Source organism: Chlorobiota bacterium (genome assembly GCA_016700335.1).
Classification (GTDB): domain Bacteria; phylum Bacteroidota; class Ignavibacteria; order OLB7; family OLB7.
The window spans coordinates 2,303,503-2,418,845 of sequence record CP065014.1 but is presented as its reverse complement, the minus strand read 5'-3'; the positions used below and the strand labels follow the sequence as shown (position 1 = coordinate 2,418,845).

The window sequence follows — 115,343 nt, the reverse complement described above, 5'->3', positions numbered from 1 at the left end:
ATAAATATATAATCACACTTCCAGATTTTGAAGGACCATTAGATTTGTTACTTTTTTTTATTAAAAGGGATGAGTTAAATATATATGATATACCAATCTCAAAAATTACAGAGGAGTTTTTAGTTTATACTCAAGAACTAAAAATACTTGATTTAGAGAGATCTGGAGAATTTATAGTTATGGCATCTATGCTTATGCAAATAAAAGCAAAAATGTTAATCCCAAAAGAAGAGAGGTTACCTGATGAACCAGAGGAAGATGATCCAAGGGCTGAACTTATAAGACGATTATTAGAATACAAACAATATAAAGAGGTATCAGAGGAATTAAAAGAATTAGAAGATAAAAATAGATTTATCTTTTATAGGGAACTTTTTACAGCTGATATTGCAATTCATGATGAAGTTACTCCAGATCAACTATTGAAAAATGTAACTTTATTTGATTTGTTAAAAACTTTTAAAAGAGCATTAGATAAAGCCCCAAAAGTTGAAACCCAACATAAAGTTGAGCAGATTAATTACAATGTTGAAGAACAAGCAGAATATATTTTATCTGTATTAGGAGCACAGTCTCAAACAACATTCTTTACATTAGTTGGAGGTTTAGAAAGGATTGGTATTATTGTTACTTTTTTAGCATTGTTGGAATTGATAAAAAATAGTTTAATTGGTTGTGAACAATCTGATGATTTCGATGACATGTTGATTTTTAAACTTTAAACAAATCAAATAATAATAAAAATCAATCATGTTTTCTTAACCTTACACCAAAAGTACCATCAATTTTATGTTTATGAGAATATGTTTCTAAAAACCCATTATTGCTCACCACTTCATTAGGTAAGAAATTGTTAGCATTTTCAATTGAAAAATTGGAATTTATTTCTAAAAATTTTTTTATTATTTCATGATTTTCTTGTTGTTCAATTGTACAAGTTGAATAAATTAAATGTCCATTTGGTTTTACAAGATTTTTTGCATTTTCAAGGATTTCAGATTGTAAAACTACTAATTCATTAATTTGGTTAGAAGTTCTCATCCATTTTATATCTTGTTTTTTTCTGATAACCCCCAAACCTGAACATGGAGCATCAACAAAAACAATATCAGCATTGTGTATATCAATTGATTTTGCATCTCCTAACACAGGCTCTATAATCTTGACACCCAACCTAAGAGCAGCTTGAGTAATCTTGATTAACTTATTCTCATAAATATCAACAGCAATAATTTCACCTTTATTATTCATTTGCCCAGCTATATTTAAAGCTTTGCCACCTGGAGCAGAGCATAAATCTATTACTCTCATACCAGGCTTCGCTTGAGAAAGTTTTGAACATAATGCTGAACCTTCATCTTGAATAGTAAAAAAACCTTTTTTGAACAATGTGTTACTTTCAATTGATGAGAGCTTTTCAGAATAAAAATTGTCTTTTAAAAAGTAACCGTTACTTAAATGAATTTTAGTTCTTGAAATTAAATCTAAAAAATTTTCAGTTGAAGTAATAATTGGGTTAACTCTTATAGAAATTTTTGGTCTTTCATTGTTTGCTTCCATTATCTGAATAACCTCATCTACAGAAAATCTTTTTAACCATCTTCTCACCATCCATCTTGGGTGAGAATATTTAACTGATAAAGCTAAAGGCAAATCTGATTTTTCATCTGGATATGTAACGGAGTTTAAATTTCGGAGTATATCTCTTAATACAGCATTTACAAGTTTCGAAACTGATAGGCTATGATATTGTTTAATAATTTCAACAGATTCATTAACAGCAGCACTTTGAGGAATTTTGTCTAAAAATAATATTTGGTATATAGCAATACGCAGAGAATTTTTTACAATAAGTGGTGCAGAATTAAAATCACCTTTGTATCTTTGCAAAATTATCCAATCGATTTTTAGTAACCATCTAATTGTTCCGGATATGATTTCATGAGCTAGTGCTTTATCTGAGTTAGATAATTTACTTAAAATTTCTTTTTCTTGAAATGTGTTTCTTACATTTTCACTTTCATTTAGTAATGTTGTAAGAATACGCACAGATGCAGTTCTAGAAGAATTAATTATTTTATTGGCGAACATTCTTTTATTGTATGATCATAAATTTAAGCTAAAATTTGTAATAAAATTCAATAAATTTTATTACAAATTGTGATAAAATATTTTTTATTGAGCTAAATTTATTATAAAATTAAATTCTCTTTTTATTGCATTATTGAAATCTTTCCTTCGATAGTAAGTTTTTTTTTCTTAAATTGAGATACTATTTTCTAAAATACTTAATAAGAGAAAAAAAAATTAATTGAAACAAAATCCCAATTTAGGGGTTTTGTAATAGCTTTTAAAGTGTTTGTCTAATAGTCAACTATCTTTTTTACTTAGAATAAATAATAATTATAATTAATATTAACGTTAATCCCATCAGCTTTCTTTGAAAGGACTCCAGAAAATGAAACGACCGACATTTTTACGGGCTACTTTAGTAGCATTGATGTTAGTAGTTGCTGCCGTTGCTAATGCGCAACAAAGCACGAACACAAAGGATCTTGGCAAGACAAATACTAAGTCTGCCGAGAGGGCGTTCGCTAATCATTCCATTGGCTTTATTGAAAATAAAGGACAATGGGAAGGTAATGCACGCTTCATGGCGGATTTAAATGGTATGAACCTTTGGGTTACCAATACTGGTTTTGTGTATAATATGTACCAAACTACTAATGGTAATTCTGAAGCTTCTACTTTAGCCGCTAAAAAAGAAACTAAGAATGATTTTAAGAATTCAGATTCTAAAAATTCTAGTTCTTTAGTTCAAGCCGTTGAAGTTAATTTTGTAGGTGCTTCTGCCTCTACAAAACTTCTAGGTGAAGACAAACAACCAGGGTACTATAATTACCTTATGGGTAATGATCGTACAAAATGGGCAAGTTTTGTCTCAAAGTTTAATTCTGTTAAAGTTGAAAAACTTTATAAAGGAATTGATGCCGTATTATATACGGAAAACAACCAACCACGTTATGATTTCATTGTTGCTCCAGGTGCGAGCCCTGATATGATTGCAATGAAAATTACAGGGCAAAGTGGTTTAAAAGTAGATGACAATGGTGATCTTCGCATACTTACACAGTTTGGTGAAATTCGTCAAGCTGGTATTTATGCATATCAAAAAGATATGAACGGTAACAACCGCGAAGTTAAATGCTCTTTTTCTGTTCGTCAGAATGGAACTGTAGGATTTAATATCGGAAGCTATGATGCTTCTCGTCCGCTTGTTATTGATCCATTAGTATATTGTACATATATTGGCAATCCAGTTGGTCCTGTTGCAACAAGCCATGATGTAGCAACTGGGGTATCTGTAGATGCAGCTGGATATGCTTACATTACTGGTTTTACTTCTTCTAACCAAATGTTAATTGCTGGTTCTGGAGCACCAAATCCTCAAAAATTAGGTGCTGGAACAAACGGTACAAGTACAACATTTCCAACAGGAAATGATCCAGCTGGTTCAGGTGTTCCTTCAATAACATCATTCTATAATGACGCTTTTGTTACCAAAATGGATCCGAATGGAGCAATGATATATATGACAATTATTGCTAGTTCTGGTGATGATCGTTCAATGGATATTGATGTTGAAAATGGTAATGCTTATATTTGTGGTTATGTTTCAACTGATTCAAGATTGATTGGTGGAATTGGAACAAATACATTGCCTACATCATTAGGTGCAATTCAACCATCTCCTAATAGGAATTTAAACCCATACAATATGGGGTCACAAAATTTAAACGCTTCTTATCAGAACTTTAATGCTACACCAGGGTATTGTGATGCATTCGTAACAGGATTAAATTCTTTAGGTACGAATATCATATATTCTACTTATTTAGGTGGAAGTTATACTCAAGATGGAGCTTTTGATATTGATGTTGATGGAGGACAAATCTATATTTGTGGTCAAACAATCTTTAAATGGGGTGTGAATTTACCTCCATTTTCTGGTGGTGTTTTACCTACTTTACCAGCAGTTCAAACTGCACCTCCAGCTTTAGGTACAGCAACAAATTATTTCCCAACATTCGGATCTGCAATGGTTGCATTCCAACCAGCACCAAGATATACTGCACCAACATTACCTTCGCAAGTTCAAGGTGGAAATATAAATGGTTTTTACAATGTAACTGATGGATTCGTAGCTAGGCTAAACCCAGCTGTTAATGGAAGTTCTCAATTGTTGTATGGTTCTTATTTCGGTGGAGCAGGAGATATACCAACCGTAAGTGGTCAATATGTTGATTATGTAGATAATGTTTCTGCAATTAAAGTTGGACCTAATCAATCTGTGTTTATTACAGGAACAACAATTGCTCCTTTTTTAAGAACAACATTAGGTACAACAATTGCTGATCAATTTCCAACTTCTTGGAGTGGTTCACCTGCTGGTGCTTATGCAGCTAATCAAGAAGATGCTTTTTTATTACAGTTAAATACTGCAAATACAGGCGGAGGCCAAATGGAGTATGGAACAATGATAAGTACACCAAATTTCACAGCAGTAGATAATGATGAAGCTTGGGATTTAGCATTAGCTCCACAAGGAGGTGTATATATTACAGGTGTTACTTACAGTAATAATGCAGGTGTAATTGATCCTTCTACTGGTTTAGCTTTTTATGGAGCAGGTTCAACACAGTTTAACCCAGCTTATAATGGTATAAACTATCGTAATTCATTCCCTATTTCTAATAGAGCGGCAGATACTAGATGTCAAGGAAATGGTGAAGCTTTTGTTACTTATGTAGACCCATCTCAAACAAATGGTAATCAATTCCCGTATTCAACATATATTGGTGGAAACCAAAATACTGAATGGGGTGTTGCAATTGATGTTGATGACGCTGGATATGTTTATGTAGTTGGTAATACTTCTAGTTCAAGTTTCCCTCAATCAAGAATACCTGTCAGAATAAATTTATATACTGCTTACAATATGTTCGTATGTAAATTTTCTCCAAGACTAGATACGTTATGTTATTCAAGATTAATGGCTTCTTCAAACGCATTAGTAGCTAACGCAGGATTTGGAGCAACAACAGCTTCAGCTATTCCTCCTGGCCAGTTCCCAAGAGTTAGAAACACTATTTGGAATTTAGGATTAAACTCAAATGGTGCAAATCAAATGGGAGAATTTACCGCACAAAATGGCGGTGGTATGGACTTAGATGATGCTAGAAATGTATATATTGTTGGTGGTAGGGTTGCAAATACAGGAGTTGGAGGCGTCTACACAATTCCGGTATATACTAATGCTCCTTATCCAGTATTTGATGCATTTGGTGATTCTTATGGTTTCCCTTCTAGTTCAAACTATCCACCTACTTCTACACCTAACTTTGATGATGCATATGTATTAAAAATGCAACCATCAGAAATAGCAGTAGCAGATGTTGGTAATACAAATGTATGTATTGGACAAGCTCATACTGTAAGTTTTGCAACATCTGGTTGTGTTAAAAGCGTTAAAATTGAATTATTAAACTCAGCATTGAGTCCAGTTTGGAGCTCAGATCAAAATCTTCCAACTGGAAACCCAAGAACATTTGTAGCTCCAGGAAGTGTTGGATGTGCTGGTGCTTTTACAACTTATGCTGTAAGTGATAATCCATTATTTAATGATCTTTATATTACTCGTCCCCCAGAGCCAGGTCCTGGATTACCTGCTGGTTTAATACCTTATGATATTACAAATCCTTTAATTAATAGTAATTGGGAATGGAATCAAGATCAAATGCGTCCAGGTATAGCTGCAGTTGGTGCAGGTTCATTAAATGATCAAGGTATTGCTGTTGCAGGTACAATAAATGGTGTTGAAAGTTATTATTACGGGTTTACTGTTCCTCAATTGCCATCAAATATTTTACCAACTGGTTCAAACGGAGTAGATTATTTAAGTGGCTATAGATGGAAAGTAACTCAAACAGATATTCGTCCATATCCTCAAACTACAGTGGCTGATACTAGTGATAATACACAAAATATTGTGTCACCTGGATCTCCTTTACCAACAGGAGGAACATTTGCCAATTTTAATATAATTCAAGGAAATGATGGTCGTATTGGATATAATGGGGCTAATGGAAATCCATCAGGATTTACTTTGGTTCAAAGACCTATGTATGCTGATAGACTTCCACAAAACACAGTTTTAGTTGGTGGAGTTACATATCCTGTTATCAATACTGAAGTTTGTATAGGTACAACTGGTAATACTTTCAGTGGTAACTATAATACAACTGATGCTTTAGGCAATGCTATATCAACAAACATTAGAGCTTTGGGTGCTGGTGGAAATAATGCATTAAATATATTAAATTATGAATGGAGAGGTCCATTAAATGCTTTGGTAAACTCAGGAACAATGAATGGAGTAAATAATTTTGCATATACAATTCCAACAACAGGATTCCATACATTACCAGCTGCTTTACCAATTCCTGGTACTGGACCTTTAGGAGTAACAACTTTAGCTGATGGTGGTTTATATTATTTAGATTTAATTAGACCAGTTGGTTCGGCTTGTGCTCCAGTACTTAGTGCTTGTACTCCAGTTCCTCCAACAAGAATTTATGTTAACGTTAAAATGAAACAACCAGTTTCATTGGCAGTTAATGGTGGCGTAAATGCTGTGAATTCTTCACCTTGCGAAACAGAAAATGGTGACTTATCTGTTACATTAAACGGTGATAACCCAGGTGTTATTTGGCAAAAACTAGAAAGAGATGGAATTACTTGGACAACAATTGGATCTTCTAATTATTTCCTAAGTTCATCAACTAATAGAGATACTGTTGTTCATAGTAATTTATTAGGTAATCATTATGATTTAAGTTCTAATCAAACTGTAAATCCATTACCAGTGCCTCCAACAACAGTGTTTAAAATGAGAATTAATAATTTAAGATTAGATGATACAACAAAGTATCGTGCAAATTATTTTTCAAATGGACCTTGTTCAACTAAAGTTAATTTTGCTCAAGAACTTCTATTAAAAGTTCTACCATTACCAAGAATTACACGTCAGCCACTAAATAGAACAATGTGTGCAGGAAGCAATGTATCTTTCTCTATTGGAGTGTTTGGTACAAGAGAATGGTTTAATAATGGAACATATAGTTATCAATGGAGAAGGAATAACCAAATTATTCCAGGTGCAAACGATACAATTTATACAATTAATTCAGTTGCTGCATCTGATGCAGGTGATTATAGCTGTGAAGTAAGAACACCTTGTGCTTTTGCATCAGTAGTTTCTGTTGATGCTTATTTAGTTGTTAATACTGCTCCAGTAGTAACTACATCTCCTATTGATGCTATTGCATGTGCTGGAGATAATGCATCATTTAGTGTTGAAGCTAAAGGTGGAGGTTTGAATTTCCAATGGAAGAAAAATGGCGTTGCAATAACAGGTGCTAATACTAACATGTTAAATCTAAGTAATGTTGTAGATACAGATGCAGGAACATATTCAGTTGAAGTAATGGGACAATGTCCACCTTCAACAACTGTGTCAGCTGTATTAACTGTAAATAAATCTCCAATAATAACTTTAGATTTACCAGCTACATTAGATGCATGTGATAATACCGCAGCTCAATTAGATGTAACTGCTACTGGAGGTGGATTAGCATATGAATGGACAAAAAATGGAACTGTGATAGTAGGTCAAACTACATCATCTTATAAATTTAATGTTACTAAAGCAGATAATAATGCTAAAATTAAAGTAACAATTAAAGGTGGTTGTAAACCAGATGTGGCAAGTAAAGAATGTGTTATAACTGTTAAAGATGGTGGTGCAATAACTGAAGGTCCAAAAGACTTAGAATTATGTGTTGGTAATCCAGCTAAGTTCTCAGTTAAAGCAACTGGCTCTGGTATTACATATCAATGGAAGAAAAATGGTGTAAATATACCTGGTGAAAATAAAGCTGATTTAAGTATAACTTCAGTTTCAGAAGCAGATGCTGGTTTCTACACAGTAGAAGTTACAGGAGCTTGTGCAATTACTGGATCTGGTCCTTTAACAGCTAAACTTTCTATTTCTAAACCATTTACAATTACATCTCAACCAACAGGAACTCAGAATGTTTGTCCAGGAGGTAGTATTTCATTCTCAGTAACAGTATCTGGAGGTAAGAATTTGAAATACCAATGGAAAAAGAATGGAACAGCATTACCAGGTGAAACTAAATCATCTTACTCAACGAATATAAGTGGTTCTGGTGAAGCTGGAACATACTCATGTGATGTTACTGATGATTGTGGTCAAACACAAACAACTACAACTGCAACAGTAATAGTTGGTTCAGTAGCTGCAATTTCAACACAACCAACAAGTCAAATTATTTGTGAAGGTGGATCTGCATCATTTAGTGTTACAGCAACTGGAGCAAACATAAAATACCAATGGTTAAAAAATGGTCAAGTGATTTCAGGAGCAAATTCAAATACTTATAGTTTGAGTAATTTGACTTCAAATGAGTCAGGAGATTATAGTTGTAATGTTAAAGGTGATTGTGGAAATGAAATTGCAAGTGCTACAGCTAAGTTAGTTGTTAACAAAACAATTTTAACATCTTCTGCAAGTCAAGTTGATTTTGGAGCAGTATTAGTTGATTCAGTATCGTTTAAAGAAGTTAGTGTTAGTTTCCGTAATGGTGGAAATACAAATGCTATAATTAATAACTTTAGAGGACCAGCATCAACAACACCATTTACAATTGTATCTGGAATACCTGCATTACCTAAGACATTATTACCAGGTGAAGAAATAGTACTTAAAGTTAAATATGTTGGAACTCCAGGAACATCTAAAGATTCTATAGTAATAAGTGCAGATGCTACATGTCCTGCTTCTGCAAGAATAGTATTACAAGGAACTGGAGACGAAAGAGTAGCATACGCTGCATTAGAAATTAATAATTCGACAGGAGATGTTAAACAAACAAATCCTAACTTCGTAACAATTTCTTACAATGGAGTACCAACCAAAATAATAGAAAGTGAAGTATCTTCGCTTAGTTTTACAATTGAATATAACGCAACAATGCTTGCACCTCAAGATCCAGCGTTACTTTCACAGGTTTCATACAAGAAAGATGCTTTAGGTCTAACTTGGGCTCAGTTACCATTAACAGTTTCTCCTGTTCTTGCAAGTGGAACTTTGAAATCAATTCCTATGAATGTGTTATTAGGAAATGATTCTGTAACACCAGTAAGATTTGTGAAGGAAAGTATTAAATGGAATGTTCCATCTAAGGGTGGAAAAGTAATTACAACTGGATTGTTTGATGGTTCATTTAAAGTTAAAGGATTCTGTAAACTTGGTGGTTTAAGAGGTACAGATCCATTTAAGGGTGGAGTAACAAAAATTTCTCCAAATCCAGTTTCATCAACAATGTTAGTAAAGTATTTATTAGATGATAGTAAAGATGCTAAATTGAAACTTTATGACATGAATGGTAACTTAGTTTTAACTCAATTTGAAGCTGCTAAAAATGGAAATGCTGTAGCTGGGTTAATTGAAAAAGAGACTATGTTAGATGTTTCAAGTAAGTATTTTGCAAGTGGAATTTATATGCTTACATTAGAATGTGATGGCGTTATAGATCGTCAGTTGGTCATCATAGTAAAATAATCGAAACTTCAAAGAGGGTTCGATTTGCATCGAATCCTCAATGAATAACAACGAATAATAATAATTAATATAATAATCAACGTCAATTTATTTAAATTGAAACAAAAAATGGTTAAACGTTTCACAAAAATCGCAGGGAGCTTATTAATGATTGCTTTACTTACTCAAGTAAGCATTCATAAAGCTTTTTCCCAGACCGAAATGGAAGAAGAAGGGACCAAAAGACGCGCTATGTTAGGTGTTTATGGTAACTTAAATATGAACAATCATACGTTAAATTTCAAACAATTAACACCTGATTGTCCTAACTGTTCACCTGGTTTCACTGAAGCTAAAGGAAATGGTATTGCACTTGGTGGTTTGTATGAAGCTCCAATGTCTGAAGCAATTGCAATTCAATTCAGATTAGGATATGCTCAATTAGGAGCTGAAACATCAGTTGATGAACGTATTGGTCAACAAGTTTTAAATAATAACCTAGTACAACTTAATACCAGACACAAATTCAGTTCAAACATTGGTGTTATAGGTATTGAGCCATTACTTTCTTTACGTCCAATTCAAGGAGCAGGTCTTGATATTAATCTTGGTCCTGTATTTTCTTTTATTATGACGAAGAAATTTAGTCAACAAGAAGATATGTTAACAGAGGGTTTTACATTCTCAGACGGAAGTAAAACTAGAAATAAATTTGATGATCGAGAAATACCAGATCCTCAATCATTATTTGCGGCTCTTCAAGTTGGTTTAAGTTATGATATTCCATTAGGAACATCTTTAGTGTTTGCTCCAGAAGCAAGTTATATCTATCCTTTAACAAAATTTTCAGGTGGTAACTCATATGATTTACCAAATTCATCTGCATTCAACTTTTCTAATAATTCAATTAGAGTTGGAGCAGCATTAAAATTTGCTCTTGGTGAAGGAGAACCAGAAGATAATGATTGGGATAAAGATGGCTTAACAAATGAGCAAGAAATTAAAATCTACAAAACTAATCCACGTAATCCTGATACAGATGGTGATGGTTTAAAGGATGGTCAAGAGGTTAATTCAACTAAAACTGACCCTAAAAATCCTGATACAGATGGAGATGGATTAAAAGATGGAGATGAAGTTAACAATATCAAAACTGATCCATTAAAACCTGATACAGATGGAGATGGATTAAAAGATGGAGATGAAGTTAATCAATATCGTACAAATCCTTTAAATGTTGATACAGATGGTGATGGTCTTCAAGATGGAGATGAAGTTACAAGATACAAAACTGATCCTAAAAATCCTGATACTGATGGAGACGGATTGAAAGATGGAGATGAAGTTAAAACTTATAACACAGATCCAACAAATAAAGATACTGATGGAGATAATTTAAAAGATGGAGATGAAGTAAATGGAAATCATCCAAATGGAAGTTTCAAAACAGATCCAACTAAAAAAGATACAGATGGTGATGGAGTTCAAGATGATGTAGATAAATGTCCATTAGAACCAGGGTCTGCATCAGCAAAAGGATGTAAACCAGTTAGAAAAGGAGAAAAACTTAGTTTAGCTGACATTCGTTTCCAAAAAAATAGTACTGAAATTGATTTTGGATATGAAGGAACATCAAGAGATTTAGATAAATTATACAAATTTTTAAATGCTTGCGAACAAGTAAAAGTAAATTTAACGGGTCATGCTTCTAAAGAAGGTAATCCAGCTAAAAATAAAACTTTATCTGATGGTCGTGCAAAAAGAGTTCGTGATTATATGATTTCTAAAGGAATTCCTTCAAGTAGAATAGTTTCTGCAATCGGTATGGGAAGTTCAAAACCAGCGGTTCAAGAACCTACACCTAATCCAAAAGCAGAAGCTAAAATGTCTCAATCTCAAAAAGATGATTTAGAAAATATCCGCAAACAGAATCGCCGTATTGAGGCAGAGTCAGTTCAAGGATGTGATTAAGACATAAATAAATTTTGATTTAAAAAAGGCGATTATTTTTAAAATAATCGCCTTTTTACTGTTTAGTACTTAAGTCAATTGTTCAAATCTCTCAACTAATTTAACATTTCTTATCTTTCTTAATCGCTCCATTAGTTTTAACAAATGAGGTAAATCTTTTACAATTAGAGTAACATAACCTTCAAAAATGGAATCTTTAGAATATATGTTTACACTTCTAATGTTAGTATTATCACATGTTAAAATTGCATGTGTAACATCATTTAAAATACCAGCTCGATCTAGACCTGATACTCTAATTCCAGATAAAAATTCAATGCTGTTATTAGTATCCCAATTTACGTCAACTATTTGATTTCTAATTTTTGGTTTTTGAAGTAAAGAAATAATGTTATTACAATTTGAACGATGAACTATTACTCCTTTTCCAGAAGAAATGACACCCATTACTAAATCACCAGGAATTGGGTTACAGCATCTTGCGTAAGAATAATTCAACCCTTTAACATCGCCATTCACAATAATTCCATTTGAAAATCTAGCTTCTTTAATAAACTTATCATAATGAATAATTTCAGAAGATTGATCTTCTGACTGATTTAGTATAACATAAGGTTTTAGTTTTTCCTTAATTAAAGTTAAAGCTTTTTCAGATGTAATTATTTCGTTTGCAATCTCAAAAAACATTTCATTTGTATTACTATATTTTAAAGCTAAACAAATGTTTTCTAAGTCATCATCATTTATATGAAATTTTTCTTTTTTACATATCTTTTGCCAAGCATCTTTACCAATTTTTATTTTTAATCTTTTAGATTCATTGAAAAATTTGCGAATAGAATTTTGAGCTTTATGAGTAAATGCAAATTTTTCCCAATCTAAACTAGGGGTTTGATTTTTTGAAGTTAATATTTCAATTTGATCTCCAGATTTTAATTCTGAATTCAAAGGAACAATTCTACCTGAAACTTTTGCTCCTATACAATGAAGCCCAACAGCAGAATGTATCTCAAAAGCGAAATCAATTGGAGTTGATCCTTTTGGTAATATTCTTAATTCTCCTTTTGGTGTAAAAACATAAATTTCATCTTGAAATAAATTCATTTTAAAACTTTCAATAACTTCTTGTGAAGCGTTTGTTGAGCCTGCTTTATCAAATACATCTCTCATCCAAGAAACCCAATCCTCCATCTGTTTATCAATACTTATCAATGGATTACGAACTGCATCAGTTGATTCTTTGTAAAGAAAATGAGCAGCAACTCCTCGTTCTGCAATTTCATGCATCTTTTTAGTTCTAATTTGAATTTCCACTTGCTTACCGTTAGGACCAATAACAGTTGTATGGATAGATTGATACCCATTTTTCTTAGGTACTGATATATAGTTTTTAAACTTTTCAGGGACAGGAGTGAAAACCTCAGAAATAATTCCATATACAGTAAAACAATCATTAGGACTTATAGTATCTAAAATAATTCTTAATGCAAATAAATCATGTATTTCATCAATATCTTTTCCTTGGATTCTCATTTTATTATATATTGAATAAATATGTTTTGGTCTACCTGCAATTTGGTATGTAAAACCTTCTTTATCTAATCTAGATTTAAGTAAATCTAGTGAAGAATTTATATAGTTTTCACGTTCTTCTCGCTTTATTTTTAATCCATTTTTTATTTGATTATAAGCATCAGGGTTTATATACTTAAATGATAAATCTTCAAGTTCCCATTTTAGTTTTGCTAAACCAAATCTATTTGCAAATGGAGCATAAATTTCTAAGGTTTCCTTTGCAATTCTGATTTGTTTATTAATAGGTAAAAATGATAATGTTCTAATATTATGAAGTCTATCAGCAAACTTTACCAATATAACTCTTACATCATTTACCATAGATAAGAGTAACTTTCTGTAACTAGCTGCTTGTGAAACTTCATAACTATGAAATACACCTCCAATTTTTGTAACACCATCAACAATTTCTGCAATTTCAAAACCAAATTCCTCTTTTATATCTTCAATTGTAAAATTAGTATCTTCTACAACATCATGTAATAATGCTGCTGCAACAGAAACATCATCAATAGTAATTTCTTGAGCAACAATCATTGCAACATTCCAAGGATGAGTCCAGTAAGGTTCTCCAGAAGCTCGTATCATTTTTTTGTGAGCATCATAACATAAATAAAATGCTCTTTTAATTAAATCTGAATCAAAAATTTTGAAATGTGCTTTGCATGAATTAAGTAATCTATCTAAACATTCATTTTTATACTCTTCGGTTAAAAAAGGATTAGATTCTGTACTAAAATTATCACGATTTAATATAGAATGATTTTCTTTTGACATATTCTTTATAAGGAGTTATCGATAATATTACACTAAAATAAATAATAATATACTTAAGAAAATAATAACTACGTTATTTTTGAATTTATGATTGAAGCAATGATATTTTCTGCTGGATTAGGAACCAGACTTAAACCAATAACAGATTATTTACCAAAAGCACTTGTTGAAGTTAATAAAATAACTGTTTTAGAAAGAGTTATTAAAAGATTGAAATCTTTTGGTGTACAAAAAATAATAGTAAATGTTCACCATTATGAAGATTTGATAATTGATTTTCTTAAAAATAAAAATTACTTCGATTTGGATATTAAAATTTCAATTGAAGTTGATATATTACTAGATACAGGAGGAGGTTTGAAATATGCTGAAAAGTACTTCTCAAAAGAGTATCCAATATTACTTCATAACGTTGATATAGTTTCAAATATCAATCTAAACAAGTTATATGAAAATTACCAAACAAATAATTCATTAGTAACTTTAGCAGTTCAAAATAGAAAATCTGATAGATATTTTATTTTCAATTCAGAATATAATTTATGTGGATATGGAAATTTAAATTGTGAAGAAATTATGGACAAAAACATAATAGGAGATGAATTTTACAGATTAGGATTTACTGGTATTCATATAATATCTCCAGAAATTTTTAATAAAATAATCCAAAATGGATCGTTTTCTATTAGAGATATATATTTGAACTTAGCTAAAAATGGTGAGATAATTAAAGGAGTGTTATGTGATGAAAGTTATTGGTTTGATATAGGTTCTATAAGTAAATTGAATGAAACAAATACTTTTATGAAAAAAAATAATTATTAAATATTAAGTGCTTAAATAATTTGATAAAAATAAATATTTTGGAACCATTTTAATTTTGATGTAACTAACTTTTAAATAATAAATTATTTATTCAAATTATAATTAAAAATAAAATTAAAATGAAAAGATTATTAAACAGAATAGGAATACTTGTATTGATATTAGTATTCAGTTTAACATCAGTAAAATTAACTATTAGCAAAGATCTAAAAAGAGCTAATTGTTTTAGAGAAGCACTGAAACAATTAAATTTAAGTAATGAACAAAAGAGTAAAATAAAAATTCTTTTTGAAAAATTTAAAAATGAAAATAAAAGTTCAATTAATGAGGTTAAGGTATTAAAAATGGAGTTGAAAAATGCAAAAACAGCAAATAATCAAATAAAAATTGATGAAATTAAACCTCTATTAAAAGACAGAATTGAAGTATTAAAACCTAAAAGAAAGGAGTTAAAGTCAGACATTAAAGGGATTTTAACTAGTTATCAAAATACTGAACTACAACAATTATTAAAAAGTTGCAAAGAAAGCGAACATAAAGATAAAATAATTAAATAAAAATTTATTATATGTACAGATTTATTAAATAATATTTATTTTATTTAATGTTATATATGTATAATTTTGAGTCTGTTATTTCGTCGATAAAAAAACATATAAACTAACTATATCATACTTAAAAAATGAAAAAAACAATCGGATATTTAAGCACTTTATTGATGATTTCAATTGTATCCTTAAGTTCATTATTTGCATCAGGAAACTGTGGTGGAGATAAAAAAGCTTGTGGACCAGATCAATGTATGCAAAAACTTAATTTAACTCAAGAACAAAAGGACAAAATGAAAGTTTTAAAGGAAGGATTTAAAACTTCTACTGAAACTACAAGAAATGAAATTAAAGAGTTAAAGAATAAAGCAAAGCTAATAAAATCTGAAGGAGAAGCTACTGGACTTTCAGAGGTAAAACTTCAAATTGAGGCTAAAGCTAATGAAATTAAATTAGCTCATGAAAAATTAGAATCTGATATTAAAAATTTGTTAACTGAAGAACAAAAATTAAAGTTAGATACGATGATGAAATCATGTGGAAATAAAAATAAAAGTTGTGGAGATAAAAAAGAAAAAGGATGCTGTAAAGGAAAAGAAAAGAAAGATGCTGGTACAATCGAAATGAATAATGGAGCAAAAATTAACTAGAAATCAGATTTTCAAATTTATAAGTCGAGTTTGTAATTCTACAAACTCGACTTTTTTATAAAATCAATTAATGATTTTTTGAAACTACATTTTTAATAATTTTATCTATAAAGAAAAGGAATGAAATAATTAATGTTGAAACAATTAATAACTTAAAGAAAGGATCATAAGTTAGGTGTAAGATTGAACTTATGTTTACTCCAAATAAATTAATTAGTTTTGAAATTGATAATTCAAAAAATGATTTAAGATTTAAATTAGGTAAATATTTTGAAGCAAATACAGGTTTGTTAATGTAAACTAATGAACCAATAAGAACTGAAAGAGAAGTCAATATTAATAAACTATACTTTTCTAAAAAAGTTTGTTCTTTAAGATAGTTTAAATTCAAAGGATAAACTTTACTAACTAATTGGTTTGTAAAATTTAATGTTGTAATATTATTTTCATTTGTTGATGAAGCAAATTTTTCTATCAGAACATTGAATTCTACTTCTTTTGCACATTTTTTACAAATATGAATATGCATTGCCACCTCCTTGGAGTTAGGTGATTCCAAATCAATCCAAAGTTGGATTTGTTCTTGTGTTAAATGATCCATTTTAGTTTAAAAATTAAAAACTAATTACTAAGATATTAATAAAAAAATAACTAATAGATATTTGCTAAACTATTTAATTCAAGTCGATTAGCAACATTATTCCTTAATATAATCCTTGCTCGGCTAATTTGTGCTTTAACTGTACCCATATTAATTCCAGTTATTGATACAATCTCCTCATAACTTTGCTCTTGAAGTAGAAATAAATCTAGAACAATTGAATAATGTGGAGGTAGTTTTTCAATTTCTTCATTTACAATTTTTTCTATTTCACTATTGATTAAAATTGTATCTGGAGTCATCTTATTAGATCCTATGCTATCAACACCACCTTCCTCCATGTCACTAATTGAAGATCCTAGTTTGTAAAATTTTTCACTTCCTGCCTGGGTTCTTGAATAACATACATTAAAAACAATTCTATAGAACCAAGTAGAAAAAGAAGAATTCCAGTTGAAATTATTTAAAGCATTAAAAACCCTAATAAATGAATCTTGTAAAGCTTCTTCTGCATCTTCTTTGTTTTTAAGTATTTTCATAGACAATGAAAATCCTTTATTCTTATATCGATTTATCAAATCAATAAAAGCAGATTTATCATTTTGCAAAATCCTATCTACTATTTCTTTATCTAATGTATTTTTCAAAGTTTTTGCAATTTCAATAATAAATAATTAGACTATATTCTATCACAATTTTGTTGCATGAAAAATCAATTAATTATTAAAATTTAAAAAAAGAAAAAATTTATCTAAAAAATAATATTTTATGCAACAAAAATAATTAAAGGTTGGTCAAATATAAAAACGATAAATAATATTAATTCAAACTGTAATCATAAACAATCAAAATGGATTTTACAATTTTAGTTCCTCTTACATTTTTTTGGACAATAATTTCATGGAAATTTTATAACGATAGACATAAAGAAAGGATGTCGTTAATAACACAAGGATTAGTACCTGGTGAATTAGATAAACTCTCATTACCATTTACATCAAATGATAATAAAACTTTAACTAATTTGAAATGGGGTATTGTTGCACTGTTTATGGGTATTGCAGGCATGGTAACATGGTGGATAAATCAAACATTTGAAGTTGAAAATATGGATACATTTGGAGTATGTTTAATGTTGATTGCAGGAGGTTTGTCTTTAATAATATTTCATCTAATGAACTTAAAAGTTACTCTTAAAAATATTGAAAAAGAAAAATTAGAAGTTATAAAATCTTCTTTAGACTTAAAGGATTAAATTTAACAAAACCACAAAACGAAATTAAAGATTGGATTTACTACTTTTTTATTATAAAATTACATAGCTCAATCTTGCTGAAAAATCGATTTGTTTCAAAGTAAAAAATTTGTTTAATGAACTAGATCCAATATCAAATTTTAAATTTGATATTGGATTTAGACCTATTCCAAACCCAATACCAAATTCATCATTACCTCCAAAAGAAAAGCCATTTCTTAAAGATAAGTAATCCATAATTTTTATATCACTACCAATAGCGAATCTTGGATTTGAATAAACTCCTCCAATTTTAGTTAAGGGGAATTCACTCTCAAAATCAAGTGTTATAAATGAAATATTTAACTTAATAAATTCAGCACCAAAACCCAAACGAATGGATGTTGGGAGTTCAGTTGAAAATTCTCCACCAGTTTTGAGTTCCCCTGAATATTCTTTAAACTTATCGTTTGATATTGCACCAGTTGTTATTGTATCATCTAAATTTACTAAAGAACGTTTAAATACTTGATTACTCCAATTTATTTTTCCAAGATCTTGTAATTCTACACCGAATTTATATTTACTATTAGCTGTTTTAATAAAAACTGTTTGGAAACCTAAGTTAACCCCAATACCAAATCCTGATGAAGGAGAGAAGAAATTAGTTGTGAAGTTACTTAACTCTTCAGATAGGTTGAAGTTATCTGGATGAGAGGCTGAAAATTTAAATCCCCCACGAATTCTGTAACCAGAACTTCCGCGGACATTAATTTGATTAGTAGAAATAATACTGTTTTCATCTAGTTCTAATGAGGCAATACCAAATATTAGTTTTGGAGTAATACCAAAAGATAATTCTGAGAAAAATTCATTGTAATTTAAAAATTGTTTAGAATAAGTTATTCCAATTTCACGAGTCCAAGCTCCACCAACTCCTTTATTAGTTATCAAATAATCTTGAATTCCAATATTACTAGTTTCAATTAATTTCACAAGTTGATTATCGAATCTTAACCTACAATATAATCTAGTGCCAAAATTAATACCTAATGTACCGTTATTCCCAAGTGAAAGTTTCGCAGTAATCAAGTTAATTCCTATGTTTAAAAACAATTTTTCATCTTCTAAAAGTTGTGCTAACTCAGATCTGTCTACTGTTTCACTTCCACTAAAACCGAATATTTTATTTAACTCACTAGAATTAAGATAAGTTTTACCAATTTTACCTCCAAAATTATAGACTGACAACTCGAAAACACTTGAATCAGATTTATCATCCAGGCTAGCAGGATTTGAAAATATAGCATCTAACCCTTTGCTAGTTGCAACAGTTGCATGAGCTTTTCCAGAACTAACAGGAGAAAAAATATTTTGAGAATTGAGAGAAAAATATGATATCAAAAAAAGTACTAAAGTAAATTTCAACATTTAAAGAATTAATTAAAATTGAAAGTAACTACAAGATAGAAAACCTATATCGAATAAAAAAAAGAATCTATCAAAGATAATGATTTTAAGAATTTGTTGAAGTCATTTTTAGATACTTAATCGTGCACAAATTTTTAAGTTAAAAATTTAATCAAAAAAAAAGCCAAGGAACAAATTCCTTGGCTAAAATATATCAAAATAAAAAAAGCTTAACTAAGCAACTGTAACATCATTACAATTATAAACATCCTGTATCAAATTTAACAATTCAATCCCTTCATTAATTGGTCGTTGGAAAGCTTTTCTACCAGAAATCAAACCAGCTCCACCAGCTCTTTTATTTATTATAGCAGTTTTTAAAGCTTCAGCCATATCTGTAGCCCCACTTGAAGCTCCCCCTGAATTAATCAATCCAATTCTTCCCATATATCCATTTGCAACTTGATACCTACATAGATCTATAGGATTATCAGTTGTTAAAGAATCATATACAATTTTACTCGTTTTACCAAATTTAATTGCATTGTAACCTCCATTGTTTTCAGGTAATTTTTGCTTAACAATATCAGCTTGAATTGTAGCTCCTAAATGATTAGCCTGACCAGTTAAATCAGCTGAAAGATGGTAATCTTTATCCCCCTTAACATTGAATGCTGGATTCCTTAAGTAGCACCAAAGAATTGTACCCATTCCAAGTTCATGAGCATAAGCAAATGCATTTGCTGCCTCTGTGATCTGTCTGGTAGATTCATCTGATCCAAAATAAATTGTTGCACCAACAGCTGCAGCTCCCATATCATAAGCTTGATCTATTGTACCAAACATTATTTGATCATGTTTATTTGGATAAGTTAATAACTCGTTATGATTAATTTTTACAATAAATGGAATTTTGTGAGCAAATTTCCTTGCTACAATTCCAAGCACCCCAAAAGTTGAAGCAACTGCATTACATCCACCTTCAATAGCTAATTTAACAATATTTTCCGGGTCAAAATAGATAGGATTTGGAGCAAATGATGCACCAGCAGCATGCTCTATACCTTGATCAACAGGCAATATTGACATATAACCAGTACCTTGCAATCTCCCTGAATTATATATTCTAGAAAGGTTATTAAGAGTCCTCAAATTTCTATCAGAATTAACAAATACTTTATCAACAAAATCTTTTGATGGCAAATGAAGATTTTCTTTTGGAATAGTTGTACAATTATGATTTAATAAAGCATCAGCTTCCGAACCTAAAAGTTCAAGGATTTTGTTTATCATTTAATAAATATAATTTAAATTAATTTAATAGGTAATCAAATATTTTTGAAATTTTCAGTTTAATATTTTGTGCAAAATTAAAGATAAAGAGTACATAGAAATAGTAAAAAAATAATATTAAATTGTTACAAATATTTGAAATTATTCTTCTCTATTCACCCTTGAAATATCTCTATACTTTATAGTTTCTCTTTTATCAAAAAGTTTTTTTCCTCTAGCTATTCCGAGTTCAATTTTTAATTTATTACCTTTGAAGTAAACTCTTAAAGGGATAAAAGTAAGTCCCTTTTCAAGAATTTTTTGTCTTATCTTGAAAATTTCTTTTTTGTGTAATAATAACACTCGTGGTCTTGTTGGCTCATGATTATTAATATTACCATGAGTGTAATGCTGAATAGTGCAGCCTTCAAGTACAACTTCTCCTTTTTTATTTATTGTAGCATAACTTTCTTGAAGAGATATTTTACCGTTTCTGACTGATTTAACTTCAGTACCAACAAGAACCATCCCTGCTTCATATTTGTCTAATATTTCATATTCAAATCTTGCTTTTCTATTTGATATTATAACTTTTATTCTCTCTTCTTTATTTTGATCTTTCATAAGAATATATTTATTTGAAGTACAAGGTTTTTTTGATTTAAATATTATTCAATTTCAACTATTATAAGTAAAATTAAAATAATTATGAAAATTAAAAAATTACTAATTAAATAAAAAACAGTTGAAACTTTTATCTAATTTTGAATATTAGAAATACGAACTTAATTAACATCAAATTATAATGAAAAGATTTATTTTAATCTTAATCATTTTTATAAATACCTTTAGCATATCATTTTCACAAAAAGTGCAAAATCCTTTTTATAATATTATGTTAAAATCATTACTATCACATACTGTTAGAGAAGTTACAGTTAGTCAATTAGAAAAAAGTAATGATGTTATATTGTTAGATTCTAGAGAGAAAAAAGAATATGATGTGAGTCATCTTAAAAATTCAATATGGGTTGGATATTCTGATTTTAATTTAGAAAGATTAAAAGGAATAGACAAGAGTTCTAAAATTGTTGTATATTGTTCAGTTGGTTATAGAAGTGAGAAAATATCTGAGAAGTTATTAAGCAACAATTACACAAACGTTTCTAATCTATATGGTGGAATTTTTGAATGGGTAAATAATAATTCACCAATTTATGATTTGAATAACAAAAGTACAAAAAAAATTCATGCTTATGACCATATATGGGGTTTGTGGTTAAAAAAAGGTGAGAAAATTTTTTAACAATTGTTTCTAAAACTAAATAAAAATAAATTATGATATATTTATTTTCAATTTGTTAACTCTAAAAAATATTAAATAAATGGATGTAAAATTTTTCAAAGTTGCCTTAATACAAATGAGCTGCACTTTAGATACTCAAGATAATTTAGAGAAAGCAATTTTCAATATTAAAAGTGCCGCAAACTTAGGAGCTGATGTAGTTTGTTTACCTGAGCTTTTTAAATCACAATATTTCTGCCAGAGTGAAGATGTAGAATCTTTTAATTTAGCTGAGCCAATTCCGAGCGAAACTACTCGAAAGTTATCTGAGGCAGCACTTGAAAATGGGGTTGTACTTTTTGCATCTTTGTTTGAGAAAAGAGCACCAGGTTTATATCATAATACATCAGTAGTTTTTGAAAGGAATGGTAAAACTATTGGCTTATATCGCAAAATGCATATTCCAGATGACCCATCATACTATGAAAAATATTATTTTACTCAAGGCGATTTAGGATATAAGGCATTTGATACTTCATGTGGTAAACTTGGAACACTTGTTTGTTGGGATCAATGGTACCCAGAAGGAGCAAGGCTTACAGCTCTTGCTGGAGCAAATGTGATATTTTATCCAACAGCAATTGGTTGGCATCCGCATGAAAAAGACATTCATGGAATGAATCAATTAGATGCATGGAAAACAGTGCAAAGAGGTCATGCAATTGCAAATGGGGTTTTTGTAGCATCAGTTAATAGAGTTGGTCATGAAAAATATAATACAGATGGAGCAGGCATAGAATTTTGGGGAAACTCATTTATTTGTGATCCACAAGGTGTAATTTTGGCAGAAGGATCTAGTAATAAAGAAGAAATTTTAATTGCTGATATAGATTTAAATAGATTAGAAAATGTTAGAAGGAACTGGCCATTTTTGAGAGACAGGAGGATTGATTCATATTCTGAAATTACTAAAAGGTATATTGATTAAATTTATTTCTTGTAATATTTTAATAATAAAAAAGTAGAAAATCATTAAACTCAAGTTTAAATATATTGAATGTTAAATTGTAAAACATTAGAAAATTTAGTAGCTATTGATTCCCCTACAGGGTACACCCAAAATTCATGCAGATATATTTTTAATATTCTAAAAGAATATGGTTGGGAACCACAATACACAAATAAAGGAGCTGTAAAATGTTCTTTTGGAAACAACCCAGAAATTGCAATCGCTGCTCATACCGATACTTTAGGTGCTATTGTTTCGGGTATAAACCCAAATGGAACTTTATCTTTCTCTTTACTTGGTTCACCTCTATTACCAAGTTTTGAAAGTGAATATGTAAGAATTTATACATTAGAAGGAAAAATTTATACAGGAACAATGTTGTTAAACAACCCTTCAACACATGCAAATAGAGGTGCAGGGAATACTGAAAGAACAACTGCAAATATGCATATTAGAATAGATGAGGTAGTGAAAAATAAAGATGATGTAAAAAAATTGGGTATAAATAATGGAGATATAATAGCTTTTGAAACTAAGTATCATGAAACTCCAAGTGGATTTATCAAATCAAGATTCATGGATAATAAAGCAGGTTGTTTTGTTTTATTGGAATTAGCTAGAAGAATTAAAGAACAAAATTTAAATTTACCAGTTGAAATATTTTTTTCAAATTATGAAGAAGTTGGTCATGGTGGTACTTGCGGATATTCCTCAACAATAAAAGAATTATTGGTTATTGATATGGGTACTTTAGGAGATGGACTTGAAGGAGATGAGTTTAGTTGTTCAATTTGTGCTAAAGATAATTCTGGACCTTATGACTATAATTTTAGGAAAAAGTTAGTTGAAATTTGTAAGAAAAACAATATTGCTTATAAAGTAGATGTTTATCCTTATTACAGTTCAGATGGATCTGCTGCATTGCTTGCCGGAAATGAATTTCGTGTAGCCCTTATTGGTCCAGGTGTTGCTGCCTCTCACGGAATGGAAAGAACACATAAAGATGGCATAGAGGCAACTATACAATTATGTTTGAAATATATTTCAACTGATGATTAAATAAAAACCAGATGTAATTTAATTTCTTATTAATCAAGCAATTTTATTTACACCTGGAGTTGTTTAGAATTCAAAATATTTTTATATGATAATATTTCACTAAAACATTATTTGATTAATATAACTATTTTTACTCCACAATTTGGACAATAGTTAAATATATTTTGCCTAATAATTTTATTGCAACAATTACATTCTATGTTTAAAATTTCACCACAATTTGAACATTTATCCTGACCCTCTAATTGAGTTACACCACAATGAATACATACTTTAATTGTACTTTTTAGATTTAAAACAGTGTTAGAGTTCGTTTCCATATTAATTTTATTTTTTATAACTAATAACAAGTTAATGTTTAAGTGTTCCATTTTAAATTGCAACTCGTTCCAAAATATATATTTACTCATATAAATGAAATTCTCCTTGAACATCTTATTTGAAAATACAAACTTTACTATATCTTTAAATTTTAGAACTAAGAATACTTACTTTATAACCTAAAAAAAGTAAAAAATGTTATCAGATTCGCAACTAAAATCATTTATCAGTTATGGGAATTTACCCCTGATTGGTAGGCTAGATCTAATCAAACAAGCAAAAGAATTTATTGAGAAAACATCTATTGCAAATCATTTAAGATTATGCTTAATAACTGGTGAGGCTGGTGTTGGTAAATCTTCATTTGTAAGGATTCTCTTAGAAGAATTGAGTAAAAATAAAATAATTGCTCTACATCTAAAATTTTACCCTGAGTCGGAATCATCTTTATTAACTCTAATTTCAAATACCATTAATTCTGAATCAACTTTACATTTAATTAGATCATCACCCTCAAATAACTTATCTGAAATTATTCAAATTATAAGAAAATTGTCAAGAATTAAAATTACAACTTTAGTAATTGAAGATGTTAATTTGATGAACAAAAATTCTCAGTCGGAACTTGTTCAAATTATGGATGCATTAAGCGATGAATCATTTTCTATTGTATTGATATCCAGACCAATTGGAGGTATAATCAGGAGTATTATTGAAATATATTTGGAGGATGAAATTAAAATTCATGGGCTAAGTATGTTAGAGATAATTGAATTATGGAAACTCATTTTTGATACAAATCCTATTGATTCAATTATAGAATCATTATATTATCATACAAAAGGAAATGCATTAGTTCTCAGGTCTTCGTTAAGAGCTCTAATTAAAGAAAATGTTATATCACTTCAAGCAAATGGATGGTTTTTTGAAGATGATTATGAAAAATGTAATTCTATAATTATGAAATGTGCCAAATCTGTATGTGATGGGATATTATTAACATTAAACAACTCTGAGTTATCATACTTAAAAACATTAGCATCTCTTGGCGAGTTATTTTCTATTGAAGCAGCCAACATATTAATAGGTGATGATAGTAAAATTATTAACACATTAGTTGATAATGGAATTATAGTTGAATCACATTATTCAGTTAGGGCAATTTCTGGGAGCACGAATAGTATATTTCCAACTTATGCATTCTCAAACAGTATAGTGTATGAAAGTATGCAACATTTGAGTACTTTTAATTCTAAAAAATATACTTCAATAATCTGTAATAATTTACCTATTTATTCTTTCATTTATTTTGAAAATTTCTTAAAAATAAATTTTAATGAACTAGACATTAATGATTTAATATTAACATTTGAAAATATCTTAGATATTCATGCAACAGTAGCACAAACAAGTGAAAATAAATATTCTCAAAAAGTATTTAATTGTGCAAAAAAAATTCTTAAATATTTAAAAGTTAAAATTGATGTAACTGTTTATAATAGAATGGAAGCAGCCCTAAAATGTGGATATTTATTTTCTATTAGAGAATCCATTGCAGAGGATGAATATTTAAAACAAATTACTGAATTAGTTGATTCAACAAAGAATTTTGAAACGATTGAGGAAGGTGATGTTAGGTTAAATGCTTTACTGCTTTATGTATATTCTAAAAATCTAATTTCGTCGAAAAATAATAGTACCCCAGAAAATTATTCGTTGTTGTCAGAATTTAAAAATGTATTGGATATTATAACCAAATTCCCTGATTTGAGATATTCAGATAACTACATAAGTTGTCTTGACGGTTTCTTAGCTATTGCTTTAGATTTGTTTTCTATTAAAAATAATATTGAAATTATCAAAGTAATTGAAAACCAGTTTAACCTTTTAAGTAATGATTATGAATTGGAGTTAGAGCTCCGTGAGGGATTACTTAAAACTGTTGGAGGATCTTTACTATTAGTTGAAGTTAATTCAATTTCAGAAATTAATAAAAAGAAAGAGTTACTCAAAAGACTAGAACAAATAAAATATTTACCAGTTGAAACAATTGTATCAATGGTTAGATTTTTGATTAGGATTGGAGAAATAAAAAAAGGTGTTGAGTTATTGCAAAGAGCTGAAATTGAATCAAATAAAATTTCACATAACACTTCTATTATTAACTGTAAGATTTATAGAATTTTTTCAAACATTTTACTAAATGAAAATATTGAAAATGTTGAATCATTATGTCTTGACTTTATAAATACATATCCAAATGAAAAACAGAATTTATTTATTCTGTTAATTTATGGAGTTAATTTTAGATTAGATAAAAAAAAATTAGTGAATCTATTAGAAAAAATTGATTTGAATTTTGATGTGAATATCAAGATATTACCTATTGAAATGAGAATATTATATTATCAAATCATAGAGAATTATTTCGAAATAAATAAAATTGTTTCAGAAAATTCTAATAATCAATTGTGTGACATTTTAGAGCCAATAAAAAACAATAAAACATTTGGAGAAAATGAATCCGTAATAATAAAATTTCTAATTGTAGATAACTTAACTTTAAGAACAGTATCATTCAAAATATCAGTTATTAGGTATTTGCTTTATTTAAAGGATACATCTGAAACAATAAAAAGTAAAATAAAGGACACATTAACTTCAATTTCAATTTGGTTTTTAGATAGAGAATTATTTGAGATCCTTAGAGTTTTTATTAAAGAATTCGAGGGATATATTAATTCTCTAGAGGTGAATTTAATTGGTTCGGAGTTACAAAAAATTTACAAATCAAATTTAACATTACGAAATCAAATTCAAAACAATGAGTCAAAGTTAAGAGTATCTGTTCTAGGTGAATTCTCAATTGCTTTACCGTTAAATCAATATGAAAAAGTTAGAGGAGAAAGGATAAAGAATGCAATTGGAGCAATAGTTGCAAATCAAATGTTATCAAAAAAACTCTCACTTGATGACTTTAATACTTTAGTTACAGAAGAAATTAACCCTAGTATTGCTAAGAGTTTGATGAGAAAAGTTAGGTTCAGATTAAGAGAGATTGTGAACGAAAAATATTTTGAACAAGTTGATTCTGAGCCAATTAATTTTAAAAATACAGAGGTAAATATTGATTTGATAGATGCACAATTATTACTTAAAAATGCACTCAAGTTGTTTAAGCAGAACAATCTAATAAACTCTGGAGAACAACTTATTAAATTGTTTGAAATTGTAAAAGATCATGTTCCTTTTCCTGGATTATATTCAGATTTTTATGAATCATTACGCGAAGATTGGGAAAATGCAATTAGAGATGCAACCTTAATGATAGGCAAAAAATTGTTAGAAGAAGAATACCTTTCTATTGCAGAAGAACTGTTTTACAAATCAATAATTCTAATGCCAGATGATGATGAGTTAGTTTTTTATTTAGAGAGAATTTTAACTTTACAGAATAGACAAGCCGAAGCTGAAATTATTCGAAATAAGATTTAGTATTATGCAATGTAAATGATTTAATTATGAAGTAAGTTTATTCTGATATAAATTTTCGTTTCAAATGTAACTAATTAACATATTTTAGTGTCAAGAACAATAATATACATTTCAATCTTTATTTTCTTTTCTACTTCACAAAATCGTCAATTTTATTCTATAATTTTAAAATATGATTCTTATTAATTATACTTACTTTACAAAGTTAGTTCTTATCTCTTTTCTTTTCTTTTTAATCTCAAATTCTTCATTATTTTCCCAATCATTAGAAGAAGGTTCTACAGGTAAAATATACATCATATCGTTTCCACAAATTAGATCTCATACATTTATTCCTAAAGATCAACAAGATATTCTTGATGATTCATTGGGCAAATATATGCCACCACTTCAACCATCAGCATCACTTGGTACTCCATTAGTTCATATTTATTCGGCAGTTGATCAAACTATAATTATTAAAAAACCTAACGATTCAGTAATTAATCTTGCCTTAACTGGTAAGTCATTTACAATATTTACAGCATTGTTTAACGGATCTGATGATACTCCTGCATTTGCAGATACAGCAGGGGAAGTATTAGCAAACAGAAGTATTAGAATAGAGTCAACATATCCAATTGTTGTTTATTGTGAAATTACAGGAACAAACGGTGCCGAAGTATGGACTCCCGTTCCAGCTGAAAGTTGGGGGAATGAATATTATTTAGCATCTGCACCTGATGATGCTTTAAAGGGAGTTGTTGAAGTGAATACAAAGTATAATTATAAGAATGATGATGATTTAAATGTTGATTTTGTTTATAGCAGACCAGTTCCTGCACCTGCTGAGGCGGTTGTTACAGCACTTGATAGTGGTACTGATTTTCAGTATATCCCGACATATTATTATTGGTCAAAAAAAGATTCTTCTTATTTCCCTTATGAAAAAGTTACTAAAGCTAAATTAGAAATGAATGATGCTTACTTAATTCAAAGTAATGCCGATACTGTAAGAGATGATTATAGGATGAAAAATGATATTGCTGGGACTAGAATTATTTCTAACAAACCAATTGGTGTTATTTCAGGAAATACAAGATCTAGTGCAGGTTTTAAAGATTCTGATATACATGGTATGTTAAAAAATACTTTTAAGAATTTACTTATTGAGTCTTTAACACCAATTAATGCACAAGGAACAGAGTTTGTATTTGCACCAGTTTATGATAACAAACTTCCTAAGCAGCCAATATCTGATTACCCTAGTAATGGACTTTTGAGGTTAGGAGAATTAGTTAGAATTTATGGAACATCAAATGATACAACAAAAATTCTAAAATCTGAGATTATTAGTGGTCCTACATTTGTAGTAAACTCAAAAGCAACCCCTGCTTCTCCTTTTTTTCCTCAAGAATTTGGTCGAGATGGAAGTTGGCCTTTTATAAAAACTATAGAAGAAGGAGTTCTTCTAAAAACAGATAAACCTTCACAAGCATTTGTTACTCCATTACCGGTTTATACAGGTCCAAAAACTTCAGAAGCATTTATAGATGTTACATTTCTTTCTCGAGCAACTTTCATGTGCGAGATAACTCCAAGAGAACAGTGGATTAGTTTTGCTCCTTTTTATAAAGCTCAGTATATAAATATTATAACTGATTCAATTTGGAAAGATCAAATTGAAGTAAAATTTAGTTCAGTACCTGGCAGACCTGCAAAACTAAATCTTATTAAAGCTGTACCAGGTACTAGATATGTTTGGGGTACTATATTACTTGATGCAAAATTTGCTGGTAGCCCAGGATTTATTCAGGGTTCAAATGGTGCAAAATTTGCTGCATATTGTTATGGATTTTCTGATGGATCTGAATCTAGACAAGCCGATCCAGTAAATGGTAACTACAATTATAATGAATCAACAGCAACTGCGTATGGTTATCCAGTTGCTCCGAGTAGACTCTATTTAGCTCCACATGATTCTGTTGAAATTAAAACTTTTAGAGATGAATGTAGCTTTATGATAGTTGAAGCAAAAATAGTTAATCCAAAACCTTCAGGATTTCGATCTATTAATATTGAAAATGATACTAATGTTGCTTATAGTGTATTAGTACCTGATAAATATTTCAGAGTAATTGGTGCAAACTTTATTAGGTTTACAGTTAGACCTAAAAATATAAGAGTAGATGCTGTTGCAGATATTGTAATAACCGATAGAACTGGGTATAAATGGAAAGTTAAATATTCACATCAAGGATTTAAACTTGATATGATTCCTAACAAAATTGATTTTGATTCTACTAAAACTGCTAAACCATTTGTTACAATAAAGAATAATTCATATAAAACAATTGTTGTTAAACAACTTGGATTTAGAAATGCTGTTCCAGATTTTGAACTAGATACTATAATACCTTCAAACTTCCCTGATACTCTAAAACCTGGTGAGAGTATGAAAGTTCAAGTTACTATTTATCCAACAGATTTTTACAAGAATTATAAAGATAATTTAGTAGTTGTTACTGATTGCGATACTTTTTATGTTCCTTTGAATTTAAGTAAACTAAAATTTCCTTGTATTTACATTGATGACCTTGACTTTGGAACTATTCCACCTGGAAAGTTAGTTAAAAGGTATATTGATATTTGTAATTTGGGAGAAGGTATTTTGCATTTTAGGAATATTACTCCTCCTGGTAAATCAACATTTGAGTTTCCTAATGGAGGTGAATTTTTCATTGATCCAATCGATTTGCTATCTTTACAAAACATTACTTTAGTAAGAGGCGAATGTAAAAAAGTAGGTATTTCTTTTGTTTCAGATACACTTAGATTTAATAGGGTAAAAGCTAAATGCTATAGTAATGCAATTACTTGTCAGAGAGATACACCTATTTTTTATTCAAAAGTTATTAAATCTGCACCAGCCATAACAGGAACAGATTTCGGTGGTCAATTAACTACATATCCACTTAGCAATTGTGCAAAAAACAAAACCCCTTCAGCACAGAATATTTTTATTTGGAATACAAGTAATGGTCCATTTACAGTTTCTTCATTTGAGCTTTTAGGCCAAGATGCAAAAGATAGTATTTTTAGATTTGCAAAAAAACCACGTCCTGCAATTGAAATTGGTGATATTATAAGAGGTGAAGATACTTCAGCTGATAATAAAAGATTTCAGGAGATTTTATTTTATCCAAAAGATGAGAAGTTCTATTCTTGCAGAGCAAGGTTAACAACAACTGCAGGTGATACTGTTGAAACTCTAATTCAGGGTAAAGGTATTACTGCTCATATTGCAATCAATGATTTTGATTTTGGATTGTTAAGTTATAAAGGACTTTATTATAATGATTATATTACTATAACTGCACTTCCTTCACATCCTTTAAGGATAACTGGAATTGAACTTAAAGGTGATCCAGAAATTTCACTAGAACCATTATATAAAAAACCAACTCCTAAGGATCCTATTGATTTAAATGTTGGCGATATTTATCAAGTTCCAATTAGGTTTAAATCAAATACTGGTGGAATAAAAAGTGCAATAATTTGTGTATCATCTAATCTTCATTCATATTGTGATGATTCTTGTGCCACAATCTTAGCAAGGATTCCAGATGATCAAATTCCACAAAAAAAATCAGATGCAACTTTAACTGGTTTATCATTCAAAGAGATTCTTACTTGTAATACAGATACAGGATCAGTTGTTTTAACTAATACTGGTGAAGTGCCATTAACCATTAAGAAAAATTCTATTGTTCTGACTAGTGATGTTTTTGTTGTAGGATTAATTCAAGAGACAAGATTATCAATAGGTCAGAAACTTAAGATCCCAATAAAGTTTATTCCAAACAAAGCTCAAACTGAATCAACTATCATGTTTGTTGATTGCTTTGATTCTTCTGGTAATGTTGTAGTTGTAACTGCTTCTTCTAATATTACAGGTAAATCTAAGAATATAACAGCCGAAACAAAAATTGATAAATATTTTAATGGAGTACCTTCAGATTCAATAATTATCCCAATAACTTTAACAGATGATATTGTAAGTGCCGATGTTAAGTCCTTAATTATTGAAGTTAATTATGAACCGAACTCAATTTTATTATCAAACTATAATGATTCTAATAAATATCAGCTGCTAAAAGGAACTATCTTACAAGGTTGGGATATCAAAATTTTATCTATAATAACTGGAAAAATGAAACTTGAGTTGAATGCTCCACAAGGTCAAGTATTACATGGAAAAGGAACATTGGTAAATTTAAAGTACAATCTATTCCTAAGTGAAAAATTAAATAATCAAATTTCCTATACAATTGAGCAAAATCTGAATAAATGTGTTTCTTTTTCAACAACTAAAAGCTTAGTTCTTATTGATACAGTTTGTGGTGGAAAATACAGGTTAATTGATTTAACTAATAGTAATTATACATTAAATCAAAATCATCCCAATCCATTCAATCCTTCAACTGAAATTCTTTTTTCTTTAGGTTTAGATGGTTTGACTAAACTTGAAATATTTAATTCAATAGGTGAAAAATTATTGACATTAATAAATGAAAATCTTGAATCTGGTAATTATAAATTTACTTTTGATGGTAGTTCATTACCAAGTGGTTTGTATTATTACAAATTAACTTCAGGTGTTTACTCAAAAACTAAACCGATGATTCTTCAAAAGTAATCACTAACTAAGTTGGATAAATTATTGAATAATGAATTAAGTATCTGAATTCAATTTCGGTTTAAATTAAAAAACTAAAGCGACTTGTAAATTCTTTAAAAATAGAAATTGCAAGTCGCTTTAAATTAAATAATTATAAAATTAATTCTTTAAAAATGAATCTAACTTTTTTGAATCAATAACTAATTTATTTATAGTTGTTTCTACTAGTAACTTAACTAAACCTTCTCTAATAATTTTGTACTCATTATGAATTGGGCAAGGTTTGATTGAATTACATTCCTTTAAACCAATACCGCAACTTTTAAATAGATTTTCTCCATCAATTGCAACAACAATATCATACAAATTAATAGAATTATTTTTATAACTTACATTAATTTCATATCCACCACCAGCCCCTTTAATTGATTTTAAAATATTCTTGTTTGCAAGTGATTGTAAAATTTTACCTGTAAAAGCAATAGGTGAATCTATCTCTTTTGATATATCTTTAAGGCTTACTATGATTTTGTTTTTTGTTTGCAAAGCAATAAATATTGTAGCCCTAATTGCATATTCACAAGCTTTTGAGAACATAATTAATTTGATATATTAGGTTTCAATTAATAAAGAATTTATAATTATAAATTTGAATATAAATAATATTATTCAATTCAAATTTGATAATGAAACTATATAAACCTAATTAATAATTCCCTCAGTTTTTATTGTTTCTAACATTACTGCTCTTGGGAATAAAATATTATTCTCTAAATGTACATGTAAATGCAAATCACTTTGGAATTCTTTCAATGATAATAATGCTATATTGTAAGTAGTACATCCATCGTCTGGAGTTGTAAAGTTGTTTGTTAATTCTGATATTCTTCTATACTTTTCTCCTTCATTTTCATGGTCTTTAATCAAATCTTTAACTAATATATTTCCATCAATTTCATTATTAGAAAAATTGCTTTTAAAACTTGAAGTATTATCAATCAATGAAAGTAAATATGGAAATAATTCATCTTCTTCTTTTTTCATATGAACAGATAATTCTTCAACAGAATCAAAAAAGATATCTCTTATTTCAAATAACTCTGGATGTTTTATACCATGGACAGAACAAATTTTAGTCAAATATCCTTTAATAATCGGTACACTTTTTAGTACATACCGATGATGTTTTTTAACAATGTAATCAATTAGTAAATCAGTTTGCCAAGAATTAAAATCAATTGATGAATTTGATTCTAAATTAATTTGAGCTGTTAACTCTTCAACCAAATTTTCAGCCTCAGAATTATTCCGGCAAGAATGCCCAATTGTTTTATATCCTCCACAACAAAAATCTATTTTGTAATTTTCAAAAATTGTTGCAGTTCTATAATCCAAAGCTACCACATCACCAATTTTGCTATCAACAGTAATTTTCATAATAAATGTTTGATTGAAATTATTTTAGATAAAATATACTTGAAGTTCATATAATCGGACATAATTATCTGATATAACGATGTAGTTTTTAAACTATTGTAAAAGTATTAACTTAAACAACTTACAAATTGAATTTAACTTACCTTTGTAAATATAAATTAGTAGGAAAAACTATTTAATAATATATGCGTGGAAAAATTGTAATTGAACAACCCAACATTAATGAAAATTTAAATCAAAATAAAAATAATAGAAAATGGACTCTGTTATTATTAATTTCCCTATGCATTATACTAGAGGTTTTATGCTATTTTCAGACAACATTTCTTAGGTATGGGTTTCAGAGTTTAAAGCCAAATTACTTCAACTTATTTGAAATAGGAAATGTTATTGTTTTTGTTTCGAGTATAATTTTAATTATGAATTTAATTAGTTTTTGGAAAAATCAAAAAAAAATATTTTTAGTTATAATTCTATTTGTAATATCATTAGTTTCATTATTAGCAATAAGTAATTTCCAACCAGATGTAATTTCAATTAATCATAAAAACTACTGGTACGCTAACAATGAGATTCTAAAAGTTTATGCATCTTTTTTGTTTTTGAAAATATTTGAGTACTCATTTGTTAAAGTTTTAAATAAATCTTCAAACATTAATTATTTTAATATTTTAAGTTCGATCCTTAAAAAATATTTAAAAATTTTATTTATAATATCAATTTCAGTTTTACTCTTTGTATATTTTTATAAATTCAAATATCAGAATGAAAGATATGATATAGCTGTAGTTCCAGGAGCAGCAGTTTGGAGCAATAACATTCCAAGCCCTGTATTAAAACAAAGATATTTAAAAGCCTATGATTTATTAAAGAAAGATAAAGTTGGATTAATTGTTTTAACTGGAAGTAATGCACCACTTGAAAAAGCGGAGTCAGTTGTTGCATATAATGAACTGATAAAGTTGGGTGCGGATCCTGAAAGAATAGTTTATGAAAATGAAACACATTCAACACTTCAGCAAGTACTTTATATTAGAGACAATAAAATGTTAATGGGATACAAAAGAATTATTTTCGTATCAGATGATTTTCATTTGTTCAGACTATATCAAATAACTATATTTAACGGTTTGAACGCTTCATTTGTAGAATCTATCTCACCATTAAAACCTAAGAATAAATTATTTTATTATCTACGAGAAACATTAGCAGTTATGCTTTATTGGGTATTTGGAGTATAAATAAAATTAATTTTTATTCTTTATATACTTATTTTTTGGGATATTACAATTTTGATTTATATAATTCTTTTATCTTTTTAGATAATTTTTGTTTGTTAACAACTTTTTGTTTAGTAAATCCTAAAGCGATTGTTTCACCAGAAATTGAAGTAACTGTTATATTACATTTAATGATATTTAAATCAATTTCAACAACCTCTGCTTTTATCTTAACAATATCACCAACAATTGCTGTATTAATATGATCAATGTAAACTGAAGAACCAATAGCGTCTTCATTCGGCTCTAGAGACTGTAATATAGCCATTCTTCCAGCATATTCAGAGTGTTTAACAATATCAAAAGTTGAGTAAAGAGGATGTATTTCGCAATCAAAAAATTTTGCTGTCATCCCTTTATCTATTAGAATTTTTAATTCAAAAGTTCTTCCAATCTTTAATGGTTTCATTTTTATAGAAAATCATAATATCATACTAATAACAATAAATTACAATTTAAATTTAAAAAATAATTCAATTTTTAAGATTTGAATTTATGAAAAATTATTTACATAAAATATTTCAAACCTATCAATTATCTTTGAAAGTATATTTTTTTTAACATCTATTTTTGCATAAATATAAATATGAGAACAAACCGAAAATTTTTTTTTATTGCTTTATCAATTATATCCTTTTTATTAGGAGTTTATAAAACTGAGGCTCAATTTGGAACTTCATTTAAAGATGGTATTGCAGCATCTAAGAAATTTGCTGTTGATTCATTAGCAGGTGATGTTGTTTTAATAGCTGGAGGAACTGTTGGTGGGCAAGAATTTAGTGGAATTAAATTAGATTTTAATGATAAAAATGGAACTGCAACTATGTGGGTTTATGTTTATCATTCTGAAATTAAAAATGATAATATCACTGTTATCGTAGCTTTAGCTGGATTGCTAGTTCAATCTTTCGCATTACCAATTCCAATTCCTCAAAGTTCGATTATTGAACTTAATATGAAACTCCCATATATTAACAGCGATAAAATGGTTGCTCAATTAAAGTTAGATACAGCATTCAAACGTTTTAAAATTGAAAGACCAACAGTTGGTGCAGGATTTATATTTTTAGCAGATGGTAAAATTCAGGGTGATTCTGCCAATGCTGTATCGGGCTTTAACTACAATCAGCCAATTTGGAGTGTTAGTTATTCTGGTGGTCCAGATTCATCATTAAATTGTATAGTTGGAGGATCAGATGGAAAAGCATTTTGTCAGAGAATTGCTGCACCAGTTTTAGGAGTTCACATCGAAGCAGCCAGCACTTTACAAGAGTTCTATGTTTCACCTAATCCAGTAACAAATGAAGCTAAAATTAGCTTGGTTCTTAAAGACAAATCTATATCAAAAGGGAATATAGAATTTTATGATTCAAAAGGTAATTTAGTTTTAAATATGGAATCAGAACTTGAAAGTAATAATATATTTAACTCACATTTACTTACATCAGATTTGTTATCAGGAGTTTACTTTCTCAAATTTAATACTTTAAAAGGTGTTATTCCATTAGGTAAAATTGTTGTAAATAAATAATATATTTTCAATTAATTAGGGTTTGAGCATTCAAATAATTGTTGTTTGCTTAAACCTTTTTTTATTATGAAATCTGAAATAATTCAAATCTTAAATAATAAGAATACTATTAAAGTAATTACATGTATTCACTTAATTATTACTATTATTATATGGTTCCAATTATCTAAAAATCCAGAAAAATATAATAACTATTCAGTTTTTAGAAGTTCATATTTCCATTTAGTTCAAAGTAAAGATTTATATATTGAATACCCTTCTGAGCATTCCGATGTATTTCTATACAACCCAGTTTTTTCAATATTGTTTGCCCTGTTTTCTTTACTCCCTGTTAAGTTTGGTTTGCTCTGTTGGTTGTTGTTTAATACCTGGATAATTCTTTTTTCTATAAAAAAAATAGAACTTACTAAAGCAAAAACTACTTTAATTTATTTTCTATTATTTTTTGGTTTAAGTACAAACATTAGATACTGTCAAAGCAATTCATTAATTGCTGCTTTAATGATATTTAGTTTTGTTTCTTTTGAAAAAAATGAGAATTTTAAATCATCATTATTTTCGGTTTTAGGTTTTTGTATTAAAGGTGTTGGTGGAATTGTTGGACTGCTTTTTATAAATTATTCAAACAAATGGAAAATAGTTTTAAATGCTATAATTCTAACTTTTGTAATCTCATTATTACCAGGTTTGTTTGTTGGTTTTGATAATCTAATTATAATTTATAAATCTTGGTTTGATGTAATTATTGGAAGTAATATTATTGAACATGTTTCATTGGCAGGCTTTTGTGAAGTTGTTTTAGGGTGGAGTAATTGTGAAATACCAATCTTAATCTTTGGAGCCTTTTTATTGATTACGTTTATTATTTCTCAGTGGTTTAGATCTAATGAGTTGGATTTTGATAGTAGATTTGTAAGTTTAATATTTTTGTTGATATGGATTGTATTATTCAATAGAGCAAGTGAATCAGCTACTTATTTTATTGGTTTATTGGCTTTGTATTTGTGGTTTGTAAATACTTCTAAGTCCAGAATAAATATCTGTATATTTATATTTGCTTTTATAATAATAGCAATTTTACCTTCAGATCTTGCTCCAAAAATTTTGAAAAATATCCAAAAAAATTATGTTTTAAAACCTGTTGCTTTGTTGCCTGTTCTGTTATCGATTTACTATAATGAAATTAATTTATCATTAAGAAAATACTTTCAATTTGGTAATGCAAAATAATCCAAAAACAAATTATTCATTAGTACTTCCAATTCATAATCCACCTGATAAATGGTTGGAAACTGTTATTACTGATTGTCATGAATTAATAAATAGTTTTAACAATTGTTCTTTAAATGTTCATATCATTAATGATGGTGAAAAATTTTCTGATGATCACTCTTTAAATGAGTTATATGTTTTTGAAAATTTAAATATTAATCTTCACCATTATTTTGGGAATAAAGGAAAAGGTTTTGCTTTAAGATATGGATTTGAAATTGTAAAAAATTCATCTGGACATTTTGCATATTCTGATTGGGATTTTCCTTTTGGTATTGAACCATTTGTTAAGGCATTTGCACTTTTAGAAAATAATGATCTTATTTTGGGGAATCGTGGAAATGACTATTTCAAACAATTACCATTTTTTAGAAAACTAATTTCTTTTTCTCAAAGGTCAGTTAATAAGTATATATTAAACCTAACAAATAGTGATACTCAAGCTGGGTTTAAGGTGTTTAATAAAAAAGGACTTGAAAGCTTTCTATCAACTAAAATTAATGGTTTTTTATTTGATACTGAATTTGTAGTTAAAGCAAAAAATAATTCATGTATGATTAAAGAGATACCTATAAACTGTCGTAAAGGTTTACATTTTAAGAATTTCAAATTTAAAGTATTGTTTTCAGAATTATTAAATGTTAAAAAGTTATTCAAAGATTAATGAATAAAAAAATCCCAGTTCTTATAACTTGCGATTTAGAAGAATTTGATATTCCATTAGAGTACAATGCTAAAAGTATTAATCAACAAACTCAATATGAAATTTCATTCAATGGTATGGAAAAGTTATCTAAGTTGTTGGAAAAATACAAAGTTAATTCTACAATTTTTACAACAGCAAATTATGCTGTAAATTTTCCTGAGCAAGTAATAAAGTTATCTCAAAATCATGAAATTGCATCTCATTCTTTTAGCCATTCTAATTTTAGTGAAGATGATTATATAAAATCAAAAGAAGTTTTAGAGGGTATAATTAAAAAAAGAATTCATGGTTTTAGGATGCCAAGATTGAGAAAAGTTGACTACAATTTATTAGTAAGTTCTGGATACAATTATGATGCTTCTTTAAACCCTACTTGGTTACCAGGACGTTATAACAATTTGAAAAGCCCAATAACACCATTTAATAAAAATGGTGTAAATATTATACCCAGTTCAGTTACACAAGTTTTTAGAATCCCCTTGTTTTGGTTAACATTTAAGAATTTACCTTTATTTCTAAGTAAACTATTGTTTAGAAGTATTATTAACAACGGATTGTTTGTTTTTTATATTCATCCTTGGGAGTTTTCAGATATCAGTAATTATAAATTACCTTGGTATATTAATCTTGTTAATGGAGATGATTTATTGAACAAATTTGATTTATTTTTGAACTATATTTCCGAATTTTCTGAGTTCAAAACTTGTAAGGAATATTTAAATGAAAAATAATTTTATATAAAATATTTATTATAAATATCTTAATATTAATTTGTTTTTAACTTCTAAATCTTTTAACTTAGATTAAATTGGAAAAGAACAAAGATGTAATTTGGACTGTAATAAAAATAATCAAATGGGGGAGTGGCTATCTAAAAGAGAAGGGTATTGACTCACCAAGATTAACAATTGAGTTATTGCTTTCTAATGTTTTGAATGTTACAAGATTTGAACTTTACATACAATTTGAAAGACCATTACTATTAGATGAATTATCGAAATTAAAAGGATATATAAATAGAAGAGTTAATAGAGAACCAATTCAATATATACTTGAAGAAGAGCATTTTTATAGAAGGGTATTCAAAGTAACCCCCAATGTGCTAATTCCAAGACCAGAGACTGAGATTTTAGTAGAAGAAGCAATTAGAAGAAGTGGCAATCCAATTCGATGTTTAGATGTTGGTACTGGTTCAGGTTGTATTGCAATTACTTATTCGTTAGAACGCACAGAAACTGAGGTTGTTGCAATTGATGTTTCAAGTAAAGCAATTGAAGTTGCCAAAGAAAATAGTAAGAGCTTAAATGCTAATAATGTTTCATTTTTTTGTATAGATTTCTTTGATGATAATGCTTTGAAAAGTTTAGGATCATTTGATTTGATAATTTCTAATCCACCTTACATTTCTAAAAATGATATTTCCACTCTTCAAATTGAAGTAAGAGACTTTGAGCCTCAAATTGCACTTACTGATAGAGCTGATGGATTTATGTTCTATAAAAGATTTTTACAAGTTTCAAAATATTTGTTGAGGCATAGTGGAAACTTGTTTCTAGAAATTGGTTTTGGTCAATCAATTGAATTGCAAAATATTTTTAATGATTCAAATGAATTTTCTACTATTTCAGTATTAGATGATTTATCAAAAATTCCTAGAATTCTTTGGGCTCAAAAAAAATAATAGTAAGTTAGAAAATTAGTAAAAATAAATATTTAAAAAAAAAATAAATGAACAACTACTGTTCCAATTTATAATTTATAAAAAAATCATTTAAAATGAAAACATCAAATTATATTGATGAAAACTTCAACAATTATATTGAAGAGTTAAAAAATTATTTAAAAATTCCATCAATTTCAGCTGACTCTAATTATAATTCTCAAACCAGATTAGCTGCTGATTTTACATCGGAAATGTTAAAAAATGCAGGAATGGAAAATGTTGCTATAATGGAAACTGATGGAAATCCAGTAGTATATGCAGATTGGCTTCATGCTGAAGGGAAACAGACAGTTTTAATATATGGTCATTATGATGTTCAACCACCAGACCCACTTAATCTGTGGACTTCACCAGCTTTTGAAGCTGAAGTTAGAGGAGAACATATTTTTGCTAGAGGTTCAATTGATGATAAAGGTCAGGTGCATATGCACATTAAATCAGTTGAAGCATTAATAAAAACTGAAGGAAAATTACCAGTAAATGTAAAATTCATTATTGAGGGTGAAGAAGAGATTGGATCACCAAGCTTAGTTTCATTTTTAGAAAAAAATAAAGAGTTATTATCCTGCAACTCTGTTATGATTTCTGATACTACCATGCATGATTATAATATGCCTTCATTGACATACGGTCTTCGTGGTTTAGCTTATCTTGAACTTCATGTTTATGGTCCTAATAGAGATTTACATAGTGGTATGTTTGGTGGAGCAATTGTTAACCCATTAAATGCACTTTGTAAAATGGTCGCAAATATGAAAGACGAAAATGAAAGAATTTCAATTCCAGGTTTTTATGATGATGTTGTTGAAGTTTCGGAAGAAGAGCATAAAGAACTAGCTAGATTACCTTATAATGTTGAGGACTTTAAAAATTTATTAGAGATTAAAACAACTAATGGAGAAAAAGGGTACACCGATTTAGAAAGGCTTTGGGCTAGACCAACACTTGATCTATGCGGTATATGGGGAGGATATCAAGGTGAAGGAGCAAAAACAGTTTTACCATCAAAAGCTTCAGCAAAAATATCAATGAGGCTAGTTGCAAATCAAGATTATAAAAAGGTATATTCTCAATTTAATGAGTTTATTAAATCAAATACTCCAATTGGAGTTACTGTTGAGGTAATAGAATTACATGGTGGTCCACCAGCATTAACTCCTACAGATTCAATACCAATGAAAGCAGCATTAAATGCATTAAGATTAGCATTTAATACTGAACCCTATTTAATTCGTAGCGGAGGTTCAATTCCTATTGTTGCAGATTTTGAAAGAGTTCTTAATGCTCCAGTTGTACTTATGGGATTTGGTCTTCCAGATCAAAATGCTCACTCTCCAAATGAAAATATGCACTTACCAACTTATCTTTTAGGTATTAAAAGTTGTTATCTTTTTCTTGAAGAATATTCAAAATATTAAACTTTTGAATTAATAATTTATTTTTAAATGGATATTATTTTAAGCATATTAATTGGTGTTGGCTTAAGTGCAGCTTGTGGGTATAGAGTTTTTATGCCTATGACTATTACAAGCATTGGATCTAAATTTGGATGGATTCATTTAGGTCAAGATTTCTCGTGGATTAGTACAGATATTTGCTTAATTGGTTTTTCAATTGCAGCAGTTTTAGAAGTTGGTGCATATTATATTCCGATATTAGATCACGCACTAGATTTAGTTGCATCACCTTTGGCTGTTATTGCTGGAATGATTCTTACAGCTTCGGTTGCTTTCGATTTGCCGCCTTATATGAGGTGGACTTTAGCAGTCATTGCAGGCGGAGGAATTGCAGGACTCTTTCAAGGAACTTCAGTAGCACTAAGAGGATTATCTACTGTATCAACTGCTGGAGTAGGTAATAACGTTGTTTCAACTGGTGAAACTGTTGGTGCAGTTTCTATTTCTTTCTTGGCTATATTTATTCCTACTTTAGCAATTATAGTAGTTATAATTCTCGCATTTTTTATAATCAGATTTATAATTCGCAAAAAGGCGTTAATTAATAAAAAGACTTAACAAAATGTGATTTCAGATTGATGATTTTATACTTTAATTGACAAAAGATTTGACCTTTTTATTTATTTAAATTTAATGCAAAAAATAATTATAAAACGAGTTACTCAAGATGGAAAAGATAATGAATATTCACTCCCTCTATATGATAACCCAAGCCCTTTGAAGCTAGATTCAGACTTGTTTGCAGGACTTAATGAATTTCAACGTAAAGCAGTTGAAACAATACATGGTGCAGTTCTTGTTGTTGCTGGTGCTGGTTCCGGTAAAACTCGAGTTCTAACTTATAGAATTGCATATTTGTTAAATCAAAAAGTACCGGCTTATTCAATTTTAGCTCTTACTTTTACTAATAAAGCAGCTGCAGAAATGAAGGAAAGAATTTGCAAATTAGTTGGTGAAAATCCTTCAAAAAGTTTATGGATGGGTACTTTTCATTCTGTATTTGGTAAAATTCTAAGAATTGAAGCAGAAAAAATTGGATTCACTTCAAATTTCTCCATTTATGATACTGAAGATCAACAATCAGTTATTAAGCAGTTAATGACTGTTCATGCAATTTCAACACAAGATTTTTCGCCAAAATTAATTTCTTCTAGAATTTCTTCAGCAAAAAACTCAATGATTAATCCTCATGATTACTCAAGGTTTGCAAAAGATTTTATGGAAGAAAAAATAGCTTTAGTTTATGATGACTATGAAAAAAAACTCAAAGCAAACAATGCTATGGATTTTGATGATTTATTAGTTAGAACAATCGAATTATTTGATAAGTTCCCTGAAGTATTAGAAAAGTACCAACATAAATTTAAATATATTGTTATTGATGAATATCAAGATACAAATAGAGCTCAATATACTGTAGTTAATATGCTTGCAGCTAAATCCAAAAACATTTGTGTTGTTGGTGATGATGCACAATCTATTTATAAATTTCGTGGTGCTGACATAAAAAACATTCTAGATTTTGAAAGAGATTATTCCGATGTTAAAATTGTTAGGCTTGAACAAAATTATAGGTCAACTTCAACAATATTAGCTGCTGCTGATAGTGTTATTAAAAATAATAAAAATCAGATTAGCAAAAAATTATGGACTGAAAATGAAGAAGGGGAAAAATTAAAAGTAATTACTTTAAAAGATGAAAAAGATGAAGCAGAAGAGATTGTAAGAATAATTAGAAAAAAACAAAATGCAAGAATTTCGTTTAATAATATAGCAATCTTATATAGAACAAATGCTCAATCATTTTCAATAGAAGAAGGTTTGAGGAAGTCTAGTATTCCATATACTCTTGTAGGTGGAGTACCATTTTACAGAAGAAAGGAAGTTAAAGACGCTTTGTCATATTTGAAATTGATTGTTAATGAACGTGATAACGAATCGTTTAACAGAATAATAAATGTACCATCAAGAGGAATTGGGGATGTTTCTATAAAAAGGTTAAAATCGTTTGCAGATGAAAAGGGAATCTCGCTTCTTGATGCAGCAAAAATTAGTGATGGAATTAAAGATATTTCTTCCAGAACTATTAATGCTATAAAGAAATTTGCTTTTATGATTGAGTCATATACAAGTTCAATTTTCCCTCCAACTGATACTGCCAGAAATATATTAAGCGAATCTGGTTTGTTGCAAAGCTATAAAGACGAAGGGACACCTGAATCTCTTGCAAGATGGGAAAATGTTCAGAGTATTTTATCTCACTTAGCCGATTTTTATGAAAAGAATTCTAATGCAACTTTGTCGGAATATCTGCAAGAAGTTGCTCTGATTGCTGATATTGATTCTTATGATTCAGCAGCTGAAAAAGTTACTATGATGACAATTCATTCAGCGAAAGGTCTTGAATTTGATACTATAATAATTGCAGGTATGGAAGAAGGATTGTTCCCAGTTGGGGAAACAGCAATGGTTCAAGAGGAATTAGAAGAAGAAAGAAGATTATGTTATGTTGCAATAACTAGGGCAAAGAATGATTTGTATATTACAAACTGCGAAAGAAGATATCGTTTTGGAAATTTATCATATCCAACACCTTCACGGTTCATTACTGAAATAGATGATAAATTGATTGAAATGAAAAGTCCATTTGAAAAAGGAAATAAATTCAATTCAGGAGGAAGCTATTCAAATTTATTAGATAATTCTGAGAACGAATCATATAATAATAATTCCACAAAAAAGAGTTTACCAGTTAAATCAACTTATAATAGCAATTCAAGTGGAGCATCTTATTACAACGATAAGTTTAATAAATTTATTAATAATTACTCACAAAAAAATAGTAATTCTCCTAAAAATGATTCAACTAATTATGATTATAATTCAACAAACCCCATAAAAAATAATCCACCAAAAGTAGAAAAGTTTTTTGAAGATTCTACAATTGAAAATGATGATTATTCTCAAGTTGAAAAACCAATTAGAACAGGATCTTTAGTAAGGCATAAATTATTTGGTGTAGGGAAAGTTGAATCATTGACAGGGAATGGTGATAAAGCAAAAGCAACAATTAGATTTGAATCAGTGGGAAGAAAAATGTTAATGTTGAAGTTTGCTAATCTAAAAATTATTACTTAACATATTTAATAAAAAACAATTTGTATTTATGGCAAGATTTAAAAAGAATTAACTTAGACAAAAATATAGTATTTGATTTAATGAGTAAACATAGTGTGATTTGTTCTGTTGAATTTCGAAGAAGGGGAATTAGTACTATAAAAGTTCAAAAATCTATAAATGTTGCTGTAAGGTCAAATGTTTAATTTATTACATCTAAACTTTAACATTAAGACCATACAAGCTACTAGCCAATTCTTTGTTTTATATTAGTTACTTTAATTTTATTTCTATTGAATTTTTATGCATATTGAATTTATCCATCACGGTACTAATTCTAGTCATACAAGTTGAAGCAGAAATATTTATATGAATGAAAAGGATATCATCATCAAGTTCTTTAACTTTCTCCCAAGCTTTTCCGTCAAATGTTTTGTAGCGATTTAATAAGTCAACTTTAGTATCACTTAACTCCTTCAAGGTACTCCATTTTATTATTGTATCTTCACGTCTGAACAATTCAGTTTGATTTTCTAGAATAAAATCAAAATCAAATTCGGAATTATTCTTCAAATGGTTTATAAATTTAATAAAAACATCCTGCCAAGTTTTAACAATAATTACTTCTTTGTAAATTTGAAGTTCTATTGGTTTATTTCCCTCTGCTATTTCGCCTGCATCAGTATCTAATGGTGAAAATAGAGTATTTTCATTGGATAGTGTGTTCCAATTTTCTTTTTCTTTATAAAGTTCTGGCAATGGAAATGTCTCAAGAAACCAAGTAATCATATTAGCTTGATGTTCTTTAATACTTTGTTCATTCCAAATATCTCTTTTTACAATGTCCAATCTAAAATATAAAGAAGATGTCTCTAATTTTCTTTTCTTTGCAATAAATGGTTTGTTACCAATTTCACTGTTAAATTCTGTAAGTATTAAATTGCCAATGTTATGTAAATAGTTCTTGGAAATTTCTTTAAAATTTTTACCTAATTCTTCTTTCCAACTATCTTCTAAAGTTTGAGGCATTATATGCTCAATAGTAATTTTGGGATTACGGAAATCAACAGACACTTTTGTGTTATGCTCTTCTATTTTACCTAAAACAAATTTTGAATATTGTTTTGAACCTTCATAAAAATTCATTAAGGTCAAAGAATTTTTTATCTCATTGTCATTAGGTAATCTAAGTCTATAAAATAGATTAGTTAGAAGTTCAATCATAAAATTATTTCCATTTGACAAATCTTCAATTTTTTTGCTGAAATTCACAATGTTTTTATTTTCTCCTTGTGTAAGTCCTAAAATTCTTCGCCTTATAAGATAGGTTCTTATTGTAGTTAAAGTTGAAATTAAAAATTCATCAGTTAATCTAATATCGTTAACTGTATATTGATGATATTCTAATAACCCCATTACGAGTGGTTTAAATGCTTCTGCCTTTATATCGTGAAATATATTTCTAAGTAATTCTTTAATTTCCTTATCCTTTGTTGAATTATGAGAAATGGGCTCATTAACTATTTCGGTAATAATCCATTTATAACATTTTACAAAGCGAACAATATCAATAACGAAGTCATTATGGTTTTCAAATTTGTCTTCAACAAAAGCTTTAAATTGATGATACAATTCTTTTGTATTGTTATCACTAACAACTTTTAAAGAACTACTGGTTTTATATTGCAAATAGTCTCTAAAAAATTTGGATGAATTTTCATTAAGAATATCTTCAATATTTGGATGCCAAATTTTTTCATAAATATCTGACTGTTTATTACTTTCCATATTAAGTAAGACAAAATTTCTTACAAGGTCAGATAGTGTCAATGGTTTGCCCAAGGAATTTAGAGTTTCAAATATTATTTGAGGGTCTTCGCCTTTAAATGGTCTTTCATCTAAAAAAATTACTGCTACATTTATTCTTTGAATAGCAATAATGTAATTCTCAAAAGAAACTTCAGGATTTAATTTTTTCTTTTCACTGATAAGTTTTTTAAGTAATTCATAAGCATTGCTTATAACACCTGCTTTTGGTTTTGTTTTGTTTACTAATGCTTTATATGAATCCCAATCTTTTGTTATTTGCTTAAGTTTTATCTTGTCTTGGTATGAAGATGAGTTGTTTGTTAAATAGTTTTGGGTAATATATTCTTGATTTTTAATATCTGTTTCACAATCTCGAAGTGCAATTAAGAAAATAAGAGTGGTTGTAAGTCTTTGTTGACCATCAACTACAACTGATTTGTTTGCGAACCCTGCTTTTTCTTCTTTTATAACAACTGTGCCGAAAAAGTGTTCTAATTTATCGTGTTGTTTAAAATCTAAATCTGATTCTATAATTCTTGATATATCACTAAAATATCTTTCAATTTCTGGTCTACCCCAAGAATAAGCTCTTTGAAATGGTGGAATAAAAAATGATGTTGCATTTTTAGCTAATACATCATTTATTGAATGGCTTTCTGTCTTCATTTATAAATTTTGATTGTTAATAAGCGTTGTATTTACTTGGGTTTCAGATATCAAAAAGTATTTAAGCTAGTTGTACTTTAAACAAGTAACAATACAAATCTTTGTAACGTTCTTAATTTATTAATATTAATTTTAGAAAAAAGTATTTTAAACAGAAAAATTAATATAAACCTATTTTAAATACAATAAGTAATTCTTTAAAATTTATCAAATCCTGAAACAGTTACAATACTATTAATTCTTTTGACTAAGCCTTGAAGTACATTGCCAGGTCCTACTTCAATAAATTCATCAGCTCCATCAATAATCATATTATTAATTGTTTCGGACCACCTAACAGGTGATGTAAGTTGGAGTATTAATGAATCGTGAATTTCTTGGGCATCTGTAATAGGTTTTGCTGATACATTTGTATAAACTGGAATTTCAGCATTATTAATATGAACATTTGAAAGGGCTAAGGTAAGCTTCTCACGTGCACTAGCCATTAAAGGGGAATGAAAAGCTCCGCTTACATTAAGTTGTTTAACCATTCTTGCTCCATTTTCTTTACATCTTTTCATTGCCTCTAAAACTGCATTAGGGCTTCCGCTAATAACAACTTGACCTGGAGAGTTAAAGTTAGCAGATTGAACTATACCAATTTCCTCCCAAACTTTACAGCATATATCACCAACTAAATTATCATCCAAACCAATAATTGCAGCCATAGTGCCAGGTTCAGACTCTCCAGCAATTTGCATAGACTCAGCTCTGATTTTAACTAAAGTTAAAGCATCATCAAAATTAATTGCACCAGCAATAGCTAATGCAGAATATTCGCCCAAAGAATGCCCTGCAACCATATTAGGTTCTGGATTGTTTAACAACATATATCTTACATAGCTATGTAAAAAAATTGCTGGCTGAGTATTTCGTGTTTGAGTTAATTCTTCTTGAGTTCCACCGAACATAATACCAGTTAATTGCCAACCTAATACTTCATTAGCTCTATCCATTATATCACGAACCATTGTACTTGATTCATACAGATCAAGCCCCATTCCAATATATTGCGAACCTTGTCCAGGAAAAATATATGATTTCATAAAATAATTTATTAATTATATAACTAGATTATTTGATTTATAAATCAAAATAAATTGAAGGATTTAAAAATTGAAACAATTGAGAATACAAATAAATTAAATTTGAAAAATAATTCAATCCAATTTTAATATCCCCATTTTAAATAACCACTACCCCAAGTATAACCCGCACCAAATGTAGCTAAAATAATTCCATCACCCTTTTTAAGTAGCCCATTTTCCCACCATTCACCTAAGCAAATAGGTAATGTTCCAGCAGTAGTATTCCCAAATTTATGGATATTAACCATCACATTTTCCATTGATAAACCCATCCTTTCAGCAGTAGCAGATATAATTCTCAAATTAGCTTGATGTGGTACTAACCAACGAATGTCTTGTGCAGTCAAGTTATTTTTTTTCATAATACTTTCAGCAACATCAGCCATTCCAATTACAGCAACTTTAAAAACAGCTTTACCATCTTGTACAACATAATGAAGCTCTCTAGCCACAGTCTCTAAGCTTGGAGGCATACGGCTTCCTCCTGCTGGCATATAAAGGAAATCTCCTCCACTACCATCAATATGCAATTCAAAATCAATAATGCCTATAGTTTCATCCTCAGTTGCTTCAAGTAAAACACATCCAGCACCATCTCCAAATAAAACACAAGTATTTCTATCTTTAAAATTAATTATTGCACTCATTTTATCAGCACCAACAACTAATACTTTTTTACATTGACCACTTTCAATAAAACTAGTGCCAGTTCTTAATGCGAACAAAAAACCAGAACAAGCAGCTTCAACATCAAAACCCCAAGCGTTTTTTGCTCCAATTTTATTTTGAATCAAACAGGCAGTTGAGGGGAAAGCCATATCTGGAGTTACTGTTGCAACTATTATGCAGTCTATTTCAAGTGCCGAGATACCTCTTCTTTCTAAACATTTTTTAATAGCTGGAACTGCTAAATCGCTAGTGCCACCTTCAACCAAATAACGACGTTCAATAATTCCTGTTCTTTCTCTTATCCATGTGTCATCTGTTTCTAAGCCAAGTTCATTTTTAAAGTAATCATTGTTAAAAATATCTGGGGGTACATAATGACCCACAGATGTTATAGTAGCCCTTCTAGTTCGGTTATTTGATGTCATATAAAATAAATTTCAATTAATTGAATTTGGTTTGCAAAGTTAAAAAATCTTAGTTAATCCTATAATAACAAATTAATTTTACTTTTATTTTATACTAAAATTTAAAGAATAATATTTAGAAATGATGAGAAGAAAAATTTGAAGTTTTTTTTTAAAGTGGTTTAATATGATTAAAGTTAGAATAATTCAATAAATAAAATATTCTTATTGTATTAATTGTATTTTTGAAAAAGTTATCATTTCAAATTAATTATTAAATAATTTAAAGATTATGTTAAAATTATTTTTCTCAATTTTGTTTTGTTTGTTGTTAAATAATTTAAATGGATATTCACAAGTTAACAATGATATCAATTGGAGTAAAAATTTTGGAATACCTGGTTTAAATGGAAATGTAAATTCAATTGCTGAAAGAAATAATGATGAAATTGTTGTTGCAGGTGATTTTACAATTTCAGGAAATATAATTGTAAATAAAATTGCTGTCTGGAATAAAAAAAGCAAATCCTGGTATTCTCTAGGAGGAGAAATTAATGGAGGCTCAATTTATTCTGTTGCAACTTATAAAGATCTAATTTATATAGGTGGAGATTTTAAATCCATATCTGGAAAATCAATTCATTCTTTAGCAGTTTGGGATAATGGAATTTGGAAGAGTATATCAGATAGTATTTCTCCTAAAGATTCTTCTGCAATTAGAACTTTGTTAATTGTTAATGACAATATTTATGTAGGTGGAAACTTTACAGAAATAAATGGTTTAACATCTAAAAACCTTGCTTCATATTCTTTAAAAAATAAAGAATGGAATACATTTCCCGATAATGGAATTGAAGGAACTGTTTATTCAATTGCATATGGTGAGGGTTCATTATTCGTTGGAGGTGACTTTATATTTGCTGGAGATAAGGAGGCATTTAATGTTGCAAAATTTGTGAACAATCAATGGGAGGTTCTTGATGGTGGAACTCAAGGAATTGTTCAAGCATTACATTATTCAAATGGCAATTTATATGTTGGTGGAGGTTTTGCTGCGGTAAGCTCAAACACCCCTGCATGGGGTATTGCAAGGTGGAGTGGAAAAAAGTGGTTTTCATTAGGAAGAGGAATTGAAGGTTCGTCTGTTTCATCAATTGTTAGCATTGGTAAAGATATATTTATTGCGGGTCATTTTAATATTGCGGGAAATGATACTGTCAATAATATAGCAAAATGGGATGGATTGAAATGGAATAAATTAGGTGATGGCACTAGTGGAGGTGTTAATACAATAATTGTTACAAATGATAGTTCTATTTTTTGTGGTGGATATTTCTCACAAGCAGGAAAGCAGTATTCAGAACATATTGCAATGTTTAAAAATTCTAAATGGGAACAAATATCCAATGAATTTACAAAAGGTTATTTCCAAAATATTACAAATATTTCAATAGGAAGAAAAAATATATATGTTAGTGGATCCTTTGATGATAAAGGAGAAGTTGTTAGAACATTGGCTTCTTGGGATGGTAAAAAATGGACTAATCTAATTAAAGAACCAATCAATGGAGTAATTAACTCAATGATTGTTGATACTTCAACAAGTATTGACAAAATAATTATTGTTGGTTCATTCTCAAAAATAAATGGAGAAAATATAAACTCAGTAGGTGTTTGGGATGGCACAAAATGGTCAGCTATTGGAAATAATATTATTGGTATTGTAAACTCAATTACAAAATTTGAAAATAAATTATACATTGGAGGGAATTTTAAAATTCTAAATCAAGAGTATAAAAATATTGCTACACTTGAAAATGAAAAATGGGTACCTCTTTCAAAAGGAAGTGATAGTATAATTCTTTGTGTGACAGTAAACAAATTTGGAACATTGTATTGTGGTGGTAATTTTAAAGAAATCTCAGGTGTAATTGCAAATAATATCGCAAAATATGAAAACAATCTTTTTGTCCCTTTGGGTAATGGATGTGATTCAACGGTTAGGGTTATTCATTCTGGTGTAAACAACGAGCTGTTTGTTGGAGGTGATTTTAAAAAAGCTGGTAATGTATCATCCTTTGGAATTGCAAGCTATGATGGAAAAGAATGGTTCGAAATGAGCTCTGAATTATCTGGAAAAGATTCAAAAATAAATGCTTTAACTTCAACTAATAATGGACTTTTGTATGCTGCGGGATCCTTCAGTTCAATCTCAGGAATAAAGGCAAATTCAATTGCAAAGTGGAACAGAACATCATGGGAGCTACTTGGAAGCGGTGTTGTTGGGAGTTCAACATCCAGTTTAAGTAATTCTACATTAATTCAAACTTTAGCTACTGACAATAATTATATTTATATTGGGGGCGATTTCTCTCTAGTAGGTAATTCACCATCAACTGCGTTTGGAATTTGGAATGCTTTTTTAACTTCAATAAACAAAAATGAAAATCTAATCAAACCTGTTAATTCTAATGTTATACTTTATCCAAATCCAGCGAAAGATTATTTGAATATAAAATTTATTAATAAAGAAGTTGTAAATATTGATAAATTAATCGTCAGTAATTGTTTAGGAGCTTCAATTAATAAAACAAATTATCAAGTAAATGTTTTGACGAATGAGTTTTGTTTGAATACTTCTTCATTAAAGCCTGGAATTTATACTTTAAGATTTAATGATAATGGAGAGAAATTCTCTACAAATTTTGTAGTGATTAGATAAATAAAATTATGAGAAGTAAGAAAAATCAATTAATGAAAAGTTAATTAATTGGATTAATTTACTTTAGTTCGTTGCATTAATTCCTTTAACATAATATAATCTCTTGAAACTTTTTCAGTTTTTGCAGCTTGTTTTATAGGCATTGCATCAAAACCTGCAGTTGGTTTTGACCATCTTTTAGAAATTGTTAATAATGTATGATTAGAGTATAAATTTTTATCTAATAAAGTTGAATCTGTAAAACTAAAATTATGATTATTTATATTAGGATTATCTTTAGATGTTAAATTAACATTCAAATTATTCATTGTTTCAATCTTTTTTCTTAGTTCTAAAGTTTGAACAGATAATTGTTTTGGCTTCTGATTCAGATTAGTTGCAAATCTGTTATGTTTTAAAAATTCATTAGTAATTGTAGGTATTTTTAATTCAATTTTATCTTGATTAAGGTTATCTAAAAATCCATCATTTTTAATAGTTGATTTACTTTGATTTTCTTTATTATTTGAACTAGATTCAGTAATTAAATTTTCTTTATTTTCTTTTGATTTCAATTCATTAGTTAAATTATCTTTATGAATGTTTAAATCAGTATTAATTGAAATTTCACTACTATAATTAGGTATTTTATTTTGTAAATCAACAAATTTATTGTTAAGCCTATATTTTGTTATTATCTCTTCTTCTAACTTTTCATCTAAAGTATTCTCCTCATCTGTTTTTAAATCTAAATTATTAACTTCATCATCATCATTGTTATTTTTTATCAATGAATCTGAATTTGAATTATCATTATGATAATTATCTTCAAAAGTTATAATTTTAGAATTTATATTAGAATCATTTTCACCAGATATATTTTTATCAGAAGATTTAATTTCACCTTTCTCATTTGATTCATCATGGATTTCATCATTTTTGATTAATGCTTTTGCTTGATTTACAATATGTTCTCCATCAGAAATATCAATTGAACTAGTGCTAGGAATAATTCTAAAATCAGAATTACTAAATGCATTATCAAATGGAAAAGAATCTGAATCATTATTAACAGATTTAAAATCAGATGTATTTAAAATATCCTCATTTGTAATTTTAGATTTACTTTTTTTGTTTGAATAATTTGAATACTCATTACTATAATCGTAGTAATTCTTTCTTGAGTTATTAGATCTAAAAAAATCTCTTTTAGAATTTAAGTTGCTATTATTTTTACCACCAGATCTTTTAGTGATTAAAAAAACTATCAATATAAATAGTAAAATTACAATTAGAATAATTGTAATAAAAATTGGGTCATTTAAAGAATTTAAAACTGCGGATTTAGATTTTTTTTCTGAATCTAGTTGTTTTAAAAATTTTTGTGAATTGGTAATTAAAGTTATACTATCATCATTTGAAGTAACTCTTTGAGCTTTCATCAAACTCCTGAATTTATTATCATAACTAAAAGCCAATGCTTTGTCTCCAGATCTAGTTTTCACTTCTGCTAAGGCAGCATAATCATCGGGTTCAGAAGGATTAGTTAAATATTGCTCAGCAAATTCATCATTCCCAACTTTGGCATAAAAAACCCCTAAAACCGAACGAGCATTTTTATTACCTAAAGAAGCAGACGTGGCTAAAAGTTTTTCGACTTGTTCTTTAAGTCCGTTTTCAAGAGCGATTAAACCTTTATGAAACTCTTTTTCAGATACAGATAATTTATCCCATTGATAAGTATAAACCAAAAATTGATTGGAATAAGGTCTCCATAAAACAGAGAAAGAATAATTTGGAAGTAAATTGATTTTTAGAGTAACTAAATTGGGTTTTAATTGAACAAGTGTTGCTCGGGTCAGTCCGCCTGGAGCATCTAAAGTGAAAGGTTCCACTTTTAAATTATTTGAAATAGCACTCAAATTTGCACCAATTAAACTAACTGCTACATTTTTAGAATCACTATTTGCAAAATCAACTTGATACAAAATACTATCTGAAAATCTCAAAACTAAATTGCTTCCACGCCATTGGGCATCTGTTAAAACTCCATTAGCTTTTACATTAATAGAAAGTGAAAAAGAAACAATTAGAAATAAAAAAGAATATATAAAATATCTAAACATGAGTATCAAGTTTACCTTCTTGTTGTGAAATAGATGGAGGAACTCCATCTAAAGAATACGAACCCAAGGAAATATCTGATGCAGGTAACAAATCATCTGGAATAGCAGTACCATTAGAAATATAGCCAATTGGTAAACCCATCCATCTAACTGACGAGATAACACCACCAATAGATGGGGCTTCATCAATTTTAGTAAAAGACAAACAATTAATTTTTTCACCGAGAAAAAGAGCAGCAGTTTCCTGAATTGCACGGCGGCTCATAGTGGCAGAAAGCACTAGATGAATTTCGTTAGGTTTAGCAGCAGAAATAAATTCATATAATTCTTCACGGGCTTCAGAGTCCGATCTTCCTGCAGTATCAAGTAAAATTAAATCTGCTTCAGATTCATTTATTAATCCAGGAATTTCTTCAGGTTCAAAAGCTATACCAAATGGAATATTCAATATATCAGCAATTGTTTGAATGCCTTCAACAGAACCAATTTTATATGTATCACTTGAAATTACTTTTACTTTCAATTCGAAATTTAAAACAGCACGAACTGCAAGCTTGTACATCATTGTTGTTTTGCCAGCACCAGAAGGACCTACAAGAGCTAATATATAAGGCTTAGAGCTGTTTTTACTTAAGTAAGCCATAGTTTCTTTATTGGCAGTTACTTCAGTATTAATATGATTAATTGCTAGTGCCCTTAAATCTTGATCGCTTACATCATTAGAAGTACGATTATCATACAACATTCTAACAATTTGTGCTGCATATCTTTGTTCAAAATCATTCGCAACTAATTGTGAATACAACCTTCGGTAAGAACCTCCTAATGAAGATACGTGTTCAGATCCAATCCATTCATGTAAATCAATTACTAATTCTTCAATATGAGATAACCTAGCTTCAAGGGAAGCATAAATAAATCCTTCATCAGAATTGTGTAAAAACTCATTTTTTTCTTCTGAGTTGTCAATAAAATTATTTTCTGAATTTGAATCCATATTCAATTAAAGTTGAGAGTTTAAAAATAAAATCGAACTAAGTTCAAACTATAACAAACTAACTGTTCAGTAGTTTAGTTTTAAAACTTATATAGATTCTTTTTAGGAAGAAAAGATAGAAATAAATTAAAAATAATTAAGAGTTTAATTTTAAAATTTTTATTTTAATTGTTACTTTTTACAAATTATTGTAACTTAAATAAAATACAAATTCATTTTGCAATAATAATTCAAATAATAAACAATCAATTACCACTTGTCATTTTATAACCAACTGCTTTCTACAAAAATAAGAGGTTAAAATTATAACTTTTATTTTTTATAATTAGTTAGAAATTAATTTAATAATTTTTCAAATTGTATCATACAAATAAATACTACTGTATATCTACAAATAAATTCCAAATGAAAATTTTTCAAAACAAATTAAAGTTCATTTTCTTTATAATAATATTACAAATCTCAGCCTGCAGATCATTTGAAGATTCAGTAAAACCATTACTTAATCCAACAAAACCAGATGGCTATATTGAACCAGTATATGTTAAATCTACAAAACAATTGAATACTATAAATCCAAATTCACTTTCGTTAGAAGTTTGGAGGGTGGATTCAAAATCATATCCAGATTCAATTACAATATATGTAAGAGTTTTTGATGGTGATGGAAATTTAGTTTCTGGTTTAGCCCCACCTTATTACAAAGGTACTGAAGATTATCATAAAATTTGGAATTCATTATCTGAACAAATTGGTAATAATGGACCTAAAGAAAATATTGACAATTTTACAGTTCGTGAAGTTAGTGAAAACGAAAATATACCTTATCAATTGGCAATGGCATTAGATTATTCAGGCTCAATGGGTCAGAACATTACACCATTGGAAGATGCTGCAATTGGCTTTGTGAAACTCAAGGGAGAAAATGATATTATCTCAATTGTGAAATTTGATGAGAATGTTAAATTATCAGTACCGGCAAACAAATCAATAAATGAAATTATAAAGAATTTTGAACCAAGAGGTCTTGGTAAATTTGGAGGGTATACTGCTTTATACCAGGGTGCAAAATTAGCTGAGAATCAGATTATTGATTCCCCTAAAAATAATCCTAGAGCTTTAGTTTTGTTTACAGATGGTGAAGATAATGCAAGTACAATTTCTGCAAATGATCTTTACAAATATAGTATTGAAAATTCTATACCTATTTTCACTATAGCATTTGGAATTGTGAATAAAGAATTGTTAAGTGAATTATCAAAAAATACTGGTGGAAGATTCTACCAAACATATTCTTCTAATGAGTTTAAAGGAGTATTTGAAGACATTTACCATAGTCTAAAGAACTATTATATAATTACTTATAAACCACCAAAAGGAACTGGCAAACATATAATTAATGTTGGTATTACACCACCTGGATCTGTAACAAACAAAATCGGAAAAGGGGAATATAATACCATTAAAAGAGATGGAATTATTGATGATGGAATGAAGTTTTCAGTTGAGACAATTTATTTTGATTATAATAAAGCAGAATTAATGGCTGGTTCTGAACAAGCTATTAATGGTGTGTTTGATTTAATGAAGGAGTACCCAAGGTTAAAGCTAGAAATTAGGGGTCATACAGATTCTGATGGTACTGAAGAATATAATCAGAAGTTATCCGAAGCTCGTGCTGAAGCAGTTAGAAGAGCGTTGATAGAGTTAGGTGTTCCAACTGAGAGATTACGTTCAAGAGGATTTGGTATGTTGTCACCAGTTGCAGCAAACACCAATGAAACTGGGAGGCAAAAGAATAGAAGAACTGAATTTATTGTTATTGCTAAGTAAGTACAATTTATTATAAAAAAACTCACATTTTATTTTTTAAATGTGAGTTTTTATTTTTACAAATTAGAATTATTTTTTGTTTGAAAACAACCCAGCAAAATTTCTTACAATATCAGAAATTGAATTATCTTTTTTATCAATTAGTTGATCACTAGTTTTTCCAAATCTTCTTTCTCTTTGTAAATAAATTTCAAGTGCGTTATACAAGTTTTGAGATCTAAAATCTGGCCATAGTTCAGGAACAACAACTATTTCTGAATAAGCTGCTTCCCATAAAAAGAAATTACTAATTCTCATTTCTCCGCTTGTTCTAATAATAACATCAGGATCAGGTAAATCCTTAGTTGTAAGATAACTTCTTATAATATCATTGTTAATATCTTCTGGAGAAATTTTACCCCGCCTTACGTCAAGAGCAAGAGATTGAACTGCTCTAACTATATCCCATCTTCCACTATAACTTAAAGCTAAAGTTAATGTAAGACCATCATTTGAAGCAAGTTTGTCTATTGATTGATGAAGCTGTTTTTGAACTGATTTTGGTAGTGCATTTAATTGACCAATTGCTTGTAACCTTACATTATTATCATTTAATTCATTAATTTCAGATTGTAAATAATGTAGTAGCAATCTCATTAAAACTGTTACTTCAGTATTAGGTCTATTCCAATTTTCAGTTGAAAAAGCATATAAAGTTAAATAAGGTATATTGAGTTCTCCTGCGGTTTTAACAATCTCGCGAACAGAATCAACACCAGATTTATGACCAGCAACACGAGGAAGATTTCTTTGCTTTGCCCATCTTCCATTGCCATCCATAATAACTGCAATATGTTTTGGCAGTTCGTTGGATGAAGCTAAAAGTTTTTCTTTAGTCATCAATTCAAAATTTGAGGAATTTAGTAACATAATAAAAGCCTTGTTTTTAATTGGGTTGCAATTTAATTAAAATATTTGAGTTGAATTTTTCAAAATAAAACTTGATTATATCATTTAGCTTAATTAAGTTAGCAGATATATTAAATCTCATTTTAAATAATTAATTTTTGAAAGAATATGAATAGAAGATCATTCTTGAGTAAGCCATTAATTCAAGACATTTTATCAACTTCAAGTAACACTATTACATCAAACAAATTTAAAAACCAACCAGATGTTCCATTAGGGTCTGGATCAGATTTGAGCCCATACCAACCAAGACCTGATAAACCTTGGAATGCTCGGAGAGCTGCTCATTTGCTACGTCGTGCCAATTTCGGTTGCAATTGGATTGATATTATTGATGCTGTTAAAACATCTCCTAAAAATTTAATTTCAAAAATGCTTTCACCAGGACCTTTGCCTTTGCCACCTGTTGATAATAATGCAACCGGGACTTATAAAAAGGATTGGACAAACCAACAGCCATTTGCTTATGTTGATAATGTTGAAAGATCATATTATTATGCAAGATTGAGAGATACTATGGAATGGTGGTATGATTTGATGATGAAGCCTGCTCAGGGTCTGAGAGAAAAAATGGTATGGTTTTGGCACAATCATTTTACAAGCGATTTTACAACGGTTCAAGTTGCTCAATACATTTTTATTCAAAATCAGTTATTTAGAGAATTTGCTTTCGGTGATTTTAAAAGTTTAACTAAGAAAGTTACTATTGACCCTGCCATGTTAATTTATTTAGATGGTAGATATAATATAGCTGGAAACCCAAATGAGAATTTTGCAAGAGAAATATTAGAACTCTTTAGTATTGGAATTGGGAATTATTCAGATGGAACTCCTCACTATTCTGAAAAAGATATTATTGCACTTGCAAGGTCGTTTACTGGGTGGTCTAATTTAGGGCTCGGTAGCAATTTTAATTCTGCAAGATTTGATAACGGTGAAAAAGAAATTTTTGGAGAAAAGAAAAATTTTGGTATTGAAGGTAAAGCTCAATTTGATGTTATCGATCATATTTTCTCTCAAATTGATAAAGACCAAAATATTAACCGATCTGCTGTATTTATTTGTGAAAAACTTTATAAGTATTTTGTTTATGAAGTTCCAAATCCTGATATTGTAAAAGGAATGTCTCAAACTTTAGTTAGTAACAATTGGAATATCTCTAAGGTACTCGAACAACTTCTTCAAAGTGAACATTTCTTTGATGAACAGATTATTGGGGCAAAAATTAAATCTCCAATTGATTTTGTAGTTGATGCTAATAAAGAATTAAATACAAAGTCACCAATGGATAGAACAAAAACAGATATTTCAGTACCTTATACCCATGATCCTATTACAGCTTCAATGCACTTATCTCAATGGATGTTTTATCCTCCTAATGTAAAAGGTTGGTTAGGATGGAGAACATGGATTAGCGGAGTAACTATGCCTTTAAGAATTAATTATACAAAGTATTGGATTGAACCAATTACTGGTTCTTTAGCATATAATTTTGATCCAATTGCTTTAGTTAAATCAATGCCAAATTCAGAAGATGTTCATAAAGTTTTAGATAATTTATTAGCACTATTTATTCCTATAGATGTTTCTGATAATATGAAAGCTGATTTATTAGATGCGTTACTCGCTGGTGGATTTGATTATGAATGGGATGTTGATAAATCATCTCAAAGAATTAGATCTTGTATATCAAAAATAATGGGTCTTGGTGAGTATCAATTAATGTAATCTTATGTACATTTATTAATAGATAAACTTATATTTATCTAAAAATATTTTTAAGTAATTACAATTTTAACTTAATAATTAATAACAATATCATACAATGAAACGTAGAGAATTTATACAAAATACGGTTACAGCAGGTGCCATATTACCTATAGCATCATCAGGGATGTTTGCAAAAGCTCTTCCATATTATGGCTTAGAAAAAGCAGTTGCTTCAGATCGAATTCTTGTACTAATAAATTTGTTTGGTGGTAACGATGGATTAAATACAGTTGTACCTTTCAATGACCCAGTTTATATTAGTTCAAGAAAAAATATTGGGTTGAAAAAAAGTGAAGTATTACCAATCTCTAATGATTTAGCTCTTCACAACTCATTATCCCCATTTTATAAAATGTATAATGATGGGAATTTAGCTGTTGTTAGCAATGTTGGTTATCCAAATCATAATCGCTCTCATTTTAGATCAACTGATATTTTTAATTCAGCTTCAGATGAAGATAAATATGAAACTACCGGTTGGATTGGTAGATACTTAGAAAATAAATATCCCAATTTCCCAAATGTGTTACCAGATACTCCTTATGCAATTCAAGTAGCTTCTGCAACATCTCTGTTACTTCAATCAAATAAAGGAAGTATGGGTATGGCTTTAGACAATCCTGATAGGTTGTATAATCTTGCAAAGGGACTGAAAGCAAGTACAGATCCTGTTCCGACAACTTTGGCAGGACCAGAACTAAGTTATGTTCGTGATGTAATTTCTCAATCTAATAAATATTCTAGTGAAATTAATAAAGCTATGCTTTCTGGAACAAACTCAGAAACTTATGGTGCTGATTCATTAGCCTCTCAGTTAAGAGTTGTTGCAAGGCTAATTAATGGTGGTTTAAATACTAATATATTTGTTGTATCACTTTCAGGTTTTGATACTCATACAGTTCAATTACCTGCTCAAGCACAGCTTCTTTCTTATTTGTCTAATGCTGTTAATGCCTTCATGAAAGATTTATCTACAAATGGAAACGCTGATAGAGTTGTTTGTATGACATATTCTGAATTTGGTAGAAGGTTAAATGAAAATGGTTCTCAAGGTACCGATCATGGTGCAGCATCACCTCAATTTGTAATTGGTAAAAATGTTTTAGGTGGAAAAGTAATTGGAGGTGCACCTAATCTTACTAACCTAGATGATCGCGGAGACGTAAAACATACTATTGATTTTAGACAAATTTACTCATCTGTTTTAGAAGATTGGTTGGGTGTAAGTTCTGCAAACTCTAAAAAGTTGCTTCTAAATGGCAGCTTCAGTAAATTACCTTTATTTAAAGCAGCTAGTTTTCATGATGACACTATTCCTTCTGGGATGACATTATCAAATTGTTTCCCTAATCCTGTTAATGATAAAACTAAAATTAATTTTAATTTAGTTCAAAATGGATACGTTGCAATTAATTTGTTTTCACCTGATGGAAAAAAATCTTATGGTATTTTGAGTAAAACATTACAATCAGGTGAACATACTGTAGAAGTTGATGCTACTTATTTGCCAGCTGGAAATTATATGTATATTTTAGAACAAAATGGATATAAAATTACAAACAAAATGAGTGTGGTTAGGTAACTTATTATTTAAATAAAATTGTTTTTAATATAAATTATCAATTACATATTTAAACTTAAATTATATTATAAAACGACAGAATGTATAAATTACATGCTGTCGTTTTTTTTATATTTAATTAATTGTCTACAAAAGTATTTAAATAAAAATCGATTAATTTTTCAGCAAAATTTTCCCAAGAATATTTCTTTCTTTCTTCAATTATATTTTCTGAAAACAATTTCAAATTATTATTAGAAAAGATACTAAAGACTGAATCAGCAATTGTATCTGGTTTTGAATCATCTATTACAAAGCCAGTTCTACCATTGAGTACCACCTCACTCAAACTTCCAACATTAGTAACAATTGATGGAATTGCAAAATTATATGCAATTTGTACTATACCACTATTTGTAGCGGATCTATAAGGCATTACAAGAGAATCACTCGCTGAGAACCATTTTGCAACATCTTCATTTGGAACATATTTATTATGAAGTATAACACTCTTTTGAATATTTAAATCAATAATCTGTTTGGTAATTTTATCTGAACTACCAAAAAATTCACCAACAATAAACAATTTCAAGTCAGGAATTTTTTGTAGAATTAAAGGCATTGCATTTACCAATAAATCAAGACCTTTATATTCTCTAACAAAACCAAAGAATAGAATCACATTAGTTGCTTCAATGCCAAGCAATTTCAATGCTTCAAACTTGTCAATTTTATCACCAAAATTTTCATAAACTGGGTGGGGTAACATTACTTGAGGTATTTTGGGAAAAAGCGACTCTAATTGACTATGAACAATACTTGACTGGGTAACAGCCAAATCACATTTAGAAAATAAGAATTTAGTTAAAATTTTATCTCCAATTCTTTTTTCATGTGGAATTAAATTTTCGCAAACAATCATAACTTTTGTCTTTTTATTTTTCCTTACTATTTTAGCAATAGTACCAAAAGATGGTGAAAAAAAAGGAAGCCAGAACTTAATAATTACTAAATCATAGTTTCTTTTTAACAATAAGTTCCCAGTTTTGAACCAAGATATTGGGTTAATTGAATCAATCATTCTTTCTGATTGAATATCTATAAACTCAAGGTTATCACCAGTTTCAATTTGTGCTCCACCAGGATAAAGTATTTTTGGATACTGACGGGTAAAAGTAATAATATCTACGTTATGACCAGATTTTCTTAAATATCTTGTTAGCATATTGCTGTGATGAGCAATACCACCCCTAAATGGAAAAGCTGGTGCAATTATTGCAATTTTCAAAGGATGGTTTGACATAAAATCTATTATTTATTATTGCAATTTATAAATACTTAAATATAAAAAATCCCTCAAGAGAAATTTATTCACCAGAGGGATTTTGTAAAAAATTATTTATTTATTTTTTTTTGAAGTATCAGTATTTGTTTTTCCTGATAACTCTTCTAATCTCTTTTTAAAAGCTGCAGCATTATTCATCATTTCTTGATTTGCTGTATCTTTTTGATAATTATTTAATATCTTTTGAAGTTCTGCTTTAGCTCCAGCTGAATCATTTTTCTTTAACAAATTATCTACTGACATTGCTTCAATTTGAGATCGAAGTTTTGGATCGTTTGGATAATTTCCACTAATTGATTGATAAGTTTCAAGAGCTTTCTTTTCATCTCCAAGTACATTATACATATTCGCTTTAATCTCAATTGGATTATAAGCTTGAGCATAATAATCATTTTGCCAATCATCTCCAAGTTCATTAATTAAAGAAATTGTTTTATTGGCGTACTTACTTGCTTTTTCTTTTGCTCCAGCTTTATCATAAAGTTGTGCAATAGTTGATGTAATGTAATAAGGAATATCAAACATATCAGAAGAAATTACTGATTCAAGTTTATCTAATGTCTCAATTCCTTTTTTATTATCCTTCTGAGCTAAAATATAATGTTGAGCTAAATTACAATAAGATCTTCTATAATTCAACATAAGTCTTCTATGATCTTCAAGGAACATAGCAGATTTATCGGTAAGATTTCTAAACTTAAAACCATAATGAGGCTCGGTGTAAAACTCATCATCTTTCAAATTATTCAACATACACTTAGCAGTAACATCTAAATTAATTCTTTCATCACTCATAATAGAACCTTTTTGTTTAACTGGCATTACTCTGAAAGCCATACCCTCACTTCTGAAGTAATCATCAAGCCCACACCAAGCATCCGGACCAACGGTAACTGAGAAATATATAGGTCTTTTCCAATTATTGTTTTGCATAATATTACCAACCAATTTATGCTGTACACCTAAATAATGAGAAGGACCTTCACCTTCACCTTTTAAAGTAAATTGCATACTTCCAGCAGAAGTATTTGAGCCACCAGTAGCCCAATCCATTATGTTGCCAGGAACTGGTATGGTCATTGGTTGTGGTTCAGCTCTTTCTGGGCGAAGACCTCTAGGATCTCTTTCATCAACAGTTAATTCATCATCACTGAATGATAAATCAACTTTTTTAGCTTGCCAAGGTCTTTCATTTTTTAGTTGCCAAATATACCAATGAGTTTGACCTAAAGATAAATTAACTACTCTTACATCTCGTCTAACCCCTGCAACATCTTGTAAGTACCATAACGGGAATGTATCGTTATCACCATTAGTAAAAAGTATTGCATCTTTTTCACAGGACTGAAGAATGTTGTATGAATAATCCCATGGCACCCAGTTTTTACTTCGATCGTGAAACTTCCATCCATTGAAAGCCATATTCATTGGAGCGGCTAACATACAAACAGACATCATAGCAATCGCAAAACCAGAATTGGTTGGTACTCCAGATTGTTCATCTTCCTTTTCTTGTTCTTCATCTTTAAATTTTGTAGCTAAAGCTGCTGCTCCCATACCAATCCAAATACAAAAAATCATAAATGATCCAACATAAAAATAATCTCTTTCCCTTGGTTGAGGTTGCTGTTGATTCTGTTGTAAAGTTGGAATAATTCCTAAAAATAGAAAGAGAGTAAGATGAGTAAATGCCATTTTCCAATCTCTTTTAAAATGCCAAAAAAGTCCTATAAGCCCAATAAGAAGTGGTAAAGCAAAGAACCTAACAGGGAATACATCAGTATAACCAGTTGGATCTACAAATGCTTTTTTCTCTTCTGGAGTTACTCCTGTAACAGCTACACCTGCGTCTTGAATATCACTAACTCTCCCAATGAAGTTCCAACCAAAATACCTCCAATACATATGATTCATTTGCCATGTCCACATGAAGTTAAATTCACCAGATTTATTTACTTGATCAAAAATTGGTGTTCCATCATCTTGCTGACTAGTTGGTTCAAACCATTCTCCATAAACATCTTGATATCTTCTATAATATTGTTCAGATTGATACCTACGAGGCCAATTTGGAGCGTTCCCGTATTGTTCACGACCGAGATAGCTTACTAATTCTGAGAATGTATCAGGTTCGTTTTCATTCATTGGTGGGTGTGCATTAGAACGAACTAATAGCTGAGTATAAGTAGTAAACCCTAAAATTATCATTAAGAAACAACCAACTGAAAGGGAAATTAGAGCTTTTTTATTTTTAATACTCCACCATAAAACGCCAATTAAAGCTGCTAAAATAATTATTCCTACTAATCCATTAGATGCAGCTAATTTAGGAATATATCTAAGTGGAAGTTTATAAATAATAATGTAAAAAACTGGACCAGTAATTCCCATTAATAATAAGAAAGACTTCACACTAAATTCATATTTTTTGAAGTAGATTACCATTGCAACTGCTGGAACAATCAACAATGCAAGCAAATGCACACCAAATGCTAACCCTAAAACATATGCTATAGCTAATAGGTATCTTTCGTGACCAGGATTATTTGCATTCTGATCCCATTTCATCATTAAATATATGCCGAGAGCAATTAACATATTTCCCCCTGCGTAAACTTCAGATTCAACAGAGTTGAACCATTGAGTATCGCAATAAGTAAATGCTAATGTTCCTATTAATGCACAAACAGCTGATATTAATTGACCTGAATTGTTAGCAGTTGACTTACGAAAACGTTCTATTGACATAACAATAATATAGTAAACTAATGCTGCACAAACTGCAGAAGAAAAAGCTGAAACCATATTTAATCTCCAGCCTGGATCTCCAATTGGAATTAAATGGAATATTTTTGCAACAATTAACCACAAAGGTGCACCAGGTGGATGACCTACTTGTTGCCAAGCAGCGGCTGCTGAAAACTCACCACAATCCCAAAAAGGGACAGAAGGTTGTAATGTAAGCGCGTATGTAATGAGCGTTGCAAAAAACGCTATCGCGGCAAAAATTCTGTTAAATTGTTTGCTGTTGTTCATTTAAACTAAAATATATTAGATTATAGGAATATTAAATCTATTTGAATGTAACTAAATTATGTTCTAAAAATTAAAATATTAAAAGTAATATTTTAAAAAAATAAATTACAAATGAGTAACTGATTCAATTTCACTTATTAATTTAAAAGCTAATTTATCTGCAAAATGATAACCAAGTGGAGTTAACTTCAAATATGAATCTGTAAGAGTTGCATAATTACTATTCAATACAAAGTTAAGTGAATCAGGTGCAATATCTTTTAACTCAGAATTTGTTAAAGAATAAAATTCCTTAAGGTTTATTCCGACGCTTCTTAAAGAAAGCATAACAAATTCTTCAAAAATATTCTGCGAAGATAACAATTCATTGCTTGCTACTGGTAGCCTATATTGTTCTTCAAGCTCATTAAGATAAATTGTTTGATTAGAATAATTCGCCCATCTTTTTCCTCCAGAATTATTTCCTCTCAAAAAACTGTGTGCACTTGGTCCAAACGATATATAAGATTCTCTTAACCAATACTTTAAATTATGTTTACTATGATATCCTGGTTTTGAGTAATTGCTTACTTCGTATTGTTCAAAACCATATTTGTTAAGAGTTTCCATTGTGCATGAATACATATCAGCATCAGTGTCTTCGTCTAATGGAAAAACAGATTTATTCAATTTCATTGCATTTAGTGGAGTACCTTCTTCAAAAATCAATGAATAAGCAGAAATGTGTTTTGTTCCAAGAGTTACACCTTCTTCCAAATTTTCTTTCCATTTTTTTAATGATTGATTTGGTAATGCAAATATTAGATCTAATGAGATATTATCAAATACTTTTTTAGCAGATGTAATTGCATCTCTTGCTTGTTGAGCTGAATGAATTCTTGTAAGAAATTTAAGCTCTTCATCATCAAATGACTGGACACCAAAACTTAACCTATTAATCCCTGCATCTTTATATCCATTTAGATAACTTTCATTTAAAGTTCCAGGATTACACTCAATTGTTATCTCAGCTAATTCATCAACAAGAAATTTTTCCTTTAAATGATATATTATTTTACCTATTTCAAGTGGTGTTAACAAAGAAGGAGTACCTCCACCAAAAAAAATTGTATCATATTTTTTAGGAGCAAATTCGTTTCCTATTAATGATTCATACCTCAAATCTATTTCAGTATGCAAAGCATTTAAAAAACGATTTTTTGTGTCAAGATTTTCTATTGAATAGAAGTTACAATAAATACATTTATGTTCACAAAATGGTATATGAATATATAACCCAGACATTTTTTATAAATAAAAATGGAAGAATTTTTTTAACATCAAATAAATAAATAAAATTTCAAAGTAGATTTTTTATTTATGGCAAGCACCTCCATTAATCATAAAAAGTAAATCACTATCAGAAGTATTTCTATCTGAAAACTTCTCTTCCATATTATATTCAAAATCTTTAGTCATATTGAACAGACCAATTTTTTCAGCATCATCTGTATCATACCCTATTTGATCTGCAATAGTATAAATCCCATGCTGTACATAATCTGATAAGTTAATATATGCTTTAATAATTTGTCCTGTTGAACCTTTGCAAACCATTACAGATATAGAATCTGTTTCTATATCTAACTCAATGTTGATATTGTTTTCTTTGTTGTTCATAGTTTGAAATAATATTTAAATTTTCTTTTTCATATAGTAAAGTAATTACATCAATAGAAGCTGAAATCAACTCTTTTTCATAGCTAAGATTTTCAAATTTATTTATTGGAAAATTCAATTTCACTGAATTAAACAAAGTGTCTTTATTAAATGACATAATTTTATAAAGTCCAAATTTAATTTCAAGTGAATCTTTAGATATTGGCTTAATTCCTCCAACAATATATCTATCAATTCCTAAAGAAAATAATGCTGTTCTTTCAAAATTGGATGGGGCTTCATAATCTTGAACTAATGGAGAATTCATCATTTTATAAATTTGATTCCTAGACACATAATCAAAAATCATTAATGATTGATAAAATCTTCTTCCGTACTCCCCAATAGCTTTTACAATATTAATGCTCAGCTCTTCTCTATTGATTGAAATAATTTTTATCAATGAATCCCTTTGAATCTCGAAACTTGTTATAACTATTGGTTCTGTTGCAATTGGTTTGTTCCTATTATTAGGTAGTTTTAAGAATTTGCTCATAGCTTTTCTAAGACTTTCAACTAAAGTTGGACCCAAAAATTTAACACCTATTGAATCTCTAAATCGAATAAAAGAGAAATCTAAATTCCTGTAAATTAGGGAACCATCTTCTGGATTGACAATTTTCAACTCAGTTGCTAACACAGAAGAAAATCTTGTAATTTTAACAAATACTATTCCACCTAATTTTAATTCTTTAGCAAGTTTTGATAGTTCAATTCCACCTGATTTGTTGATTGATCCATTAATATTTTTCGCAATTGAATCTCTTTGTAACAAATTAAAATATTTTACATTTATTAATGAATCGCATACTTCCTTCATTGCAATATCAACTACTCCTTCACTTAGAACCTCAACACTATCTTTTAACTCTACTTTGCCAAGAGCTAATCTAATGTTAGAAACTGGGATTATATTACTAGAAATTATATTTAATGAATCTGATTTGAATTTATTGTTTGACTGGTTCTGATTTGAACAAGATGATAATCCAATCAATAAAATAATTATAGAAAGTAATAATATTATTAAAGAAAATTTCTGTTTCAAATGTTATATAATTGCTGATTATTAATAAAAAAATACAAAGAATTTTAAAGGGATGGTTTGAATATGAATTACAAAAAAAAAGAATGTTGTTAGATAAAATTTAAAATTTAAAACTATAAATCTATAAATCTATAAATCTATTTTTCTAACATCAGTTCTTAATCTATAAAAATTCATCAACAAACCTACCATAGACATATTTAACATTAAAGACGAACCACCTTTTGATAAAAAAGGGAGTGGAATGCCCATAACAGGTACTAATCCAATTGCCATTCCAATATTAATGCAAGTGTGATACAAAAAAATTGTTGCTATACCAACGCAAATTGTTGAAGCAAATCTATTCCTTAAATTACGAGCAGTATTAATAGCAAAATAAATTAAAGTCCCTAACAATAATAATACTGCAACACCACCAATTAAGCCAAACTCTTCAGTAGGAACACAAAAAATAAAATCAGTCCATTGTTCGGGAATATATCTTAACTGAGTTTGAGTACCTTTCAAAAATCCTTTTCCAGTCAGTCCTCCAGATCCAACAGCTAACAAAGATTGAAGCACATGATAACCAGCACCTTTAGGATCTAAATTTGGATTTAGAAAAGTTTTAATTCTGTTCTGTTGATGAAGTAGAAGAATGTTTTGGTAAATATAACCAGTAGAAAATCCTGATGAAATTGAAATTAAAAAACCTGTTACTGTGACCCAAATTGATCTTCTAAATGCAACCATAATAACTAAAATTACACCTAAACAAATATACATTTCATTATTCCCTATGAGTGCACAAATAGCTACAGCTAATGGTGCTACTAATGTAAACAATAGAAACAAATCTGCACCAGCCCATAATCCAATACCAATCATCATTACCATATAAACTGAAGCCGAGCCAAAATCTGGTTCAAGTAAAATTAGACCAATTGGTATTAAAAAAATTAATAAAAGCAAACCCATATCTCTCCAATTTTTTAGGCTTCTTGCTTCAAGACCCACAATTCTTGAGGCCGAAATCAATATAAAGAATTTCACAATCTCCGCTGGTTGAAAAGATAATGGTCCAAAAACAAACCATCCTCGAGCCCCATTTCTTATTGTCCCAAAAAATATTACTGCAGATAATAAAATCAAACCTAAACCATACAAAGGGTAAGCAAAAAATTGTAAAACACCTTCTGGCAAATAAGCAATAACTAACATTAAAACAATGCCAGCAAATGCAAAAGTAAGTTGGGAATAAAATATATGGGATCCACCAGGTTCATAAGTTGCGCTATAAATTGAAACCAAACCAATTGTAATTAACACAATTGTAATAAAAAAAGTTTTAGCATCAAAACCTATAGAACTTTGATTACCTCTTAATATATCATCAGTAAAAGACATCTGTAATGTAGTGGTAATAAAAGAGTTAGTTCCAATTTTCAGTCACTAACAATCATTCAAAATTGAGTTAAAGGTCAATTAATTTTATACATACAAGTTAAGAAATGAATTTAGGTTTGCCTAAAATTTCATTCATAATAATAGCTCTATAAATACCTTCGTTAGTATAAATCCAGTTCAAATCATTTGCAATTTCAGTCTTATTATTATAATCTTTCATTTCATCAGCAAAGTTTTTTTTATCGGAATCAGAAAAACCACTTGTTTGATGGAAACCATAATCAGATTCATGATAAGCTATTGAGTCTGGCTCATCAATTGGATTTTTAAATTTAAAAGAATTTTGATTATTAGTATCAAAATCAATTCCTGTAACATCATAGTCATTGGCAGATACATCATAATCAATTGCTTGTGTATCATAATCCATAACTGATTCAAATTTTAAATCCTTAGTACTAACAGATTTAAAATCATAATTGGAAGGGGCTTTAATTTTTGTTAGTTTGTTTTCAGATTTTGTGTTTATATCTAACTTAGCATAACTTTGATTTAACAACTCTTGAAGCGAAATTGATTTACTTTTAATATCTGTTAAATCTGATTTTTTAAAATCATTAACATCCAATTTTAAATTTTGATTTTCGTTCTTCTGAATTTTCTCATTGTTTTTATTCTTAGAAAAAATTATTCTTAACACAAAAAAAAGAATTATCAATAGAAATGGATGATTGCTCAAATATTCAAACATAAAATTTACTTTTTGTTAGTTAAATTTGCATTACAAAAAAGAGTGCTAAGATAAGTAAATATCAGTTATTAGAATTAGTGATTTAAAAGTGATTTTGTTTTTTCAATCTAAACTAGAAAATTGCAAATTTTTAAATTAGATACAATGCAATTAAATTTTGAAAAAAAGATAGATTCTTTTTGTTACAATTAATTAAAAATTTTGTTTGTAACGTTTATATTTATAGAGTGTGGAACTCATTGCATCTCTGAAACTTTAGATTCAGTATTCTATATTTAATTTTTTGAAGATGCCCGAAGTAAAAACTACGGAGAATAAATTCAATTCAGATGGTTTTACCACTGAAAATAATGTAGGGTATGTTACTCCTACAAATATTACAGATATAGGGAATAGGTATATGTCAGCTTTGCAGTCAGGAGATCGCAAAGCATTAGCGAGGCTTATGGAATTATACAATTCTCGTTTGTATAGCTTTATTTATAGAATTATTCGAGATACAGTAACAGTTGAGGATATTATTCAGGAGACTTGGATTCGGGTGTATGAGCATAGATTCGATTATATGTTAACTTATAAATTCTCAACTTATCTTTTCACTATTGCTAGAAGAAAAGCATTAAGTGAAATAAGGAGAAGAAATGTTAGGAGTATTATGAGGTCTTTAACGCAAAAAGATCAGAGTAATGATATGCTAGAAGACTTAGATTTTGAACAAAATACATTTGTTTCTCCAGATGTATTTGCTGATGGAAAATTAACTGCTCCAATTGTAGAAAAAGCACTTAATAAAATTCCAGATCATCAGCGAGAAATTGTTGTTTTAAGAGATGTTGAAGGTTTTGAGAATGATGAAATTGCAGAAATTTTAGGTTGGAAAATTCCTCAAGGAACTATTCGTAAAAGAGTTCATGATGCAAGGGAAGCTTTCAAAAAAGCACTCATTAAATTTGGTTACGAAGAGTAATTATTAAAGGTAAATTAGAATTTTATAGATTTTGTTTCTAAGTTTTATTTAAAATTAATTATATATATTTTTTTAAATGATAAATAATAAGTTTAATAGCGATGCTCCTGAAAATTGGGATTTAATTAAGACTTCTTTATCAAGTCTTCAATCAAAACAATTACCTTCAGGATTGAATGAAAGAATTTTTAATTCTGTTAATTCAGCAATAGATCTAAAATCTAAAGGCAATAACAAATGGCTTGTTTCTGCAATATCTGGATTAGTTTTAATTAGCTCATTTACTGGTTGGAAGTTAATGTCATCAGATATCAAAACTCCAAATGAAGTAATTGTGGTTTCTTCCATTCAGGAAAAAAAATCTCAGAAAAGATTTAAGTATGTTAAGAAATTTTTACCTAAACCTGATATGCAAAACACTGAAAATATAGTCCCTTATTTTGAAACACCAGAGCATATTCAACCTATTGATGAAAAAGTTAAACATGAAAATTTAACTGAACCAGAAGTTTCAACAGGAGGACCAAGTAAAAAATAATTTATTTAATTTATACTATCTTTTTAAGTACTTTAATTTTTTATTATATTTTATTTATTATAGTCATTAATTTTAAAATTGTAATTAAACTTAAACTGCAATCACAGATATTTTATTATCAGAGATTGCAGTTTCTTTTTTATATTACATAAATCAAACAAACCGGAGTGCATTGGGCAGTCGCCGGAGAGTTGTATTTATACAACTTACGGAGGAACGTCCGAACTCGATATCAAAAGAAATGTATGCCGGCTAACAGCCGGGCATTCAATTTATAATTGCAAAATTATTTTAGAGGTGACGGAAAGTGCAACAGAAAATATACCGTCTTGATAAAATAATTTTATTGAGATAAGGGTGAAATGGTGAGGTAAGAGCTCACCGCACAATGAGTAATCATTTGTGGCAGTGCAAACCCCATACCGAGCAACGCCATGCAGAATCTGAGAAAGCTAAATAGCTTAAAGAGTTTCGTTTCTTTCTCTTTTTAAATTAATTGAAACGGATTCGGGTAGGCGGCAAAGAACTTGATAAGCAATTATCAGTCAAGATAAATGACTGCCTCCATTAAGAAATTAATGAAGACAGAATTCGGCGTATAGATGCGCTTCGGGGAGTTTTTTTATGAATGATTTATTTAATGCTCAACAATTAATTTTTGAAAGCTTCTTTTATCACCAGCCTTAATAACAACATTATAAAATCCATTAGGAATGTTAGAAACATTAATATAAAAACCATCAGATGAATTAATAAATTTACCAGAAAAAACAACCTCAGAAATAGAGTTTAAAAGTTTGACATCAACTTCTTTGTTTAAGAAAGATTCACATTTAATATTAACAAAATCATTAGTAGGATTAGGAGAAATATCAGAAATTATATTGAAAGATTTATGCTCGTTAACAGAACTAATTGGAATTTGATTTGTTAATGTTTTTCTGAAAATGCGTGCACGATCTCCAATTCTCATTTTCAAGAACAAAGTTTTCCTGTTAGGCATAATGTAAATATCTTCTAAGTTAAAAGAAGAATCGACTAAATCTTCATACCAGAGTTTCTCCTTAACCCAGTTTATACCACCATCAGAAGTAGAAAATAAATTGCCTTGAGAACCTAATAAAAAACCGATATTATTATTAAAGAACTTAACATTATTTAAAGAATTAACACCTTTAAATTGCGTAGTAATCCAATCAATACCACCATTAGTAGTATGATGAAGAACAGCACCAAGTTTGGCATTCTGCCCGACAGCAAAGCCATCTAAAGAATCTTTAAAGAAGAAATTTTTAAAATGAACAGAATCATTAAAATCTGAAACAAATTGCTTGATAGTAACCCAATTCATCCCCCCATCAATAGTTTTGTAAATTCTGTTAGTAGTAGTAAAAGAAGAATCAATATTTTTAATTAAATCAAGAGAAGAAGCAAAGCCTAACTTTTCATTAACTAAAAGAAGACCCCAATAACCTCTATTAGGGTTGTTATCAACATGAGCAGTATCCCAGTTCAAACAACCATCTCGTGTATATAGTAAATAACCATAATTGTCCCCTCTAATCTCAATTGCAAGAATACCAGAAACCTTATTAACAAAAGAAAGATTTTTAAAAGTTGAGTAAGAATTTTTGTCATTAGTTGGAAGATTAACATTAGTTTCATTTGCAACCCAAGTATTTCCTCTGTCACCCGTAATTCTTAAATCATAAGGTTTGAAAATCCCATGACTATAGTTTACTGCAAAAGCAGAATCTTGAGAGATTTGAATAAATTTATCAACAGAAAAAAACCCTCTATTAGTAGTTTTCCAAGTCAAACCCATATCAAAACTTCTATCTCCATAGCTATTTAAATCACGACCTATAAACAAACTAGTATCATCAAAAGCTATTAAATCATTAATACCATTGCCTTGTAGTTTTGAAATAGCAATATTTGATTTAAATTTATCATAAGATACTAGAATAAGAGCTCCAACCATTAGACAATTATTATCATTTATTGAAGTTGAAGTAATATAAATTGATTGATCTAAATTAACCACATCATTAGTTTTTTTCCAATTCTTCCCAGAATCATTTGAAATTTTTAGAAAATTATCAAATTTAATTAATGAATCACTAGTAATATGCCTTATTGTATAAAATGAACTATTGGATTGAGTTAAATTGTACCAACTTTTACCACTATCATTAGTTCTTAAAAGTCCTCGATAACTAGAAATAGACCCAATTTGCTCATTAAAAAAATCTATATCAAATAAATATTCAGATAAATAATTAAACTTAGATTCCCATGAAATACCTTTGTTAGAGGTGTAAAGAATAGTACCACTATCGCCAATAATTGTTGCTGAATGGTTACTAGATTTTACAATTTTGAACAATTTACTATTTGAATTGGAATTAACTTTATCAAAGTGAATTCCGCCATCTATTGATTTTAAAATCAATCCACTATCACCAACAATTAGAATGTTTAATGAATCAAAAGAACAAACAGAAGTTAAGTTATTTTTGTAGTTAATAGGAATATTTTTCCAACTATTTCCTTTATCAATGGAAGAAAGTATAATACCGAGATCACCAACAACAAACAAAGAATTATTTGAAAAAGAAATAATAGAATTTAAATTCAATGAAGTAGAAGAATTTAACAGATTCCAATTAGTACCATAATCCACTGAACGTATAATAAAACCAAAATCACCAACAATATAATATGTATTATCATTAGAAATAGTACAACTTGAATATGTACTGTAAGTTTTAGACCAAAATTGTTGAGACTTAAGGTTTTGAAACGATAAAAATATTAATAGAAAAACAATATAAAATTTACACATAAGTTTAGAGTTAAAAATTAAACCCAACTTGAAAAAATAATTTCAAGTTGGGCAAAAATGTTAGTTACAAACATTATAACAATCAGGACCAGGGGATGTAGGAATTCTATCACAGGAGGAATGTGCAGGTCCAGTTTTAGATTTAGTGATATGCCCAAAATCATCACATGTTACTTTATAAGTATGATAACAAGGCTCAACAGAACATGAATCAGCCGCCCAATCAATAACATTTCTTAAAACTCCATTAATATTTTGGATTGAAACTTTAGCTCTACAAGGTCCAGTAACAATAAAGTCTGAAGGGATATTATTACAAGGAAACCCACAAGGATTTCTATCAACAATAGCATCAGCAATTTCTTGGAACATTGAAGGAGTAGGCGGATTACAAACGCCCAAAGGAGCAGTAACATTGCAAATATAAGCTTGGGGAGGAAAAGTGCCAGGCGGAGAACAACAAACATTGACTTCAACATTAGCACAAGTAATAGGGAAAAGTAAAGTAACAGAACCCCAACCAAGGGGACAATTACAAGGAGCAGCTTGAGCCCAAAGAGAACTAGAATAAAAAGAATTGAAAGAAAGCATCATAATGCTAAAAAAGATTAAAGCAAATGATTTTGCAAAAAGCTGTCTGCTGTCTGCTGTCTGCTGTCTGCTGTCTGCTGTCTGCGACGCAATAACGGCAATTGAATTAGGCTTAAACATAATGTGAAATAAAATATGAGTTAAAGTGAGAATGAATTCTCTTCCTCCAAAATAAATTTATCTGTAATAAATTTTAATTACTCTTTTTACAATTTTATTGTTTAAATATCTTATTCTTTAAATAGGTTTAATTAAACAAAACTAATTACATATCAAACTTAACAAAAACAATTGTATGAAAAACAAAATTATTCTATTAAAAAATAAAAAAAACTTAATGCTCAACAATTAATTTTTGAAAGCTTCTTTTATCACCAACCTTAATAACAACATTATAAAATCCATTAGGAATGTTAGAAACATTAATATAAAAACCATCAGATGAATTAATAAATTTACCAGAAAAAACAACCTCAGAAATAGAGTTTAAAAGTTTGACATCAACTTCTTTGTTTAAGAAAGTTTCACATTTATTACTTTTGCATTTCAATTTACATACAACCAATAATAAATTACAAATAACATTGTGTTAGATATAAAGTTTATAAGGGATAACGTTCAGTTAGTTCAAGAGAATATTAATAACAGAGGAATGAAAGCGAACGCTCTTTTGGTTCCTGAAATTTATTCAAAAAGAAATTCATCATTAAAGAATATAGAGGCATTAAGAGCTGAAAGGAATGAGGCATCTCAAAAAATGAAAGAGAAGTTAACTGAAGATGAAAGAAGAAAATTAATTGAAAGAGGCAGATTAATAAAAGATGAAATTTCAAAACTTGAGATTGAAGAAAAACAGTTGAATGATGAACTTTTTCAGTTAGTTAGATCAATACCAAATATGACTCATCCAGAAGTTCCAATTGGGCTTGAGGGTGAAGGCAAAACTTTAGAAGTTATCGGTATCAAACCAGAATTTTCTTTTGAACCAAAAGATCATTTAACATTGGGTAATGAGTTGAAACTTTTTGATTTTGAAAGTGCTGCTGAAGTTTCTGGTCAAAAATTTTATTATCTGTTAAATGATGGAGCAATGCTTGAGCTTGCATTGGTAAATTATGCTATGAACAAATTAGTTTCAAAAGGGTTTACTCCTGTAATAACCCCTGATTTAGCAAGAGTAAATATACTTGAAGCAATTGGCTTTAACCCTCGTGGAGATGAGACTCAAGTATATTCTGTTGCAGATACAGATTTATGTTTGATTGGTACATCAGAAATTACTCTAGGCGGAATGTTAAGGGATAAAATTTTAAGAAAAGAGGATTTGCCAATTAAATATGTTGGGTTTAGCCATTGCTTTAGAACCGAGGCAGGAGCTAGTGGAGCTGAATCTCGTGGTCTGTATAGAGTTCATCAATTTAGTAAAGTTGAAATGTTTGCATTTACAAATCAAAATGAGAGTGAACAAACACATTTAGAGTTAAAGGAAATTGAAAAAGAAATATTTTCAGAACTCGGTTTATATTTTAGAGTAGTAGATATTCCTACTGGAGATTTAGGTTCTCCTGCTTATAGAAAATATGACATTGAAGCTTGGATGCCATCAAGAGGGGATTTTGGAGAAGTAACTTCAACTTCTAATTGTACTGATTACCAATCAAGAAGATTGAATATAAAATATAGGGATGAAAATAATGATTTACAATTTGTACATACTTTAAATGGAACAGCTATTGCAGTTTCAAGAGCAATTTTAGGAATTATTGAAAATTTTCAACTTGAGGATGGAACTATTATTATTCCTGAAGTTCTAAGACCATATATGGGTGGTAGAGATAAAATTGTTAAAAAATAAATTCGATTTATTTTACTCCAATCTTATTTATATAGATATTTTATTAATAAAAAAGTATTTAGAAAATGGAAATACCTCGTCAAGATACATTTGAGGATTTAGTAAATATAGTAAAAATATTAAGATCAGAATGCCCATGGGATCGTGAACAAACTCACAAATCTATTTCTCATTTATTGATTGAGGAAGCATACGAAGTTAAAGAAGCAATTGATTGTGAAAATGATTTAGAGCTTAAAAAAGAACTTGGGGATATTTTACTTCACGTGTTAATGCATTCTATGATTGCTGAGCAGAGGAAGTCATTTACATTTAATGATGTTGTAAAATTTATTTCTTCAAAACTTGTTCAAAGGCATCCTCATGTATTTGGAGATAAAGTTGTAAAGGATTCCAATGAAGTAAAAGCAAATTGGGAACAGCTTAAAATGAAGGAAGGGCGAAATTCAATTTTTGATGGAATGCCATTAACAATGCCTGCTTTACAAAGAGCAGAGCGGGTTCAAGAAAAAGCATCAAAGGTTGGATTTGATTGGGAGAATAAAAAAGATGTTTGGAAAAAAGTAAAGGAAGAATTAAATGAATTTGAAGTTGAACTAAACAATAATGATTTTGAAAAAACTAAAAATGAATTTGGTGATTTGCTGTTTTCATTAGTAAATTATTCTAGGTTTCTAAATATATTACCAGAAGAGGCATTACACAAAACAACAAATAAGTTTATAAGTAGGTTTAAGTATATTGAAGATAAAATTAAACAACAAGGTAAATCAATTTCTGAAAGCTCATTAGAAGAAATGGATAATTTATGGAATGAAGCTAAAAATAAATTTCATCAAGTATAACTTTCAATTTCATAAAAGTTAATTTATAACTTGATAATTTTTGAATTAAAAAAATTAGTATTAATATTACTTTTTTTCTAATCGCTTAAATTAAAAATATAGAATAATTAATTTTATAAACCAAATTTAAATTAGTGAATAAACTCAAAACTATTTTTTAGTGTCATTAATTTGAGATAAAAATTCTTATTTCAAAAAATAAAATTATGAAAAAATATCAAAGATATATTGTGAACTATTTCATACCACTTACAGTTGGTTTGTTCCTAACATTCTTACTATTAGGTCGAATAAATGAAATAGATGCAAATCCACAGCCAGATGAAGTTCCTATGCGGGTTACAACGAATACATCATTTGGTTTAGGTGAAAAGTTAGTATTTGATTTAGGTTATAAATTTATAACTGCTGGTAAAACTATTATTTCTATTGCTCCTCAAACAACTGTTGTTGCTAAAAGACCTTGCTATAATGTCAAATTTGAAACAAGAACTAATCCTACAATGGACAAGTTATTTAAAGTTCGAGACTTATATCAAACATATATTGATACTTCTGGCATATTCCCATGGAGGTTTGAACAAACTGTTCGAGAAGGATCTTATTCAAGGGATTTTAGTGCTATTTTAGATCACAAAAACAAAATTGCAAAAACTACTGAAGGTTCATTTTCTGTACCTCAATATGTGCAAGATGTATTAAGTGCATTTTTCTACACTAGAATTATTGATTTAAAAAAAATGAAAAAAGGTCAGAGCTTTATGTTGTATAACTTTTTTGGGAAGCAACATTATGATTTGAAAGTGAGAATGCTAGGAACAGAAATTGTTGATGTACCAGCTGGGAAATTTGAATGCTATGTAATTGAACCTATGGTTGTTGAAGGTGGGCTCTTTAAAGCTGATGGAAAAATACTAATTTATTTGACTGCAGATGAAGCTAAAATGCCTGTTAAAGTAAGTACTAAAGTTATTATAGGTTCTATTGATGGCTCTTTAACTTCATATAGTGGAGTTCGAGGTAAAATTAGTTCTAAAAGATAATTTTTATTTACATTTATTTCTAATTTTATTTTAATTAGATTCTTGATTTATAAAAATTGATTTTAGAATTTTTCAATAGTTTTTTTTTATAAATACTTCATAATAATTAACGAAAATATAATGTTAGATCCAATTAAATTCATTGATGCAGCAAATAAAATTGAAGGAAAGTTAATTGAAATTAGGAGAACTCTTCATGCAAACCCTGAGTTAGCATTCGAAGAATATGAAACATCAAAACTTGCTGCAAAATCATTATCTGAAGTTGATATAGAATTTATTTCAGGTATTGCAAAAACTGGTGTAATTGGAACTTTAAAAGGGGGTTTATCAAACGAAAATTCCAAATGTGTAGCATTAAGAGGTGATATGGATGCTTTACCAATTCAAGAACTTACAGGGCTTCCATTTCAATCTAAGAACCCTGGAAAAATGCATGCCTGCGGTCATGATTCACATACAACAATGTTGATTGGAGCAGCTATTATACTTTCAGAATTCAGAGAAGAATTAAGTGGAACTGTAAAATTTATTTTTCAACCAAGTGAAGAATTACTACCTGGTGGGGCAGGAGTAATGATGAAAGAAGGAGCATTAAATGGAGTTGATGCAATTTTTGGTCAGCATGTTGCACCCTTTGTTCCAGCTGGTAAATTAGGATTTTATCCAGGAATGATGTTAGCAAGTGCCGATGAGATTTACATAACAATTAAAGGTAAAAGTGGCCATGCAGCAATGCCACATACATCAATAGACCCCATTATAACTGCTTGCGAAGTTGTTGTAGCATTACAAAAAATTATATCAAGAACTATCAATCCATTCAAACCAGGTGTATTAACTATTGGAAAGATTGAAGGAGGAAGTGCAACAAATATAATTCCAGATGAAGTTAAATTATGTGGAACTTTAAGGGCAATGGATGAGGTTTGGCGAACCAACACTCATAAGAGAATTGAAGATATTATTAAGGGGGTTTGTGATGGGAATGGAGCAAGTTATGATTTAGAAATTAGGTTAGGGTACCCAGCATTAAACAATAACATTGAATCTACTAAATTTGTAAAATCAGTAGCACTGGAAATATTTGGGAATGAAAATGTTTTTGATGCTGAACCGATGATGGGGGCTGAAGATTTTGCTTTTTATTTGCAAGCAATTCCTGGAAGCTTTTGGTGGATAGGTGCTGGAACACAGGAAGAAGGCTGTATTGCAGGTTTGCATAATTCAAAATTTGATATCAATGAAAGTATTCTTACAAAAGGAAGTGCCATGATGGCTTATTCAGCTTACAAATTTCTTCAATCTTAAATTTAGTTATATGCTTCATATTATTTACAGATCTTATGGTGGAGAAAATTTAAAAAATAGACCTGATTTTTATAGTAAATTAGTTTGCTTATATAGTTTTATAGATTCTGTTTTGATGATTGATGAAGAAGTTAAATTAATTTTTATGAATGATGGACCAATACAGGATGATAAAATTGAAGTTATGAAAAAGTACGGTGATATTATCTCTTTACCCAGTTTAGGAAATAGCCCATCTTTTAGAGAAGCCCTTAATTTAGCTCTAAATTTATCAGATTCTGATTTAGTTTATTTTGCAGAAGATGATTATCTCTACAAACCTGAAGCTTTTAAAAACATGTTGTTAGCTTTTAAGGAATTACCAAATGTTGATTATATAACTTTATTTGATCATTCTGATAGATATATACGTAAAGATGATTCATTAGGAGGAAAGTGTAAAATCTTTATTACAATAAATTTACATTGGAGAACATGCGAATCAACATGTATGACATTTGGAGCAAGAGTTTCAACATTTAAAAAAGATAAAAAAAAATTCTATTCAATTTCAATTCTTGATATACCAGAGGACAGAATTTTATGGAGGTATTTACTTGGTCAAAAAAAATATTTTTATAAATTTCCAAAACGAATTTTAGTTAGCCCAATCCCGTCATTATGTAGCCATATTGATTTAAATGGGTTAGCTCCAATTGTAGATTGGGGTGAGTTATCAACTTTTATTAGAGAAAAATATTCTATTGATTAATAAAATATTTCATTCAAATTAGAGTTGAAACTATATAAATTATTAGAATGAAAGTTTGGTTTATTATTTAATAAAAAAAAACATATTTTATAAAATCCCCTCAAGTTTATCTTCTATTTCTTCATTTAATTTTTGCAATTTATCTAATTGCATTTGTGTAGCCTTCCAATAACCTCTATTATAACTTTCTAACAATCTATTTGAAAATAAATTGTAAGAGTGAATATTTAAATTTTGCATATTATTACTCATTTCAATATCTCTAAAATAAATATTGAAAACTTCATCATAAACCCAGCTTTCAACTGCTTGTGCAGTCGCGCTAAATCCGTATGTATAATCAAATCTTTTTCTAATTTCCTCAACTCCTTGATATCCATGTTTAATCATAGATGAATACCATTTTGGGTTTAGAATTTTTGTTCTAGCTTCAAGCCTAATAGTATTCTCAAGTGTTCGAACTTTAGGGTTTGAAGTTGTTGTATCGGCTACCAAAGAGATTGGTTTTTTCCCTTCACGTTGAGTTGCAACCAAGTTTGTAAGTCCACCAAGATATTCAAAATAATGATCAACATCTGTAATTCCAACTTCACTTGAATCTAGATTTTGAAATGTTGTATCAATTCCTTTAGCAAGCGACTTTAAAAGATTATCATTTAACTCACCATTAATATTTTTACCATAAAGAAAAGATTTTCGTTTTACAAATACATCTGCTAAATTTTCTTGTGTCTTCCATGCAGAAAGACCAACAGCATATTCAACATTTGTACCGTAAGCTCCAGGAGCATTAGAGAAAATTCTGCTTGAGGCAGTATCAAAATCTAAACTTAATTCATCGGATATTTCTAAAGATCTTTTACGAACAAAATTTTCATCTAAAGGTTCATCCAAATTAGCAACTAGCTTAATTGCTTCATCTAATAAATGAATTTGAATTCCAAATATATCTCTGAAAATTCCACTAGCTTCAATAGTTACATCAATTCTTGGTCTGTTTAATTCATTTAAAGGGATAACTTTTAATCTTGAAATTCTACCAAATGAATTAGGTTTTGGTTCTACACCTATAAGAATAAAAGCTTGAGCAATAGCCTCACCATGAGTTTTTATATTATCTAATCCCCATAAAATCATACCAATACTTTCAGGGTATTTACCTGTAAGTTCGATATTTTTATTTAACATTATCTCAACCACTTTTCTAGCATTTCTTACAGCAATTGCTGATGGAACTCCTGCTGGATCTAGAGCATGAATATTTCTTCCAGAAGGAAGTACATCAGGGCTTCTAACAGGATCACCACCTTTTGCAGGTGGAGTATAACCTGAGTTCATTACCGAAATTAATGAGCTTAACTCATTATCGGTTGTGGCATTAACTGAAACTTTTTTTAGGTATTTGAAAATATTTAAAAATGTTTTATGGGAAAATTTTTTATTTGTAAAAGATTTTAATTTCAATAAAGCAGTATTTGAATCACTTAATAAAAGTTCATTTAAAACTTCTCTACAAATATTTTTTACAAATGCAATTTTATTCACTGCCTTATAATTGCTTGCTTGCAGGTTGTTTTGTAAAAACAAATAATCTATATCAAATAAATTCGAAATTTGAATTACTAATGAATCAATATTAATTTCAGGCCTATCATATTCTGAAATTGCCATTAACAAATCTATTACTTCATTAATAGTTTTTGATTTACCAATTGTATGTAAGCCTGCTGGTATGAGTCTAGTTTCTATTTCAGCAAGAGTGGAATATAGTTTAGATACATAAAGATCAATTTCAGTACTATCTGCATCAATATCTATAAATCCAATATCACTAGTTAGATTTAGATCTTCAGATTTTATTATAATCAACTCAAAAATTTGTTTTGATTTCTTAACATCAAATTCAAATTCTCTATAGTTTGAAATTATTTCTTTCAATGAATTTAATTCTCTGTAAAGTCCTGCAAACTCTAACGGTGGAGTATTATAGCTTACAATACTTGCTAAAGATCTTCTTTTGGCAATAGTTGCTTCACTTGGATTATTTAGGGCGTATAAATAAAAATTTGGGAGTGTGTTAATCATTATATCAGGAAAGCAATTTTCACTTAAACCAACTTGTTTTCCAGGCATAAATTCTAATGCACCGTGTGTTCCAAAATGTATATGGGCATCAGCTTTATAAACATTTTCTATCCATAAATAATATGCTAAAAATCCATGATGAGGTGATGCACCTTTTGCAAACAATAACCTCATTGGGTCACCTTCATACCCAAATGAGGGTTGAACTCCTACAAATATTTTCCCATAATATTTCCCAAAAATATTTATTCTTATTCCATTAGTATTTAAGTTGCCAGGAGGATTTCCCCAAAGAGCTGAAACCCTATCAATTATCTGCTTACCAGCAAATTCAACATATTGATTTACTGACATCGAATCTGCAACATTAAGTTCAGCAGTTTCAACTGAGGCTAATTTATCTGAACCTGAAATTATATCATTAATAATTTGATCTTTACTTAAAGGAAGATCAACATCATAACCTTCTTCTTTTAATTTTAAAAGTGTATTAATCAAACTATCAAAAACATCCAGATAAGCTGCCGTACCAACTGTTCCTTTGTTTGGTGGAAAAGAAAAAATTGTTATAGCAATTTTTTTATCAAAATTTATTTTATACTTTAGGTCAATTCTTTTTATTACTCTTTCAACAAAAAGATCTAATCTTTTAGAAATTGTTGCACTAGATTTAAAGTCTGAAATTCCACCTAAAACAATTGGCTCAATAGCTCCATCAAGTTCTGGTAAAGAAACATGTAAAGCAGTTTGAACTGGAGACAATCCATAATCTGAATTTTGCCATTCATTTATAGTTTGAAATAAAAGACTTAAAGGTGAATAATATGGAAGATTATAACTTGATAATGACTTTGAAGAACTTTCTATATCACTTTGAACATGACCACCAACTAAAGGAAATCCTGTTAAAGATATTAAGGCATCGACTTTAATATTGTCATCAAATAAAATATATTTTTCTATTGCAATTCTGTAATCAAATGAGCTCGAAAATGCTGGTATAACACCTATTCCACGACTTTCAAAGCCATCAATAAGTGAGTCAATAACAATAGTATCTGAAGATATAACGCTACCTCTTAAAAGGATTAAACCAACATATTTATCAAATTTAGTTTTTGTAAAATTTAGATAATCTGATTGATTTGTAAAAATAATTTCTGAGGCTGGGTGATATATACCATCTTGTGGATATAGAATTGGTTTGGAATATTTATTTTTAAATAAACCTTTGTAATTATCAGAATAAATATCTGTTAACATTAAAATCATAGAGCAAATATTTTCTTTTGATTGCTCAATCATATACAAATAGCATTCAATGTATCTTCTAATATCAGTAGCTTTTTTTATTGGTAATAATTTCAAAAGTTTTGGGGCTAAAACCATAATATCCTTTAGGTATGGCGCAATATCGAGATTCCCAGTTAAGGCTTTTAAGATTGTTTTAATCTTCGGTTCAACTTTAGGTGAATCAAATTCTTCATTTTTGTCTTTAACATAAGCACTCATCTCAAAAGTGCCAAGTCTAGTTAACCTCATTAACTCAGAAGAAGAAGAGACAACTACAATTGTACAATTCTTTTTTAAATATTTCAAGTTCTCGAGTACAACCTTTACTTCTTCATCTAAAATTATATGAGATATTATTATAATATTAGATTTTGAAAATGATTCTTGAAGTTCAAAATTTGAATATGGTAATCTATTTGAAGCGAAGAAAAGTATGTTAGTATTTAAATTAAAATTCAAATCTAACTCTGAATTCACGCTACATAATAATGAGTTTCTTGAGGCTTCAGATGCAATCCATGTTATCTGAATTTTATAACTTTCCAAATCAATTTAAATAAAAAAAATAATAGTTAATTGTAAATAATATTAAACTATGAATAATATGGACTAATAAATAAGTAAACAACAACTCCAGAAATAGTTACATACAACCATATAGGGAATGTTTTCCTTGCAAGTTTTGAGTGTTTGTCATATTCACCTGTTAATCCTCTATAAGTAGTAAATAAAATAAAAGGTAATATAATAGCAGCTAAAATTATATGGGTTGATAATATGAAGTAATAAATGTATTTCATAGTACCTTCACCACCATATTTTGTTTCAATTGCAAATAAATGATACATAATATAAAAGATTAAAAAAAGTGAAGATAGGATTACACATGAAAGCATCAACTTTTTATGGAGAATATAATTTTTTTTCTTTACAGAAATTAAAGCACAAACAAGTAATAAAGAAACTGAAGAATTTATAATTGCATTAATAGTTGAAAGTAAATGTATATCAAATGAAAAAGGAGAATTAATTTTTGTTCTTCCTAAAAGAGCAACAGTTAAAAAGACGATTACAGATAAAGAATAAATTATAAATTTTGCCTTTTTATCATTTATACTAATTGATGAAGGTAACATTTAATAGTTAAGTTGTTTTTTTAGAAAATTAGAGATGTATATTTGTTGAAAATTTTATACAACTTAAATGAATTTAACAAACATAATTTTTGTGGATACATTTTAAATGATATTATCATTTATAAAATCATTTAATATAGTAACAATAAAAAAGTTATGCGTATTAAACAGTTATAGATGTATGAAGTCCTAGAAAATGAGTTTAAAAAAAAATTAACAACAAAAATTTAATTAGAATTTAAAATGAAAATCGAGAAATTAATAATTTTATTCACAATAATATTATCAATTAGTACGCTAAACAAATTGAGTGCACAAAATTACGATAACGATTGTAAAACGATTTTAAAACTTTATGAATCGGGTAAAAAAGATAGCGCATATGTGTTAATCGAACCTTTAAAGAAAAAAGCTCCTTACAGTGTAAGTGTTCTTTACACAAGAGCACAAATGACACCAGATGCAAGGGCAATATCTTTGTACGAAAGAATTATAGCATTAGAGCCAAATGGAACATTCACAGAAAGAGCACTTTATCAATTAGTTCGTAGGCATACAGAAAACAAAGATTCATTATCAGCATTTACATGGTTAGGTTTGCTAAAAGAACGATTCCCATCATCAGCTAATTTAAAGGCTGCAGAATCTGCAATAAATTCAATTGTATCTTGGAAAGGAGATTTAGCATTACCAATTAAGAATGCAAAACCAGATGTTAACTTAGGAACAACATCACAAACCCCAAACACCGATAAAGCTATAACAACTGCTGATAAAAAAGAAACTAAACCTAATACTGATACTAAAGAAGTAAAATCAAAAAAGGATTTTATTACTGGTATTGCTTTGCAATTGGGAGTATTTCCATCAAAAGATTTAGCAGAAAAAGCAATGGATAAAGTTATGGAAACATTTCCTGATTTAAGGTTAGAAGCTTTGCCTAAAATGGTGGAAGGGAAAAAAATGTATGCTTTGATTACAGGACCATATAAAACAATTGATTTGGCTAAGAAGAGTGCTTTGGCTTTAACTGGAGCTTGTAATTGTAAGCCTTTCCCAGTTAATGTTGAATAATCAATTGTTTAATTTATAGTCATATAAAACTTATTTAGCATTGTAAATTAACTCATCAAAATCAAAAAAATTATTTAATATTCTAATTTTAAAATTGATTAAAAATAAAATCTCCAAAAAATTTCTACTACTTATTTTTTTAATCTCTATCTCATCTGTTTCATTTGGACAAGTTAGAATTAGATTAACAAAACTCGATTCATCTCAAATATCAGAAAAAGTAAAGTATGAAGGTGTTTTTAAAAAAGCATTTAAGTTTACTGATAAATTAGGTGATAACATTGTTATTCTAACAGAGAGTGGAATTTATTATAACGAAAAATTTAAACATGAAAATGGTGGTCAAGATGCAGAGTTGTTTGCTTATCATTTTCTTTTGAACAACGATTCAGTTAACAAAACCTGGAAAGTTTATGATTTTATTAACGATTGCCCGGTAGATTTAGATGCTAAATTTATCAAAAATACATTCCAAGTAACAGATTTAAACAAAGATGGAATTGGCGAGATATGGATAATGTATAATACTGTGTGCCATGGTGATGTAAGCCCAACTGATATGAAAATAATTATGTATCAAGGTACTCAAAAATATACCATTCGAGGTAGAAGTAAAGTCTATTTAAATTGTATGAAGTCAGAAGGTGGGGAATTCAAATTCGATAAATCGTTTAATGAAGGATTAAAAGTTTATAAAGAATTCGCAACCAAACTTTGGAAAAAAAATATAGTTCAGAATTAAAACTATATTGAATATATCTTTTAAATTTAATTATGTAGCTATGCTAAATTCTTAAAAAAATCTTAGTTTATAATTGTAAATTCAATGAATGAATTTTGGAAATATAGATTTAGTGATTCAATTGAGTTAGTAAATACTTTTGATGAACTTCCTTTGTGGAGTGCAATGTTTGGTCTTTTATTTTTTAAACATTTTGAGCTTAAGCAATACAATAGAGTACTCGACATTGGCTCGGGTACTGGCTTTCCGTTGTTTGAATTAGCAGAAAGGCTTGGGTCAAACTGTAAATGTTTTGGAATTGATCTTTGGAAAAATGCAAATGATAGAGCAAATAAGAAAATTTTAATTTATAATTTAGATAATGTTGAAATTATAGAAGGAACTGGTGAGAATTTGCCTTTTGAAGATATGAGTATTGATCTAATTGTTTCAAATTTAGGAATTAATAATTTTAGTAATCCTCAAAAGGTATTTAATGAATGTAAAAGAGTTTTAAATTCTGGTAGCAATTTAGTTATTACTACGAATCTTAATGGACATTGGGTAGAATTTTACAAAGTTTTTGAAGAGACTTTAATTGAATTAAACAAAACTAATTTGATAAGTGGGTTAAGGTTACATCAAGAACATAGAGGTTCATTGAAAAGTGTTTCTAACTTATACTCTAATAATGGATTTAAGTTGATTAGAATTATTGAAGATATTGTTGAAATGAAATTTTTAAATGGTTCAGCATTCTTGAATCATCATTTTATTAAATTAGGTTGGTTAGGTTCTTGGTTAGAATTAATTCCACAAAAAGATTGGGAAATGGTGTTTACATCACTAGAGAATAATTTAAACAGTTTTGCAGACAAAAATGGAGGATTAACTCTAACTGTACCAATGGCTTATATTGAAGGTCAAAAGTTGTAGTTTGATTTCAAAAATAAAAATCAAAAATTCTGGTTTAAAATTTTGAAAACAATGTATTCTGACTTAAAATCTATTTATAAAAAAAATCTGAAATGGTAAATATACTTCCTTATAAAGGTATTGTAAATTATTATGGAAAAATTTTCAATGATACAGAAACAAGTTACTTTTATAATTCATTATTAAATAATATTGTTTGGAAAAATGATGAAGCATTTATATTTGGTAGATTAATTATAACAAAAAGAAAAGTTGCATGGTATGGTGATTCTGAATTTGAATATACTTATTCCAATATTACAAAAAAAGCTTTGCCATGGACTGAGGAATTGAAAGTGATAAAACAAGTAATAGAAGAAAAGTTGAATGAGAAATTCAATTCATGCTTACTTAATTTATATCATAATGGGAATGAGGGAATGGCGTGGCATAGTGATGGAGAAAAAGACCTAAAAAAAAATGGAGCTATTGCATCATTAAGCTTAGGTTCTGAAAGAAAATTTTCATTTAAATGCAAGAGTACTAAAGAGGTTGTAAGTTTGAAATTAGAAAATGGAAGTTTGTTATTGATGAAAGGTGAAACACAACTTCATTGGCTTCATAAGCTCCCTCCAACAAAACTTCATTTAGAACCAAGAATAAATTTAACTTTTAGAACAATTGAATATAAATAGAATTAAATTTTAAATGTTACTTCATTAACACAATTGTTATTCAATAATAAATAAAGAAATGTCTAATAATAATATTTATAAAGAATTTGAACAAGTATATTCATATTGGTTGGATGAATTAGCTAAATATTCTGATAATCAATTAGAGTTTAATATTGATTCAGAAAGTTGGACTATTGGTCAGCTTTACATGCATTTAATTAATTCAACTTTAAATTTTCATTTGAAACAAGTTGGGGTTTGTATTTCAAGCTCAGAAAATCGAAAAGGTAGGAAGAGTTTTAAAGGTATTTATTGCTTTATTTTTCTGAAAAAATTTCCTCCTATTAAAATTAAAGTCCCTCCTTCAGAGGCTTATACACCTAAACAACCTGAATCAAAAGCAATTATTGTAGCAGGGTTTCAAAATGTTAAAGAAGAAATGGAAAAAATATTATCGAAATTTAAAAATAATAAGAATGGCAAAACACCACACCCAGCATTTTCTTTTCTTAATGCTGATGAATGGTATAAACTTGTTTTAATGCATTGGAACCATCATATTTTACAAAAGGAAAGAATTGATAAAATTATGAATCAGTAAGTCAAAATTAAATTTAAATAATTAATTTACTTTTAAAGGTAAAAGAATTAAAGTAAACATAAATTTCATTGAATTTATTAAAAATTAATAATGAATTTATTATTGATTAATTAAAAATCATTTAATATTTATTAAGCTATTATAAATGAAAATAAAAGCAAAAAGTAGAATAAAAATACCGTAGTATCTTGATATAGTATTATTTTTTAATTTGGATGAAAAAGTGGCACCAATATAACTTGCAGGAATAACAGATGCTGCTAAAATCAATGCAGCATTCCAGTCAATATGCCCTAAAAAAGAATGAGTAATAATTCCTGGAATAGCTAAAACTGCTACACAAAAAAGAGAAGTGGCTAAAGACTCCTTCAATGATAAATTGCAAAATTTCATAAAAGATGGGACAAATATAATTCCACCACCAACTGCTAAAAATCCTGATAAAAATCCGGCAACAATACCTGAAAGAAAGATAGCATTTTTATTGATATTTATTTTTGGACTAACATTTAACACTTGAATTTCTGAACTAAAAAAACCTTTTTTTATAAAGGAGAAACCAGATTGAATTAACAATAATCCAGTAATAATCATTAACAAATAAGAAGGAGTAAATTTTGTTATATAGCTACCTAAAATACTAAAAGGAATAGCAAAAATTAAGGAATGTTTTGCAACTTCAAGCCTAAGTAATTTCTGTTTTGAATAAGCAATTGCACCTGATATTGCAGCAGGTACAACAGCTGGCAAAGGAGTTGCAAGCGCTAAATAATCTGGAAAATTAGCAATAATTTTTAGTAAGGGAGTTCCAAGAACTGCACCTCCTATGCCTAATGCTCCAGCTGAAAATCCAGTAATCAATCCTATTATAATGATGATAAACATATAATTTATTGATGTATTTATTTCTTTAAAAAGAATTGATGATTAAAAATTGAAAAATTAATAAATTGACATATTTTCAAGTTAGTAAATAATTTGAAGCAAATAAATTTTTCTTTAATTTCATTTAAAAATTGTTTTAACTTTTGATTTTTTAAAAAATCTAAATAACAAATTATTAACATTATTTGTAACTATATAATGATTTAAGAGTTGTATTAAAATATGGAAAACAAAGCTTATAAAATAATAACTCAAAACCTATGTATTAGATGCTATGATTTTAATGATGCAAAGTTATTAAAGGATTCTATAGATGAGAGTATTATTCATTTATCAGAATTTATGCCATGGGCAAAATTTGAGCCTGAAACTATATCTCAAAAGGAAGATAGGATTATAAATTGGATTGATAATTTTAATGAAAATAAAGATTTCATCTATGGAATTTTTAATCGTAATAATTCTAAATTATTTGGCGGTACAGGATTGCATACAAGGCAAGGAGAGGGAATTCTTGAAATTGGATATTGGATAAATGTGAATGAAGCAAACAAAGGATATGCAACAGAAGCCACTAAAGCATTAATGTTTGTTGCTTTTAATATTATTGGAATTGAAAAATTAGAAATTAGATGTAATTCATTGAATACAAATAGCATCAAAATACCCACAAAGCTAGGTTTTACTAATGAATATGAATTTAGAGTGATTGAAAAAGATAAAGCTGGAAATAGATTTGTTCACAAAGTATTTACCATGTTTAAAGAAGAATATCTAAATAATCAATTTGATAAAATAAAAATATTTGATTTAAATAATAATATAATTTTGTAATGTGTTTTAAATTCAATTCAAAAAATTAACAAATAAAACAATTTGAGTAACAAAGCAATATTTTTTGATAGAGATGGAGTAATCAATTTGAGATATATAGACAATTATGTAAAATCAACAGATGATTTTGTATTTCATAAAGATATATTTCAAATACTTCCAAAAGTGAAAACATTAAATTATAAAGCTATAGTAATTACTAATCAAAGATGTATTTCAAGAGGTATAATATCAGAATCCAAGCTATCTGAAATTCATAACTTTATGCAAGATGAGTTAATGAATAATTGTGGTTTTAATTTCAATGCTATTTATTACTGCCCTCATGAAAAAGAATTTGGCTGTGATTGTCGTAAACCTAAGCCTGGAATGATATTAAAAGCGAGTCTTGATATTGATATAGATTTATCTAATTCTTGGATGATAGGTGATTCAATAAGTGATATAGAAGCAGGAGAAAATGCTGGTTGTAAAACTGCTTACTTGAATAAAAATTCTTACAAAAGTAAAGCAAATATTACAGGGGAAACTTTGACTGAAATTTGGGATAAGATAATCCAATACTAATTATCTAGAAGGATTTTGAATTGATCTAGAATAATAGATTTTTGCTTTTTTCTTTAAATCACTATTACCAGAAATCAACACCTGCCTCATGTTAGATATTGCTTTTTTATTGTTTCCAGTTCTTGAAGCAGTAACTCCATCAATAAACAATTGTTGCATTTCTAAATTTTTTTCTGCTTTTAAAGCTAACTGTTTTGGACTTTCAATAATTGATTTAGGAACAACTTTTACATATTGAACTTTTTTAACACTATATTGTTTTATTGGTAGGTTACTTTGAGAATTACTACTTTTATAAACTAATTTAGACCTATTTTTAGAAGAAATATTCTTAAAATAACTTTTCTTCTGATTCATTTTTGGGGGAGTATAAGTATCATTATCATTTGAATAATTTAAATCATTCAATGATTTTGGTTCTTCTCCAGTAACTCCTTCAAGTGGGTCACTATTTTGATTGACACTGTTAGGATTGAATGGCTCAGGAGGTGTATACCCAGCAATTGTTGGTGATTTATATTCTAAATTGCTTTTATCAGTTGTTTGGGGTATATTTGATTTAATAGTTACAGGCTCAGATTTTGACTTATTCCAAGAAGTTAATGGATTGTCATGCTTTTTAGCAATTGAAGTATTTCTTTTAGAAGCAGTAGTTTTGTTACTTAACCTTGTGGTTTTACTTGAACATCCAACAAAAATAACAACTAAGAGTAGTAATACCCATAATTGTTTTATTTTGAAATATATGTTTGAAGTAATTAACATTTATTGCTTCGAGAAATTTTGTTCATTAAGTTCTAAATCTCTTTCAAATATACATAATTATGACGGTTTAAAGTTGGTAATAATAGCCAATTTGTGACATCTAATTGTAACAATTTGTGTCGAATTTTATGTTTTTAAGCAATTATTAATAAAAAATCAAGTTGAAATATCATAAAATATTAACTGTTCTTTGGTTATTTAATCAATGCATTGTTTGTTCACAAAATTTTCCTGATAGAGTAAATATTATAGATCCATTAAATGGAATTTGTAATGATTCATCAGGAACATCTTGGCTAAATACAACTAAATTATATGCAGAATTTTCAAGACATTTTAATGCTGATAAAAATCATTTATGGAATGCTAAAACTGGTGGTTATGTTGAACTGTTCAGATATGATTCTTCTTGGAGCGTAACCGCTGATGGAGTAATGGAAGTTGTGATGGATAGCTATAATGAAATAGCATTTAATCCAAGAGCAATATTTTGGGAAGAAGGTTTGCATTTTAACAAAAGTATTTCTGAAAAAATAGTACTTCAATTTGGATACACTCATAGGTGCAAACATGATGTTGATAATTTAGAAGCAAAATTAGAAAGAGGGTTGATTCAAGAAAGGACATTAGTCTTTAGCGGTATTATGTCTCGTATTTTCTTGAGACCAAAAGCATACTTTAAAATAGGTAATTTTGATTTAATTTATGGTTTATCTATCAGAAATGATTTTTTTATTCAAGCAGGTGATACTAGAAGTACAGATGATACAAATTCATTTTCAAAAGGCTTACCAATAGGAGCATTAATAGATGCAATTAATGTCTATTCAAAATTTGAGTTAATGCCAAAGAAATCTAATTATAGTTTACATTTCACTATTAATTACATGGCTAGTTTGTATGGAAAGGAACAAGGCTTAGCAAACAGAATTAAAAGTTTCAATAAAGTAATTCAATCTATTCCAATTTCAGAAATAGGGTTCAACTTATTCAATGATAAAGGGGCAAAATTCACAACTTTTTTAAGAAGTGAATTCCAACATGATGCTGGTATATTACCAGAACCAACCTCATCAAGATTGTTTTTAATAGGGTTCAGATTAAGTGATCAAATTACAATGTGGTAAAAGTCAATTATTTACATTTAGATTATTAATCAAATTAAAACTGAAATTATTCAATTTTATTAATTCTAGCTTGATGTCTTAAATTTGTGGAGGCAGGAGTATTAAGAAATTTTTTTATAATCTTTTTAGCTGTTTCCCAATCAATCAGTCTTTCACCTAATGTCAATACATTTGCATTATTATGCTCACGAGCAAGTTCAGCCATTTCTTCAGTCAAACAATTAGCTGCTCTTACACCTTTTATTTTATTCGCAGTTATAGAAACCCCAATACCTGATCCACAAATTATAATAGCATAATCAACAAGTCCATCAACAACAGCTTGAGCAGCTTTTTTAGCAAAGTCTGGATAATCTACTGATTCTGTAGAATTTGTACCAAAATCTATTACTTCAATACCTTCTTTCAGAAGAAATGAATTTGTATTTGTTTTATACTGAAACCCAGCATGATCTGATCCTAATGCAATTTTCATATTAAAAATAATTTTAAAATATTATAAATAAATTAATGACGTCAAATAAAAAAAATTGAACATATAATATTATTGAGTTAATACAAATACAACAATATTTGTTCCTATTTTTAATGCTAATTCTCTTTTTTCTATTGGATCATTATGTGCTTCTTGATCTGCCCATCCATCTGATGGATTTGTTTCGTAAGTATAAAAGACACAAAGTTTTTTATTTTTAGAAAATAATCCAAAACCTTGTGGTGTCTTATTATCGTGTTCATGAATTTTTGGCAACCCATTACTAAAATTAAAAAATGAATGATAAATTGGGTGAGAAAAAGGAAGTTCAATAAATTCATTTTCAGGAAATACCTTTTTCATTTCTCTTCTAATTGCTGTGTCAAGTCCATAATCATCGTCTATATATAGGAACCCACCATTGTTTAAATAACTTCTTAATCTTTCAATTTCATCACTGGCAAATTTTACATTTCCATGACCAGTTAAAAAAATGAATGGGTAAGAAAATAGATAATCTGATGATAATTCTATCTCTTGGAATTCTGGTTTAACATTTATTCCAGTCTCCTTATAAATATAATTGAGTAAATTAACTTCTGCTGATGGGTCATTATACCAATCTCCTCCACCACTATATTTTACTCTAGCAATTTGGAAAAAAGCATTAGAATTTTGTTTTATTTTTGATATTTTCTTAATAGAAATTGCATCCATTTCTTGAGCTTTCAATGGAATAAAACCAAATTCAAATAATGAAATTGATATTATGATTAGAAAATATAATTTGAAAAAACTAATAATACTTTGATTTAAATTAAGTTAAGAATAGCTAGAATATTTAAAAAATAAGTTTAGATAATCTTGAAAAAAAAATGATAAAAAAATATAAAACATATAAAAAATTCCCACTAATTTAACAACTACAAATTGATTTATTAGTGGGAATATATTTTAATGAACTTGTTTACTTAGCAAAAGCTACAGCTCTTTTTTCTCTGATTACAGTTACTTTAATCTGACCAGGATATTCCATTTCGTCTTGTATTTTCTTTGCAATATCATTTGATAATGAATCTGCAAGCAAATCATCAACTCGATCTGGTTCAACAACAACTCTCACTTCTCGACCTGCTTGAATTGCATAAGTTTTAGCAACACCTTCAAATGATCTAGCAATATTTTCTAATGTTTCTAATCGTTTAACGTATTGTTCTACTGCTTCGCGTCTTGCTCCTGGTCTTGCTCCAGAAATAGAATCGGCTGCCTGAACTAGAACTGAGATTGGAGAAGTCATTTCCATTTCTTCATGATGAGCTCCAATTGCATTACAAATCACAGGATTTTCTTTACATCTTTTAGCAATTTCAAAACCAATAATTGCATGTGGACCTTCAATATTTCTTTCAACGCATTTGCCCATATCATGCATCAAACCTGCTCTTTTAGCAAGGTTAGCATCAAGACCTAATTCACGAGCCATCGTTGCAGCTATATAAGCGGTTTCAATTGAATGTGATAAAACATTCTGTCCATAACTAGACCTGTACTTCATTCTTCCAATCAATCTAACAATTTCAGGATGTACATTATTTATACCTAATTCTAACAATGCAGTTTGCCCAGTTCTAATCAAGTCCTCTTCAAGTTCTTTCCTAACTTTATCAACAACTTCTTCAATTCTAGTTGGATGAATTCTACCATCATGCATTAATCTTTCAAGTGATATTCTAGCAACTTCACGACGGAATGGATCGTAATTAGATAATATTACTGCGTCTGGTGTATCATCAACAACAACATCAACCCCAGTTGCAGCCTCAAAAGCTCTAATATTCCTTCCTTCTCTACCAATAATTCTTCCTTTCATTTCATCTCCTTGAATATTCACAACTGATACTGTAGTTTCTACAGAATAATCTGAAGCACTTCTTTGGATAGCTTGAATTATAATTCTTTGTGATTCTTTCTTTGAATCAAGTTTTGCTTGATCTCTAACATTTTTAACTCTTTGAGCTGCTTCATTTTTTGCATCATTAATCATATTCTCAATTAGAAAAGTTTTGGCGTCTTCTCTAGACATACCTGAAATTCTCTCTAATCGAGTATTCTGTTCTGAAACCAATTCATCAATTATTTTCTTTTTTTGTTCAATTGTAGCTCTAACATTTTCAATATTCCTATTTGTTTCTTCAAGTTCTTTCTTTTGATCAGTTATTTTTTTCTTTTCATCATCAGCATTTTTTTCCCATAATTTTTTTTGTTCAGTGAAGTTCTTTTCAATAGTTTTTCTTGACTCATCAAAAGCTGTAGCTTTTATTTCAAACTCTTTTAATAAAGTTGCAGCTTGCAGTTCTTGTTTAGTAGCTTGTTCAAGTTTTTTAGATGCATTTTTTTCTATGTTCTCTTCACGTTGTTTAATCTGACGCTCTATATTCTGAAGTTTCTCACGTTTGATTTGAGATTCATCATCTAAAAGTTTTTTATTTTTTAAAAATTCATCTTTAGCTTGTAACTCTTTCTCACGCTTTAAATTATCACCAGAAATTTTTGCATCCTCAACAATTTGAATTGCCCTTGACTTTGCATCATCTATTTGAGTTTTTGCAGATTTAGACCCAAGTAAATAACTAACAACAAAACCAACAATACATCCTGTAACAACTAATATTATCTCAATGGTAGCATCCATTTAATTTTTTAAAGTTTTATTTATGTTAATATCAGTTTGAATTAATTAAAAAAACTACTTATTTGCAAATTCATTTATGCAATATCTCATAATTAGTTTAATTATTTAATTGGATTAAGTTGATAGGTTCTTTTAAAAATACTTGAATTCAATATGTTAGTTTATTAATATTTTTATTATCAAATCGTTTGAGTTACTCGCCGCAGTAAACTTACAAAATTTGTAAGTTTACATTCTCAGGCAAGAGTATTGAACCCTCTTTATAACACAGTGGGGAACTGCCAAACATATTTCGCTTCCAATGGTAAAATCTTATATATTTAAAAAAATATAAATAAGAATTTTACTTCCGGGTGGTTACGCAATGAGGCCTGCGAGCAATGCAATGAGTCAATTTCCCAATTTCTCAAAACTATAGGTTCAATTGTTGCGAATGGCGACGAGTATCTCAGACGAAATTTCTAAAACAATAAGTTTTTAAAAATATTATTTCATATTATTTAGTTTTCAAGTATTTCAAAGAACAATTATGAATGGAAATAGTGGAGTAAAGTAAAATAAAAAATTTATTATTGATTACCTTGTAAGCACATCTAATAATATATTGTTAATTTCTTCTAAACTAGATTTTACAATTTTAAGTTCATTATCATTATTTTTTTGCTCTAAAAGATGTTCCTCTGTAACATTTAACGCTGTTAATACTGCGTTTGTTGTTGATGATTCTACAACAGATTGCTGACCTATTTTCAACATCTTTTCATTAACTATTTTGGCAGCTTCATATATCATTGCAGGATTTTCCCCCAATAAATTATATTCAACTCCTGATATAAGAACTGAAATAGATTGCAATTTTAAAACAAAAAAAATAATATGAAAAAAAAATTCTCCTAATATCCACGTTCAATATCAATCCTAATTATTTTACAAAGTTACTAAAAAGTAACTTTAAATTATTTAAAGCAATTTAAAACAAATTTTCCATTGAATTGTTATCACTTAATAAGTAGCACATTAAATAAATTCTTATTAAATCAAAAATATTTCTATAAAATAAATATAAGAATTAAAAATTCAATCGAATAGTAATCAATTCTCTCAATTAATCAAAAACAATTATATATTAATTTTACCTATGCTTGTCAATTATTCTAATAGCTTCATGAATTGTTTCTTCAATTTCATTTCTAGCATTATTAGTAATAGTATTAAATTTCATACTATTTACTTCATGCATTAAATTATCAATTCGTTTTTCTCCAGCAATATGATAATCCTTTTTTTCAAGTTTAAGGTTAGCTAATTCAGATTTGAGAATTTCATTCTCTGTATCAATAGAATTTAGTTTTTGTGTTAATTCAATTGCATTAACTTTAAATATTTCTAATTGATTTTTTTGTAAAGCCATATTCTCATAATCCATTCTTAATTTTTCAAGCTCTAACTCTAAATCAAAATTACTATTATTTGACTTGCTTGATTTTTCTTTTAGTGTATCTAATTGGTGTTTTAATGAATTGTATTTTTCTTCAATTACAAATCTTTCTTCTGTTGATCTATTTAAACTTGATTGTAATGATTCGATTTCAACACATAATTCTTCTATAATTTTATCAGATTTAAAATCATTGTCGTTTTGTAAAAAAGATAATTTGTCAATTCCTAAATCTTTTACCTTATACATACCTATTTCATTTTTAGCCATCATTTGAGCAATCTCTTTTTCTAAAGTAACTGCTCTTTGAGTAAGTTCATTAATTTTAACTTCAAGTTCCTCTTCGTGAATTGACTTTGCATTCAAATCAGATTTTAAAATAATAATTTCTTCGTTTCTAAAATCAATTTCTAAAATCAATTTATCTATCCTATCTCCCCTTAAATCAAGTTGTTCAAGCATTTGCTCATTAGCTTTATTTGAAGCATTTAGCTGAATTTTTAAATCTTCATTCTCAATTTCTAAATCACTAAATTTTGTAATAAAAATCTGTAATGACTTTTTTAAATTTGATATCGATTCAATAATTTCCTGAGTTAAAGACATAACAAATAATTTTACAATGATTATTTAAACTTTTTAGTATTGTTTTTATATCAAAAACAAACTACATAAAATAACTTATTTATGATCTTAATTCTGCATTAAATTCTGAAGTTACTGATTTAATAATTTTTATCATAAATGAATCAATCTCTGTATCATCAAATGTTTTATCAACAGGAATAAAGGTCAAAGAATATCCCATTGATTTTTTATCTGAAGGGATGTTTTTGCCTTCATACAAATCAAACAATCTAATCTCATTTAAATACTTCCCAGCTGCTCTAGAAATAGAATTTTCAATATCATTATTTTTTATATTTTTATCAACAATTATTGAAATATCTCTTTGAACACTTGGGAACTTAGATTGATATTTATATTTAGTTGTTTTATAAGCTAGTTTGGACAATTTAATCAAATCAAAAACTGCAATTACTGGTTTGCTTTGAATATCGTCTTTTTGAATTAAGAATGAATCTAATCCACCTATTCTGCCAACTTCTATATCTTCTACAAAAATAGCTATTGAATTAACCGAGAATCCCCATTCTTCTTTTTCAACTGGTGAGAACTTAATATAATTTTTGATTGATAGGCTAGCAAAATATTTAATTATAATTCCTTTAGCATCTAACAAATCAAAATCTCTTTCTTTTAAATCAAATCCAGATGGTTCAGATTTTCCATTTAACAGTAATGAAAGTTCAAACATTTCAATAATCCCTGAAATATCACCTTGATTATTTTTCCCTTTTCTGAAGGCTTTTCCAACCTCAAACATCTTAATATCTTTTTTACCACGCCTTTGGTTGTAAGATAATGTTTTAGATAAGTTAGGAACATGACTTGTTCTCATAGATGAAAAATCTAACCCTAATGCATTTTTTAATAAGATGTTATCTCCATATCTTGAAGCAGTATCAGGGTCAGTAAAGTTCATAGAAATAATTTCTATGAATCCATTATTTACAAAGAATTTTCTAGTATTATTAGAAATTTTAACTTCAGGAATAACACTAGTTTTAAAAGAGACTGAACTCCTACTTGTAACTGGTATATTTTCATAACCAAAAATTCTAGCAACTTCTTCTACCAAATCAATCTCCTCAAAAATATCAGCTCTCCAGCTTGGAGAAATTACTTCAACATAATTAGTTGTAACATCTAACACTTTGCAACCAATAGATTCTAAGATACTAATTTGAGATTCTTTCGGAATATCAACACCAACAATTTGTTTTGTTCTTTCAAATCTTAATTTTATTTGTAATGGTGTATATACTTTTTGATAAGAATCAACTTTATCATTTTGAATATCACCACCAGATATTTCTGATATAATTTTTGCTGCTAAATCACATGCATAATTTGTAATATTAATATCAGCACCTCTTTCGAATCTATAACTAGCATCTGATGATATACCCAATAATCTTGCTCCTCTACGAATTACTGATGAATTGAAATATGCTGATTCAATTAATACATTTACTGTTGAATTTGAAATTTCAGTATTTTCCCCACCCATTATACCAGCTAATGCTATTGGTTTATCTTGATCACAAATTAATAAAACGTTATCAGGAAGTATATGTTCTTTGTTATCAAGGGTAATAAATTTTTCTCCACCAACTGATGACTTTACAATAATTTTATTTCCAGAAATTTTATCATAATCAAAAGCATGAAGTGGATGTCCGCATAAAAACATTACATAATTTGCTGTATCAATTACATTGTTTCTAGACTTTATTCCTAATTTTTTAAGAATTGTTTTGAGCCAATCTGGTGATTCTGAAATTTTTACAGACTTTACAATTCTTGCAATATATCTTGGACAATTATCTTTATTCTCAATTTCAATTGAAATTGATTCCGAAGTTTTATTTGAGCTTTCTATTAAAGTAATTGATGGTAAATTAATAGAATTTCCAGTAATAATTGAAATCTCTCTTGCCAAACCCAAATGACTTAAGCAATCCCCTCTGTTAGGCGTAATATCTAAATCATAAACAATATCTCCAAACATTTCAGACAGAGGGGTGCCAATTTTTGTACCGCTTGGTAAAACTAAAATTCCACCTGTACTTTCCCCAATACCTAATTCATCTTCACTACAAATCATACCTTCAGATTCAACACCACGAATTTTTCTTTTATCAATTTTAAATCCTAGCTTATGTATTATAGTACCAACAGTAGCAAAACAAATTATCTGACCTGCTTCAACATTAGGTGCACCACAAACAACATTATGAATTCTACTTCCAGTATTAACAGTACAAATAGATAATTTATCTGCATCAGGATGCTTTACTTTAGTTAAAACCTCTGCTGTTACAAAGCCTTTAAGTGATTCCTTTGTATCTTCAATAGAACTTATTTCTAAACCTAATGACAATAATTTATCAGACAAATCTTGAGGTGTAAATTCGAAAGATGTTATTGAGTTAAGTAATGAATGTATTATTTTTTTGGATGGCATAATGGATTAATACAAAGTTAAAATCTAAAAAAATCAATTGCAAATGTAAGGAATTTGATTAATTCTTTTTTAAATAACAGAATAGTTTTTTACATTAAAAAATTATTATTTTGTACTTAATAATAATTCAACTCTTCTGTTTTTCTGACGATTTTCTTCAATATCATTTGGTGCTATAGGCATTTTAGTTCCCATACCAATACTTGAAAGCCTTACTGAATCTATTCCATTAATTATCAAACTCTGTAATACCGAATTTGCTCTATATTCAGATAATTTATTATTATATTCCAAATCACCTTCGCTACTTGCATGTCCAATAACTTCAATTTTCACTTTTGTATATAATTTCATTAATCTTGTTATCTCATCAATTTCAGATTTAGATTCAGTTAAAAGTTCAATTCCTCCTTTTGAAAAAAATAAATTGTTTGCTTGAACCGTTTCATTATTATTAAGAATTTCCTCAATAGTTCTTAATTGAATCTCTTGCGTTAAATTATAATCTTTTAATATGGACCTTGTATCAAAATTTTTTGAAATGGTATAGTACCCTTTTTTCTGAAATGACCAACCATACAATTTACCAGAAGTAAGTGAAAAACTAAATTTTCCGTTGGTAATTTCGGGTCTTTCAACTATTCTGCTAGTAGATAAATCTTGTACTTCTAAATTAGCATCAATGGGCTCTCCTTTGCTATTTGTAACAATCCCATTAACAACAATTTTAAATGAATCATTTAATTTGATTGTACTTTTTTGAGAAGAACATGAAATTAAAGAATACAAAAACAAAGAGTAGAAAAATAGACGCATAAAATTTGATATATAAAAAATTGTATAAAACTTATATAATATAAAAACAAAAACCCTTTCAAAAATAAATGAATGGATTTTTGTTTTTTAAGAAAACTGAGAATGAAAATATTTAACTATTTAAAGTGTAATAATAAAATAATTCTATTTAAATCTGAGTTGAATTAGGTTGAAAAATACTCATCAAAATTTATTTGTTATTCTCCTTCGCGTCTAATTATCTCAACATATACTCTTCTTTTAGAAGCAAAATCATCTTTCATTTCGCTTACTCCACCTTCAACTGCTTTAAAGATAACTCTTTTTTCATTCTTTAAAGCAATGTAATCAGGGTTTTTAGTTTTATCTAGTAGCTCCTCAATATACTTTGCAGAATAAAATCCTCTTAATCCTGATAACTTGTTATTATCTAATAGTTCACCATGTTTTGCTGTAACCATTTTAGTTGTTGAATCTTCATAAGGAACTTCAGTATTCTCAATGTATTTCCCAATAATAGGTTTAGGATCTGCAAATCCAGAAACTCTAATTTCTAATATCTCATTTGGCAAGCCACGTTTGCGAAACTCAGGGAAAACTTCTTCAACACAAGATACAATTAGAGATTTAAAAAGTGATTCAACAGTTTTTGCATAGGCTTGATATTCTTGATGACGTTTTGAGCCTTTTGAAAACTCTTCAATGTAATTTGCATCTTTCAATTCATTGTTTTTCATTGGGAACAATTGTTCTAAATTATCTGGTGTATTAGGTCTGTAGTACCCAGTTACAAAGAATGGAATATCATATTTACCAAAATCAACTGCTTTAACAACTATTTTATTAAATTTAATTGTAACATCTTTTATAGCTCCTACTTTAGTTTCTGATACAACAATGTTTCTAACAGAATCTCTTGCTTTTGCTTCTATTTTATAATCCCTTCCAATTCTTAAATTGATTTTGTAATTTTTTTCTAAACCACTAGTTTTAATAACTTCAACTTGTCTGCCTGTTTTAGTATCAATAATTTCTACTAAGCCTGGCAGCGGTTTGCCAGATATTGAATCAGTTAAATGTAAAACTAAAGTGAACATACTATCAACTGGTATATTGTCATCCTCATCATCATTTGATGGAAAAGCGTACATTAACCCAATTGTTCCTTGAATTGCATGACCTTGCCAATCATTGTAATATTTTGTTACTCCATAACTTCCCAATACTTCAGGATTTAAAAACCAGTTCTTAGAAAGTTTTATCATAGCCCCTAAACCTCCTCTTAAAGTTACTTGTAAATTATTTACTGCAAGATTTCCTTGTCCAACTTGATGGATTGTTGTTCCGTCGATAAATTTTGTACCAGCAGGTGAGCTTAATGTTGCCGTTTCTATAAAACTTGAGCTTGGAATATATGAAAATGATGGTCCTACTGCTAAATAAACACCAGATTTTCCAAACATGAAACTTCCCATTAAATCAGCATTAAATGAACTCATTGAAATTTCAAGTAATTTATTAATTGTTGCAGTTTCTACTAACTGACCATTTCCAAAAATTGGATAAACTTCTGGAATTCCATCAAAATCACCACCACGTTTTTCAAACATGACTCTTGGCATAAAAACTATATAACTATTGATTGGTAAAAAGAATTTTGCTCCTGCAACTAATCCTAAACCTGTTCCTTTTTCAGCTACACAACAAACGGTGTTACCTTCAACAGTTTGAAAATGACCATTATGCAAGTTATAGTTTACACCTAAAGTTGCACCAATCATTATTGGTAATTTTTCTTGAGATAAACATTTATTGAAAACTAAAAATACTATTATTGTAAATCTTAAGTATTGTAAAAGAATATGTTTCATTGTTTTAATTTTAAATTTTTGTTAATGGTATGGTAAATATTTTACTTAGTTATAATTACTGATTGCGTTTCAACAAGGTTACCTGCACAAACAGTAACATAGTATATTCCAGAATTTAGATTTGTTATATCGAAGTATGAGTTATTAACTCCAACATTTTTAAACTCATCGTTGTTTTTAGAAATTAATACACCTATAGAATTAAACAAAGAAACTTTAACTTCTTGTGGTTCTTTAATAAAATAATCTATATACACAAGCGATGAATTTGACCCAGCTTTCAACATCAAACCTGCATTATATCTGGAGCTAGCATCAATCAGTTTTTGTTCTAAATAACATAAACTATCTAACCTTAGTAAGCCAGTATTTATTATTCCAACTTTTGGGTTACCATCTGCAAATTTTGCAGATGAAATTAATAAAGGTGTTTTTATTGAGTTACCTAATAATGCTCTAAATCTCAAATATGTTAGTATTGAATTTTTTGTAACATTATTAAGTGTTCCATTTGAAAATGTATATTTATAAAATCCGAGTGAATCTGTAACAGAGTAAATATTATTTACATTTACTGTTGGTAATGAGGATAATGACCCACCACTAGCTGTAACATCATTGCTTGGGAACATCATAGTTTTATTTCCTTTCAAAGTTAAATCTAATGTATTAACATCATAAGAAGCAGGAAGACTATCTAGAATATAGATAGGAATTTCAAATAAACCACCAGGTTTTGCAACGATTGTATCTCTAAGTGAAATTACAACACTATCATAACCAACACCCTTAAGCATTAAATTAATTGGTGGTTTACAATCGTTATAATTAAAAGTAAAACTAGAATCTAAAACCCTCAATTTCCTTGGAGAAAAACAAACATTAACTTGTGAAGAAGATCCTGGTGCAATAGTAATAGGGAAAGATGATGTAATTCTAAAACCTTTTAATTCAATTGGAGCAGATGCTAAAACTAATGGTGCATCACCTGTATTGGAAATTACAACTGTCCCACATTTTTCTTTATTAATTTTAACACTGTCAAAATTAATTACCGAAGGAGTGAGAACCATTAATGGTGCAATTGAGCGACCTTTTAGAACGAATGTAAAAGGAATATTCTTACTTAGATCTAAAGCAATTCTTTTATAAACATCTAGCAGTTCTGTTGCATTCAACGGATAATACTCTGTCCCACCAGTATTTATTGATAAATCATGAAGAGTATTTCTTCCAATTGTTGAAGTTACTCCAAATCCTATAGTATAAATTCTTACACCTAATAAATTTGCTCTAGCAATGATTGAGTTAATTGCAGTTTGAGAATACCCACTATTATCTTCACCATCAGTTAACAATACTATTACTCTTCTTCCTGGTATTCTTCTAGTTAATAAGTTATCCAAACCAACATTAACTGCATCATAAATTCTAGTTGATCCTCCAGAAACTGTTGGCACTTTACTTTTAAGTAAATTAATATCTGAACTGAAATTTTGAACTACTTGTATATCCGATGAAAATTTTATAATCTCTGCCTCATCAACAATAGATCTTGCCGGATCTATAACTAAATTATTAAGGAAATATTTTCCTCCAGCATTTGCTGCTGTAATTCTTTTTTCTCCAGTTGATGTAACTATTTCCATACTTCCACTTACATCCATAATCATAGAAATTGAAAGTGAAGTTCTATTATCAACAATCATGTTAACTATTTGAGAATCTACTTTAGGAGATATAATTGGTGAATAACAAACTGGTAATGTTTGAGATTGATTTGGTTGTAAAATTATTGGAGTATTAACTGTTGCATTCAATCTAAATGGTAATATCAAATTATCAATTCTTGAAATGTTCATTGGGTCACTACCAATATTTCTTAAAGTAAGATTTGTTCTGCAATCAGTTGTTCCACATAAAACTGAACCGAAATCAAATGGATTGGTATTTATCTCTAATACAGGTCCAAGATTAACTTTTGGAGGAAAAATTCCAATTCCATTTAAAGCAATATTTTTTGTTAAATTTCTACCACAAATTGAATAACTAACAATTGCATTTGAAGATTCAGAAGCATCATTTGAAGGATTAAAACAAATTTCAATGTTTGCATTTGTTCCTGGTAAAATTGTTAATGGAGGTGGTGTTTTTACATTAAAGTTTGCATTTCCTATTACTATAGGATTCATATTTATAACAGTAGATCCAGTATTAGAAATTGTTACTGTTCGGCAGTCAGAAGTGAAAACTGGAACACTACCAAAATTGATAGAATTTATTGAAAGATTCAAATCTCCAATTGGCATTGACTCTGCTATAAATGTAACTGAAGTATCTAATGATACATTATTTTTATCTGTATATGTTATAACAATTCTTGATGAATCAAGTGAAGATATAATGTTTCCTTGATAACAGAACAACCATCTAACTGAATCATTAGTTGCTAAATTGGTTGGGGTGTTAATTGGAGTTGCTTGATCTAATGGAAATTTTGATGTCCCTGATAATCCTGAAACTCCTGTTATTCTCAATTGATCGGCAGTAGTATTTTTAATAACTAAAGGCAAACAAATTTTTTCTCCACATGTAACCTTACCAAAGTTAATTCTAGTTTGAAATGTTAACTGAGCTTGAGAATTTGTTGTTACAATAAAAGTGAATAAGATTAAAATGGTAAAAATTGTTTTCATAGATTGGTTGTATTTAATTGATTTTATTTGTTTAAAAATTGGAAATTATTTCAAATCCTGATCTACTCTATTACTACTCTTTTTGAATTAATCATTTAAAATGATAAACCAAATTTGATTCATTAAATATAATCTTTGAACGTTGCATTTGAATCCTTTTTCCGTGGCAGTTAAAATTGAATTGAACAGTTATTAATAAAAAAATTATTTACAAAAAAAACCCAACATCAGTTAAAACATGATATTGGGGTCTATAAATTTTATAAAGTACTATTTTAGTTCTAACTTTAAAGGATTTAAAATTAACTCAATTGAATTTGTATTACATTTTCCTTTATTAATTATGTATTCTGAAATTATCGAAGTTTTTTTAATAGAATTAATATCATCTAACAAAATATATTTTGACCATCCATCTTTTATAGTATTAAAATTTCCATCTGATGTTAAATCCATTTTTGGATATAATGTTGGTGGATTTGTACTATAATCTGCATTCCCAGGACCCCATTCCCAAGCCAACCAACCTATTTGATTTAACTGACATTCACTTAAAATTGTTTTGTATAAATTATCATCTGAATTAGGATCATCCAAATAACAACCAGCAAATTCTCCTATTATCAATGGAATATTTTTTGAAACAGATTCTGAAAGTTTTTGTTTGAGTAAATTAGGTGGATTATTGAAATACTTTGGTTGCCAATAAGCATGTAATGAGAACATTAAATTTTTACTAGGATCGTTATCAATTAGATATTGAGCATTGTTAAGAATAATATCAATATTCTGTCCATAACCAGCAGCATCAATTACAATTGGTACTTGAATACCATTGTTCCTTAATGATGTTATATTGTTTTTATATTCTTCCTTAAATTGTGCATCAGTAACATCAAAATTACCTGCTTCATTTGCAAAATTTATAATCAAGTAACTCTGATGTTTTTTCAACACATCTAAAACATCAGGTTTTCTCCAATAATTTAGACATTGATTTAATTTACTAAAGTCACCTGTAGCATCATGAAGTTCAACCATTGGTATCATTTTATTATCAATACAAGCTTGTATAACTCTATCTAAATTTGAAGAAGTAGCATTCTTGTTTTTAAAATCTGATTCCCACACTATTCTTAAAACATTTGCTCCAGTCTTGCTTATTTCCTTCATTTGAGGGATTCCAAAATCATTATTTTCCCAAATATTCATCTTGTTCACACCTCTCAAAATAACTATATCATTACATGGAGTATATAAAAATCTACCCTTTACTTGCAATACATTTTTATCATTTGGAATATTGATTTTATCAAGTTTGAAAAATTTCACAATCTCTCTTGAAGTTTGAAATTTCCCATCAGACCAACTATGCCCCATACCAGCAATCCTAATCAAAGAAATATCAAAAGGATTATCACAAAACTGTAATTTATCTACACCAGATGAAATGTTAATTACCTTTGTATAAGTATTATTTTGGCAAGTTGGATATGAAAATAAGAATAATGGATACTCTTCATAATCTTTAGGAGTATTGTCAGGATCTGGATAATCAACAACATTATCGGAAGTTCCATGAATATGCATAATTGGCAAACCCCTGAAACTATTTGAAGTTACTTTTGAAGTAACAAAATTGTTATCACCCCACAAATTTCCAGCAACAGGAGCAATTGCTTGAAAACTTTCTCTTAAATTAATTGCTAAATTATAACACATAAAAGCACCATTACTCATACCAGTGGCAAAAACTCTTGAATCATTAATTAAAAAATTATTTTTCATATAATCTATCATATCTTTTGTAAATAATATATCATCTGGAGCATTAGGGTCGTTAATTCCAGCATGCCCAGGCTTGTCATCAACATATACATTCCATTGAGTAGTTCCACCTAATAATGCTAATGCTTGCGGATAAATCACAATAAAATTGTTTAAATCTGATAATAAATTAAAACCTGTAAACGAACTCATGTTTCCTGAAGTGCCACCAGTTCCATGATAAGAAATAATCATTGGAAGATTTTTATCAGGATTAATAGAAGGTAAATGAATGTCAAATTTTCTAGCAATTCCCCCACTTGTAATTGAAATAGTTCTATCTTGCTGAGCAAATAGATAAATTGAATTTGTAAATAAGATAAAAATTAAAGCAATTTTTAATGTCTGTTTCATGTTGTAATTTTTTTTAAAGTAAACTAAAATTAAAAGTAAGAAATTAAAATAACTATTAGATTTATTTTAATTCTAAAATTTTATAAAACTTAGTTTTGAATTCATTAATCATTGATACTACTTTACTATTTTCTCCACCAGTACCTATTGTACCCTTTTTAGGAGGAATTTTAAGATTTAAATTCAATGTAAATTCATCTGCTCCTAAATCTGGTTTATCACTTCTATTAGAGCCATCATAATCTTTCAAAAGACCTTGAATAAGTGCACCTTTATTAATACAAATACTGTTTGACAATAAATGAAAATTAGAGTCAAGCATTGGGTTACTTTCAATGCTGTTTACATCATATCCATTTTTATTTTGCCAATCTTCAAAACTAATATCATTTCCTAAATATCTGACTTTAATTTTACCAGAAACTTTGTAGTACAAGTTATTATCAATATCATTATTACCAGTTAATGCGGCTTCACGAACTTCTATTGTTAAATCATCATCTGTGTTTGGACTCAAGTCAACAAAAATATTATTCTTTATGAATAAACCCTCACAAGCAGTTTTGTACTTGGGCTCAGGATTTGCATCAGGGTAAATTTCATTATGATTAATAAAAAGAGGTGAAAAAAATGTTTTAGTTGGAGTTATAATTGTATTATTATAAACTTTACAATCCTTAGCTCCCCAAAATCCAATACCAGCACTTCCAGTATTAATTATAAAATTATTTCTTGCAACTCCCCTAATATTATCATATCTTTTTGGATTTGTTTCAGGATTATACCATTCATCGTCAGTATCAAATCCCATAAATATTCCTCCATCTCCTGTATTCATAATAAGATTATTTTCTATTAAGCAATCTTCAGCACCCCCTTTTGCATATATTCCATTAGTAGAAATATCATGAAAATAACAATCTCGAACTATCATCCTTGGGCTGTTAACATTATCAATTCCTTCAGCATTATGTGAATATGGGTCAGGATTAGTAGGATCATTACTTGGTCCAACGCCACTATTATAAATTTCACAACCAATAATTTTTATGTCGCTACAAGCCGGAGTAATTTTAATACAATCACGCCCTGTATCATGAATTCTACAATTGAGTAAAGTAACATTTCTAACCCCTCGTCTATTAGAATAAATTTCACCATCATCCCAGTTTGTATTGAAGAATATTCCATAAAAATATCCACCAGAAATATCTAATCTTTCAAGTAAACCGAAGTTAATTTCAGGATTTTTAAAAGCAATACAATATGTTATTGAATCTATGTTTATTGGTGCAATAATTTTTGCAAATTCGTTCTGATAAGATTTTATTGTGATATTATTTGTCCTAATATTTATTTCATTACTTAGGTACTTACCTTCCCTTAAAATAAGTTCATCACCAGCAATTGATTTATTATCAAGAACAAATTGAATTGAAAAAAATGGAGAATTAATTGTGCCATTCCCAAAATTATCATTACCATTTGTACTGATATAGATTTGATTGGAATATAAATTTATATTACTAAGTAAAACAATAAATAATATAGTAATTGATTTCATAAAAAATGATTTGTTAAGTTTAAAATTGTAATTAATAGTTGAAAGTTAATACATTATTTTCCAGACAGATAAATAGAATATAGAAATGCCTTTGAAATAGTTCCAGCTGCTTTTTTCCCTAAGTGTCCTGTTCCATCAGTTTCATCCACACCATTAATTTCACTTGGGTCAGTTTTGCTAGCTCTAAATTCAGGGCAAATTCTCCAAATACTATTTTCACTACATTCACCATTCTTGCTTTCAATAGATTCAAAATCAAAAACAACATCTTTGTTTTTAAAAGTTTCAATCATCCATTCTCCTACTTTTCTTTTAGCCGAATTTCCTTCATAAATAGAATAAACTAAAGGTGGAGTAACATGAACAAATTTCATATTTGGAATTAGAATTCTAATTTCATCAATCATGTTTTTGTAAGCAATTTCAACGTTCAAATAATTGTCATCATCAATATCTGCATAACCAAATTTAAAAACACAAATTTTCCAAATGTTTTTATGTTTTAAAATGTGATCTTTAAAAACTCTAATTTTTTCATAAGGATTCCCATTTGCAATATTTCCTACATCAATAAATATCCCACCAAATGGCTTATTCATTGGGGTTACATCTTTACCGTAATATTCAAAATTCACTCCATTAGCTCTACAACCTTCTTCTAAATCACCACCAACAGATTGATGTAAAAAAAGTAAACTCCAATTGAGTATCCTGTTTTTTTCAGTTTGTGGTAATCCATCCCATTTCAAAATTCCATCAGTAGAAACTAAACAAGACTGACCATTCCCGATATTAACTATTGTGTCTTTTACAGTTGAATTGTTGTCAATTGGATTACTAGAATTATTACTACAAGAAGTAAGTACAATTAATAATATAATTAAAGAATAGATTCTAATTTTTTGGTTCATTTTATATTTGTAAAAAATTGGTTGTTGAAAATTTATTTGTGTTTGATTAATTATTTATTCAAACATAATAGATTTATAATTCAATGGAACTACTCTATAATTACTCTAATTTCAATTATATTTTATTCACAAAGATTGAATAATTTACATTATAAAAAATTGTATTTACTCAATTATTATAATAATGATTAAAAAGAAAACTAAGAATCCAACTGATGATATAAGTGAATTGACAGAAATTAAATTGTTTGAAAATGAGGTTGGTAAACAATTTGTTAATACAAAAATTTATATAGAAAAACTAATTTGTGATTCATTAGCTTTAGAAATATCTAATATCACAGAATCTGAAAAATTATCGAATCTTGCATTAAGTTATTCAGAAAAAATAGATGATAAATTGTTGATAACAAAGTCTTTAAGCCAATTAGGAAGAATTAATTTAATCAAATCAAATTTTCAGATTGCACTAGATTTTTTTTATAAAGCTTTAGATTATAACAAAATATTAAATAATCAACAAATTTATGTTTCATTATATAACAATATTGGAGTTATATATTTAAATCAATCTGATTTATGGAAAGCATTAGAATTCTTGATTAAATCGATAGATATTTGTAAAACTTTAGGTGATAAATTCACAATTTGCAGGCAACTTACAAACATAGCTGCAATACATACCGAAACATGTAATTACCCAAAAGCAATAGAATCATTACAAGAGTCTTTAAAAATTAGTAATGAAATAAATGACTTATATACTTATGCCGCAAGCATTTTAAACTTAGGAAACATTTACTATTTTTTAAAAGATTACGATAATGCATTAGATTGTTTTGAGAAATATATTCAGATTGAAACAGAGCTAAATAACCCTGAAGGAATTTCCAGGGGGTACAATAATATTGGGCTTCTTTATATACAAAAAAAGGAATTCAATATGGCAAAAAAATATATTAAGAATGTACTTAAAAGGCGGAAAAGTTTTGAAAATACAATTGGATATGCTAGTACTATTGGAAACTTAGGAATGGTACATTTAGAATTAAAAGAATATGATAATGCAATTGTTAATTTTAAAGAATCCCTAGAAATAAGTTCCATTTTAAACTATAAAATTGGAGTTGCAATTCAAACATTAAACTTAGGTCATGTATATTCTAAAGTTGAATTTATAGATAGTGATTTGAAAAAGGCTAAAAATTATTTTTTAAATTCTATCGATTTATTTAGGAAATTAGGAGTTAAGGAAAGGGAACTTGAAGCTCATTTTGCTGTTTCTGAATTGTATGAGTTGAGCAATAAATTTAAAGATGCATTAGAACATTTAAGGAGTTATTATAGACTAAAAGAGGAGATTTCAAATGAAGATGTGCAAAAGAAAGTTAGGTTGTTTGCTATTGAACGCAAAACCTTAGAAAAGGAGAAAGAAAAAGAAATTGCAGAACAAAAAATTAAATATCTAGAGCAATTATTAGATTCAAAACAAAGAGAACTTTTAAATTTTGCAGCACAAATAGTTGAAAAAACTGAATTTGTAAATATGATTGTTTCAGGAATAGAAAAGCTTACTTTAATGACCGATGGATATGCAAAAGAAGTTGCAATTAATATGTTAAATGGAGTAAAGAATAAATCAAATATAGAAAATGATTGGAAAATATTTCATCATCAATTTTTACAATTGAATCAAGATTTTGCAAGTGTGATGAATCACAAATTTCCACAATTAACTTCGATGGAATTGAAATTATGTGCTTTATTAAAAATGCAAATTGCTAGTAAAGATATAGCAGAAATGTTGAACTTATCATTAAGAAATATTGAAAATCATAGGTATAGATTAAGAAAAAAATTTAACCTTGAAGTTAACGAAAGTTTGACAGTCTATTTAGCTGCTCTCTAATAATAATTGCTCAATATATTTTAAAAATCTAAAAAACTGTTTATTAAATAAAAGTAAGTTAATAGATAAACCATTTAATAAGAATAACTAAATTTAATTATTGGCACTGAGATTGGCTTGTTTTCAAATTTAAATTCTTTGTTATCTATCGATAAAATTTGTGTTAATGATTCTGGATGAAATTCAAATTTAAAATTATTAGAACTTAAATCTTTTCCAGCTTTTAATGCATCATCTGAAAATAAATTATACATCAAGTACATACCAGTTGAAGAACCTACAGCTGTTCCTAATAGAATTATTTTTGATAAGTCATCATTTTTTTCTGTTGTTATCAAATAACTTAAGCCTGCTCCAAGTAAGCCTCCAGTCAAGGTTCCAAGTGATGTGAAAGTTCCTTGATTAGTATTAAATTCTTTATTAGAAAGAATGTAATGCCCAAAACCTAAACCTAAAATTGAGCCAAATAAAGCTGAAGTAAAAATTGGTTTTATGTAATTCTCATTTTTAGAATCAACTAGTGCATTTGTAATGGCAATAGGGATTAAAGTTCCAACAACTCCAAAATTTGCTAAAATCAATCCATCTCCAAGTGAGTATTTATGTTGATTAGCTAGTATATTTCCTGCAAAGTAACCTAAAGCAGAACCACCTAAAACAAAAGCTGAAGTATTTTTTCCATTTGAATCATTTTTAACTACATCTAAAATTTCAGCAATTGATAATCCAACTCCAAATCCAAAAGTTGAACCAGTGGCAAGTACAAAAGATTTCCCTTCACTTATGCCTGCTTCTTTTGCAAGTATGTAACCTCCAATTCCTTCAGCTAAACTTACTCCCATACCAATTCCTGTTGTATAATTAAAATTTGAATTAGAATTTTTAGGAGCAATTATACTTGACAGTAACATACCATGGAAAATTCCAGCAGTAGCACCAAAAGTGCCAAGCAAAGTTGCCCCACTTGGAATAAAAGAATTTTTTGATAAGAAGTATGGGATAAGAAATCCAGACGCACTTGTTAGCATGTATGTGGCAATGTAAGACTTGTTATCTTCTATTTGCAAAGTTGTTGGCAATGCCCATCCATAATAACTTAACGAAATTAAAACAGAATTTATTAATAGGGAAGTTCTTCCACTTTGATCTAAAAAATTATCTTTAGGAATTAATTTTAGATCATTCGTTAATCTATTCCTTAAATTAAAAACCTCTGAAGCATCTAGTAGCTTCCTATCTTTAAGAATTGTATCACCCCTATTGTAAAATATTTCTAGGGCATATAAATCATTAGATAATTTGTAAAGTTTTGCTTCATTGAATTGTCCATTTGTGTTAAAACCAGATAGTTTGGTTTGAAGTTCAGAGTTAATGTTCATTATTTTACCAATTGAATCAATCGGAACTTGAATTTCTTGGCAATAACTTAATTTTAAAACTAAAAAAGAACAAAATAAAATTACTGTTAAGTGTTTCATAATTAATAAATTAGTTTTCTAATAACTTAAGT

General features: G+C 28.6%; 85 protein-coding genes and 1 other RNA gene (1 of these 86 running past the window's edge). 42 read left to right on the top strand and 44 right to left on the bottom strand.

From position 1 onward, the window contains the following. Positions 1 to 722, top strand: the 3' portion of a protein-coding gene (locus tag IPP08_09850) for a segregation/condensation protein A (GenBank protein QQS67869.1). Its footprint begins 10 nt before the window's first position; only the last 722 of its 732 coding nucleotides appear in the window; its start codon lies beyond the left edge, outside the window; the stop codon is at positions 720 to 722. Between the two features lie 22 nt (positions 723 to 744). Here the strand turns inward: IPP08_09850 and rsmB are convergent, their stop codons facing one another. Beyond that, positions 745 to 2,091, bottom strand: a complete 1,347-nt coding sequence (gene rsmB, locus IPP08_09845) for a 16S rRNA (cytosine(967)-C(5))-methyltransferase RsmB (GenBank protein ID QQS66064.1) — start codon at positions 2,089 to 2,091, stop codon at positions 745 to 747. A gap of 367 nt (positions 2,092 to 2,458) precedes the next feature. Between rsmB and IPP08_09840 the strand changes: the two genes are divergently transcribed. Then, complete coding sequence (locus IPP08_09840) at positions 2,459 to 9,706, top strand: T9SS type A sorting domain-containing protein (protein ID QQS66063.1); 7,248 nt, start codon at positions 2,459 to 2,461, stop codon at positions 9,704 to 9,706. Between the two features lie 108 nt (positions 9,707 to 9,814). Beyond that, positions 9,815 to 11,656 (top strand): OmpA family protein, encoded by a 1,842-nt coding sequence (locus IPP08_09835; GenBank protein QQS66062.1) that lies wholly within the window; start codon positions 9,815 to 9,817, stop codon positions 11,654 to 11,656. Positions 11,657 to 11,725: 69 nt separating this feature from the next. Here IPP08_09835 and IPP08_09830 read toward each other — a convergent pair whose 3' ends face one another. Further along, the gene (locus IPP08_09830; protein ID QQS66061.1) at positions 11,726 to 14,008 is read right to left on the bottom strand and encodes a bifunctional (p)ppGpp synthetase/guanosine-3',5'-bis(diphosphate) 3'-pyrophosphohydrolase; all 2,283 of its coding nucleotides are present in this window, start codon (positions 14,006 to 14,008) and stop codon (positions 11,726 to 11,728) included. A gap of 87 nt (positions 14,009 to 14,095) precedes the next feature. Here IPP08_09830 and IPP08_09825 point away from each other — a divergent pair, with 87 nt between their 5' ends. From IPP08_09825 to IPP08_09815, 3 genes are all read left to right on the top strand, one after another. Next, positions 14,096 to 14,833, top strand: a complete 738-nt coding sequence (locus tag IPP08_09825) for an NTP transferase domain-containing protein (protein QQS66060.1) — start codon at positions 14,096 to 14,098, stop codon at positions 14,831 to 14,833. Positions 14,834 to 14,952: 119 nt separating this feature from the next. Continuing rightward, the gene (locus IPP08_09820) at positions 14,953 to 15,390 is read left to right on the top strand and encodes a hypothetical protein (GenBank protein QQS66059.1); all 438 of its coding nucleotides are present in this window, start codon (positions 14,953 to 14,955) and stop codon (positions 15,388 to 15,390) included. A gap of 125 nt (positions 15,391 to 15,515) precedes the next feature. After that, positions 15,516 to 16,031, top strand: a complete 516-nt coding sequence (locus IPP08_09815) for a Spy/CpxP family protein refolding chaperone (protein QQS66058.1) — start codon at positions 15,516 to 15,518, stop codon at positions 16,029 to 16,031. A 67-nt stretch (positions 16,032 to 16,098) separates the two neighbouring features. Here the strand turns inward: IPP08_09815 and IPP08_09810 are convergent, their stop codons facing one another. Both IPP08_09810 and IPP08_09805 read right to left on the bottom strand, forming a co-directional pair. Continuing rightward, entirely contained in the window at positions 16,099 to 16,632 is a 534-nt protein-coding gene (locus IPP08_09810) for a hypothetical protein (protein ID QQS66057.1), read from the bottom strand. A gap of 50 nt (positions 16,633 to 16,682) precedes the next feature. After that, positions 16,683 to 17,279: a sigma-70 family RNA polymerase sigma factor gene (locus IPP08_09805; protein QQS66056.1), complete on the bottom strand. Its 597-nt coding sequence runs from the start codon at positions 17,277 to 17,279 to the stop codon at positions 16,683 to 16,685. Between the two features lie 203 nt (positions 17,280 to 17,482). Here IPP08_09805 and IPP08_09800 point away from each other — a divergent pair, with 203 nt between their 5' ends. Then, on the top strand, positions 17,483 to 17,887 hold the full coding sequence (locus IPP08_09800) for a hypothetical protein (GenBank protein QQS66055.1): 405 nt from the start codon (positions 17,483 to 17,485) through the stop codon (positions 17,885 to 17,887). Between the two features lie 51 nt (positions 17,888 to 17,938). Here IPP08_09800 and IPP08_09795 read toward each other — a convergent pair whose 3' ends face one another. From IPP08_09795 to smpB, 3 genes are all read right to left on the bottom strand, one after another. Further along, positions 17,939 to 19,297 (bottom strand): hypothetical protein, encoded by a 1,359-nt coding sequence (locus tag IPP08_09795; protein ID QQS66054.1) that lies wholly within the window; start codon positions 19,295 to 19,297, stop codon positions 17,939 to 17,941. Positions 19,298 to 19,510: 213 nt separating this feature from the next. Next, positions 19,511 to 20,569, bottom strand: coding sequence for a class I fructose-bisphosphate aldolase (locus IPP08_09790; protein QQS66053.1), 1,059 nt, complete (start codon positions 20,567 to 20,569; stop codon positions 19,511 to 19,513). 141 nt (positions 20,570 to 20,710) lie between these two features. Next, entirely contained in the window at positions 20,711 to 21,172 is a 462-nt protein-coding gene (gene smpB / locus IPP08_09785; GenBank protein QQS66052.1) for an SsrA-binding protein SmpB, read from the bottom strand. 271 nt (positions 21,173 to 21,443) lie between these two features. On the opposite strand from smpB, the gene IPP08_09780 reads away from it, so the two are divergent. The 3 genes from IPP08_09780 to IPP08_09770 all read left to right on the top strand — a co-directional run bounded on the left by IPP08_09780 (position 21,444) and on the right by IPP08_09770 (position 23,901). Further along, positions 21,444 to 21,854 (top strand): rhodanese-like domain-containing protein, encoded by a 411-nt coding sequence (locus IPP08_09780; protein QQS66051.1) that lies wholly within the window; start codon positions 21,444 to 21,446, stop codon positions 21,852 to 21,854. Between the two features lie 79 nt (positions 21,855 to 21,933). After that, entirely contained in the window at positions 21,934 to 22,821 is an 888-nt protein-coding gene (locus tag IPP08_09775; protein ID QQS66050.1) for a carbon-nitrogen hydrolase, read from the top strand. 69 nt (positions 22,822 to 22,890) lie between these two features. Further along, positions 22,891 to 23,901 (top strand): M42 family metallopeptidase, encoded by a 1,011-nt coding sequence (locus IPP08_09770; protein ID QQS66049.1) that lies wholly within the window; start codon positions 22,891 to 22,893, stop codon positions 23,899 to 23,901. A gap of 107 nt (positions 23,902 to 24,008) precedes the next feature. Here the strand turns inward: IPP08_09770 and IPP08_09765 are convergent, their stop codons facing one another. Continuing rightward, positions 24,009 to 24,221 (bottom strand): hypothetical protein, encoded by a 213-nt coding sequence (locus IPP08_09765; protein QQS66048.1) that lies wholly within the window; start codon positions 24,219 to 24,221, stop codon positions 24,009 to 24,011. 196 nt (positions 24,222 to 24,417) lie between these two features. Between IPP08_09765 and IPP08_09760 the strand changes: the two genes are divergently transcribed. Continuing rightward, the gene (locus IPP08_09760; protein ID QQS66047.1) at positions 24,418 to 27,717 is read left to right on the top strand and encodes an ATP-binding protein; all 3,300 of its coding nucleotides are present in this window, start codon (positions 24,418 to 24,420) and stop codon (positions 27,715 to 27,717) included. A gap of 172 nt (positions 27,718 to 27,889) precedes the next feature. Then, positions 27,890 to 32,395, top strand: a complete 4,506-nt coding sequence (locus IPP08_09755; protein ID QQS66046.1) for a T9SS type A sorting domain-containing protein — start codon at positions 27,890 to 27,892, stop codon at positions 32,393 to 32,395. Between the two features lie 141 nt (positions 32,396 to 32,536). Here the strand turns inward: IPP08_09755 and IPP08_09750 are convergent, their stop codons facing one another. Both IPP08_09750 and ric read right to left on the bottom strand, forming a co-directional pair. Next, positions 32,537 to 32,974 carry an Rrf2 family transcriptional regulator gene (locus tag IPP08_09750; GenBank protein ID QQS66045.1) on the bottom strand — a complete coding sequence of 146 codons (438 nt, stop codon included), beginning with the start codon at positions 32,972 to 32,974 and terminating at the stop codon, positions 32,537 to 32,539. Between the two features lie 105 nt (positions 32,975 to 33,079). After that, complete coding sequence (gene ric, locus IPP08_09745; GenBank protein ID QQS66044.1) at positions 33,080 to 33,814, bottom strand: iron-sulfur cluster repair di-iron protein; 735 nt, start codon at positions 33,812 to 33,814, stop codon at positions 33,080 to 33,082. Between the two features lie 185 nt (positions 33,815 to 33,999). Here ric and IPP08_09740 point away from each other — a divergent pair, with 185 nt between their 5' ends. Further along, positions 34,000 to 35,055, top strand: a complete 1,056-nt coding sequence (locus tag IPP08_09740; GenBank protein ID QQS66043.1) for a YdcF family protein — start codon at positions 34,000 to 34,002, stop codon at positions 35,053 to 35,055. Between the two features lie 43 nt (positions 35,056 to 35,098). Here the strand turns inward: IPP08_09740 and IPP08_09735 are convergent, their stop codons facing one another. Further along, positions 35,099 to 35,503 (bottom strand): hypothetical protein, encoded by a 405-nt coding sequence (locus tag IPP08_09735; protein QQS66042.1) that lies wholly within the window; start codon positions 35,501 to 35,503, stop codon positions 35,099 to 35,101. A gap of 177 nt (positions 35,504 to 35,680) precedes the next feature. On the opposite strand from IPP08_09735, the gene IPP08_09730 reads away from it, so the two are divergent. The 8 genes from IPP08_09730 to IPP08_09695 all read left to right on the top strand — a co-directional run bounded on the left by IPP08_09730 (position 35,681) and on the right by IPP08_09695 (position 44,921). Then, a complete protein-coding gene (locus IPP08_09730; protein ID QQS66041.1) occupies positions 35,681 to 36,625 on the top strand; it encodes a T9SS type A sorting domain-containing protein in 945 nt (314 codons plus the stop codon). A 66-nt stretch (positions 36,626 to 36,691) separates the two neighbouring features. After that, complete coding sequence (locus IPP08_09725; protein ID QQS66040.1) at positions 36,692 to 37,855, top strand: DUF2029 domain-containing protein; 1,164 nt, start codon at positions 36,692 to 36,694, stop codon at positions 37,853 to 37,855. After that, the gene (locus IPP08_09720; protein QQS66039.1) at positions 37,845 to 38,561 is read left to right on the top strand and encodes a hypothetical protein; all 717 of its coding nucleotides are present in this window, start codon (positions 37,845 to 37,847) and stop codon (positions 38,559 to 38,561) included. The genes IPP08_09725 and IPP08_09720 overlap by 11 nt, the downstream gene beginning before the upstream one ends. Further along, on the top strand, positions 38,561 to 39,334 hold the full coding sequence (locus IPP08_09715; protein ID QQS66038.1) for a polysaccharide deacetylase family protein: 774 nt from the start codon (positions 38,561 to 38,563) through the stop codon (positions 39,332 to 39,334). The genes IPP08_09720 and IPP08_09715 overlap by 1 nt, the downstream gene beginning before the upstream one ends. A 77-nt stretch (positions 39,335 to 39,411) precedes the next feature. Continuing rightward, positions 39,412 to 40,284 carry a peptide chain release factor N(5)-glutamine methyltransferase gene (gene prmC / locus IPP08_09710; protein QQS66037.1) on the top strand — a complete coding sequence of 291 codons (873 nt, stop codon included), beginning with the start codon at positions 39,412 to 39,414 and terminating at the stop codon, positions 40,282 to 40,284. A 95-nt stretch (positions 40,285 to 40,379) separates the two neighbouring features. Then, on the top strand, positions 40,380 to 41,744 hold the full coding sequence (locus IPP08_09705; protein ID QQS66036.1) for a dipeptidase: 1,365 nt from the start codon (positions 40,380 to 40,382) through the stop codon (positions 41,742 to 41,744). Between the two features lie 27 nt (positions 41,745 to 41,771). After that, positions 41,772 to 42,341: a DUF4126 domain-containing protein gene (locus IPP08_09700; protein ID QQS66035.1), complete on the top strand. Its 570-nt coding sequence runs from the start codon at positions 41,772 to 41,774 to the stop codon at positions 42,339 to 42,341. Positions 42,342 to 42,416: 75 nt separating this feature from the next. After that, entirely contained in the window at positions 42,417 to 44,921 is a 2,505-nt protein-coding gene (locus IPP08_09695) for a UvrD-helicase domain-containing protein (protein ID QQS66034.1), read from the top strand. A 252-nt stretch (positions 44,922 to 45,173) separates the two neighbouring features. Here IPP08_09695 and IPP08_09690 read toward each other — a convergent pair whose 3' ends face one another. From IPP08_09690 to IPP08_09680, 3 genes are all read right to left on the bottom strand, one after another. Next, a complete protein-coding gene (locus tag IPP08_09690; GenBank protein ID QQS66033.1) occupies positions 45,174 to 47,375 on the bottom strand; it encodes a DUF262 domain-containing protein in 2,202 nt (733 codons plus the stop codon). 197 nt (positions 47,376 to 47,572) lie between these two features. Continuing rightward, entirely contained in the window at positions 47,573 to 48,463 is an 891-nt protein-coding gene (fabD, locus tag IPP08_09685) for an ACP S-malonyltransferase (GenBank protein QQS66032.1), read from the bottom strand. 125 nt (positions 48,464 to 48,588) lie between these two features. After that, positions 48,589 to 49,599, bottom strand: coding sequence for a ketoacyl-ACP synthase III (locus IPP08_09680; GenBank protein QQS66031.1), 1,011 nt, complete (start codon positions 49,597 to 49,599; stop codon positions 48,589 to 48,591). A 271-nt stretch (positions 49,600 to 49,870) separates the two neighbouring features. Here IPP08_09680 and IPP08_09675 point away from each other — a divergent pair, with 271 nt between their 5' ends. Continuing rightward, positions 49,871 to 52,300 (top strand): T9SS type A sorting domain-containing protein, encoded by a 2,430-nt coding sequence (locus tag IPP08_09675; protein QQS66030.1) that lies wholly within the window; start codon positions 49,871 to 49,873, stop codon positions 52,298 to 52,300. Positions 52,301 to 52,353: 53 nt separating this feature from the next. On the opposite strand, the gene IPP08_09670 is transcribed toward IPP08_09675, so the two are convergent. After that, positions 52,354 to 54,405, bottom strand: a complete 2,052-nt coding sequence (locus IPP08_09670; protein ID QQS66029.1) for a hypothetical protein — start codon at positions 54,403 to 54,405, stop codon at positions 52,354 to 52,356. Continuing rightward, positions 54,398 to 55,402 carry a hypothetical protein gene (locus IPP08_09665; protein ID QQS66028.1) on the bottom strand — a complete coding sequence of 335 codons (1,005 nt, stop codon included), beginning with the start codon at positions 55,400 to 55,402 and terminating at the stop codon, positions 54,398 to 54,400. Before IPP08_09665 ends, IPP08_09670 begins: the two co-directional genes overlap by 8 nt. A 405-nt stretch (positions 55,403 to 55,807) precedes the next feature. Between IPP08_09665 and IPP08_09660 the strand changes: the two genes are divergently transcribed. Beyond that, positions 55,808 to 57,235, top strand: a complete 1,428-nt coding sequence (locus tag IPP08_09660; GenBank protein ID QQS66027.1) for an OmpA family protein — start codon at positions 55,808 to 55,810, stop codon at positions 57,233 to 57,235. Between the two features lie 69 nt (positions 57,236 to 57,304). Here the strand turns inward: IPP08_09660 and IPP08_09655 are convergent, their stop codons facing one another. Then, positions 57,305 to 58,114, bottom strand: a complete 810-nt coding sequence (locus IPP08_09655; GenBank protein QQS67868.1) for an isoprenyl transferase — start codon at positions 58,112 to 58,114, stop codon at positions 57,305 to 57,307. A gap of 177 nt (positions 58,115 to 58,291) precedes the next feature. Here IPP08_09655 and IPP08_09650 point away from each other — a divergent pair, with 177 nt between their 5' ends. Together IPP08_09650 and IPP08_09645 are read left to right on the top strand one after the other, a co-directional pair. Beyond that, positions 58,292 to 59,911: a DUF1800 domain-containing protein gene (locus IPP08_09650; GenBank protein ID QQS66026.1), complete on the top strand. Its 1,620-nt coding sequence runs from the start codon at positions 58,292 to 58,294 to the stop codon at positions 59,909 to 59,911. 97 nt (positions 59,912 to 60,008) lie between these two features. Next, the gene (locus IPP08_09645; protein QQS66025.1) at positions 60,009 to 61,535 is read left to right on the top strand and encodes a DUF1501 domain-containing protein; all 1,527 of its coding nucleotides are present in this window, start codon (positions 60,009 to 60,011) and stop codon (positions 61,533 to 61,535) included. Between the two features lie 118 nt (positions 61,536 to 61,653). Here the strand turns inward: IPP08_09645 and IPP08_09640 are convergent, their stop codons facing one another. The 7 genes from IPP08_09640 to IPP08_09610 form a co-directional block, all read right to left on the bottom strand. After that, complete coding sequence (locus tag IPP08_09640) at positions 61,654 to 62,817, bottom strand: glycosyltransferase (GenBank protein QQS66024.1); 1,164 nt, start codon at positions 62,815 to 62,817, stop codon at positions 61,654 to 61,656. Positions 62,818 to 62,913: 96 nt separating this feature from the next. Beyond that, the gene (locus IPP08_09635) at positions 62,914 to 65,895 is read right to left on the bottom strand and encodes a DUF2723 domain-containing protein (protein QQS66023.1); all 2,982 of its coding nucleotides are present in this window, start codon (positions 65,893 to 65,895) and stop codon (positions 62,914 to 62,916) included. A 105-nt stretch (positions 65,896 to 66,000) separates the two neighbouring features. After that, the gene (gene hemW, locus IPP08_09630; GenBank protein QQS66022.1) at positions 66,001 to 67,179 is read right to left on the bottom strand and encodes a radical SAM family heme chaperone HemW; all 1,179 of its coding nucleotides are present in this window, start codon (positions 67,177 to 67,179) and stop codon (positions 66,001 to 66,003) included. A 69-nt stretch (positions 67,180 to 67,248) separates the two neighbouring features. Continuing rightward, entirely contained in the window at positions 67,249 to 67,554 is a 306-nt protein-coding gene (locus IPP08_09625) for a hypothetical protein (protein ID QQS66021.1), read from the bottom strand. Then, on the bottom strand, positions 67,523 to 68,641 hold the full coding sequence (locus IPP08_09620; protein QQS66020.1) for a hypothetical protein: 1,119 nt from the start codon (positions 68,639 to 68,641) through the stop codon (positions 67,523 to 67,525). The genes IPP08_09625 and IPP08_09620 overlap by 32 nt, the downstream gene beginning before the upstream one ends. Positions 68,642 to 68,770: 129 nt before the next feature. Beyond that, positions 68,771 to 70,030 (bottom strand): rod shape-determining protein RodA, encoded by a 1,260-nt coding sequence (locus IPP08_09615; GenBank protein QQS66019.1) that lies wholly within the window; start codon positions 70,028 to 70,030, stop codon positions 68,771 to 68,773. A gap of 97 nt (positions 70,031 to 70,127) precedes the next feature. Further along, positions 70,128 to 70,781, bottom strand: a complete 654-nt coding sequence (locus IPP08_09610; GenBank protein QQS66018.1) for a hypothetical protein — start codon at positions 70,779 to 70,781, stop codon at positions 70,128 to 70,130. Between the two features lie 289 nt (positions 70,782 to 71,070). Between IPP08_09610 and IPP08_09605 the strand changes: the two genes are divergently transcribed. The 3 genes from IPP08_09605 to rnpB all read left to right on the top strand — a co-directional run bounded on the left by IPP08_09605 (position 71,071) and on the right by rnpB (position 72,901). Continuing rightward, on the top strand, positions 71,071 to 71,748 hold the full coding sequence (locus IPP08_09605; protein QQS66017.1) for an RNA polymerase sigma factor: 678 nt from the start codon (positions 71,071 to 71,073) through the stop codon (positions 71,746 to 71,748). A 76-nt stretch (positions 71,749 to 71,824) separates the two neighbouring features. Continuing rightward, positions 71,825 to 72,286, top strand: coding sequence for a hypothetical protein (locus tag IPP08_09600; protein QQS66016.1), 462 nt, complete (start codon positions 71,825 to 71,827; stop codon positions 72,284 to 72,286). A 164-nt stretch (positions 72,287 to 72,450) separates the two neighbouring features. Next, positions 72,451 to 72,901, top strand: an RNA gene (gene rnpB, locus IPP08_09595) — RNase P RNA component class A. A 22-nt stretch (positions 72,902 to 72,923) separates the two neighbouring features. On the opposite strand, the gene IPP08_09590 is transcribed toward rnpB, so the two are convergent. From IPP08_09590 to IPP08_09580, 3 genes are all read right to left on the bottom strand, one after another. Then, positions 72,924 to 75,134, bottom strand: coding sequence for a T9SS type A sorting domain-containing protein (locus IPP08_09590; GenBank protein QQS66015.1), 2,211 nt, complete (start codon positions 75,132 to 75,134; stop codon positions 72,924 to 72,926). A 60-nt stretch (positions 75,135 to 75,194) separates the two neighbouring features. Then, positions 75,195 to 75,845, bottom strand: a complete 651-nt coding sequence (locus IPP08_09585; GenBank protein ID QQS66014.1) for a hypothetical protein — start codon at positions 75,843 to 75,845, stop codon at positions 75,195 to 75,197. 214 nt (positions 75,846 to 76,059) lie between these two features. Beyond that, positions 76,060 to 76,275 (bottom strand): hypothetical protein, encoded by a 216-nt coding sequence (locus IPP08_09580; GenBank protein QQS66013.1) that lies wholly within the window; start codon positions 76,273 to 76,275, stop codon positions 76,060 to 76,062. 36 nt (positions 76,276 to 76,311) lie between these two features. Between IPP08_09580 and serS the strand changes: the two genes are divergently transcribed. The 5 genes from serS (at position 76,312) to IPP08_09555 (ending at position 81,530) form a co-directional block, all read left to right on the top strand. Beyond that, positions 76,312 to 77,580 carry a serine--tRNA ligase gene (serS, locus tag IPP08_09575; protein QQS66012.1) on the top strand — a complete coding sequence of 423 codons (1,269 nt, stop codon included), beginning with the start codon at positions 76,312 to 76,314 and terminating at the stop codon, positions 77,578 to 77,580. A 65-nt stretch (positions 77,581 to 77,645) separates the two neighbouring features. Then, a complete protein-coding gene (gene mazG, locus IPP08_09570; protein QQS66011.1) occupies positions 77,646 to 78,425 on the top strand; it encodes a nucleoside triphosphate pyrophosphohydrolase in 780 nt (259 codons plus the stop codon). Between the two features lie 206 nt (positions 78,426 to 78,631). Then, on the top strand, positions 78,632 to 79,468 hold the full coding sequence (locus IPP08_09565) for a DUF3108 domain-containing protein (GenBank protein QQS66010.1): 837 nt from the start codon (positions 78,632 to 78,634) through the stop codon (positions 79,466 to 79,468). Between the two features lie 120 nt (positions 79,469 to 79,588). Continuing rightward, on the top strand, positions 79,589 to 80,779 hold the full coding sequence (locus IPP08_09560; GenBank protein QQS66009.1) for an amidohydrolase: 1,191 nt from the start codon (positions 79,589 to 79,591) through the stop codon (positions 80,777 to 80,779). 10 nt (positions 80,780 to 80,789) lie between these two features. Then, positions 80,790 to 81,530: a glycosyltransferase gene (locus IPP08_09555; GenBank protein ID QQS66008.1), complete on the top strand. Its 741-nt coding sequence runs from the start codon at positions 80,790 to 80,792 to the stop codon at positions 81,528 to 81,530. Between the two features lie 87 nt (positions 81,531 to 81,617). Here the strand turns inward: IPP08_09555 and IPP08_09550 are convergent, their stop codons facing one another. Then, positions 81,618 to 85,454 (bottom strand): magnesium chelatase subunit H, encoded by a 3,837-nt coding sequence (locus tag IPP08_09550; protein ID QQS66007.1) that lies wholly within the window; start codon positions 85,452 to 85,454, stop codon positions 81,618 to 81,620. Positions 85,455 to 85,501: 47 nt separating this feature from the next. After that, positions 85,502 to 86,044: a DUF420 domain-containing protein gene (locus IPP08_09545; GenBank protein QQS66006.1), complete on the bottom strand. Its 543-nt coding sequence runs from the start codon at positions 86,042 to 86,044 to the stop codon at positions 85,502 to 85,504. Positions 86,045 to 86,287: 243 nt separating this feature from the next. On the opposite strand from IPP08_09545, the gene IPP08_09540 reads away from it, so the two are divergent. The 5 genes from IPP08_09540 to IPP08_09520 all read left to right on the top strand — a co-directional run bounded on the left by IPP08_09540 (position 86,288) and on the right by IPP08_09520 (position 90,032). After that, positions 86,288 to 87,118 carry an SPOR domain-containing protein gene (locus tag IPP08_09540; GenBank protein QQS66005.1) on the top strand — a complete coding sequence of 277 codons (831 nt, stop codon included), beginning with the start codon at positions 86,288 to 86,290 and terminating at the stop codon, positions 87,116 to 87,118. Between the two features lie 94 nt (positions 87,119 to 87,212). After that, positions 87,213 to 87,860, top strand: coding sequence for a hypothetical protein (locus IPP08_09535; GenBank protein ID QQS66004.1), 648 nt, complete (start codon positions 87,213 to 87,215; stop codon positions 87,858 to 87,860). Between the two features lie 84 nt (positions 87,861 to 87,944). Beyond that, the gene (locus tag IPP08_09530; protein ID QQS66003.1) at positions 87,945 to 88,775 is read left to right on the top strand and encodes a class I SAM-dependent methyltransferase; all 831 of its coding nucleotides are present in this window, start codon (positions 87,945 to 87,947) and stop codon (positions 88,773 to 88,775) included. Between the two features lie 92 nt (positions 88,776 to 88,867). After that, a complete protein-coding gene (locus IPP08_09525; GenBank protein ID QQS66002.1) occupies positions 88,868 to 89,449 on the top strand; it encodes an alpha-ketoglutarate-dependent dioxygenase AlkB in 582 nt (193 codons plus the stop codon). Between the two features lie 58 nt (positions 89,450 to 89,507). Continuing rightward, a complete protein-coding gene (locus IPP08_09520) occupies positions 89,508 to 90,032 on the top strand; it encodes a DinB family protein (GenBank protein ID QQS66001.1) in 525 nt (174 codons plus the stop codon). 117 nt (positions 90,033 to 90,149) lie between these two features. Here the strand turns inward: IPP08_09520 and IPP08_09515 are convergent, their stop codons facing one another. Next, entirely contained in the window at positions 90,150 to 90,917 is a 768-nt protein-coding gene (locus IPP08_09515) for a sulfite exporter TauE/SafE family protein (protein QQS66000.1), read from the bottom strand. Positions 90,918 to 91,139: 222 nt separating this feature from the next. On the opposite strand from IPP08_09515, the gene IPP08_09510 reads away from it, so the two are divergent. Together IPP08_09510 and IPP08_09505 are read left to right on the top strand one after the other, a co-directional pair. Beyond that, the gene (locus tag IPP08_09510; protein QQS65999.1) at positions 91,140 to 91,751 is read left to right on the top strand and encodes a GNAT family N-acetyltransferase; all 612 of its coding nucleotides are present in this window, start codon (positions 91,140 to 91,142) and stop codon (positions 91,749 to 91,751) included. 42 nt (positions 91,752 to 91,793) lie between these two features. After that, positions 91,794 to 92,318 carry an HAD family hydrolase gene (locus IPP08_09505; GenBank protein QQS65998.1) on the top strand — a complete coding sequence of 175 codons (525 nt, stop codon included), beginning with the start codon at positions 91,794 to 91,796 and terminating at the stop codon, positions 92,316 to 92,318. Here IPP08_09505 and IPP08_09500 read toward each other — a convergent pair whose 3' ends face one another. Then, the gene (locus IPP08_09500) at positions 92,319 to 93,083 is read right to left on the bottom strand and encodes a hypothetical protein (GenBank protein QQS65997.1); all 765 of its coding nucleotides are present in this window, start codon (positions 93,081 to 93,083) and stop codon (positions 92,319 to 92,321) included. It lies immediately after the preceding gene. A gap of 161 nt (positions 93,084 to 93,244) precedes the next feature. Here IPP08_09500 and IPP08_09495 point away from each other — a divergent pair, with 161 nt between their 5' ends. Next, positions 93,245 to 94,210, top strand: coding sequence for a hypothetical protein (locus IPP08_09495; protein QQS65996.1), 966 nt, complete (start codon positions 93,245 to 93,247; stop codon positions 94,208 to 94,210). A 46-nt stretch (positions 94,211 to 94,256) separates the two neighbouring features. Here IPP08_09495 and rpiB read toward each other — a convergent pair whose 3' ends face one another. From rpiB to IPP08_09435, 12 genes are all read right to left on the bottom strand, one after another. Further along, positions 94,257 to 94,685 carry a ribose 5-phosphate isomerase B gene (gene rpiB / locus IPP08_09490; protein ID QQS65995.1) on the bottom strand — a complete coding sequence of 143 codons (429 nt, stop codon included), beginning with the start codon at positions 94,683 to 94,685 and terminating at the stop codon, positions 94,257 to 94,259. A 69-nt stretch (positions 94,686 to 94,754) separates the two neighbouring features. Then, positions 94,755 to 95,402: a DUF4159 domain-containing protein gene (locus IPP08_09485; GenBank protein ID QQS67867.1), complete on the bottom strand. Its 648-nt coding sequence runs from the start codon at positions 95,400 to 95,402 to the stop codon at positions 94,755 to 94,757. A 250-nt stretch (positions 95,403 to 95,652) separates the two neighbouring features. Then, positions 95,653 to 97,377, bottom strand: coding sequence for a ribonuclease Y (gene rny / locus IPP08_09480; GenBank protein QQS65994.1), 1,725 nt, complete (start codon positions 97,375 to 97,377; stop codon positions 95,653 to 95,655). 576 nt (positions 97,378 to 97,953) lie between these two features. Continuing rightward, positions 97,954 to 98,232 (bottom strand): cell division protein ZapA, encoded by a 279-nt coding sequence (locus tag IPP08_09475; GenBank protein ID QQS65993.1) that lies wholly within the window; start codon positions 98,230 to 98,232, stop codon positions 97,954 to 97,956. Between the two features lie 277 nt (positions 98,233 to 98,509). Next, entirely contained in the window at positions 98,510 to 99,421 is a 912-nt protein-coding gene (locus IPP08_09470) for a hypothetical protein (protein ID QQS65992.1), read from the bottom strand. A 79-nt stretch (positions 99,422 to 99,500) separates the two neighbouring features. After that, positions 99,501 to 101,906: a phenylalanine--tRNA ligase subunit beta gene (locus tag IPP08_09465; GenBank protein QQS65991.1), complete on the bottom strand. Its 2,406-nt coding sequence runs from the start codon at positions 101,904 to 101,906 to the stop codon at positions 99,501 to 99,503. 105 nt (positions 101,907 to 102,011) lie between these two features. Beyond that, a complete protein-coding gene (locus IPP08_09460; protein ID QQS65990.1) occupies positions 102,012 to 102,722 on the bottom strand; it encodes an OmpA family protein in 711 nt (236 codons plus the stop codon). Between the two features lie 197 nt (positions 102,723 to 102,919). After that, a complete protein-coding gene (locus IPP08_09455) occupies positions 102,920 to 104,572 on the bottom strand; it encodes a hypothetical protein (protein ID QQS65989.1) in 1,653 nt (550 codons plus the stop codon). Between the two features lie 41 nt (positions 104,573 to 104,613). Next, on the bottom strand, positions 104,614 to 107,268 hold the full coding sequence (locus IPP08_09450; protein QQS65988.1) for a choice-of-anchor D domain-containing protein: 2,655 nt from the start codon (positions 107,266 to 107,268) through the stop codon (positions 104,614 to 104,616). A 270-nt stretch (positions 107,269 to 107,538) separates the two neighbouring features. Next, the gene (locus IPP08_09445) at positions 107,539 to 109,449 is read right to left on the bottom strand and encodes a cellulase family glycosylhydrolase (protein ID QQS65987.1); all 1,911 of its coding nucleotides are present in this window, start codon (positions 109,447 to 109,449) and stop codon (positions 107,539 to 107,541) included. A gap of 61 nt (positions 109,450 to 109,510) precedes the next feature. Next, complete coding sequence (locus tag IPP08_09440; GenBank protein ID QQS65986.1) at positions 109,511 to 111,013, bottom strand: right-handed parallel beta-helix repeat-containing protein; 1,503 nt, start codon at positions 111,011 to 111,013, stop codon at positions 109,511 to 109,513. A gap of 53 nt (positions 111,014 to 111,066) precedes the next feature. Further along, positions 111,067 to 111,924 (bottom strand): hypothetical protein, encoded by an 858-nt coding sequence (locus tag IPP08_09435; protein ID QQS65985.1) that lies wholly within the window; start codon positions 111,922 to 111,924, stop codon positions 111,067 to 111,069. Between the two features lie 184 nt (positions 111,925 to 112,108). Between IPP08_09435 and IPP08_09430 the strand changes: the two genes are divergently transcribed. Further along, the gene (locus IPP08_09430) at positions 112,109 to 113,833 is read left to right on the top strand and encodes a tetratricopeptide repeat protein (GenBank protein ID QQS65984.1); all 1,725 of its coding nucleotides are present in this window, start codon (positions 112,109 to 112,111) and stop codon (positions 113,831 to 113,833) included. 74 nt (positions 113,834 to 113,907) lie between these two features. Here the strand turns inward: IPP08_09430 and IPP08_09425 are convergent, their stop codons facing one another. After that, positions 113,908 to 115,311 carry a hypothetical protein gene (locus tag IPP08_09425; protein ID QQS65983.1) on the bottom strand — a complete coding sequence of 468 codons (1,404 nt, stop codon included), beginning with the start codon at positions 115,309 to 115,311 and terminating at the stop codon, positions 113,908 to 113,910. Positions 115,312 to 115,343: the final 32 nt, after the last annotated feature.

Excerpts from the sequence above, each read along its gene's own strand:
- IPP08_09835 (QQS66062.1), top strand. The coding sequence starts at position 9,815 with ATGGTTAAACGTTTCACAAAAATCGCAGGGAGCTTATTAATGATTGCT.
- smpB (QQS66052.1), bottom strand. The coding sequence starts at position 21,172 with ATGAAAGATCAAAATAAAGAAGAGAGAATAAAAGTTATAATATCAAAT.
- IPP08_09700 (QQS66035.1), top strand. The coding sequence starts at position 41,772 with ATGGATATTATTTTAAGCATATTAATTGGTGTTGGCTTAAGTGCAGCT.
- IPP08_09555 (QQS66008.1), top strand. The coding sequence starts at position 80,790 with ATGCTTCATATTATTTACAGATCTTATGGTGGAGAAAATTTAAAAAAT.
- ric (QQS66044.1), bottom strand. The coding sequence starts at position 33,814 with ATGAAAATTACTGTTGATAGCAAAATTGGTGATGTGGTAGCTTTGGAT.
- IPP08_09720 (QQS66039.1), top strand. The coding sequence starts at position 37,845 with ATGCAAAATAATCCAAAAACAAATTATTCATTAGTACTTCCAATTCAT.
- IPP08_09725 (QQS66040.1), top strand. The coding sequence starts at position 36,692 with ATGAAATCTGAAATAATTCAAATCTTAAATAATAAGAATACTATTAAA.
- IPP08_09485 (QQS67867.1), bottom strand. The coding sequence starts at position 95,402 with ATGGATGCAATTTCTATTAAGAAAATATCAAAAATAAAACAAAATTCT.
- IPP08_09435 (QQS65985.1), bottom strand. The coding sequence starts at position 111,924 with ATGAACCAAAAAATTAGAATCTATTCTTTAATTATATTATTAATTGTA.
- IPP08_09665 (QQS66028.1), bottom strand. The coding sequence starts at position 55,402 with ATGGATTCAAATTCAGAAAATAATTTTATTGACAACTCAGAAGAAAAA.
- IPP08_09830 (QQS66061.1), bottom strand. The coding sequence starts at position 14,008 with ATGTCAAAAGAAAATCATTCTATATTAAATCGTGATAATTTTAGTACA.
- IPP08_09810 (QQS66057.1), bottom strand. The coding sequence starts at position 16,632 with ATGGATCATTTAACACAAGAACAAATCCAACTTTGGATTGATTTGGAA.
- IPP08_09615 (QQS66019.1), bottom strand. The coding sequence starts at position 70,030 with ATGTCTTTTACTGATGATATATTAAGAGGTAATCAAAGTTCTATAGGT.
- IPP08_09790 (QQS66053.1), bottom strand. The coding sequence starts at position 20,569 with ATGATAAACAAAATCCTTGAACTTTTAGGTTCGGAAGCTGATGCTTTA.
- rsmB (QQS66064.1), bottom strand. The coding sequence starts at position 2,091 with ATGTTCGCCAATAAAATAATTAATTCTTCTAGAACTGCATCTGTGCGT.
- IPP08_09590 (QQS66015.1), bottom strand. The coding sequence starts at position 75,134 with ATGTGTAAATTTTATATTGTTTTTCTATTAATATTTTTATCGTTTCAA.
- rny (QQS65994.1), bottom strand. The coding sequence starts at position 97,377 with ATGGATGCTACCATTGAGATAATATTAGTTGTTACAGGATGTATTGTT.
- IPP08_09500 (QQS65997.1), bottom strand. The coding sequence starts at position 93,083 with ATGTTAATTACTTCAAACATATATTTCAAAATAAAACAATTATGGGTA.
- IPP08_09775 (QQS66050.1), top strand. The coding sequence starts at position 21,934 with ATGGATGTAAAATTTTTCAAAGTTGCCTTAATACAAATGAGCTGCACT.
- IPP08_09525 (QQS66002.1), top strand. The coding sequence starts at position 88,868 with ATGGTAAATATACTTCCTTATAAAGGTATTGTAAATTATTATGGAAAA.
- IPP08_09770 (QQS66049.1), top strand. The coding sequence starts at position 22,891 with ATGTTAAATTGTAAAACATTAGAAAATTTAGTAGCTATTGATTCCCCT.
- hemW (QQS66022.1), bottom strand. The coding sequence starts at position 67,179 with ATGTCTGGGTTATATATTCATATACCATTTTGTGAACATAAATGTATT.
- IPP08_09465 (QQS65991.1), bottom strand. The coding sequence starts at position 101,906 with ATGCCATCCAAAAAAATAATACATTCATTACTTAACTCAATAACATCT.
- mazG (QQS66011.1), top strand. The coding sequence starts at position 77,646 with ATGGAAATACCTCGTCAAGATACATTTGAGGATTTAGTAAATATAGTA.
- IPP08_09430 (QQS65984.1), top strand. The coding sequence starts at position 112,109 with ATGATTAAAAAGAAAACTAAGAATCCAACTGATGATATAAGTGAATTG.
- IPP08_09530 (QQS66003.1), top strand. The coding sequence starts at position 87,945 with ATGAATGAATTTTGGAAATATAGATTTAGTGATTCAATTGAGTTAGTA.
- IPP08_09460 (QQS65990.1), bottom strand. The coding sequence starts at position 102,722 with ATGCGTCTATTTTTCTACTCTTTGTTTTTGTATTCTTTAATTTCATGT.
- IPP08_09565 (QQS66010.1), top strand. The coding sequence starts at position 78,632 with ATGAAAAAATATCAAAGATATATTGTGAACTATTTCATACCACTTACA.
- IPP08_09840 (QQS66063.1), top strand. The coding sequence starts at position 2,459 with ATGAAACGACCGACATTTTTACGGGCTACTTTAGTAGCATTGATGTTA.
- IPP08_09545 (QQS66006.1), bottom strand. The coding sequence starts at position 86,044 with ATGTTACCTTCATCAATTAGTATAAATGATAAAAAGGCAAAATTTATA.
- IPP08_09520 (QQS66001.1), top strand. The coding sequence starts at position 89,508 with ATGTCTAATAATAATATTTATAAAGAATTTGAACAAGTATATTCATAT.
- IPP08_09605 (QQS66017.1), top strand. The coding sequence starts at position 71,071 with ATGCCCGAAGTAAAAACTACGGAGAATAAATTCAATTCAGATGGTTTT.
- rpiB (QQS65995.1), bottom strand. The coding sequence starts at position 94,685 with ATGAAAATTGCATTAGGATCAGATCATGCTGGGTTTCAGTATAAAACA.
- IPP08_09795 (QQS66054.1), bottom strand. The coding sequence starts at position 19,297 with ATGTTGAAATTTACTTTAGTACTTTTTTTGATATCATATTTTTCTCTC.
- IPP08_09715 (QQS66038.1), top strand. The coding sequence starts at position 38,561 with ATGAATAAAAAAATCCCAGTTCTTATAACTTGCGATTTAGAAGAATTT.
- IPP08_09470 (QQS65992.1), bottom strand. The coding sequence starts at position 99,421 with ATGTCTTTAACTCAGGAAATTATTGAATCGATATCAAATTTAAAAAAG.
- IPP08_09680 (QQS66031.1), bottom strand. The coding sequence starts at position 49,599 with ATGACATCAAATAACCGAACTAGAAGGGCTACTATAACATCTGTGGGT.
- IPP08_09450 (QQS65988.1), bottom strand. The coding sequence starts at position 107,268 with ATGAAAACAATTTTTACCATTTTAATCTTATTCACTTTTATTGTAACA.
- IPP08_09635 (QQS66023.1), bottom strand. The coding sequence starts at position 65,895 with ATGAACAACAGCAAACAATTTAACAGAATTTTTGCCGCGATAGCGTTT.
- IPP08_09650 (QQS66026.1), top strand. The coding sequence starts at position 58,292 with ATGAATAGAAGATCATTCTTGAGTAAGCCATTAATTCAAGACATTTTA.
- IPP08_09600 (QQS66016.1), top strand. The coding sequence starts at position 71,825 with ATGATAAATAATAAGTTTAATAGCGATGCTCCTGAAAATTGGGATTTA.
- IPP08_09560 (QQS66009.1), top strand. The coding sequence starts at position 79,589 with ATGTTAGATCCAATTAAATTCATTGATGCAGCAAATAAAATTGAAGGA.
- IPP08_09660 (QQS66027.1), top strand. The coding sequence starts at position 55,808 with ATGAAAATTTTTCAAAACAAATTAAAGTTCATTTTCTTTATAATAATA.
- IPP08_09645 (QQS66025.1), top strand. The coding sequence starts at position 60,009 with ATGAAACGTAGAGAATTTATACAAAATACGGTTACAGCAGGTGCCATA.
- fabD (QQS66032.1), bottom strand. The coding sequence starts at position 48,463 with ATGAAATCATATATTTTTCCTGGACAAGGTTCGCAATATATTGGAATG.
- IPP08_09440 (QQS65986.1), bottom strand. The coding sequence starts at position 111,013 with ATGAAATCAATTACTATATTATTTATTGTTTTACTTAGTAATATAAAT.
- IPP08_09765 (QQS66048.1), bottom strand. The coding sequence starts at position 24,221 with ATGGAAACGAACTCTAACACTGTTTTAAATCTAAAAAGTACAATTAAA.
- IPP08_09705 (QQS66036.1), top strand. The coding sequence starts at position 40,380 with ATGAAAACATCAAATTATATTGATGAAAACTTCAACAATTATATTGAA.
- IPP08_09760 (QQS66047.1), top strand. The coding sequence starts at position 24,418 with ATGTTATCAGATTCGCAACTAAAATCATTTATCAGTTATGGGAATTTA.
- IPP08_09730 (QQS66041.1), top strand. The coding sequence starts at position 35,681 with ATGAGAACAAACCGAAAATTTTTTTTTATTGCTTTATCAATTATATCC.
- IPP08_09675 (QQS66030.1), top strand. The coding sequence starts at position 49,871 with ATGTTAAAATTATTTTTCTCAATTTTGTTTTGTTTGTTGTTAAATAAT.
- IPP08_09455 (QQS65989.1), bottom strand. The coding sequence starts at position 104,572 with ATGAAACATATTCTTTTACAATACTTAAGATTTACAATAATAGTATTT.
- IPP08_09515 (QQS66000.1), bottom strand. The coding sequence starts at position 90,917 with ATGTTTATCATCATTATAATAGGATTGATTACTGGATTTTCAGCTGGA.
- IPP08_09740 (QQS66043.1), top strand. The coding sequence starts at position 34,000 with ATGCGTGGAAAAATTGTAATTGAACAACCCAACATTAATGAAAATTTA.
- IPP08_09800 (QQS66055.1), top strand. The coding sequence starts at position 17,483 with ATGGATTTTACAATTTTAGTTCCTCTTACATTTTTTTGGACAATAATT.
- IPP08_09815 (QQS66058.1), top strand. The coding sequence starts at position 15,516 with ATGAAAAAAACAATCGGATATTTAAGCACTTTATTGATGATTTCAATT.
- IPP08_09510 (QQS65999.1), top strand. The coding sequence starts at position 91,140 with ATGGAAAACAAAGCTTATAAAATAATAACTCAAAACCTATGTATTAGA.
- IPP08_09670 (QQS66029.1), bottom strand. The coding sequence starts at position 54,405 with ATGTTTAGATATTTTATATATTCTTTTTTATTTCTAATTGTTTCTTTT.
- IPP08_09540 (QQS66005.1), top strand. The coding sequence starts at position 86,288 with ATGAAAATCGAGAAATTAATAATTTTATTCACAATAATATTATCAATT.
- IPP08_09735 (QQS66042.1), bottom strand. The coding sequence starts at position 35,503 with ATGAAACCATTAAAGATTGGAAGAACTTTTGAATTAAAAATTCTAATA.
- IPP08_09755 (QQS66046.1), top strand. The coding sequence starts at position 27,890 with ATGATTCTTATTAATTATACTTACTTTACAAAGTTAGTTCTTATCTCT.
- IPP08_09780 (QQS66051.1), top strand. The coding sequence starts at position 21,444 with ATGTTAAAATCATTACTATCACATACTGTTAGAGAAGTTACAGTTAGT.
- IPP08_09585 (QQS66014.1), bottom strand. The coding sequence starts at position 75,845 with ATGTTTAAGCCTAATTCAATTGCCGTTATTGCGTCGCAGACAGCAGAC.
- IPP08_09750 (QQS66045.1), bottom strand. The coding sequence starts at position 32,974 with ATGTTCTCAAAAGCTTGTGAATATGCAATTAGGGCTACAATATTTATT.
- IPP08_09690 (QQS66033.1), bottom strand. The coding sequence starts at position 47,375 with ATGAAGACAGAAAGCCATTCAATAAATGATGTATTAGCTAAAAATGCA.
- IPP08_09640 (QQS66024.1), bottom strand. The coding sequence starts at position 62,817 with ATGTCAAACCATCCTTTGAAAATTGCAATAATTGCACCAGCTTTTCCA.
- IPP08_09825 (QQS66060.1), top strand. The coding sequence starts at position 14,096 with ATGATTGAAGCAATGATATTTTCTGCTGGATTAGGAACCAGACTTAAA.
- IPP08_09425 (QQS65983.1), bottom strand. The coding sequence starts at position 115,311 with ATGAAACACTTAACAGTAATTTTATTTTGTTCTTTTTTAGTTTTAAAA.
- IPP08_09625 (QQS66021.1), bottom strand. The coding sequence starts at position 67,554 with ATGAACAACAAAGAAAACAATATCAACATTGAGTTAGATATAGAAACA.
- IPP08_09445 (QQS65987.1), bottom strand. The coding sequence starts at position 109,449 with ATGAAACAGACATTAAAAATTGCTTTAATTTTTATCTTATTTACAAAT.
- IPP08_09695 (QQS66034.1), top strand. The coding sequence starts at position 42,417 with ATGCAAAAAATAATTATAAAACGAGTTACTCAAGATGGAAAAGATAAT.
- IPP08_09610 (QQS66018.1), bottom strand. The coding sequence starts at position 70,781 with ATGTTTGAATATTTGAGCAATCATCCATTTCTATTGATAATTCTTTTT.
- IPP08_09820 (QQS66059.1), top strand. The coding sequence starts at position 14,953 with ATGAAAAGATTATTAAACAGAATAGGAATACTTGTATTGATATTAGTA.
- IPP08_09655 (QQS67868.1), bottom strand. The coding sequence starts at position 58,114 with ATGACTAAAGAAAAACTTTTAGCTTCATCCAACGAACTGCCAAAACAT.